This is a genomic window from Echinicola strongylocentroti, from assembly GCF_003260975.1.
In the GTDB taxonomy this organism is placed as follows: domain Bacteria; phylum Bacteroidota; class Bacteroidia; order Cytophagales; family Cyclobacteriaceae; genus Echinicola; species Echinicola strongylocentroti.
In genome coordinates, this window is the sequence record NZ_CP030041.1 from 5,630,675 (window position 1) to 5,746,017 (window position 115,343).

The window sequence follows — 115,343 nt, forward strand, 5'->3', positions numbered from 1 at the left end:
TATTCTTCTTTACCAGTGGTGAGTGCCACTTTCCAGTTGAATCCAGGGTCGATCACGAAAACGCCCATGGTCATGCCGTTTTTTTCAAGGGCAGCACCGATACGTTTTTGGTCATCCAAGGATCTTTTCATGAGTCCATTGTCTTCCAATGCCGGGAAGCCTTGCTCGGCCATAAAGTTGATTTGATCTACAAAATCATCACCAGCGTGGTTTTTGAACATCCCAAAGTGGGGTGCATAATTTAGGTTAAAATCCCTTCGTACGGCCCTTTTTGATGGACTGCTGGCCAGTGAAACACCACTGGTCAAGGTAGCAAGGGCACCACTGAGCGCTGCATTTTTTAAAAAAGTTCTTCTTGGGTTTTGATGGTTTTTCATTTTGGTCTTAGCTTTATTGAGTGAGGTTAGATTGGGTTATGAAAATTAACAAAAGCCATCTAATATAAGGAGGAAAGAGAGGGTAGGCAAATAAATTTTTATGGAGGTGGTGATGTTTGATAATAAACGCTGTTCGAGTGACAAATAACGATTATTACCTCCTGCATCGAATGAGCGTAAGTGACGCCTTATAAAATTCCTTTTGGGAACTTTATATATGGGGGAGTGAGGGTATTGATAGGTACACTGGAGATGTATTACGACAATTGATGTCAAATATCTTCGATTGCTGTGTTGATCTATCCCAATCACTTGAAAATTTGGTACATTTATTTCTATCTCTATCAGAAGCGAAAAACATGAACAGAATTGACCGTCTCACCGCTATATTGACACACCTTCAGACCAAACGGTTGGTAAAAGCCCAGCAGTTGGCCGACCGTTTTGAAATTAGTCTAAGGACTGTTTATAGGGATGTGCGAGCGCTTGAAGAAGCAGGTGTTCCGATCATAGGCGAGGCTGGAGCTGGCTATTCACTTGTGGAAGGGTACAGGTTACCACCAGTGATGTTTACCCAAGATGAGGCCATGTCGTTTGTAGTGGCAGAAAAGATGGTCGAGAAGCTGACCGATAGAGAAAGTGCAGTACACTTTAAAGAAGCGATGTACAAGATCAGAGCGGTTTTGAAAAATGGCGAAAAAGCGATGTATGAGCAGGCAACGTCCTTTATTGCAGTGCGCAAGCGTCCCAATAGTCTCCAGCAATCCAATAGACCTAAAACTGTTCCTACCATTCTTTCAGGGGTGGTGAAGAAAATAGTGTTGGAAATGGAGTACAAAGCAATGGGGAAGGAGTCTCCATCAAAGAGGGAAATCGAACCGATGGGCATATATTACTATTTTGACCAGTGGTATATGATCGCTTTTTGCCGGTTACGTCAGGCTTATAGGACTTTTAGAATAGACAGGATACTTAAATTGAACGAAACAGGTCAGTGCTTTGAGGACAAGCATCCGTCATTGCAGGCTTATCTTAAGGAACTTGAGAACCAAAAGGAGCTTACCAAAATCGAAATCCAAGTGGATAAAGAAGTGGCTCCTTACCTCAGTGGTGATAAGTATGATTATGGACTTGTATACGAATCAGAGCAGGAAGATAAAGTCAGGATGACCTTTATGCTTCCCTATGAGAATGACTTTATCCGCTGGTATTGCATGTTTGCAGAATATGCAGATATCCTCTCTCCCAATGAAGTTAAGTTAAAAGCCAAGGATAAACTTCAACAAAAGTTGGCCAGGATTAAGAAATTGGGCACCCTACTGACATAGGGTTGTCATGATGGTTGTGTTTATTTGTTTATTATTCATCCTGGTCAATAACTTACAGCTATATGATTCTTGTATTTAAAACATCTTTGGGAAACGAGTCTGAAGTGGAAAAAATAGCTCCTGCATTGGACGATTTTTTAGGGAAGTCGGGTTCATGGAATGTTGATTTGGAAGATTGTGACAATATCTTACGTGTGGTGACAGATAGATTTGAGGTAAAGGAAATAGAACTAGTGCTTTCATCAAAAGGACATTTCTGTAAGGAATTGGATGATTGATCCCTTTTATATGGATGAAAGACTACTTTATTGTAGACCAATTATAAACCAGCAATCAATGAATGTCTGCAATGACACCAGTAAGCACAGCAATAGTAAATAGGTTCTCACAAAAACCACTGAAATCTCAGAAAAGCCTTATTCCATTCTGGGGCTTCTGCGCATTCGTTGAGAAATATAACCTACTGGCAACAAAGCGTATCATCAAAGACGGATAAAATCCACCAAAACAGTCAATGTTTCGCAGCCAAAGTCACTCAAAAGAGGGAGCTTAGGTACATGAAAAGAGAGAAACCCCCTTAACTAAAAAGGTATTAAAATCGGAATAAAGAAAGGACTGGATATAGGGGATATCTATCATTTTTTTAGAATCATTATTGGGCTATGGTTTTTGCAAATCCATAAATTTATTCAATTGATATTTATTTGGATTAAGTCTAAATAACTCTACTTTTGTAATGTTATCTATAATTAATCTAAATAATGAAAAGAAATATTACGCTATTTTTCGTTATGGCTCTGGCGGTGTCTTGCAGTAGTAAGCACGACCAGAAGCAAGAAAGCACAGCTACTGAGGAAGCTATTCCTAAGATCATCACGGCAGGCGGTACCATTACCGAAATTGTATATGCGCTAGGTCATGGTGATGCAATAGTGGCAACAGACCGGACCAGTACTTATCCCGCCCATATGCAGGAGTTACCCTCCATTGGCTACAGAAATCAAATCCAAGCAGAGGGCATTCTATCACTTAATCCTGATTGGATACTAGTGGAAGAAAACTACCTCAACAATGACGTGGTGACGCAACTAGAAAACAGCGGTAAGAAGGTATTTGTACTCAAAAATCCTCAATCTGCCCAAACAGCCACAGCACTCATTACGGAGATAGGCAAAATTTTCGAAGAAAAGGAAAAAGCAGATGAGCTAATCCGTCAGTTAAATAAGGATTTGGAAGCACTTAGGACGCTAAAAGAACAGAATAAAGAACAACCGAAAGTGGCCTTCATCATGTCCAGAGGACCTGAAATGGTCTTTTTGGCAGGGAAAGACACCTTTGCTGAGGCGATGATATCCATGTCGGGGGCAGAGCCTGTAGCGGTGGATTTCGAGGGGTTAAAACCACTTACTCCCGAGGCCTTGCCGGCACTTAATCCTGACTATATCCTTTTATTCGAATCTGGCTTTCAGGCAGCTGGAGGAAAGGAAGGCCTTCGGACGATCCAAGGGATTACGGCCACTACTGCCTGGAAAAAGGATCAGCTCATAGCCATGGATGGTCATTACCTGTCAGGTTTTGGCCCTCGCTTGGGACAGGCTGCGATCGATCTGTTTGAAAAAACCCATCCTTGATCATTAAACAGGGTTAAAGAAAATCCATCATCATGCAATTATCACTCAGCTATAAAACGGTAAGTACACACCGCCCGATGATCCTATCGATTACTGGGGTATTGTTGGTGCTTTTTGTGCTGCTTTCGTTGGTGACTGGTGCTTATACTATATCGGTACCGGAGGTATTACACATTTTGGGTGCTAAGCTCGGTCTGCCGGCGCAGGGTGTTGCTGAGGAAAAAATGGCTGTTTTATGGACCATTAGGTTTCCGCGTGTATTACTCGGCGTGTTGGTAGGAGGGAGCTTGACCGTGGCAGGAGCATGTCTGCAGGGCTTGTTCAGAAATCCATTGGTGGAGCCTGCTATTATCGGCGTCAGCTCAGGGAGTGCCTTATTTGCCGTTATTGTTATTGTGTTTTCTAGTTCCATCGGTTGGCAATTACGATCACTTTTTGGTGCATTTGCATTGCCTTTGGCGGCGTTTTTTGGTGGTCTGTTAAATACCTTTTTGGCTTACAGGCTTGCCAGCAAAGCCGGCAAAACCGATATCTCCATCCTGATCCTTGCCGGGGTAGCGATCAATGCGCTATCCGCGGCACTGATCGGGTTAGTAATCTACTATGGCGATGACAATGCCATCCGGAATTTTACCTTCTGGAGCCTTGGTAGCCTTGGAGGAGCGAGTTGGAACAAGCTATATATCGTTGGGAGCTTTATCATCCTTGCTACCACTGTGATGATGTCTTTTCCCAAATCCCTTAATGCTTTGGCGGTGGGGGAATCAGAAGCCTTCCACATGGGCATTCATGTGCAGAAAGTAAAATACCTGGTGCTCTTTTTTAGTGCATTGGCAGTAGGTGCAGGGGTTTCCGTGACAGGAGCCATTGGTTTTGTAGGACTGGTAGTGCCGCATTTGGTGAGGATGATGATAGGTTCGGATCACCGCACGCTCTTGCCAGTGGCATTTCTCCTTGGCGCCATATTGATGTTGGTTGCTGATATTGTTTCCCGACTTATTGTTGCACCGGCGGAGTTGTCCATAGGGATTATTACTGCGCTGATTGGAGCACCGTTCTTTATATCGATACTCTTGAATTTTAAACGTCAACGAATCCTATGATGGTCAGTGCCGAAAATATCCATTTCTGCATCAGGAAAAAACCAATTCTGGACCAGGTTAACATTGATCTGTTACCGGGAGAAGTGGTGAGCATATTGGGGCCAAATGGGGCAGGAAAATCCACTTTGCTAAAGATACTGAGTGGAGAAAAAAACTGTGAAACAGGTTCTGTTTCCATTAATCAGGTACCGCTGGCATCCATAAAACCGCAGCAATTGGCCAAATACAGGGCAGTGATGCCACAGCATTCGACTGTTAATTTTCCCTATACGGTAGAAGAGATCGTGGCATTGGGAGTACTGTCGCATGATGCCAATACACCTTCCCGGCAATTGATGGAAGAAGTGATGGGGCTAACAGGTTTAGGGCACTTGGGAGAGAGGATGATAGATGGGCTTTCTGGAGGAGAGAAACAGCGTGTACAGCTGGCCAGGGTGCTGTTGCAGATTTGGGAGGATAAGCCTTACGCCAGGTACCTGTTGCTGGATGAGCCTACTTCCAGTATGGACATTGCCCAGCAGCATCAGGTGCTACGACTGGTGAGGAATTTACGGAAAAAAAATATAGGCGTTCTGGCCATTTTACATGATTTAAATCTGGCAGCACACTACTCGGATAAGGTCGTGCTGATGAAAAACGGCTCGGTAAAAGCTTCTGGTCCTGTCAAAACCATTATGACTGCCGAAAACCTGTCGATGGTGTATGGCCATCCCATATCGGTGCTGACTCATCCCTTGGACGATGAGCAGGTCATCATTACCTCCGAAAGTACTGAATACGCAACATTAGCATCAATCAAAACAGCATAAATAATGACTACGATCATCAATACCGTACAAAAACTAAAGGAACAATATAAAACCCTTAAAGAAGAATACCCTAAAACAAGGATCCGCGAGGCGGCCAAACTCCTAGGTGTCTCTGAAGCAGAATTACTGGCCACTTCTATCGGCGAAGGTGTCGTGAGACTGGAGGGAAATTGGGCCGATTTTATCCTTCACTGCCGTGATTTGGGGCGAGTAATGGCGCTTACCAGGACAGAAGGTTGTGTGCTTGAGCACAAAGGGACCTTCCAGAAAATCAGCATTCACGGTTCGGCTCCACATCAAGTGGCCACGGTGATTGGCCCGATTGAGCAACGTATTTTCTTTAGCAACTGGAAATTTGGTTTTGCCGCTGAGATCCAAGGGGCAAGGGGCATGATGAAAAGCTTCCAGTTTTTTGACCAAGCGGGGGAAGCGATCATGAAAATCTACCTTCAAAAAGAAAGCAATGAGGATGTTTTTGAGCAGCTAAAAAATGAATACAAAGCCATCGATCAAATGGCCGATCTTGACATCGAAGCGATCCAAGCTCCTGAATACACGACTGACATAGATGAAGATAGCTTCAGGAAAGAATGGGAAGAAATGAAAGATACCCATGCCTTCTTCGGGATGCTCAAGCGGTACAAACTCCACCGTCAGGAAGCACTGCGAAAGATTGGCGACAAGTGGGCCTATCGTGTAGATCGGTTGGTGATAAGGGAAGTGTTGGAAAAAGCGGTCGAGCAGGAGCTGCCCATAATGGTTTTTGCGGGTAACCGTGGCAATATCCAGATCCATCAAGGAAAGGTAAAAAACCTCCGCCAAATCGATAACTGGTTTAATGTCATGGATCCGGACTTTGTAATGCACCTGAATGAAAATACCATTGATCAAGCCTGGGTGGTGCATAAGAATACAGCTGATGGGGTAGTGTCTTCCATAGAATTATTTGATGCTTCCGGAGAGCTAATAGCCCAATATTTTGGCCTTCGGAAGCCAGGTATCCCACAAAATGTCACGTGGAAAAAACTGGTGGATACCTTAAAGAGGATTTAGTTTGTAAGCATTTTTTATAATTGTCTCTTTACTTTTTAAGCGTTGTTTTGAACCCCCGGGCATACGGCCCGGGGCTCAAAAACTTATGTAGCAACAGAAGGGACCTAACATCATAATAAAATATATAAACTCCCAGTTATCATTGATTCAGTGAGCTGAGGAGTGTAAAAAAGCAACTCATTAAAATGGGGGGTTGGTTGAGAATTATGAATAAAAAAATAATACATACACTTCTACTCTGCTTGATCTGCATGGTTTCCTATGCTACTAAAGAACCTGTGGAAATCCTGATCCAAGACGACAAGGGGAGTCCTGTAGGCCATGGTATAGTCAAACTGGACAATGGAGAGGTGCTGGCTGTAGATAGCAAGGGACAGGTAATAATCGACCTTTCTGCCTATGCGGCATCTGTGGAGTTGGAGGTTTATGCCATGGGCTTCGAGCACCTGAAACTGACCGTAGGAGAGCTGATGATCAACCCGCACATCATCCTTCGAGAGTCCTTGGGACAGCTGGATGAATATGTGCTTTCTGCGACGCGGACTGACCGCAGCGTAGAGGATCTGCCCATGCCGGTAACAGTGCTCACACAGGAAAAAATCCAAGAAACAGGTGCCTTTCGCTTGTCGGATGTGTTGGCAGAACAAACGGGACTTCAATTGGTGGCAGACCATGGTACGGGGCTGCAAATGCAGGGATTGGACTCAGAGTATATATTGGTTTTGTTGGATGGTGAGCCATTGATAGGAAGGACTGCGGGGACATTTGACCTGGATCGTATTAGTGTCAGCAATATTGACCGAATAGAGATCCTTCGTGGACCATCCAGTGCAATATATGGCAGTGAAGCTATGGCGGGAGTGATCAATATTATTACCAAAAAAACTAACGATGGACTCAATGCCAACCTCATCGCCCAATATGGCTCGTTCAATTCCTTGGATATGGCTGCCGAAGTAGGATTGAATACCAAAGGCTGGAATATCTACGGGTACTATGATCACTTTAGCACGGATGGTTATGACCTGAATACCGAGACCCTTGGCAATACCAAGGCTCCCCATGAAGCGCAGACAGCTCAGGTAAAGCTGGGGAAGGACATAGGTGATAAATGGAAGGTGAAGGTAAGTGGTAGATTTTACCAAGATGAGTATAAGGATGTAGTTGGTGTGAGTTCTGGAGGGGAAGCATTGGCCGCTGATATGGCGGGAGACAGTAGGGATATCAACATCAATCCATCCATTCGTTTTAAGCCGAACACCGATTGGACATTTACCCTTCGGAACATGACCACGCTGTATGATACCCATTCCAGCACGGTCTTTACCGAGACTGGGGAAGTCGTGGATGAAGAGGACTTCAGCCAGCGCTATCACCGGACAGAGCTGCAGACCGATTATCGATTGGATGAAAAGCAGTTATTGACCGTAGGCATCGGGCACCAACTGGAAACGGTGGATGCCACACGCTATGATGACAATAACCGCTTCAACTCGGGCTATCTCTACCTCCAACATCAGTGGAGCCCTACGGAAAAGTGGAATGTGGTGACCGGAGCGAGGGGAGATCTGCACAGTGAATATGGAGGGAGGATAAGTCCGAAAATTTCTGCCATGCACAAGTTTTCCGACCGCTTTAGCTGGCAAGGCTCCATCGGCGCAGGCTTCAAGTCGCCCGATTTTCGTCAGCTGCTACTTAACTTCAATAATGCCGTTGTGGGCTATTACGTCTATGGTTCCATGCTCGTGGAAGAAGGTGTCCGACAACTGGAAGCGCAAGGCCAAGTGCAGCAGCTGCTAACGGATCCAAGTACATTTGGTGACCTGAAGCCGGAAAACAGCTGGGCCGTCAATACTGGTTTTCGGTGGAAACTCACGGATGATTTATTGCTGAATACCAATTTCTTCCGAAACCAAATAGCCAACCTGATTGAGACGACTGCGGTAGCGCGCTTGACGAACGGTAGCAATGTTTACAGCTACATTAACCTCAATGAAGTGATCACACAAGGAGCTGAAGTGGAAGCCAATTATAGGCTGGGCAGCCAATGGAGGTTTTCGCTTGGATACGTGTACTTGGACAGTCGTGATGAAGAAGTGATCGAAGGCATAGAAAATGGCGAATACTTCAAAAGGGACAGTCAAAACCGCACCAGAAGGGTAGAACGCTCAGATTACGGAGGGCTGTTTAACCGCAGCAGACACAGTGGAAATGTGAAAGTCAATTATTGGGAAAGGCATACGGGTGTGAACGTGGTCCTGCGCGGAATCTACCGTGGGAAATACGGTTTTGGCGATATCAACGGCAACCAGATCTTGGATGATCCTTCAGAATATGCCGAGGGGATCATGCAAGTTCACTTGACCCTGAACAAGCAATTTGACAATGGAGTGATGCTGGAGACGGGCGTAAGGAATATCGCTGACGCTATTAATGAATATGATAGCACCAATCCTGGCCGGACTTTCTTCATCCGTGCCAATGTCTCGCTGGACCAGCTGTTTGGGAATTAGGAATGGAGAATTAACAATGATGGATGAAGCGTGAAACCTTCAAGCCTTCAAACCTTACAACATTAAAACCTTTAAAACTTGTAACATTTAAACAATTTATAAACATGAAAAAAGTAAACTTTATTGCGCTGGCGATGCTGGCAATGCCACTGTTCGTAGCCTGTACCAATGATGAGGACACCGAGCCTGAAGTAGTAGAAGAATTGGAGGCGGTGATGGTAGAGGATTTGTATGCCCCCAATAGTAATCCAGGGTCTGACGATGGTCAAGAATATGATTATGTGTATTATAGTTTTGAAAAAAATACGGTGGTAGATTCTAAGGATGAAGATTGGGACATCGCTTTTAAATCAACAGAGATAATCGTAAATGGTGGTGTTAATGGTGACGGAAACGTAAAGGGAGCGTTATTGTCGGGAACTGTATTCGAGGAACTTGAAGGTTTACCTGACGATATGGAATTATCAGTAGATACGGAAGAAATGAATGCTATTCCTAATGACATGCAAAATGGTTGGTGGAATTACGATAGGAGTACCCATTTTGTGACTCCAAAAGCAGCAATTGTGCTTGTTTTTCAGACAAACTCAGGGAACTCTGTGAAAATGGAAATTTTAAGTTTCTTCAAAGGAAACCCACCCGCAGAAGAATATGAACTCAGGGATATGTACCACTATACATTCAGATACGTACTCCAGCCCAATGGAACAAAGACTTTCTAAAGGTAACTTGATTTGACATATGTTTTCGCGGAAAAGGTGGAGCTCTTGGCTCCACCTTTTTTTATGGGGGATTACAAATCCCCCAGTAGCTATCGTCACGGATTGCAAATCCGCGACAGCGGAACCTTCCAACCTTCCAACCTTCCAACCTTCCAACCTTCCAATCTTTCAATTTTACAATTTTACAATTTTACAATTTTCCCATAATCAAATTTCCCAACCTACATAAAAATGCGACGGAAAGTGAGACTGATTCTTGGTCGGGTGACTTTCTTGGTGGGAGGGAGACGGTGTAGCCAGTGTTTTTGGGAACCTTCGCGCATGACGAGCAAGCTGCCATTTTCGAGTACCAAACTGACGGTTTGTTTGGTGGTTTTGTGCTTAAAGGAGAATTTGCGCTCGGCGCCAAAAGAGAGGGAGGTCACGATGGGATCATCGCCAAGCATTTTTTCACCATCGCTGTGCCAGGCCATGCCTTCGTCGCCATCATGGTAGAGGTTTAGCAGGCAAGAATTAAAAGAAATTCCCGACTTTTCCTCTACAATGGCTTTGAGCACTGTTAATTCCTTGGTCCAAGGGAGTGCTTGTTTGGTAGTGCCGGAATAGCGGTACTCAAAACCCTCATCTCCATACCAAGCCACTTTGCGCTTGGTGACATAGTGCTTCCCATAAAGTACAGCCTCATCATGTCTCCATTCGATGGTATTCCGTAGCTTTTCGAAGTATTCGGAGGATTGATTTGTCCCGAATATTTTGCCATGGTAATGCACCGTGCCATCAAAGGGCAAGATATCGTATAGGCTATGTTGGTTAAAAAGATCCATCGTTTATAGTCTTATTCCTGTTTCAGTTCTTTGGGTATTTCGGAAGGAAGATAGCCCAGCTGTTCTTTAAACAGTTTTCGGAAGTATTTTGGACTACTGAAACCTACTTCAAAAGAAGCTTGGGCTACTCCCAGGTTTTTCTCCCGAATGAGGTATGCGGCATGTTCTATTTTGACAGTGCGGGTAAACTGATTGATGTTTTGACCGGTGATGGCCTTTAGTTTTCTGAAAAGGGACGTTCTGCTCATTCCCATTAGCTGGCAAATAGTCTCTACGTCAGTGGTTTCTTCCGCCAACTGGCCAATAATTTGGTTTTTTAGCTGGATCAGAAATTCCTTTTCTTTAGTGACGGCCTGTAGCTGACTTTCGGATAGACTATTTGCGGATTCCTTTTTTCCTAAATAATAGTCCCTTAATCTTAGCTTGGTAGAGAGTAGGTTGGCAATTCTCGATTTTAGGATTTGCCCGTTAAAAGGCTTGGTAATGTAGGCGTCAGCTCCTTCTCCATATCCAGATGTGATGCTTTCTACATTATCCTTTGCGGAGAGCAGGATGATTGGGATATGGGTGGTGGCTTGCTGGGTCTTTAATTGTCCACATAGGTCAATGCCATTTTTTTCTGGCATCATGATGTCTGATAAAATGATGTCGGGGATATATTGGACAGCCTTTTCTAATCCTTCCTGGCCATTTTGAGCATAGATAAGGTCATAATCTTCATGGAGAAGGTTAGCGAGGTAATTGAGGATCTCTGTATTGTCATCAATGAGCAATGCCAAGTTTTTGTCTTTTTTAAGGTCAAAAGAGGGCTTTGGCGCAGGGGTTGGGTGTGCGATCTCATTCAGGTGTATCTCTCCAATACTTGAGAAATTCAAGTCAGTGGCCGTTTTTTGGGATTTGGGAAGGCTAACGATAAACTCACTGCCTTGGTTGACCTGACTGTTGAGTTTAATACTGCCATGGTGATCATTGATTAGCCTTTTGGTTAGGGCTAATCCTATTCCGGTTCCTTTGTGGTTGGCATGGGATCCAGATTGGTAGTACCAATTGAACACTTTTTCATGATCTTCTTTAACAATCCCCGGGCCAGTATCTTTTACGTGTATCACGAAACTGTCCCCTTGGTCCGAAAGGGTGACCATCACCGTGTCCTTGGGTCTACAATACTTAAGAGCGTTGGAAATGAGGTTATTGACTATGATGTGGAGTTTTTCTAGATCTATGGTAGCCGAAAATTCCCGTTTTGGAAATTTTCCAGTCAATTTGATGTTGCGGTGTCTTGCCAAATGCTGGTATTGGTCCACCCATTGTTTTATAGGTTTTACTATGCGGTGATTTTCCAAGTTCAGCTGATTGCTGTCCAGTTCTGTCTTCCTGAATTCCAGCAACCTATTGATCATTTCCATGAGGTATTTGGCATTTTTCTGGATTAATTTAAGTCCTTTGACATGGCTTGGGTTTTTGACATCCATTAGCATGTCTTCCAGCGGCGCCATGATAAGGGTAAGGGGCGTCTTCAGTTCATGTGAAAACCCGGTAAAAAAACTCACTCGCTCTTCGTTGAGTTCATGTTCAAGTTGACGTTGTTTTTTCTCAAACAGAAGTGAGTTTTTCAATTTTAGACGATCCGAATAGTATTTCATTCCTGCCCAAATAAGTCCAGAAAATACCACGAGATAAATGAGGTACGCTGGCCATGTCTTCCAAAAGGGCGGGGAAATCACAATGGCCAATTGGTTTTCGGTATCATCATCCTTGTTACTCCTGGCCCTGACTTTTAGGGTATATTCACCTGGTGGGATATTGCTTAGATTGGCAGTTCCCAGTTGTTGGGTTTCGATCCAGTGATCATGATAAGGCTCCAACTTATAAGCATACTGGATATCATTGGCTTTGGGGTATTTTAGCGCTACAAAATCCAGCGAGAATAAGCTTTGGCTATAGTTCAGTTGGATTTTATTCAGGTAGGGAATATCCGAATGGTTTTTAGCGCTACTTGCCAGGTCTTTGGCGGAGACCTTTTTGTTCATGAGGCGAAGGTCTGTAAAAACAAGGGGGTATTGGCTGTTGGATTGTTGTAGGTTATCTGGCCGAAATACATTGATGCCTTTATTGCCCCCTAAGTAGATTTTTCCGGAAGTACTTGCCATGGCTGCCCCAATATTAAATTCGCTGCGTTGGATGTTATTATAGCCATTGAGGTTGCCGACAGTGTTGGTGTTGGGATCGAAAAAGCTAATGCCATTTGAAGTGCCCAGCCATAATTTACCTTCTTGGTCTGGGGTAATGCTGTTGATTGTATTGTTGCTGAGGCCGTCCTTCTCTGTATAAGCGGCGACTGTTTTTTGGGTTGGGTTAAGCTTGATAAGGCCTTCGTATCGTGTTCCTGCCAGCACCTCCCCATTTTCCAGTATGTGTAGGCTAAAGATGACATTGCCAGGAAACCCAAAAACAGTAGATGCATCAAAATGCTCCTTTTCACCAGTTAGGTAGTTGTAGCGGATGATGCCATTGCTGTAGGTGGCGAGCCAAAGGTTGCCGTGGTTATCTTCCGTGATATCTCGAATGTCAATTTTACCAATTTGCCTTACATAATCAAAATCATCGATGGGAGGGTGGTACCGATAGAGTCCACCCCTGTTGGTACCCACCCAAAGTTGCTTTTTGGAGTCTTGGAAGATGACCCGAACATCGTTACCATCTTCTTGCTGACCTTGTAAGTATTTTTTACATGCCCCGGTTGTTGGATCTAAGAGATTAAGGCCTCCCTGGTAGGTTCCCGCCCAGATTTTGTCATCATCAGATTCTAATAAGGAAATGATATAGTTGTTACTGAGACTATAAGGATCAGTTGGCCGATGTTCAAAATGCCGAAATTGCCCAATGGAAGGATCATATAAGTCCAGTCCTCCACCATCAGTTCCTATCCAGATTTTATTGTTAGCACTTTCTGTGATCGCTCCGATCCTGTCGTGAGAAATCGTCTGTTCGGAAGCCAGGTTTTGCTGGATCAGCTGTATGGGATCCCCATTGGGATTGACCACATTGATTCCCGTGCTGGTGCCTATCCACATGTTTCCATCAGCAGCAAGTTTCAGGGAGGACACTGTCCTGTTAAAGACACTGGAACCATCTCCCTTAGGCAAAAACCAGCTGGTAGTCATGTCGCTGTCCGCGATAAACTGCTCCGTGGGGATTATCGTCAGCCCGCCATTCCTGGTGCCTGCCCATAGATTGCCAAATGGGCCTTTTTCAAAACACAGTACATTGTCATCACTCAACCCAAGGTTAGTGGTATGCGTGGCAGGAAGTGAAAGGGTGTCTCCATGATGAGTGACCACTTGTATTCCCTCACCGGTTCCAATCCATAAATTACCCTTCGGATCATTATAGAGGCAATTGATATTCTGGGAAACAACATCGGATTGCTGTAGTGAAGTCACCTTTTTCAGTGCCAGGTCGATCTTCGAAAGGCCCTCGTCAAATGTCCCCACCCAGAGGACAGAATCCCCTTGAAAAGCCAGAGAGGTGATTTTCTCTGAGGGGATAGCATTAGTCGCTTCAGGTGCAACAAGATAAGTGTCCGATATTTTATTGTTTTCCAAAATCTGTACCCCGCCACCATAAATTGCCAAGGCCAGTTTTCCCGACGTACTCTCTGCAGAATAGGTGACATCATCCTCTAGGAGTCCAGCACTGGTGGTTATATGCCGAAATTGATCTGTCTTGGGATCGTAAACACTTAGGCCTCCCGGGGTTGCTAGGATGAGCTCTTGTTGGTCTGACCGTTTGATATGCTGGATATAATTATTGATGGGGCCATCAGTACGGTTTTGGTTGTTTTTCCTGTACACCTCAAAGGAATGGCCATCATAACGGCTTAGGCCTTCCATGGTTCCGATCCAGATAAATCCCAGTGAATCTTGCTCGATACTGTTGACATAATTATGGGAGAGACCGGACTCGACATCCAAGAGATAAAACGTCAGTTGATTTTGCTGAGGAAAGAATGCACCAAGACTGTCCTGCTTCGCATGGCATAAAGCAAAAGTAGTACAGAGTAATAGGGTTATAAAGGGCGATTTCATGTCGTTACAATCACGATATTTGCCAGTAAAAATCCCAATATAAACGCAAAAAAACCAGCAAAGACCGATTTTTACCCCCGGTAATGCTGATTTGTTCCCCTATATACAGGTAGTTAACACCTAATATTGTCATTACAGGTCAGTGGCGAATAATGCCCTACTAAGTGAATTATAGACCTTGCATAATGAGATTGTTCACACACTAGGATGGTTTCGTAGCTAGCGCCTTTTGGCCGGAGCCATCTTGATCACTGGAAGAAGCGCCTCATTATTAAGGTCAAATAATAACTGGATAGGCGAGTAAAAGCTGCTGTATCTGCTTAAATAAATTTATTAATAATTAACCTAAAATAACATGCCGACACATTTACATGCTAGAGCATGGTTTTTTTGCATATCATTATGTTTGATGATGTGTACCATGTCTATGGTTTATGGCCAAGAACAAATCAGTGGCCGCGTTTTAGATGAAAGCGGAGAAGGCCTTCCAGGTGCCTCTGTTCTCGTAGTAGGTACCACCAACGGTACCGTTACCGATTTGGACGGTAATTTCCAATTATCCGTATCTACATCCGCCGACCTTACACTTAAGGTGTCTTTTATTGGGTACCAATCCCAAGAAATCACACCAGACGGTAGGTCGAGTATTGAAGTACAGCTTCAAGCCGATCTACAATCCCTCAATGAAGTAGTAGTGGTAGGATATGGCGAGCAGAAAAAGGCCACCTTGACCGGGTCTGTTTCCCAAGTAGAAGGTAGGGACCTACAAAACAGTCCCCAGCCAAATGTATCCAACTCCCTGGCAGGGCGGTTTTCTGGGATCATAGCCAGTAACCGTGGCGGTGAGCCAGGTCATGATGGTTCCAGCTTTACCATTCGTGGACTGGCCACTACTGGAAACAATGATGTATTGGTCGTGATCGACGGTGTGCCGGGCCAGATAGGTGGCCTTGAGCGTCTCAACCCAAATGACATTGAAAGTGTTTCGGTATTGAAGGATGCTTCAGCAGCTATATATGGCTCTAGGGCTGCCAATGGGGTGATTTTGGTGACCACCAAAAGGGGAAAGGAAGGAAAACCCGTCATTTCTTATAGTTTTAACCAAGGATTTTCTTCCCCGACTAGAATGCCTGATATGGCAGATGCAGAGACGTATGGCTCTATTAGGAATGAAATTGCTTATTATAACAACCCTCAAGGAGGGATGAACCAGGTGTATTCGGAAGACCAGCTTAATCAGTTTCAGAATGGCACAGACCCTCTTAACTACCCCAATACCGATTGGGCAAAGGCCGCATTGAACAATGTCGCCCTACAAAGCCAACATAACCTGAGCATTAGAGGAGGTTCAGAAAAAATCAATTACTTTTTGTCCCTTGGTAAGACAGGTCAGGATGGTTTGTATAAGGATGGAGCCACGCGTTATGATCAGTACAGCTTTCGCTCCAATGTCGATGCAGAAATCACCGAACGACTTAAAGTAGGCTTATCCTTGGCAGGCCGTAAAGAAGCACGTCAGTTTCCTACCACTGGAGCAGATGGCATCTTCAGGTCGATTTATCGGGCTTATCCCACTGTAGTGGCGGTATATCCCAATGGCTTGCCTTCTACAGGGATCGAAAACAATAACCCCGTAATGATGGCTACCGAAGCAGGTGGGGTCAATGAAAACCCTAAGTATGTCTTTAATGGAATCCTAAGGGCTAGTTATGATCTGCCCTTTTTGGAAGGACTTTCCGTAGATGGTTTCTTCTCCGTGGATGAAAGCTCGGACAGATCCAGGAATTTTAGCACTCCTTACACGTTGTACAACTATGATCCAGCCACAGAGGGCTATAACCCAGTAGTGGTAGGTGGTGGAGCTGATCAGCAAGCTACCCTTTCGGAGTCGCACTACTCCCAGTCCATGACCGTGTCCAATATTAAGTTGAATTTTAAGCAATATTTTGACAATCACTTTATCGATGCCTTTGTGGGCTATGAACAAAGTGAAAACCGCACCCATACCATGGGAGCATCACGCTTGCATTTTCCTACCATAGAGACTCCTGAACTAAGCCAAGGTGGGGCGGCAGCGGCGGATTATGATAACTGGGGAAGTAGCTATAACTACACCAGAAAAAGTTTTATTGGCCGCTTTGCTTATAATTTTGATGAGAAATACCTCGCCGAAATTCAAATGCGTGTGGATGGATCTTCTAATTTTCCTGAAGGTGAACGTTATGGTTTTTTCCCTTCGGTATCTGCCGGATATCGTATCTCTGAGGAATCTTGGTTTCGGGACAATCTAAGTTTTTTTGATGACCTGAAGATAAGAGCTTCTTACGGACAACTGGGGAATGACAATGTCGGTCAATTCCAGTATTATGACAATTATACTTTTAATAACCGCTACGTCATCGGTGATGAAGTGGTGACAGGCATTGACTTGATCAGACTAGGCAACCCCAATATTACTTGGGAGGTGGCCACCAAAACGGACATTGGGTTCAATGCAGTTTGGCTCAAAAAATTCACTACTGAGTTTATCTATTTCCAGCAGGACAGAAGTAAAATCCTGACCACTAGAAATGCTTCCATTCCCGGCACTTCGGGAATTGTCAATCCGTATGATGCCGATCCACTGGTGCCGTCAGAAAATATTGGAGAGGTAAAGAGCCACGGGTTTGAGGCGACTGTTGGCTATGAGCATACGGGTGACTTCACCTTTGGGGTTTCTGGTAATTTTACTTATGCCCAAAATGAATTGGTGTTCAAGGATGAAGCTCCAGGTGTATTGGATTACCAACGGGAAACAGGAAGACCGCTCAATACCTATTTGCTTTATAATGCAATTGGGATTTTTAGAACGGAAGAAGACTTGGACAACTACCCTCATGTGGCCGGTGCACAGCCAGGAGATCTTATTTATGAAGATTATAATGATGATGGACAGATCACGGCTGATGATATGGTACGTACCGAGTATGGTAATATCCCGCGGATTACCTTCGGGCTGAACTTACATGCGGCTTGGAGAAATTGGGATTTTGCCGCTGTGATCTCTGGCCAAGGGCAGGTAAGACAATATGTTCTTCCTGAGTCCGGTACCGTCGGTAATTTCTACAGTAGCTGGGCAGACAATCGATGGAGCCCCAATAACCCCTCCGGTACTTACCCTCGGGTAAGCGAGCGGGCTTCTTCTGCAGTCAGCGGTGGACTTTATAGAAATAACTTCTGGTTGGACAATTCTGCTTTCGGACGTCTAAAGAATGTCCAGGTAGGATATAACTTGCCACAGGAGTTTCTGGATAGATTCTCTATTGGAAGTTTGAGGATTTATGCCAATGCCTTTAACCTGCTAACGGTTACCAAAGTCCAGGATTATGATCCTGAGGGATCCAGTGAGAGCGGTCAGTTTTATCCGCAACAAAAAATCATCAACCTTGGACTGAATATTCAATTTTAAAACCCGACCGACATGAAAAGACAAGATATTATCAAACCATTTATGGGAATTGCACTGATCGGGTTACTACTGGTCGGCTGCAAGGAAGACTTCTTGGACATTGTCCCAACAGACAGGATTTCAGATGCCTCCATACTTTCTGATTCTACTTTATTTGAAGCATATGTGATCAATAGGTACCTTGGGGTTCGCCTCACCAATAAAGAAGGGGACGGTAATCTCCCCGGATTTGGACGAGGTTTCGAATACGCTCTGTGGAGTTCTTTGACAGATGAATCCATTTATAATAACGATGACAATACCTGGATAATCCAACAAGGGCAATTGTCTCCAGAAAATACCGGCATCGCAGGGACCTTTTGGGGGCGATCATACAGAAGCATCAGGGAATGTAATTATGCATTGGCCAATATCGGTGAGCTGCCCATGAGTCAGGCTGGCAAGGACAGGCTAATCGCTGAACTTAAGTTTATCCGGGCCTTTCGTTATCATGATTTGATTCGGAACTACGGGGACGTGGTGCTCATGGGAGACGATGTACCTGAACTGGGCGAAGACTTTACAGACCCTAAGTTTTTTGAAAAAACCGATAAGGAAGCCGCGATTGCCTATGTAGTCGATGAGTTGGATGAAGCCGCAGGCATCCTTCCCCTTACCAATAACGGCAGCTGGCAAGAAGGTCGTGCCACACAAGGGGCCGCTCTGGCTCTAAAGGCCAGGTTATTGTTGTATGCGGCAAGCCCGCTATTTACTGACGGAGAAAACGACCAACAGTTATGGCAGGAAGCCGCCAGTGCAGCCCAAGATGTAATGGACTTGCAGCAGTACAGCCTGTATCAAGGTGGGTACGGGGAATTGTTCTTGACTCCCCAGAGCAATGTGGAAATCATCTTTGCGCGCTATTATAATATCAATTCACGCCATACAGCATTGGAAATCGCCAATGGCCCCAATAGCTATGATGGTTGGGGAGGCAATGTGCCACTTCAGAATTTGGTAGATGACTATGAAATGATGGATGGGACATCGTTTGATTGGGAAAACGAAGCCCATGCCAGTGCCCCATATGAAAATAGGGATCCAAGGTTTTATGAAACCATTCTCTACAATGGAGCTACTTACCGTGGCAGTGAGGTCGAGACCTTTTTGCCGGGTGGAAAGGATAGCCAAGACGGTCCTTCCAACTGGAATACCAGTAAGAGTGGCTATTACCTCAAAAAGTTCATTAATGAAGAATTGCCCATTCGAAACCCTTGGGATGTAGCCGGTACTCAAAATTGGATATACTTTCGCTATGCAGAAATTTTGCTTAACTATGCAGAGGCCCAAAACGAAGCGGTGGGTCCAGATGCCAGTGTCTATGAAGCGGTTAATGCCATCAGAGACAGGGCTGGGGTGGAGATGCCGCCGTTGCCTGCTGGGTTGACGCAGGATGAAATGCGTGAACGTATCCGTCAAGAACGTAGGATAGAGTTGGCCTTTGAAGAGCACCGCTACTATGATGTGCGAAGGTGGATGATAGCGGATGAAGTAGAAAATACCACTGCCTATGGCATCAATATCACAAAGGATGAAGACGGAAGTTTGACTTACGAAAGAAAAGTGGCACTGGAAGGCAAACAGTTTTTTGACCAGCATTATTGGTTGCCGATTCCACGTGCAGAGATTTTGGCCTCCGACAATCAGCTGGGGCAAAACCCTGGTTATAATTAACAGCCGAGAAACACCTGTCTTCCTTATGTGGGAAGGCAGGTTTTCTTTATCTATTCGACCTGATTTATGCAGTGGACAATTTACTGCGGGGTTAAATAGTTTGGAACCTGTCACTGTAACAGAGACTAATTGAATGATAAAACCATGAGGATGACAAATGAAGATAAATAAACTGAACAAGGCTTTTTGGTTGATGGGGATGGGGATGCTTTTTTACTCCTGCCAGTCAGAAAGCAAGCAGACCCAACCTGAAGCGAAGCCCCCGAAGCAATTAAAAATTGATGTGAAGCAAGAAGATACCTATCAGACGATGGCGCATTTTGGTGCTTCGGATGCTTGGTCGTGCCAATTTGTAGGATTATGGCCAGATAGCAAAAAGACGGCCATGGCAGAGCTTCTTTTTAGCAGGGATCAAGATGCCCAAGGTCATCCCAAAGGAATAGGCTTGTCCCTTTGGAGATTTAATGTAGGCGCTGGCAGTGCAGAACAGGGCGATGATAGCGATATTAAAGACGAGTGGCGCAGAGCAGAATCCTTTCTAAAAGCCGATGGCAATTACGACTGGAGCAAACAAGCCGGCCAAGTGTGGTTTGCCCAAGCTGCACAAGAACTTGGGGTTCCCAATTTATTGGTATTCCCCAACAGTCCACCAGTTTATATGACCAAAAATGGCAAAGCATATGCAAATGATGGAAATCCAAACCTGAGCGAAGATCGATTTGATGATTTTGGTAATTATTTGGCCAATGTAATCACTGGACTGGAAGAGAAAGGGCTTTCAGTGGATTATGTAAGTCCGGTAAATGAGCCTCAGTGGGACTGGTCCGATGCAGGACAAGAAGGTACTCCGTTCCTCAATTCGGATATCGCGGGGATAGTCCGAAGTTTGGACGCTTCCCTGACCGCATCCGGGTTGTCCACCAAAATTGATATAGCTGAAGCCGGAAAGATCAATTACCTCTATGAAAATTCCGATAAGCCCCAGCGAGGGTCTCAGATAGCCGCTTTTTTTGGTGATGAATCGGAAGATTTTATTGGCCATCTGGATCATGTAGGACAAGCAATTTCCGGACACAGCTACTTTACGACATCTCCATTTACTTCGGCAGTCCAGCAGCGTAAAAACCTCCAACGGGCAATATCAGAAGTGGACGACTTGGAGTTTTGGATGAGTGAGTACTGTATATTGGGAAATAATGGCGGAGAGATCAATGGAAGTGGCAAGGATTTGGGGATAGACCCGGCCCTTTATATGGCCAGGGTGATCCATAATGACCTTGTCATTGCCAATGCTTCAGCTTGGCATTGGTGGTTGGCCATTTCTCCCTATGACTATAAGGATGGGCTCATCTACATAGATAAAAATAAAGAAGATGGAGATTTTGAGGATAGCAAGATGTTGTGGGCACTGGGCAACTATAGTCGGTTTATCCGTCCAGGTTTTCAGCGAAAGGGAGTGGTATTGGATGGAGATGAGTTGCAGTCGGCAAACTTCCTGGTTTCTGCCTTTTCATCACCAGAAGCAGACGAAATGGTGTATGTCATCGTCAATTCGGGGATCGATGAAGTAGAAGCAGCGCTGGCCATCGATGGTGAGACCATCACTGCTCACCAAGGCTATATCACCTCTAAGGAGCACGAGTTGACGCCACTAGTCCTAGAGGAGGAGACAGTGGTGATTCCTGCACGCTCTATTGTAACCGTTACTGTTAACCAATTACCCAAATGATCATGTTTAGAAGATACTTATGTGGATTTTTTCCACTGTTAATTTTCATCGTTTTAAGTATGCCTGCGCAAGCCCAACATCAGGGCATGGCGCTTTTCAATGAGGATTGGCAATTTGCCAAGGCCGATAATATGACGGAATACGAAGAAGCTATGTCGTCTATTACCTCTTGGCGGTCCATCTCGTTGCCCCATGATTGGTCAGTAGAAGGACCCTTTAGTCCGGAACTGGCCAGTGGAACGGGTTTTTTGCCAGGTGGTATTGGCTGGTATAAAAAGTCGTTTACTATGGAGGAATATGATCCATCCCGCCAGTATACGATCTATTTTGATGGAGTCTACAAAAACAGTGAAGTGTGGATCAATGGCCATCATTTAGGGAAACGTCCCAATGGTTTTTTAGCCTTTTACTATGACCTTACTCCATACTTAAAAGCAGGGGACAATCAGTTGGTCGTCAAGGCAGACCACCGGGAATATGCCGATTCCAGGTACTATACCGGATCAGGAATCTACCGTAATGTCTATTTGCTATCCAAGGCCAAGCAGCACATCCAGCCTTGGGGGGTGTTTTTTACCAGTCCTGATGTGACGTCCACACGAGCTGATATACAAGTCCAAGTAGCTATCCAAAATGAAGCAGCACAGACATCCCCTGTCCAAGTGGTAGCCAAGCTGCTGGATGCCAATGGTCATACCGTGGGTGAGCAGACAGTGGAGAGTTTTTTGCCGGCAGGTAATTATAACCAAGAAACCTTATCGTTCAGCATTATGGATCCAATGCTCTGGTCACCTGATGATCCCTACCTCTATGACTTGGAAGTGAGTATCCACAAGAATGGTGAGCAAATCGATTTTTGGCAGGATAAGGTAGGACTACGGACGTTTCGCTTTGATGCGCAGGAAGGTTTTTTCCTAAATGGAGAAAACACCTTGCTGAAGGGCGTTTGTATTCATCACGACGCTGGAGCCCTGGGTGCCGCAGTACCCGAGGCAGTATGGGCGCAACGTTTGGCAACACTAAAAAAACTGGGCTGTAATGCCATAAGAATGAGCCATTATCCCCACCAGGACTACCTATATGACCTGTGTGATGAAATGGGCTTTTTGGTACAGGACGAAGCTTTTGATGAGTGGGAAGTAGGCAAGAACAAATGGATTGAGGGCTGGAATGTAGGCACTCCCGGAAATGACGGTTCTTACGATGCTTTTGCGGAATGGGGGCGACAGGATGTAAAGGACATGGTTTTGCGCTCGCGCAACCACCCTTCTATCATCATGTGGAGTGTAGGAAATGAAATCGATTATCCCAATGACCCCTATAGCCACCCTGTATTGGACGAAGGACGTAATCCACAGATTTATGGTAAAGGATACCAGAAGGATAATCCAGCGGCCTCTAGGTTGGGAGAGCTGGCAAGTGGTCTGGTCAGTGCTGTGAAAGCCGTGGACAACACTAGGCCTGTTACAGCTGCTTTGGCTGGAGTGACCATGTCAAATCACACCAGCTATCCAGGAGCACTGGATATAGTAGGTTATAATTACCAAGAATACAGGTATGAAGAGGACCATAAAGCTTATCCAAACAGGGTCATCTATGGGAGTGAAAATGGCGACGCCCTCTCTGCGTGGAAGGCTGTCACCGATCATCCCTATATTGCGTCACAGTTTTTATGGACTGCATTTGACTTTTTGGGTGAGGCTAGACCTTGGCCAGAACGAAGCAGCGGTGCTGGCATCATAGACTTGGCAGGCTATCCCAAACCCGATTATTACTTCAGAAAGAGTCTTTGGAATGAATCGCCTATGGTGTATCTCGCTATGACAGACAAGGAAGAGAACCTTCATCGTAGACGGGGAATGGAAGGGATTTGGCAAGGCGAGCAAGGAGAAAAGTTATGGGTGGCCTGTTACGCCAATGTAGATGAGGTAGAACTATTCCTGAATGGAGAATCCCTTGGTAAAAAAGAAATCGTCTATGATGATAAGGATATGCCAGGCTGGATGGTGGAGTATGCTCCAGGTGAATTACAGGCCATAGGGTATCAAAATGGCAGTGAAGTGGCTTCCTATACCGTTCAGACCCCAGGAGACTTGGACCATATGAAAGTGAGCATCGAAGAGGGTGAAGAGGATCCTTTGAATGGAGAAAAGATCCTTATAATGGATATATGTCTGGCAGACCAAAACGGTAACCGAGTGCCTCATTCAGATCAAGAGGTGGATATCGAACTAGAGGGAGGAGCGGTCCTTTTAGGGCTAGAGAGTGGTGACCGAAGTAGTCATGAAAACTACAAATCGTCTTCTAGGAAAACCTACAATGGGCGATTAAAGGCCTATATTAAAGTGCCAAATGGAGCTGATAAAGTCCAAGTGGTGGTAAGTAGTAATGGTCTGCAATCGGTGAACAGAGAATTTAATTAGAAAACACCAATTGAGGGATTGATACAAAAAGGCCGTCTGTAAAGCAGATGGCCTTTTTAGTTGACGTTGGCCTGTGCAACGTTGATTGTTTTGGTGGGGTGGCGGACCAAGGAATTCAATTAAACCCGGAGTCAATGCCGTTTAGTTAGTGTGTATTTGGAAATATTGGTTCTATTATTTTTCTGCTAAATTCCAAGATGGTTTTCATCTCTTTACCTTTGTCACTTTTTTGCTTCAGGTCAAAAAAGTAACCAAAAAACCCCGCCGCTGTGCATCTATTGGCCTAAAATTAAAACCTCCCCTCATGCAGGCAAACTCCTCCTGTCTAAAGCCAAGCAGTCCTATCTAAAGCCAGGTAAACCTTCTTTATCTGCCAACATTCTTTTAGGGTAGCATTTCGTCAAACAAGCCTGCCTTTTTGCCCACCCGCTTTTTAATTTCTTAACGTCCAATACCTGCAAGGCGGATCCGATTAATAAGTTTCTTATGGATAAATTATCATCATTATTCCATGTAGTGGTATATTTTCTTAAGTAACCAAGTTGAGCGAGAACAATAAGCCCCCTGAGCCAAAAAAGGTATCGCTTCCTTATTACGGCCCTTGGTATGCCTGTTTTCCAGCCGATGGTGGAGGCCGTTAAGAAAGGGAGTTGGCTCGCGTCGTGGAACAGCGAGACCCACTGCCTTTTAGGTCGTAGCCATAGGGTGGAAATTAAAATGGGTGACGGATCTCGGTCGCAGGGTAAATCCATGTTCCATTTTAAAAGACATACCACCGGTCTAGATTTTTTTCCTTCTTTTTTCATCAATAGCCTGCCCCGAAGGCTTTCGGGGGAAAAAAGGAAAAGGATAAAATCCACCAATATGATCAGGTTTCCCCAGCCAAAGTCAATCAAAAAAAGGACTTTTAGGTATATGAAAAGAAGGAAATCCCCTTAACTAAACGGCATTGAATCCGGGTTAAAGCCTGCTGTTGTTGGCCTAAATTTTACATACGCTGAAAAAGTAGGTTTAATCGATAAAAGAAAAGGTTGTTTCGATTTCCGAAAACTATCCCGTCCTCAGAAGGGGTGATCAGAAAGGTCCCTTTTGGGAATTCAGGAGTGGGTTTTAACGAATTTCTTTCCAAAACAAAATTTTTACCCGGACTCCAATAATTTAATATCAAGAGTTATTGAATGAAAAATTATAAGAATTAACTTTAATAATATGTATCATTGTGCAGAATAGATAATGTGCTAATTCGATATCAAGCCCTATTTACTTTCTAAAATGTGCATGTGTCAGAATTTTATTAAGGGTGTTTTTCTAAATATGATGATATCTCTAGGGTGGTCCTTTTTACAGTGAATTTTAAAAGTAACGCTTTTTTTATCACAGAGGCATAGCTCCTGTCATGTATACCTTGGATATGGAGTAGCACAGGTTGTCTGTCGGAGATAAAGGAGAAATACACTACGTGATTTAGATGATAAACCAAATAACGAAAAATGAAAAATTTAGCCTGGGCACTGTTAATGCCAGTTTTACTGCTAGTCCATTACCCTGCCAAAAGCCAGGAAACCAACGACCAACCGAATGTAATAGTAATATTTATCGATGATGAGGGATATGGAGATGTGGGCAGTTATGGCGCTACGGGTTTTGAAACCCCGAACATAGATAAAATGGCAAGTGACGGCATGCGTTTCACTAATTTTTATGCTGCCCAGCCCGTGTGCAGTGCATCCCGTGCAGGGCTTATGACAGGCTGCTATCCAAATAGGATAGGGGTAGCAAAGGCCTTATTTCCGAGGGATGAAGTGGGACTCAATACAAAAGAGTATACCATGGCAGAAATGTTTAAAGACCAAGGTTATGCTACGGCATGTTTTGGGAAATGGCATTTAGGGTGGCAAAAGGAATTTCTTCCTTTACAACATGGCTTTGATGAATTTGTAGGATTGCCCTATTCTAACGATATGTGGCCCTACTCAAATGTAAATGGCGAAAAGTCCCCCAAAGGGACGTGGAAAGGTAATTTTCCTGAATTGCCCTTGATCGAAGGCAATGAGCAGATAGCGACTATTTCTAGCCTAGAAGATCAGGATATGCTTACCACCCTCTATACCGAAAAGGCAGTGGACTTTATTGACAGGAATGCAGGTGCTCCATTTTTCCTTTATGTACCTCATACGATGGCCCATATTCCACTGGGTGTATCGGATAAGTTCAGGGGGAAAAGCGAACAGGGCCTCTATGGAGATGTCATGATGGAGGTAGATTGGTCCGTGGGGCAGATAATAAAAGCCGTTGATAGAAATCGGTTAACAGAAAATACCATCATTGTATTCACCACTGACAACGGCCCTTGGTTAAACTACGGCAACCATGCCGGCTCCGCTGGTGGTCTGCGGGAAGGGAAAACAACGAGCTGGGAAGGTGGACAACGAGTGCCTTTTATTGTAAAATGGCCCGAAAAAGTCCCCGAAGGTACCATCTGCAGCCAACTTGCATGTGCCATCGACCTTCTTCCTACGTTTGCTTCCATCTCAGGGGGGCAATTATCCGAAAACAAAATAGATGGTGTGGATATTAGCCCTTTATTGAAAGGCGATTTCAGTGCCAGTCCAAGGGAAACGATACTTTACTATTTTGGGACCAATAACTTGAACGCTGTACGAAAAGGTAATTGGAAGTTGGTATTGCCGCATACCTATAGTTCTTATGATGCCGAGCCCGGTAATGATGGCAATGGTGGCAAAAGAGTCGAGAGAGTAATCGGTAACCCAGCGCTTTATAATATGATGCGTGATCCTGGAGAACAGTACAATGTAATCCAATACCATCCCGAAAAAGTGAAGGAGCTAATGGTCGTCGTAGAAGAAGCACGGGAAGAATTGGGCGATCTGAATATTGGGATAAAAAAGGGAAAAGGAAACCGAGAAATCGGAAAACTAAACGGTCAATAAATGCAATAACCTTGATGGGTGAAATGGCCAAGAATAGATAGCCTATAAAGGACTGGCGCCCCTGAGCCATCATTAAAGCCAAACACAGGCTAGGGGAAGGATGTATGGTTAATATTCAAGATAAATTGAATGAATAATTATAAGGCTTGTGGGCAATAGTAGCGATCATTGTGTTTGACTTGGTGCTGATGGCTTGCCATATCATGTTCAGCTAAACCCGGAGTATGCAATAAATAGGCTAATGCATAACCGGGGTTAACCAACGATGGTAAGCAATGAGGCGCTACTTATTAAACACAATAGCATGACCCAAAAGACGATTATATTAATTGCCCTGTTTTCCCTTTCTTTGAGCCAATACCTCTTTGGCCAAGAGTTAAAACTTGGCTCACCCTTTACGGAGCACATGGTCCTGCAAAGGGGCAAACCTATAAATATATGGGGAGAAGCTAAGCCCAATGAGCACGTCAGTGTATTTTTAGGAAAAGTAGAAAAAAGCATCGTTGCTGATTCATCAGGTGCTTGGAAGACCCAACTGCCCCCACAGTCAGCAGGAGGGCCATTTTTATTGCAGGTAAAAACTGACGAGGAATCCATCAACTATGAAGATGTCATGATAGGAGAGGTATGGATCTGTACTGGTCAGTCAAATATGGTCATGGGGTATGGAGGGATACCGGAAATAAAGGAATTGGAAGGAGCAGCAAAAAATATCCGGACATTTAACGTAACTAACACGGTAGCCTTTACCGAGCAGGATTATCTGGAAGGGGAGTGGAAATTAGGGAACCCCTCCAGTGCAGTGGCTTTTAGCTTTGCACATTTTTTAGAACTCGAAGCAGGTGTGCCCATAGGGATCATACTCACTGCTTGGGGGAGTTCTTCTATCGAGGGCTGGATGCCCCGGGATATGGAGCACATGCTTCCTCATTTTAAAGAAATTATGGTGCAGTTCGATGGAGATAGTAGTAAAAGGGAAAGGATAGCGAAGATACTATCCTCGACTGAGCGATCCAGGCAAGAAGACATCTTCTTACGAACGCAGCCAAACATCATTTATAATGCCATGTTGAAACCTTTGGCACCGTTTACCATTCGCGGGATGGTCTGGTATCAGGGAGAAGCCAATACCAAAAGCATAGAAGATATGCTTCAGTATGGTAAGACACTTCCTCTTTGGGTGTCAAGATTGCGTGCAGAGTGGGAGGGTGATCCGTTCCATTTTTTTGGCGTTAGCCTGCCGGGCTTTGTCGGCAAGAAGAATAAAGACAGTGATTTAGGAGATTTCAGCGAGGAGCCTTGGACACCTTCTTGGGCGTGGATGAGAGCGTCCCAATACCAAGCAGAATGTTTGGACAGTGTCCAGATCATCAACACGATAGACCTGGGAGACCTATGGGACATTCATCCCAAGGACAAGCTGCCCATTGGTAGGCGACTAGCACTCATGGCGGCCTCCGAGACCCTGGATAAAGACACCAGGGCAAAGGGTCCTTTTTTAAAGGATATTGAAATCAAGGGAGATAAGTTGGTGGTGCAGCTTTATGAAGCCCAAGGATTGAAAACCACCGATGGAGAAGCGCCTAGGGCATTTTGGGTGGCTGATGCTACTGGAGAATGGCATAGGGCAGCTGCCACTATCAGCGGAGAAACTGTGGTTTTGGTGAGTGATGAGGTGAAAGCTCCCAAGTATGTACGTTATGCCTTTTCGGGAAAGCCCAATGTCAATTTGGTGAATAGAGCGGGACTTCCTGCAAGGCCCTTTAGGACCGATGGCTTTTTACCTGAGCCACTGAAATGAGCAGTATTGACAGTGAATAATCTAAAAGAAAGAAGAGATAAATGAATAAGTTAAATTTCTTGCTGTTCACATGTGCCATTGGGCTGCTATGTGCGGGGTGTCATCCAGCGAAATCCACCCAAAAAACGACTAAACCCAAACCCAATGTCCTCTTTATTTTTGCGGATGATCAGCGCGCTGATGCGTTGGGCTGCTCTGGTAATGGGTATATTCGTACACCTAATATCGATGCCTTGGCCCAGCGGGGAGTGCGGTTTACCCGTAACTATGTGATGGGCGGGCACCATGGGGCTATTTGTGCTCCCAGCAGGGCGATGCTTATGAGCGGAAAGAGCCTCTTCCACGTTTATGATAAGTTGGACGGGGTGCAAACCATGCCGATGTACTTTAACCAATATGGATATGAAACCTTTGGTACGGGAAAATGGCACAACGAAGCAAGCAGTTTCGAGGCGAGTTTCCAAAAAGGAAAAAACATCTATGTCGGAGGGATGGCGGATCACTTTAATGTACCATGCCAAGACCTGGGGCCTGATGGGAAGTTGGGAGAGAAAACCAAAAAAGGATTTTCTACTGACCTATTTGCTGATGCGGCCATTGATTATATCAACGAATACGCCCAAGGAGGGCAAGAATCCCCCTTTTTCTGTTACGTTTCCTTTACTGCACCTCACGATCCTCGATCGCCCAGGGAGGATTATATTGGTATGTACGAGCAAGAAGAGCTGCCTTTGCCAGGCAATTTCAAAAAAGCACACCCCTTTAAGTTTGACAATATGAATGTGCGGGATGAAACCTTGGCTCCTTGGCCACGAAGCCCCGAGATCATTCGTGAGTCGCTGGCTGATTATTATGCCCTAATGAGCCATTTGGATAAGCGGGTAGGGGACGTAATCCAAACATTGAAGGACAAAGGCCTCTACGAAAATACCATCATCATCTATACTGCGGATAATGGCTTGGCAGTGGGCAGCCATGGACTTCTGGGTAAGCAAAACCTGTACGAACACAGTACTAATGTGCCGTTGATAGTGAGTGGCCCCGGTATTCCGGAGAAGGAAACCAGTGATGCTTTTCTGTACCTTTATGATATTTTCCCCACATTGGCCAACCTATGTGGATTGCCTGTACCTGAGGAAATCGATGGTACAGATTTTACAGATGTGCTGATGGGAAAAACCAAGCAGGTGAGAAGCGCTATCTATACCGTTTATAGAAATACCGTCAGGGCAGTCCGCACCGTTGATTGGAAGCTGATCAACTATCCACAACAGCAGTATACACAGTTGTTTAACTTGTCAGAAGACCCACTGGAGCTCCATAACCTAGCGGATCAACATCCCGAGAAAGTAGAAGAGTTGACGGAATTATTGGAAAATTGGCACGAAACCTCCGACGATACTTCCGATCTCCACCCAACCAAGGTCCTGCCAATGGAATATGACTATACCAAGCTAAGACAAAAGCCAGACAATAAACAGCCTCCTTATGTTTTGGAGAAGTACTTCAAAGGCGTGGATACAAAAGACAAGGTAAAAGCTGACCATTGAACCCGGTATATGCATTAGAAACCGATATCGCCGCAATGGATAGGCTGATGCATATTCCGGGTTAAAAATAGCAGAATAACCAATAAAAAAATAAATATAATAGCATATGAACAGAAAGAGATTTCTTGAATTATCTCTCTTGGGAAGCGCCGGAGCCATGTTATTACCTGGCTGTTCGGTACAAAATACCACCAGCCCTACTTTTCTGAAAGGGTATGAAAGTGATTTTAAAAAAGATCCCCACCAAGCCACATTGGATTGGTTTCGGGAGGCGAAATATGGGTTGTTTATCCATTATGGCCTGTACTCCCTGCTGGGAAGAGGTGAATGGGTGCAGTACAACGAAAAGATCCACGTAGCCGAGTACGCAAAACTGAAGGACCGCTTTACGGCGGAGAAGTTTGATGCTGATTTTATAACGGATTTGGCCTTGGAAGCAGGGATGAAATATATCAATATTACGACACGTCACCATGATAGTTTCTGTCTCTGGGATACGAAGTACACGGATTTTAAAAGTACCAATTCGCCAGCCAAAAGAGACCTTGTGGGAGAGTTGACTCTTCAGTGCGAGAAGAAAGGCTTAGGAATGTTTTTCTATTATTCCCACGGTAGGGACTGGAGACATCCTCATGCTCCAAATAACGACAAATGGGGAGGCGCTGCCAGACCAAAGTATAAAGAAACAGAGCCTTATTATAAGTACGGCGATGAGCACCACTTGGAAAATTACCTTGAATTTATGTCCAACCAAGTCGACGAATTGTTGGAGATGTATTCTCCCGTGGCGGGCATATGGCTGGATGGTATAGGAACGCCACTTTCTGGCGATAAGCATGCATTTAAATCCCAAGAACTGTACGATCTTATCAGAAACAAAAAAACCGAAGTCCTAGTATCCTATAAACAGGGGCTGTTGGGAACAGAGGATTTTCTGGCTCCTGAAAGAAAGTACGAGGAAGATAATAAACCAGGGAAACCCTTAGAACTATGTGACCACCTGCAAAAAAGGGCTTGGGGCTATAGGAAATCCGAGGATGGTAACCACAAAAGCAAAGAAGATGTCATCGCTATGATCAAGAAAGCAGAAAGCTACCCCGCCAACTTACTGCTCAATACAGGCCCCTTGGGATCAGGAGAAATTCACCCAGAGGATGTGAAGGTACTGAGAGAGGTAGGACAGGAGATCAGGGAAAAAGGCTGGAGTGGGATTATAAATAGTTAAGCTGACACCGGTACATGCCCTTCTGGTCATTATGAAGGGCATGTTTATATATTAACTCCCTGAACCAGACCCTAGATATACCTAGTGATAAGAACTAGAATAGCTAAGTAATAATAACTCCGGATTGTTCATTTTGCATGCTCCGGAGTAAGACCTAAAATTTCCTAGAATGATGATTTGTAGAAGAGTAACCGTTTTCATGTTTATAATGTGGCTCATTCCTAAATTGGGGATTTGCCAATCCCATTTGCCTGACCTTCATTATCGGTATCAGACTGCTTCTGCGACTACAGAGGAAGACCAACTAATTGTGAAAACAGGTGAAGTAACGAGGGTTTGGAAGTGGACCGGTAGGGGATTGGTTACCAAACAGCTAAGCAATGGCGATAATGGTAACGTGTGGGAAGGAACCACCACTGGGATGGATGCTGACTGGGCTTATGTTGGCTTGTTGGAAGGAAAGAAGGCGGAGCTTGTCCAATTAACTGCTAAGAAATCCACGGATGAAGGCTTTACCAAAACGCACATAGAAGTGATGGCGGAGATGTACTACCCTGAGGTGGAAACGTTTATCAAGTATGAGATTTGGTCGTATCCAGGAGCACCGGGGATCAGAACCCAAGTTTTTTTTAAGGGGAAAGGAGAGAAACACTATACGGGGAAATCTTCGATGTCATCAAATGAAATTTCTATTGACCTGAAACACGGTAAAAACACCAAACCTTATGCCGCCCAAAGTAAGGCTGAATTATGGTTTGTAAACCATGCTACTGCCAAGGATTTTGTAGAATATCATGTAAAAGGTTTTGATAGTAATAGGGATTATCGGATCGGAGTTTCTTGGTGGGACTGGGATAAGCAGGGAAGGCGACAAAGCATTAAAGTCTCTTCAGTTGATGGAGAGAAACAAGTTGAAATTTTTTCTGATCGAGCGGTAAGCGATCATCCTGAGTTGTTGTTTTTTGAATTGCCCAAAGAAGTACTCATAGACGGTACATTTCGCCTGAATGTCAGTGAAACCACAGGTGCGGCTCCAGTTGTTTCTGAAATTATCGTGTTGGAAGAAGGAAGTACTGAGGCTACTCCCAAAGCGTTGGGGGCGGCACGAAAAGTCCAACTGGATAGCGCTTCTACTGATAGATACGGTGTGATCGGTTATATCGACTGCGGTGCCAGTGAGTCTACAGATGGGTTTATTGCTACGGGAAGGGTGGATAGGATCCCTCTACGAACCGGTGACCTAAGCAAAACATTCATCGGATATTATAATGATACCCAACACAGGAATAAACAAGGTACACCCTTGATAAAAGAACTATCAGAGGATCAGGAGACCAATAATTGGGCAAGTATGGTCCTGGTAAATGAGGCTAGTGAAGGGGTGATTATGGTAAAGGAATCCCATAAGTGTGTCAATCAATATGGTGTGGATACGGGAGAGCTTATTTTTCGAGACAATGGTTTGGAGAACACAGGTACTGGCGTTTATCCAAAAGATATGATGGAGGATCAGTACCAACCAGCTTGGGCTTCTTGGGTGATCCTCTACAGTGGGGACAATACCGACGCCCAAACTGCGGTAAAAGAGTTTGATAAGATCAGGTACCCCCTAGATCCAGATAGGGATATTTATATGCAGGCCAATACGTGGGGATCCGGTAATGGGAAAGATGGCGCCCGCCAAGAAAATGTGTTAAAAGAAATAGCAACCCAAGCTGCCCTAGGCATAGATGTCCAACAAATCGATGATGGTTGGCAGCAGAAAGGTAGTTGGGAGCCTAGAGATGATTGGTATCCTGAGGGCTGGGAGATCGTACGAAAAAAAGCGAAGCAAGAAGGGGTAGATTTAGGACTATGGGCAGCGGCTATGCCCATTGATATTGAGGAACTAAAAATGAATTACAATAAGGGAGGTTTTGTAAGTTATAAGCTGGATTTTGCTAATTTGAGCAACAGAACCAATATCAATAACCTCATCGGAAAAATCAGGGAATTTGTGCTTTATACTGATCATCAGGTAAGGGTGAATTGGGATGTGACGGAAAACGCACCACGGTTTGGCTACTATTGGGCAAGGGAATATGGAAGTGTATATCTTGCCAATAGAAAGCCCGACCAACCCGAAAATGTAGTTTATATACCCTATTTGGTCTTGAGAGATATATGGCACCTGGCCAAGTATACCAACATCCATAAATTTCAGACTTCTATACAGAATGTAGACCGGGTAAACAGAGGAGTGAGCGATGCTTACCTGCATGACCAAGCCTATGCTGTTGGGATTGGTTTGGTGGGTACTCCATTGTTTTTCCAAGAAACCCATTTTTATTCATCAGAAGATATCGCCACCATTAAACCTGTGCTGAAGGCTTATAAAGATATTCGCCGCGAATGGTACGAAAGCTATGTGTTTCCAATAGGTGAAGAACCAGACAATAAAAGCTGGACAGGTTTTCAGGGTTTTTTACCCGGTGAGGATCATGGATACCTCTTCATTTATCGAGAACGATTAAATGAAAAGCCTTCTTTTTCCTTACAATTAAAGTATATAAAGAATACAACTGTAAGGCTTGTTGACCTGCTAACTGGCCAATCGAGAACGGTTGATGTGGATAGCCAAGGGAAGTTGGAAGTGATGATAGAGCGTGCAGGGAGTTTTAAAATGATAAGAATAGAGTATGATAATAAAAGTAAATGGTAACCCAGTGGATACATTAGAAATCGCAATAGAATAGGCTAATGCATATTCCGGATTAAACTAAAAACCTTAACAACTTAACTGATGAATTGTAAAAAATGCTTCCCCACCTTTTTGGTTTTAGTGCTTATATACAGTGTCGCAAGTTTTTCATGTACCGGCAAAAAAAGCGAGGTATCCATCCAGTCCATGCTGAAGGAGATGGTGGACAGGGAGGAACAGACACGTTTCCCTGTACACAATTTCAGGTTAAAGCAACAAAGTAGCTATAACCGTGCCTCGGTCAATCCAGCGGATAGTGTAGGGTGGTTTACCAACCACGATTTTAATTCGAATGACAAGGACCATAATTTTATTCGCATCGAGGAAAAGGACAACCAAAAGGAATGGGTGCTCATGGAACATGATAAACCAGGAGCCATCGTACGTACTTGGATGCCGTTTTTAAGCCCTGACAAGCCCAATACAGACATACAAATCAAGATATACCTGGACGGAGCAGAAGAGCCCACATTACAGGGGAATATGTTGGGGCTGTTTAATGGGGATGGATTGATACCCTATCCTTTTGCCCATAAATCGTTGAGGTCTGCGGTTTCATTCTTTCCGATACCATATGCCAAAAGTTGTAAAATCACTACCACGGGAAGGCCTTTCTTCTATCAGTTTACCTTTCGGGAATATGAGGAAGGTACAGCTGTAAAGACCTTTTCAACAGAAGAATTTCAACAGGTCAAGGACTTAACAGTGCAAGTAGGGAAGGAGCTGCTGAATCCTCGCAATGCCCACTCAGGAGAACAAGTGACCATGACCTCTTCCATACCCCAAAATGGTACAATGTCCTTGGACTTGCCCTCGGGAAATGCAGCAGTCCATACACTGAGCCTAAAGCTAGCCGACTATGAAAATGATGAGGTAATGCGATCCACGATTATCAAAATGAATGCCGATGGGAAAGAAACCATATGGTGCCCGATAGGAGACTTTTTTGGTTCTGGAATAGGACTAAATCCCTACGAAGGCTGGCACAATACCGTGTCGGAAGAGGGGACACTTACCAGCAGATGGGTGATGCCTTATCAAACTTCCGGAAGTATCAGTATCGAAAACCTAGGGGACAGTCCCATTGAGGTGTCACTCAGTGCCGAAGTGGAGGATTATCGTTGGGATGAGCGAAGTATGTACTTTCATGCAGCTTGGCACGGCCAATACCCTGTCTCCACGCGACCCTTTTCTGATTGGAATTATGTGTCCATTGAGGGAAGAGGGGTTTATGTGGGGGATGCATTGACGGTGATGAATCCAGTGGAAAAATGGTGGGGCGAAGGAGATGAAAAAATCTGGGTGGATGGGGAGGATTTCCCTTCTATATTTGGCACAGGAACTGAGGACTACTATGCCTATTCTTGGGGAGGACGTAGTACTGATTTTTACGAGCACCCCTTCCATGCCCAGCCCCGAAGCCACGTATATAATAAGTTGAACAGAAAGACTTCCAAAGAACGCAGTACCTTGGGATTCAGTACAGAAACCCGTACTAGGGCGCTGGACGGTATGCCTTTTGGGTCTTCCCTAAAGTTGGACATGGAAGTTTGGAGTTGGACGGATTGTGAGATGGGCTATGGTGTAGGTACGATGTGGTATGCCGATGCCTCTTCCAAGTCAAACAGAAAGCCTGACCCGCAAGAAGCGTTAAATGTGCCTGAGGTTCCTGAAAATCTCGACCGCTAGTTGTTCCGACAGCTGTGCTGCGGAACCAAGTAGATTTGAGTTTTCAACTCATTACCACCACCGAATGCAATAGTTGGAGACTCGCTTTATGGTTAACCACATAGGCACATAGGGCACAGTAGGGGTATGCATCTTCAGTGCTTTTGATGGGGCAATAGGATGCCACTAAGGCACTAAGACGCTAAGTGTTTTCAGAAAATAATGGATCAAATACGCGGCTATCGGTTGTTCCGACAGCTGTGCTGCGGAACTATGTAGATTTGAGTTTTCAACTCATTACCACCACCGAATGCAAGAGTTGGAGACTCGCTTTATGGTTAACAACATAGGCACATAGGGCACAGTAGGGATATGCTTCTTCAGTGCTTTTGATGGGGCAATAGGATGCCACTAAGGCACCAAGACGCTAAGTGTTTTCAGAAAATAATGGACCAAATACGCGGCTATCGGTTGTTCCGACAGCTGTGCTGCGGAACCACGTAGATTTGAGTTTTCAACTCATTACCCGTCCTCATGAGGGTGATCAGAAAGTCCCCTTTAGGGGATTTAGGTGAAGATATTGACAGATTTTCTTCGAAAGCAAAATCCCTCTTAGTGACTTTGAGACTTTGTGGCAAATGCATTCCCCTCATGCAGGCTGAAATTTCATGATATAAAAGCCCTCCTAGGCTAGATAGAAATTTAAAAAATGAGTCAATTGAATTTGGAGGACGTTTGAATAGAATTTGATACTATTTGAATATAAATTAAGACTAAAAAAAGGTTGCAGGAGTGATATTAGGGCATAAATTTTCGTTTAACCCAAAATACAATCTTTATGAATCTTTTGAAAAATTCATTGTTAATGGTGTGTGTAGCCACCATGTTCTTTTCATGTTTTACACCCGATGATAAGCCAGGGGAAAGCAACCAGGTCTATCAAGCTGCCGCTAAGTATTCTGTAGAAAAAGAGTATAAAGGAAACCTTGATATCGTGATTGGTGATGTCAAGCAGGCTTTTATCCAAAACAAGCTTTCCAGCAAAGACCAAATTGAGAATTTGGTAAAAGGCTTTAAGTATGAGTTTAAAGTTGATGGTATTCGGATCCCTATTTTTCCAGAAGGCCATATGGACAAAAATCAAGAGCAACTTCTGCGGTACCTTCTTGCCAAATGCCAGGCAGAGAAGCTAATGATTTTTGCCAATCCGGCCAATCACCTCGGCGGAGCACGGATTGCCAATGGATCAATGACCGACACTTCTCCAGTGAAGGATGATTTTACGAAAAGTGACAAATTGATCCAAGTCGTACAGGATTTTTCGAAAAAGTACAAATGTGATTTTATTTCCCCTTTTAATGAAGAAGGTGCACCGGGATCAGTATGGTCAGTAGAGCAGATCAATGATATCTATGCGAGCCTTCATGGTAAGGTCAGTGGCGCCAAACTAGTGGGATCTGATGTATGGGGCGTCCCAGCGGGAATTAGGTACTTGGACGAAACCGATATACTTGATTATGTGGATGTAAGTACTACGCATAATCTTGGCTTTAACCACGACAAGTGGACAGAATACATCAATAAGTCCAACGGACTCCCTGTCTGGGATTCGGAAACCAACATGCACAAAAAATATCAAAACAGAGCTACCAGAATAGAAGCAGCAATTGATAGTGGTGTGAATGGATTGGTACTTTATAATTCATGGACAATGATCAATCTTAGCACGGGTGAGATCGGGACAAATGGTCAGAAGTTCAGGGATTTTTATTTAGAAGAATAGACCAATCGATGACCTTAACATCTATCAAAATGAAATACTGTTTGAATTTATTTGCCATTATTGGAATGATGGGGCTTTGTTTGGGATGTATAGATACTGACCAAAGTACGGATACAGATGATCTCTATATAGCCTCTTCCATTCCCCCGGATGATCATCCAAGGATAATTGTCGATTCTACCCAAAAGCAGCAAGTGTTGTATATGGGAGGAGATATGGAAAGGTCTTCAGATCACCTGTTGAGAGCAACCAACCCGGACGAGATACTAAAATGGACGATTGAAGATATCGACTTCAATATCTTTCGGGTACGATATGACAAACATCAGGAGCTGATCGAAGGACAAAAGAATTTTGGTTTTTATGATAACCAAATTCAGGTCATGAAAAAGATTCGGGAAATCAACCCCCAAATAAAGTTTCTAGCGACCATGCGCTCTGATTATAACGGGTTCAAAACTCATAATCATAATAACCTGCCCACATTCATCTATAATTACTCTTGTATTAGAGAGAATGGCAATAGGTGTCTCGAATCAGAGGGCGACCGGTCTTTTGATGCGGATAAATATGGTGTTTTCCTAGCTGACTATGTGGAGCACATGTATCAAAATGACGTGGAGATAGATTTTATTGCTACATCGAAGGAATACCAAGCGGTGGTCTATGCCCACAGGTCCCACTTTGCCTACATAAAAATGAAAAGTGAGCTAGAAGCCAGAAGTGTGCCCGTTCCCAAGCTGATCGGACCTGCCACTTGGGGTATTCAAGCCGGGATCAATTTTGTCAATGGGACAATTAATAATGGCTATGCTAACGAATATGAAGCGTTCTCAACACATGACTTGGGACATACTCCTCATCTGTGGGGCAATTTTGTCCAAGCAAGTAACCAAGTAAACAAGGCTGCCATAGATGATGAGTCCCAATATGGTACGGGAGGGAGAACTCATGGTGAAGAACCCGAACATTTGGGCAGCATACTGTACAATTATGGGAAGAAAACCGAAATGTATGCCCAGGGGCTTTCCGGAGAAATATTCTTTGAGGTGTGGTCCAGAGGCGTAGGATCCGAATCCCGAAGTATATATTTCAAAAATAATGAAGCAGGAAAGAGGATGCGCTCTTATTATGTCATGAAAGACTTTGCCAACTCTTCTGCAAATAATTATTACTGTCCTTCGATAGTAGAAAATGCCGAAGGTTTACAGACAATGGTCTTCAGAAAAGGAAACCTAGTACATGTGTGGATAGTCAATAATGGTGAAGAATTGGCAGAAGAACTAAAACTCTATGTGCCTGGATTCCTAATCAATGGAGATGTGGCCCATAAATATTGGCAGGATCCTACCAAAGTACTTTCTGTTGACCAAACGACTAAGTCCAATACGAAAAAGTTCTTTAAACTTGATGTTCCACCTGCTTCTATACACTATTTGTCAATTCCAATCAGTAAGAAGTAACCAATAATTAGTCTTTTCCAAATAAATGGGCTGTCTCATCGGTGGAGCCTGCTATCCAAGGTGATGGCGGGACCTCCCTTGATGAGGCAGCCTCCTTTTGATTAGGTGAAAAGGTAAAAAGAAGGTCAAAGGCAGGCCTGCTTGGAGCCTCATCCTTTTCCAAGCCACCTCCTCCAAAAAAGGGGCTGCCTGGTCAGATAGGTTCGCCACATTATTTATACTAAAAATAAGTCCAGCTAAGGTTATGAATAAGAATTGTTACAAATTGATTAAAAGTTAAGAAGGTTTAAGAGAATAATAGTCCATTTTTACAGTCTTGCGCGTGGACAGTGAATGCGCAGTAAATGTTAAACCCGGAATATGCATTAGCCTATCTATTGCGGTCTGAAACTGCTTCAAAATCAGTTGCTTCGCTGCTGTTTTCGATTTCACCATAGCGGTGCTATGCCTCAATCTCCAAACAGTCTGATTTTCTTGCAGTTTCAAACCTTCCCGATAGCTATCGGGACAGGCGATGACGCTTCCTGCATAAACCGGATTAAAAGAATCTATTAAAAAAAGATATATGATTGCAAAATTTATTGTAGGGCTAGTGGGGTGTTTTGTTTTTATAAACTTCACTTGTTTTTCGGGAGATATTATTTCCATTAATGAAAACTGGCGTTTTACCATGGAAGATAACCCGGCTTATTCTTCTGATGTCTTTTTGGAAGAGGAGGGGAAAAACATCAACATCCCCCATGATTGGGCCTTTAATAACGGTATCTCCAAAACGGGAAGCCAAACAGATAAAGGGGGGTACTACAGTGGAGGTGTAGCATGGTATCAAAGGCTGTTCGAAACGCCAGAAGATCTAGGGGATCAATACCTCTATTTGGAGTTTGACGGAGTCTACAGAAATAGTGAGGTTTGGGTGAATGGACATTACCTCGGTAAGCGCCCATACGGCTATATCAGTTTCAGGTATGAGATTTCTGATTACCTCCACGAGGGAGAAAACCTGATTGCTGTAAGGGTGGACAACTCCGAAGAGCCCTCGGCCAGATGGTACCATCCCTGCGGAATCTATGCTCCTGTGCGTTTAATAACCAAGTCGCCGGACCATATTTTGCCACTTGGGGTGTTTTCTACTTCCAGTTTCAGTGGATCAGGAGAAGCTACAGTAAATACCGAAGTGACTATTGGTTTACAGGAAAAAAACACGTCACAGATGACCCTAGAGACGGTACTACTGAATAAAAATGGAGAGGTAGAAGGAAGGAAAGAGCAGATAATAACCAAGGAGGGGAAGGATACGGTCTCCTATGTGAGTGATATTCAAGTACCGAGCCCCGTTTTATGGGAGCCTGACAGTCCTTATTTGTACACACTGGTCACTCGGCTAAAGAGCCAAAACGATGTTCTGGATGAAGTGAAGACCCAAATAGGGATTCGTGAAGTAGAATGGACCTCAAAAGAAGGTTTTTTCCTCAATGGGCAACAGACCAAATTAAGAGGGGTATGTGAGCATTGGGAAGGTGGACCGGTAGGCGGCGCATGGACCAAGCCATTGATGCGTTGGAAGCTGGGGCTATTGAAGGAAATGGGAGTCAACGCCATCAGGACTGCGCATAATCCGTATCCTCCATTCTTTTATGATCTATGTGATGAAATGGGCCTAATGGTGATGGACGAGGTGTTTGATGGATGGAAGAAGAAGGCTCCTTTTGACTATGGTAGTCAGGATTTTGTAGAATGGTGGGAGAGGGACTTGACCGAATGGATAAAGCGGGACAGAAACCACCCTTCTGTGATCATATGGAGTGTGGGAAATGAGACCAATGGGCCAGTGGGAGCCGATATAGTAGCCCAATGCCATGCACTGGACAGTACGCGCTTAGTGACATCAGGACATTCTGGATCCCAGTTTATGGATGTACATGGCGTAAATGGCCATAGTGAAAAAATGAGCTTTTATGACGAAGACCATCCTGACAAAGCCTTCATCGCAACAGAGGCTCCTCATACTTGGCAGACCCGCGGGTATTATAGGACACAGTCATGGTTTAGGGATGGATATCCAAACGATAGACAAACGCCCTTTCCATTGCCCGATCTTACCGAAGAGGAGATTTTCCATTATGAATGGGCCGCCCCAAGCCAATGGGCCAACCATAAACAGCATTTTAATTCATCCTATGACAATGCTACAGTTCGGATCTCCGCCCGCAAAAACTGGGAGCTGATGAGAGACCTGCCTTGGTACAGTGGCCATTTTAGATGGACTGGATTTGATTATTATGGTGAGGCAGGTTATGTGCATGGGGGATGGCCCTTTAGGCTTTTTATGAGTGGGGCCTTGGATGTAGCGGGGTTTAAGAAAGATCTCTTTTACTTTTACCAAAGCCAATGGACCGAGGAACCCATGGTGCATATCTTCCCACATTGGACACATCCAACAATGACTGAAGGAACAAAAATTCCAGTTTGGGTATATTCAAATGCAGATGAAGTGGAGCTATTCCTAAATGGCCAGTCCCTGGGGAAAGATAAACCAGGGAGCCAATGGGATGAGATGCAATGTGAGTGGATGGTTCCGTACGCTTCGGGGAGACTCACCGCAAAAGCCTATATCGATGGACAAGTGGTAGCCCAGCAAGAATACCATACCGCTGGTGCCCCCGTACTGATCGCTGTAGAGGTCGAGGATAACTACCTCGATGCTGCAAAGGACCGTACGGCCATTGTCACTGCGCTGATCCAAGATGAAGAAGGAGCCTTTTATCCCTATGGTGAAAACACCCTGTATTATCACCTCGGTGGAGATGCCCGTTTGCTTTCTTTGGAAAATGGAGATCCCGTCGACACCACCAAAACCTATGATGTCGCAAGTAAAAAGGCATTTATGGGGCTTTCCAATGCCTTTTGGGCCTGGGAAGATGGAGATGGCAGTGGGCAAGAGCTGACTATTGGAGCCATTTTGGGTGAAAAACAGTTGTTGACTTCAGCAGAAGCGGCCATCGATGTGAAGACCATATCTCTAGATGGCAATGCTGTGGACAAGGACTTACGTGTTTTTTATACCACAGACGGGACATCCCCTGATACTGGTAGTATGAAGTACACCCAGCCATTTAAGGTGTCCTTAGGGATGACCGTTAAGGCGATCGTTGTGGAGGGTAACACGACCATTTTAGAAATGGAAGAAACGTTTGGCCAAGACTTGGGTCTATATTGGGGAGATGGCAAGGAAGCGGATAATGAAGCCCTCCAAGGAATGCCTGCAGTGGATGCTGAATATACTGGTGCAGTACCCAGAAATGCAGCAGGGAACGCATATTTGGATTTTAGAGGTAAGGAAGGCACCGTTACTTGGTATCAGGAGAATGATGGTAGTGCCGGAATGTTTGATTTTGAATTCTATTATGCCTCAGGCGATAAAAACTCCAATCGCCCCATGGACCTGTATATCAATGGCCAAAAGGTCACCACCATGATTTTTAAAAATTCGGGCAGCTGGAACAGCGGATGGAAGAAGATCCAAAAAGCCTATCCACTGAAGGCTGGAGCCAATGAAATCGAACTGAGAACCACCGGACAGAGTGGACCAAATATATTAATGCTGGACGTCCGCTAAACCCTGATTTGGCAGGTTGGGCTATACATATTGGGTTTCCTTGTCCCTGTTCAGTAACTACGGCACTGTTGGGGTACTTTACTCACCTTGTATTATCCAGCTAAGACTCCTAGAGGCGTATCCACGCTCCCTTCGGCTACGCTCAGGGAGCGGACATTCTCCTTGCGTCATCCGAACGCAGCAACAGTAGAGTGAAGCAACCTGTCCTTTGGTGGTGGGATTGTTTCACTGTACTTCTCTATTTGGCCATAATACACCCCTAAATCCCCTAAAGGGGACTTTCCGATCACCCTCATGAGGAGGAGGTGATTTTAGCAATCTTTTCTGTTTTCGTTTATTTAAATGTACTTTTTCTTAGAATGTGGAATTTAGTCGGGCGTAGTCTAGCCTTTACTATTGTGCCCTATGTTCCTATGTTGTTACACATAAATCATGTTCCAAAGTATAACTCCAGTAAGTGGTATTGAGTTAAAAACTCAAATTTACCTGGTTCCGCAGCCCAGCTGTCGGAACAACCGATAACCGTGTATTTGGTCTATTATTTTCCAAAAATACTTAGCGTCTTGGAGACTTCGTGGCCACTTATTGTTCCATCCAAAAAGAGGAGGTACCCTACAGGCTGATTAGGTGCCTATCATCCTATTGTGCCCTATGTTCCTATGTTGTTACACATAAATCAAACTCCATAACATAACAGTTGTACGTGGTATTGAGTTAAAAACTCAAATTTACCTGATTCCGCAGCCCAGCTGTCGGAACAACCGATAGCCGCGTATTTGGTCTATTATTTCCTGAAAATACTTAGCGTCTTGGAGCCTTAGTGGCTTCTTGTTGTTCTATCAAAAAAGAGGAAGTACCCGACAGGCTGATTAGGTGCCTATCATCCTATTGTGCCCTATGTTCCTATGTTGTTACACATGCATCAGGCTCCAAAACATAACAGTTGTACGTGGTATTGAGTTAAAAACTCAAACCTACGTTGTTCCGCAGCCCAGCTGTCGGAACAACCGATTGTGGTGTACTTGGTCCATTATTTTCTGAAAATTCTTAGCGTCTTGGAGACTTCGTGGCTTCTTGTTGTTCTATCAAAAAAGAGGAGGTACCCGACAGGCTGATTGGGTGCCTATCATCCTACTGTGCGCTATGTGTCTAATGTGGTTGCCTTATAAGTTAGCTACTTTACGTTACTTCCTCAACGTCTTTTTTAGTGAAGAAATGCATTTAGTGGTTGAAAAAAGGAAGCGTTTTTTACCAATAAGAGTGTAAAATGCCAATAAATTACTTGTGTTAAATAACTGAAAATGAGGGGTTTTTATGTGTTGAATAATAAGTAAGACTATTTGAATGATTATTTATAAGTATTAAGTATTTGTTTTTTTAAGATTGTATCAATGAGCGATCCGACGAGTACGTTTGGGCGCTGAAAAATTAGTCGTCAACCCTAAATAACTTACTACTTATGATAGAAAAACTGTTGTTCCTTTTAGGTTTTCCCCAAACCAGCGTGCCGATATGGTGCACATACAGTTATCAAGGTCGCCCACCTTCTCTTCCCACAACGTGGCGCAATAATAATTTATCTAGTTACCAATAACCCATAAGAATGAAAAAAAATATACTCCACCGTAGTAGGTATACCTCATATGCAAAGGGAGGTTACCGAATGGGATGTTGTTTTGCAGTGATGATCTCACTGGTGTTTCTCACGCCGCTATTGGCGTATGGAGCGCATGAGCCAAGATCATCGGAAGCATTTCAGGCCCCAGAGATCAATGTAACTGGGACTGTTTATGACGAGTTTGATACGCCGATGATCGGGGTAAACATCCTCGTAAAAGGCACCGGTAACGGCACTATTACCGATATTGATGGGAATTTTTCCCTTACTGTAGCAGAAGATGCCGTATTAGTAATTCGATTCATTGGCTATAAGTCCCAAGAAATCCCCTTGGCAGAGACCAACAGCAGTGATCTTGAAATCACCTTGGAGCCTGATGTTGCCAACTTGGAAGAAGTGGTGGTAGTAGGCTTTGGTGAGCAGACCAAACAAACACTCGTAGGTGCCGTCGGAACCGTTAAGGGAGAAGACCTTCAGCGGGTTGGTTCGGTGAACACCGTTTCGGAGGCTCTACAGGGAGCGATGCCCGGACTTACTGCGGTGAACAGCGGTGGCAAACCGGGATCTGATGCAGCAGAACTGTTCATTAGAGGTCGTTCTTCTTGGAATGGAGATTCGCAGTCTCCTTTTACCTTGGTAGATGGGGTAGAGCGGGATATCAATAACCTTGATCCCAATGAAATCGAATCGATTTCTATTCTAAAAGATGCCTCCGCCACCGCCGTTTATGGTGTCAGAGGTGCCAATGGTGTGATCCTGATCACGACCAAGCGGGGACGTGCAGGAAAGCCTACATTTAATTTTACAGCCAATATGGGTGTAAAAGAACCAACGGCAAAGGCGACCAATGCGGATTACCTGACAGCGATGGAAATGTTTAACGAGGCGGCTACCAACGACAATAACTGGGATCAGCTTATCCCTGAATCTACGATGAATGCCTGGAGGGAAAACTGGGACCAAAGAGGCCCTTATAATCCTTATTTTCCTGATGTTGACTGGTATGACGAACTATTGGGACTGGGATACCAGCAAAACTATAACCTGAATGCCAGGGGAGGTACCGAGTTTGTGAAGTATTTCGTGTCATTGGGGTATAGAAATGATGGTGATATCTTCCAGACCGAAGAACAACCTGAATATGATCCTACATTTGGAGTAAAACGATATAATTGGCGGTCTAATTTTGACTTTACACTGACGCCAAGTACGGAGTTGAGTGTGAACTTTTCCGGTAACTACCGTACACGTTCACAGCCTGGTTATCGGATAGATGGCGGAGGAGAGGATGGTTTTGGACAGCCGCAATTTTTCAACAATATCTACCAAGCTCCAAACAATGTTTTTCCTATCCAATACCCCGACGGGTTTTATGGGGACTCGCCTTCCGGTGATCATAATATCATCATGAAAGCCAATGAAGGTGGACAAAGAACCTATAATTATTATCAGGGATTCTATGATGCCGAGCTGAAGCAAGACTTGGATTTTATCACCAAAGGCCTTAAAGCAAAAGCAAGTGTGAGTTATACTTCCTACTCCAATTATGAGCGGTATATTCTAAGACAAGGGGTAGGCAATGTAAACATGAACGTGATACGTTATTACCGCCAGTATGATTATGCCAATCCCATTACCGAAGGAGGAGAAACCACGTATCCACTGATCTTGGAGCAACGATTCCCAGAGGCAAATGCCCAGCCCGGGCCGGTTACTTCTAACCTCCCCTCATTATTTGGCTATAACAGAAGGCTGAACTATCGCTTCCAGATGGATTATAAAAGGAAATTTGGCGATCATACCTTCAGCGGATCCGCCTTGATGTGGAGACAAATAGACACAGGAAGAAATGGATATCCCAGCAAAAGGGAAGAATGGGTGGCCAGGGCCAACTATTATTACAAAGACCGTTATTTGCTCGAAGTGAATACGACTTATTCAGGTTCAGAGAAGTTTGCACCGGGACTTCGTTTTGGTCTGTTCCCGTCCTTTGCTACGGGCTGGGTGATTTCAGAAGAGCCTTGGGCAAAATCCCTCGCAGGCACTTGGTTGGACTTTTTGAAAGTGAACTACTCTTATGGTATCGTGGGCAGTGATGGAGGTCCTCGTTTCCAGTATGCCCAGACCTATAACTCCGGGGGAAATATCCGATTAGGCTATGACAATATCACCTACTACGGACCAAGGTATACAGAAGGTACACCTGCCAACCCAAATTCCACTTGGGAAACCAGTACCATGCAGAACTTGTCCTTTGATTTGGATATTCTCGAAAGGCTGAATGTATCGGTGGACTTCTTTAAAGAAGACAGGGAAGGCATCCTGATGCAAAGAAGAACCCAACCTTCTTGGTACGGTACCTCAGACGTGGCTACTGGAAACATCGGCGCCAGTAAAAACAGAGGATATGAAGTAGAGATAGGCTGGAAGGACAATATTGGACAGGACTTCAAGTATTATGTAAACCTCAATACCTCATATGCTGAAAACAGGATCGTCTATAGAGATGACCCCCGGTTAATGCCTGACTATTTACAAGAGGCAGGCAAGCCGATTGGCTGGCAATCGAGACTTGTGGTAGGGGATTATTACCAAAGCCTCGACGATATCTACAATGGTCCCACGACCGCTAATGGTGCCGATCAAGGTAGTCTTATTGCTGGTGACCTGATGTTTGTCGACTACAATGGAGACGGAGTGACGGACTCCAACGATCAGGTGGCCATGGAAAATGTGCAGTATCCTTGGAGGACGTATGGGTTAAACCTCGGGTTTACGTATAAGAATTTTGGTATGAATGCCCTGTTTTATGGAGTAACTGATGTGGGGTATAACTTCCCGTCATTGATGTACTGGGATTTCAACAGTGGATTCGTAAAGGCCCAGCCGGATGTGGTTTCCCGATGGACACCTGACAATCCAGAGGGAGCCGACAAACCAGCCCTTCACTTGTCGAATAACCACAATTCATCAGGAAGTACACTTCTGTACACAGATGGTTCTTATATAAGGTTAAAAAACATTGAGGTCAACTACCGTTTGTCCCAAGCATTCGTGAAGCGGTTGGGATTGAAAAGTTTCCAGGTTTATGCCAACGGAAACAACTTGGTCACTTGGACAAAACTCGATAAGCGGATCGATCCAGAGACCACTGGAACTACTACTTATCCAGTAGTTAGAAGATACAATCTGGGCGTAAGGGTATCATTCTAAAATCAACACAACTATGCAAAAAATTAATAAGCTATATATAATTGTACTGCTGTTGGGATTATTTTCCTGTGAAGAATTCCTGGATGTTTCTCCCGACTTTGGTATAGATGAAGACGATGTATTTTCCGAATACGAGTCTACCCGGGGCTATCTGGACAATTGCTACGACGTACTCTATGATGTACATCACTGGAGGTCTCAAAACCTGCAAAGAACCCATATCAGTGGGCTTTCGGATGAGGGAGGCACCCTCTTCAATGGTGCCATTAATACCCTGATCAATACAGGAAGCTGGATCGATAAAGGATGGGCCGGAGAAATAGGCTGGACAGGACAGACCAATTATGACCAGGGGTCGATTATCTCCAATGCTTTCTTTGCGATCCGAATAGCCAATAAGGTGATTACCAATGTAGGTCAGATGGATAACCTGAGCCAAGCCCAACATGATGAACTCTTGGGTCAGGCATATTTCTTCAGGGCATGGTATTACTTCCAGATCATCCAACGATGGGGAGGGATGCCGATCTTTGACAAAGCGTACACGCCGAGTGATGACCTGGATTTGCCGAGGGTTACCTATTCCGAATCGACAGAATGGTTGATTGGGGACTTGAACAATGCTATTGCGCTGTTGCCGCATAAATGGGACGACAACCAAGTGGGTAGGATCACTAAAGCCGCCGCAATGTCGGTAAAAAGTATGGCAGCACTGTATGCAGCAAGTCCACTGATGCAAAACGACCTGACCAGTATCCAATACCGCGACTATGGCCAAGAGTGGACCGAAAGGGCCGCTGCTTATGCACACGAGGTGATCGAATATGTTAGTAACGGTACAGGAGGAACCCGCTTTCGCTTGATGAACGGGGAAGAATATAAGAACATATTCTACCATGAAGGCATCAATGTCAGTGATGAGTCGCTATTCTATAACCTGGATGCAGGTAGACGGCATCAGAGTAGGGGGCTAAGGTGCAATTATCTTCCCCAACGTTTTTCTGGAGGAACCGGTAATGATGCTACTGCCTATTCTAACCCTACCCAGAATATAGTGGACATGTATGAAGTCCTCAATGGAGGACAAGCCTATCCCGTGGATGATCCCAGGTCCGGATATGATCCCCAAAATCCTTATGTAAACAGGGATCCAAGATTTTATAACAACATCATCGTGCCAGGAGAAGAATGGGGCGTGGACAACGGTGGACGACCGATCTATCAAGAGCTCTATGTAGGTGGTACCGACTATAATATTCAGACTACCAGTAACCATACAAGAAACAGACAGCTGTCCGGTTATATGTGTAAGAAATTTATCTGGCCAGAAGCCAATAGGTTTACCAGTCAATATGGTCTGTATAGACTGAACAATATTTTTATCCGTGTGTCACAGGTTTACCTTGACTATGCTGAAGCCATGAATGAAGCATATGGGCCAAACAGTGATCCCAATGGTTACGGGCTTACAGCTGTACAGGCGGTAAATATGATCAGAAACAGGGTAGGGATGCCTGATGTGCTTACAGAGCACACAGGGTCCAAAGAAACGTTCAGGGATGCTATCAGGCATGAAAGGGCCGTAGAACTGATGTGGGAAAATCACAGGTGGCATGACCTAAGGAGATGGATGGTGGCAGAGGATGTCTTCTCCAGACCTATACAAGGAGTACGAGCTTATCCACCAGCTGGTCATCAAAGTGTACAGGACAAAAGTACCCTGGACTTTACCTATGAGGTAATAGAGCTGGAAACAGAGCAACGGGTATTTGGTCTGCGCAATCACTGGTACCCTGTGGCCCAGTCGGATGCACAGAATCTCTTTAACTTCCAGCAGAACCCAGGCTGGTAATATGGACCTTAAATTCGATAATCAAATGATAATTTATAGATTGAAAATTGCATCATTGGTTCTTGCGCTTTTTAGTTTGTCCATAGTGGCTTTTGGACAGAACAAAAAGAATGTGGCCGAAATGGACATTCAGTCGCGCATAGTGGACAACAACGGAGAACCAATTAAGAATGCGCAAATCACACTTGGTGAAGGACTATTGCAGACCTTTACCGATAGCAACGGGGAATTTTCCCTAAAGGCTCCCGCTGATGGGAAGCTATTGGTGACTGCTCCTGGTTATGAAGACGTAGTCGTCTCTCTTGGCGAAGGCAGTATCGGAGAACAGTTGATCTTATTAAAAGCCTTGGCTTATGCCTCCGAAAACGACCTTGTCCGATTACCGACTTCTATCAATACCAATCAACGCGAGCTCGTTGGCGCTATTGGGAAAGTTTCCGGAGAGGTATTGGAAAAGCAGCCTTCGCTCGTATTCCATAATGTGCTCCAAGGCAGAGTAGCGGGCCTTACTGTAAGGAATAACGCCAATGGATTGGGAAATAACCTTGCCAGCCTTTATGTGAGAGGATTGGCCAGAGAGGGAGACAATTCCGCGTTGACCATTGTAGATGGTATAGAGCGGCCGATTGAGTACCTGAATCCTGAAGAAGTGGAAAGCGTTCAGGTCTTAAAGGATGCCACCAGCAAAATCCTGTACGGTCCCCGTGCGGCAAATGGCGTGGTAATGATTACAACCAAAAGAGGCCGGGCAAACACACGTGTCATCAAAGCTTCTGCACAATATGGCGTACGGATGAACACCAGGATGCCTGAATACCTGAACAGTTACCAGTATGCCAACCTTTACAATGAGGCACGTGCAAATGATGGTTTGTCACCGTTTTATTCTGAACAGGATCTCCAAGGTTACCTCAATTCTTCCGGAGAAAATGACCTAAGGTATCCAGACGCTGACTATTTGGATTATTTTGTCCGGTCTACTTCACCATTTAGAAAGGCCAATATTGAGTATTCCGGTGGTACAGAAGATACAAGGTATGCACTGATATTGGGCTATGTGGGCTCGGAAGGTGTAGAAAAGATAGGTGAAACAGCTACTCAGGACCGTCTTAACATCAGGGGCAATTTGGATGTACAGGTTACTCCTGCCTTGCGGGCATTTATCGATGGTAACGGAATCATCGAAAGTAGAAGCTGGGGCAAGCTGCACCAGAATCAAGTGTTTGACGATATCAAAACGCATCGGCCCAATGAGTATCCCTTTGTGATCAATGACCCTAACTTTCAAGGAGAGACCACTGAGGTAGGGGTAGAGAAGATACCACCACTGGGAGGAAGCTACCTACGGCCCCAAAGTCTCTATGGTGACATGGTGTATGGAGGATTTCAGGAGTACCAGTTTTTCTATGGCCAGACCAATTTTGGGCTGGAACTGGACATGGGTGCCATTACCCCTGGCCTGTCTGGCAAAACAGTATTGACTTTTGATAGCTACCAATACCATAGTGCCAACCAGATCAATAATCCCATTCGGTATGAAAGAAGCTATGTCACAGGGCCATCTGGAGCGGACAGCATTGCTTATGTCCAGTTGAACAATAGGACAATCTCGGGCAATAGAAGTGAAAGTGGTAATAATATGAGCCGAAATATTGGTTGGATGTCAAATATCGATTACGATAGACGGTTTGACAAACATGGAGTGAAGGCAAATCTTTCTCATTTCTATTACTTCAGTGATCACACTAACAACCGTCAAAATACAGCCAATACCAATAGTTTCTTGCGTACTGCCTATAGCTATGATGATAGGTTATATGTAGAAGCTACTGGAGCTGTCATGGGAAGCAATCGTTTTGCCGAAGGCAATAGGTATAAATTCTTCCCTGCGGTGGGGGCATCATGGATCCTTTCGGAGGAATCTTTTATGAATACCACCCCTTGGGTCAATTTCATGAAGGTGAAGTCCAGCTTTGGGGTTATTGGATATGACAGGGGCACTAGTTATTACCTGTACGATACTCGATACTCCGACAACGGGAATGTTTCCTTTGGTGAAAGAAACCAAAATGGAGTTCCACGAACAGGTTTTAATAATTATGGAAATCCTGATTTGAAATGGGAGACCTCTAGGGAATTTAATATTGGCGTAGAAGGATTGATGCTAAATAACAGCCTACACGTAGAGGCCAATTACTTTAATGAACTGCGCTCCAATATCATTGTCGACAACCCTACTTCCGTATATTCTTCCTTGAGTGGTTCGCTAAACAAGCCGTTGAACTTGGGCGAAGTCGCTAATCAAGGGGTGGAGGCCAGCATAAGCTGGTTAAATAATACACAAGACCTTAGCTACCGAATCGGTGCGAATATCCTGTACGTCAAAAACAAGATCAAAAGTACCGATCAAGTGGATTACCCAGAAGAATATCTTCAGAAGACGGGTCAGTCAGTAGACGCTATATCCGGTATGGTGGACAATGGTCTCTTCCGGGAGGAGGCTGCTCTCGGGAATGCGCCTTTTCAGGCTTTCGGTCCTTATGGCGTAGGGAATATTGCCTATCAGGATCAAAACGGTGATGATATTATCGATGAGCGTGATCAACGGTTCATTGGTAATTCTTTTCCAAGAACTACCTTGGGGATCGACCTTGACATTACCTATAAAGGCTTTGGGCTTTATGTATTGGGCACCTCCGAGCTGGGAGTGGACAAGATGCTGAACAATAGCTATTACCGGAATGACGGGGAAGAGAAGTATTCAGCCTATACATTGGATCGTTTTCACCCGGTGAACAATCCCAATGGCCAAGTACCTGCCTTGACTACCTATCAGGCTACCAATGACTTTAGGAATTCGACTTTCTGGATGGAAGATGCTTCATTCTTCAGGTTGAAGAACGTTGAGTTAAGCTATAGTATTTCGAATGGAGCTTGGGTAGTGAAAAATGTAAAATTCTATGCGAGAGGAACCAACTTGTTTGTGATTTCCAAAATCAAAGACCTGGATCCCGAGGTACCTAATGCAGGAGTGGACAATTACCCTATTTTCAGGACCATTACTGGTGGTGTATCTGTTAGTTTCTAAATCCGATGACAATGAGAAATCAAAATACTACATATAAAAAGATAGCATTTTATGGCATGATGCTGTTAGGAATGACATCATGTAGCGAAGCCCTGGATCCAGTATTGGATAATACATACGGAGAGGATTTTGCCTATGGACTTCCAGAAAAGACCGAAGGCTTCTTAATGAACGCCTATGCCAATGTACCGGGGAGTTTTGTGGCCGAATATGGAGGCGACTTCTTGGATGTGGCCACGGACAATGCCACCACCAACGCTTTTGGCAGTGCATTGTATCGTGTGTCTGCTGGTGCCATCAGTCCTGCTAATAATCCAGTAGGTAACTGGAACAATGCTTACAACCAGTTTAGGAATATTCATATTTTTCTGGAAAATGGCCTTGGTGACAATGTCACCTATAACTTGTCCGATCCAGATGCAGATATGGCCAAGAGGATGAACCTGAAAGGAGATGCCTTCTACCTTCGTGCTTGGTGGGGCTTTACCCTCCTGAAGCAATATGGTGGCAAGGCAGCCAACGGGGAAGCCTTAGGCTACCCAATAGTGCTGTCATCTGAAGAATATAGTGAGACCAGTGGCCTAGAGGATATCCAGAGGAATACCTATGAGGAATGCGTGGAGCAGATAGTCAAGGATTTGGACTCTGCCTACCTTTACCTCCCCAAAACCTACACTGGAGGAGACCCTATCGTAGGTGTACAGCAATTGGGAAGAGCTGATAAACAAAACGTTCGTGCTCTTAAATCCCGAGTGGCCGTGTACGCCGCCAGTCCTGCCAACCAATCTGATGAGGTGGTTTCCATCGCAGGAATGGGAAGCTTTAATGTGCTGAATGAAGCGGCATTTGTCCAGAAATGGGTAGATGCAGCAGAATATTCCCAAGAGGCTATCGAAGAAGTAGGCAACTTCTCCAGTCTGAAAACAGGTGATTTTAACAATAATACCAGCCCCGGAGAATTTGTTTGGAGGACTTATCATAATAATAGGGACCTTGAAAACAAAAATTACCCCATATCTGAATTCGGTCAGGCAAGAACCAGTCCTTCCCAAAACCTCGTGGATGCTTATCCCATGCAGAATGGCTACCCAATAGACGATCCCAGAGCTGGATTTGACCCTGAAAATCCCTATGCAAACAGGGATCCCAGACTGGACTTGACCATTTTCTATAATGGCCAGACCTTGGATGGCCAGGCGTTGGAAATCTATGAGGGAGGTAAAGACTCCAAAGCGAGGAACCAGCAAAACACCCGTACTGGCTATTATCTGCGAAAGTGGCTTTCTGTTCAGAACGGCATGTTGGATCCGGTCAGTCCGACTAATGACCACCACAACCACGCTTTGATCCGTAAGACAGAAGTATACCTTAACTTTGCGGAGGCTTCCAATGAGGCTTTTGGCCCGACGGCCGTAGGGCCTGAGATGAGCCAGTCTGCCGTGGAGGTGATCAAGTCCATCCGCTCTGCTGCGGGCATCACCGATAATTCCTATGTGGATGAAGTCGCCGCCCAAGGAAAAGAGGCTTTCAGGGAATTTATCCAAAACGAGCGTAGATTGGAATTGGCTTTTGAAAATCACCGGTACTGGGATTTGAGAAGATGGATCATGCCACTAAACGAGACCGTTCGTGGTGTGAGGATTTTGAAAGGAGAAGAGGGTGATCTTTCATTTGAAGAGTTCACTGTAGAGGAAAGGAAATTTGACGATGTCAAATACTATTACCATCCCCTTCCTTATGATGAATTGGTCAAAAGTCCTCAAATGATCGATAATAAAGGTTGGTAAAAATTAAATAAACAATGATGAGACACAGTAAAATATATATTGGGATTTTCCTTTTACTTACAGGATTGTTTTCTTGTGAGCCATACGAGGATTATTTGGGAGACTTTGATTATTCGATTGTATATTTTGGTACCCAAAAGCCTTTGAGAACCATAGTCGCCTACGATAATATGGAGTTTAAAGTGGGTGTAGCCCTTGGTGGCAAAAGAAGCAATGAGGTCGATGAATATGCTGATTTTTCCGTCGACCCAAGCTTGTTGGATGACGACACCTTCACTGAGGGAAATGACTTTGAGCTACTTCCAGCTGATTATTATTCCCTGAGCAATGACAGCCGAATGGTCATCCCAGCGGGTAAATTTATCGGTGATGTGACCGTGACCTTGGACAGGGAGGCTTTTACCAGTGACCCTAAGGCACTTTCTACTACCTATGCATTGCCGATCAGGATTACTGGCAGTTCATTGGATTCTATATCTAGCGGCAATTATGATGAAGCTGGTAATGTGATCAACCCACCTAAAGATTATACCATATTGGTGGTAAAATACATCAGCCCCTACCATGGAACCTACTATCATAAAGGTACCCAGCAGGAGTTGGATGAAAATGGGGAGTTGATCGAGGAGACGGTGTACAATAATGATGACCTGAGCAAAAATGGCACTTGGGCTTTGTCTACTGTGGATAGAACCCAAGTGATGACTCCTGCTCTAGGAGACAATATATCTGGCTCGATGGTGCTAAACGTCAACGAAAGTAATAATGAGGTGGCGATCTCCACCACGGATGATAACATCGTTGATTTGGTAGGAACCGCAACCTATAATGCCGACGAAAGAACGTTTTATTTGGATTATTCCTTTACCCGTAATGCGAGGAATTTTACGGTTCAGGATACCCTTGTCCTGAGAAGAGCTCCTGAACTGGATCTTGGATTTGAAGAATGGTAAGAATAATGCAATAGCGTTGGTGTCAAAATAGTATAAATCTACCCTGATCATGATTGGGGTAGATTTTTTACTGATCCAGCGACCCTTGCTTTTTCTGAGATGCAGTGTTTACCGAGCTTCCGAAGCTGGTCCGGATCAGTTTTTAGGGGGCAATAACGACATCCATCTCCAAACTAACTGATTTTCTTGCACTTTCAGTCTTTACCGATATCAGTCGGGACAGGCTGCGATGATTCCTAATGCATAATCCGGGTTTAACAAAGATAAGTGCTGCTTTTACTTCTGACTCCCTAACGATAAAAAATGAAATTTCATAAGTATAGCCTTCTGGCTTGGATGACCTGTCTACTGATGGCAGCAGGCAGCGGGCTTTCTCTTGCCCAAGAGCAGGAAAAGCCCAATATCCTTTTTTTGGTGATAGAAGATACTTCACCGTACCTACTTCCCGCATATGGGAATGAGGCGATTGATACGCCCAACCTGAACTTTCTGTCTGATCACGGCGTGACATTCGACAATGTTTTTTCCAATGCACCCTACTGTTCTCCGGCGAGGTCTTCGCTGATTTCAGGCAGTTATGCCACTACTTACGCCACCGACTGGCATAGGAATAATATGATCGTCCCAATGGAGTATTTTTTTCCGCAATATCTCCGTCAGGCGGGATACTATACAGTCAATGCAGGGAAGACAGATTATAATGTCACCAAGTCTGTTCAGAAGGAAGCATATCCAGTCACTTGGGATGGGCTAAGTGGCTACAGAAGTGACGATGGAAAATCCCCTAACGCCACCTATAATGCCGTCGAAAGAGGGAGCCGGCCATTTTTTGCCCAGTTTAACAATCACACCACCCATATGAGCAGGATGACATCGGTAACTGTGGATATTCGCGAGCCACTGGAATTGGCGATGGAAGATGTCCAGTTGCCGCCTCACGTCCCTGATCTCCCCGAAACCCGGGCTGATTATGCCCTGCACCTCGAAGGTGTCCAAGATACCGATGCATGGGTAGGCGTGTTTTTGGAAGACCTTAAAAAGCGAAAACTACTCCAAAACACGATTATTTTCTTTTTCTCCGATCATGGAGGCTGCCTACCGAGAGGCAAAGCTTTTCCTTTTGAGTCTGGTATGAAGCCAGCGTTGATCGTATATGCTCCGGAAAAGTGGAAGCACCTCTTGCCCGCAAAACCGGGCAGCCGTTCAGACCAACTGGTGGAGTTTGTGGATTTTGGTCCCACATTATTGAGCGTGGCGGGATCGGATGTCCCGGATCATATGCAAGGGAAGGCTTTTATGGGAAAAGCAACAACACCACGAAAATATGCTTACGGCTTCAGGACCAATTCAGAAGATCATTTTGACCCGTCCAGGGTAGTGGCAGACGAACGATTCTATTACATAAAAAATTACACTCCCTACAAGCGCCATGGTCTCAAGCAGTCCTTTCAGTGGGGAATGCCAGCCCAGCAGGCTTGGGACAGCTACTTTTATCTTGGCCATCCAGTGGAGCCCTTTAGGGAATACTATGAACCAAAGCCGCAAGAGTACCTCTTCGACATGAAGAGGGATCCTTATGGTATTATAAACCTTGCCCAAGATCCGGCTCATGGCCAAAAGCTACAGGAGCTCCGGCGGGAAGCCGCCAGTCATGTACAGGAAACAGGTGATTTGGGTTTTTTCCCAAAGGATATCAGGGATGAATTTACCGATTCAGGTAAGTCACTTTATCAATGGGTAAAGGATTCCAACTATGACCTAAAAGGAATGCATGACCTGGTGGAGAAAGCAGCATCACCTCAGGTAGACGATATGGGGGATTTTCTAAAGGGCCTAAGTAGTGAGCGCCCAGAGTGGAGGTGGTGGGCACTATCAGGAATAGCTTACCTCGCTCAGGAAGAAAAAATATCCGAGGGGAGTGAAGAAATCATGCAGCAGTTAAGTGCCGAAAATTATCAAAGTGTCAGAGCTATAGCAGCAGAAGCCCTTGTTTACCTCAATGCCCCCAAGGGATTGGAATTGTTGGTGGAGGAGTGTAAGGAAGGAAACACGTTCGCTGCTTCTTCCCTCGAAAATATCGGTCACCGGGCACTTCCGGTGATGGATGAGATCAGGGAACTGGCCAAGACAGCTGATGCTGGAAGGGTTCGGTTTCAAGCCCGAAGCATCCTTATCAATTTTGGTATGATGGATATGGATGAGCTTTTCACAGCCAAAAGTATCCAACGTTTTATACAAGGGCATCGCCACAGGGTGAGCCACCCAATGCCGACGATTCCATAAAATCCTATAAGATATTACGACCTATGAAAGACCTAACCAACGTACTAATTGTGCTTTTTTCTATTGTGCTACTGCCGCTTCAAGCACAGGAAGTGGTAAAAGGAGAGCTCCGCATCGATACAGCTCATGGCCATGAGCTGGAATTGGGAGCCAGTGGCTTTAATGTAAGGATAGCAGATAAGGTATGGGGCTACACGCATCCGGAGTTTCGCCAAGCCGTCCACCAGCTTCAGCCTGGGTGGTTGAGGTATTTTTCGGGTACTATGGGCGACGCTTTCAGCGCTGCCACAGGACAATATAACCTTGACTATGCCATGATGATGGATCATCGGGGGCAATTCCTCAAGGGGCATCGTTTTACGCAGGTAAAAGGGCCTCATCGCATTATTGATCTATACGACCTGCTCGGAGAGGTTGGGGGAAAGTTAGTGGTGACCATTAACGGATTTACGGAGACTCCGGAAATGACCAAAGCCTTGGCGGAGTTTTGTAAGGACAATCACATCATCGTAGAAGCATGGCAGTTCTGCAATGAACCGTACTTTTATGTGCCCAATCGAAACCGCTACTGGTGGAATGACGGGTATGATTACGCCCAGAAAATGAAACCTCACGCGGATGCCATAAGAGAGGTCTTCCCAGATGCAAAAATGGCCCTTAACTTTACCTGGGATGGTATTTGGGGATTTATGAAAGAAATCAACCGTTATCAGATAGAGAACGGGGCATATTGGAATGTGTTCAGTAAGCATTCTTACGCACCTCACATCGGTGGTAAAGAGAGCTTTGACCAAGCTATGCGAAGAGCCAATTCAAAGATCATCGAAGCCACTTCTGATGAGGCCATGGAGGAAATCGAAGCTTATACTGAAGAAGACATTCCCCTGCTTATCACCGAATTTGGTGTCTGGAACAGGCCATTGAACGGGATTTTTTCGGGGATATACAATACTGAATATACCTTGCGCCAGCTGTCCCATTCCAATGCCTTTTTAATAGGATCGCATGAAGTGAGCAATAAAATCAGGCCTGCCAGTAACAAGAATCAGCTGATAGAAAATGCTTATGCCCAGCAAATCCCAATTGATACCGACACCATCATGTCGGGATTGTATCAAGATGAAGAGGGGAAGGGACTCCAGCTCCTTCACGAAGCCACCAACAATTCCAGAAAGATCAACCCCGTAATTGTAACTGGTACAAGGAAGGTGCCCGGCCTAAAAAATGATAAGGTAGAGTCCGTCTATGCGATGCATTTTGAAGGTGTCAACGGGCTTGATTATTTGGCCGTGACCAATCGGTCCGAATACGCCTATACATTTGATTTAAAGCTGGACAATGAAACGGTGAACGGTGAGTTTACCCACAAGTACATTTGGTCAAAGGTGGCAGAAAATAAAAATGTACCGATCGAAGAGCAGACATACCAGGGCAATACAGTGGCTATCAAGCCCTTTTCTGTGAACGTTATCCAGTGGCCCAATGGAAACAGCCCTTCACATGAGGCGACTAGAATTTACAGTGCCGATGTGGTGGCATCCGGTGTACGCCTGGACTGGTGGGAAAGAAAGAAGGCAAGCAACTATGAAGTGACCATCACAGACCAATCTGGTACTATCAGCCATAAAGAAGTCAATTCTAACCAAACCGTTATTACTGACCTGAAAGAGGGTGAGGAATATACCTTTGAAGTAGCGGCACTGTATAATGACGGTAAAAGCGAGCCTAGCAATCCGGTTACGGTCAACTATGCCCTTCCAGAAGCGCCGAAGATTTTTAAGTTAAGCCAAAGGGACACCACATTTACCTTGTTTTGGGAGAGTGAAAAAAATACCAATGGTTATCAAATCGAGGTGAAATCAAAGGATGGAAGCTTTATGGAGACCTATGATACCAAAAACGTTTTTGGCTATAGGGTTTCAGGTTTGCAGTATGATCAGCAGTATACCATTTCCCTTCGAGCCTATAATGGGTTGGGTACTAGTCAGTCAGCCTCGCATGAAACCATTACGCTGGAGGAAGATTTTCCGATTCCAGCTAGGAATATTTCTGCCACAGAAACCAGGAATGGCAATGTTTATTTGGAGTGGATAGCTCAGGATACACTAAACCCGGGCGTAAGGTATAATATTTACCGAGGAAAGGCTCCCCATGATTTTACGTTGTACCAAGAAGCGGTGGAAGGAACGCATTTTATAGATGAATCCTCAGAAGGCCTGGACTATTTTTACACCGTAAAGGCAGTGAACAGTGCTGGTGAAGCGTCGTTTTACCCCAATGTCGCAACGGTTATCAAAAGAGACCCTGCCTATACGTTGGAGATCAGCGAGGTGACAAGTACAGCAGAGGGGCTGCAAATTAAGGTAGCTACTGAAAATCTGGATGTAGAAAATGCAAGCAGCGTGGGAGTGAAGTTGAATGATGTTTCTTTTTTGAATTTAGAGGAAGTAGGGTTTGAGGCCCAATCGATAAAGAACGACCACTTTGAAGTAGTTATTCCTTGGACCAAATTAAATGGCAACCGGTCCTATTTTGTTAAGGCCTATGTGAAGTCAAGAAGTGGGGAAAAGCGTTCATTACCGCCATTTCATAAGATCAGAACGCCCCAATAAAAGAGGAAAAAATAGATCAAAAGGGATTTTAAAAATCTTTCAAGCGCCCATATCATGATATTGGGCGTTTTTTTGTACCTTCAAGCTCAAAAATAACCGTATAAAACCCTAAATGATTACCCTCCAAAAGTTAAAAAACCTGATCTTGGGATCAGTTGTTCTACTAGTCTTAAGTGCTTTTGAAATAGCTCCCTATTCACATATGGAGTATGGGTATATTTCAGCTGAATCTGGGCTGGACACCGATGAATGTAACTTTACCTACCAAGACAGTGAGGGGTATTTATGGATAGGAAGCAATGAAGGGCTCTACAGATATGATGGCTATGAAATCCTCAATGTGGATGACTTGGTAAAAGAGTCCAGCCTTTCTAAAGTGCGGTTTTTTGACGCGATAGAAGGCGGAAGCCAGACCATTTGGTTTGCCACTTCCAAGGGGGTGTTGAGCTATAATAAGAAAGCTCACCAATTCCGTTTTTTGCAAGCTCCGGAAGATGCCGATTTTCACTTGAACCAAGGCTTCAATAGCATTGCCATTGATAGGGATGAGAATATTTGGTTTGGCGGCCTTCAGGGATTGTACAAGCTAAACACCCAGAATGACAGCGTGTCCAAGTGCCTAGGCACTTGGGGAAATGGAGAAAAGAACCTCAGCATCAAGGACATTGAAGTTAATAATGAAGGAGATGTCTGGGTTGCCACTTGGGGACAGGGAGTGGGATGTTTTGATAAAGAAAAACAACTTTTTGACCTCTACAGGATCTTTAAAAAAGGACCTGTCAAAAGTAAGTACAACGTGTTGACTTCCATTCATTTTGATAGCAAGGACAATTTGTGGTTGGGGACTTGGGACAATGGGCTGTATGTACTGGACATCAATGATAAGAGGAACCCTATCATCCTCAATCATTTTGCAAGAGAGGCAAAGAAAAACACCATTATTGGTAATATCGTCTATGATATAGAGGAGGATGAGAATGGAGGGATGTGGATAGGGACTCCTTACGGGGTAAGTGTCCTTAAGGACTGGGCCACGAGTAGTCCACATTTTTATAATATAACTGCTTCTACCAAGAGGAATGCACTAAACAACAACGAAATCAGAGGCATTTTTAAAGACCAAACCGGTTTGATGTATCTTTCTACGCAGGGGGGAGGGGTGAACAAAGTGAAGATCACCGATCAGTTTTTTAAAACGTTTAATATTTCGCAAGTGGACTCCTTGAAAAAGAGCCAATCGGTGTACAGTTTCATTAAGGATCCACAAAATAGGCTGTTGGTAGGTGTGCAGAGTTTGGCCTTTGGCGTATATGACGTAGAAAAGCAGTTGTTTAAACATTACACTTCCATTCCTGAATACCGTCCCTTACAAAACCTTAATATCAATACAGTAAAAAGCTTTGCTTGGGACAAGAATGGAGTGCTTTGGCTAGGTACCCGTTATAGGGGATTGGTAAAGTATGACACCAACAGTCAACAATACTATAGTATCAGTAATGATTTCGATAATGATGCCTATTCCTTGAAAGAACTTGGCAAAATCGTAATTGATGATAACAACACTATTTGGCTTATCTCAGAAGGAGACCTTTATCGTGTGGACCAAGGAAAGAGCCAGCGGTTTGATGATTTTGAAGTGAAAAAGGTCCCTGTCCTTCTGAGCAATGAAGAGCATGCAGGCACACCGGTCGATTTTGAACTTGGGAAAGACGGGGTCATCTATTTGGCCATGTCCAATGGAAAAATCCTACAATCCAAGGTCGGCATATACACCCAAAACGCACATTTCCAGTTTGAGGAGCTGTACGACTATGGGAATGAGAAATTAGTCAAAGCCTTATATATTGACGACAAGAATTTGTGGATTGGGGGAGAAAATGGGCTTACCCAATTGGCCTTGGATAAGGAAGGAACAGTGGTAAGCACGTACTTGACGCAGTATAGGAAGCTAAAGATCAATTCAATTCTGAAAACAGAAGAGCATATTGTAGGGCTTTCCAATAAAGGCGTATTGATCTTGGCGCTTGATGAGAATGAAAATCCGGTTAATATCCTTTCGGAAGAGGAAGGGCTACAAGGTAATATTTTTATAGGAGGGGCTTTATACCAAGATGGCGATCAGACGTACGTGGGTGGCCATAGTGGTTTTAACATCCTGGATGTCAAAAGAATCGAAATGGACAATTCAGTGCCCAAAATAGCCTTAACCAATATCAGGAGTGCTGACAAGGAGTATTTTAGTTCCAGTGATTTTACCACAGAGCGGCCCTTTGTGGTTTCGTATGCTGATAATGCGATCACGCTTTCCTTTGCCGCTATAGACCTCAGAAACCCAGAGGGATTATACTATGCCTATAAACTGGAAGGGCTGGATAATGAGTGGGCCTATACTACTGCCAGTAACAGGACAGCTACCTACATCAACTTAGAGCCAGGAGAGTATGTATTTAAAGTGAAGGCTACCAATGCCCTCGGAAAATGGACAGGGGAGCAATCTGTATTACCTATTTTTGTCGAAACGGCCCCTTATTTGACTTGGTGGGCTTATTTATTTTATGTTGTTCTTGCTGCTGTAGTGCTCTATTGTTTTTTTATTCTCTATAAAAGACAGGCAAGGGCCAAGGAAGACTTGAGGATCCAGTCAGTGGAAAAATCAAAATCTGAAAAGCTCAACCAATTTAAGCTTCAGTTTTTTACCAATTTGAGTCATGAGTTGTTGACGCCGTTGTCTGTCCTGATGATCATCGCCCAAAAATGGCGGTTCACTGTTTCGAAAGATGCGGAGAAGGAGGTGAAGATATTAAATAGCAATGTGAATAAACTCCATGAGCATATCAAGCAAATGCTTCATTTCCGAAAGGCAGAGACTGGGAATATGACCCTAAACCTCCAAGAAATGTCCTTTGGTGACTTGGCAAGTGACCTGTTGGAAAATTATCAGGTAATGGCCAATGATAAAGAACTCTTGCTTAAAGTGGACATTCAAGGAGACTTGAACGGGAAATTCGATAGGGAAAAATTGGAAATGTGCACCAATAACCTCCTTTCCAATGCCATAAAGTACACCCCAAAAGGAGGCGAAGTGACTTTTTCGGCAACATCCCAAATGAAGGAAGAAAGAGAGTACCTCTTGGTGGTGGTCTCAGATACTGGCAGGGGAATACCGAAAGAAAACCTGGAGAATATTTTTAACCGTTTCTTTAGACTTCGCTCTGTAAACCAATTTGAGGATGGTTTGGGAATCGGACTTGCCCTCACCCAGCACCTGATTACGCTCCAAGGGGGAGAGATAGGTGTAGAAAGTACAGAAGGAAAAGGAGCCAGTTTCCGGTTTATGGTACCGGTAGATGGCGTAATGACAGGTGAAAACACGGCTATTGATAAAATCACCTTTACTGAAGAGGAAGAACTCCACTGGAAATCCTATACTGACCGTAAAAAAGCCAATCCCATTACGGATATAAAATATTCCGGCAAAACCATCCTAATAGTAGAAGATAACCCTGATTTTCTACTGTTAATGGAGACCTACCTGAGTTTATATTACAAAGTCTTGACAGCCGAAAACGGCAAGAAAGCTTTTGAACTGGCGAGCAGTAATGAAATAGACCTGATAGTTTCGGACCTGATGGTGCCGGATATGGATGGTTTTGAGCTGTGTTCCAAAATTAAATCTGATGTCAATACCAGCCATATTCCATTTATCATTGTTACGGCCAGGACAGAGGACCGTGATCGGCTCATAGGTTATGAAGTAGGCGCAGATTCATACCTTACCAAGCCCATAAATTTTGAGGTATTGATCTATCGCATGGAATCCCTACTAAAGACCAGGGAAAAAATGCATGCGGATTTTAATACGGGAGCGATTTTGGAGCCCAAAAAGCTCACCAATTCCTCTATAGATGAAACCTTTATAGTAAAGGCCAAAGAAGTGGTGGAAGAGAACATGTCAGAACCTGATTTTACGGTTAAGGTGCTGTGTGATGAGTTAGGTATGAGCAATTCCATGTTTTATAGAAAAATAAAAGGAATTTTGGACTTGACGCCAAATGAGTTTATAAAAAATATTCGCTTAAGAAGAGCTGCTCAGCTACTTGAAGGTAGGGAAATGAACATCTCCGATATAGCCTATATGACAGGTTTCAATGACCTGAGCTATTTTGGTGTATGTTTTAAAAAACAATACGGGAAATCCCCGAGCAATTATCAAAAGGAATATTCGGAAGCCTCGACTGCTGGCTGATTGGGAAAGGACTCCTAGGCGTTGGTGTGGTCCATAATGATAATGGCTCCTGTCGGATAAACTGTTTTGAGTAATTGTCTAGTGAGCCAAAAACTATAAAAGGCGCCTTTTTTTACTTTTAAATGATATTTCATATTATTTGAATGGATAGTAAGAATGCTTGGTGTACTTGTAGATTATCTTTGGTTGATTAATATTAACAGTGAACCAAGCATGAAGAATACAAGGAAAACAAAGTCTTCCGATGTTGTAATGGTACTGTCAGCCATAATGGCCCTGACAGCATGTGGACCGACAACAAGTACCGAAGCCCAAGACAGTACAAAGCCCAATATAATTTATATTTTGGCCGATGATATGGGCTATGCGGATATGGGAGCTTATGGACAGGAAAAAATAGAAACACCTAACCTGGATGCGCTAGCCGAGTCCGGAATGATGTTTATGAACCACTATACGGGAAGTACAGTATGTGCTCCTTCCCGCTCAGCACTGATGACAGGACTACATACCGGACACACTCCCATTCGTGGCAATAAGGAATACCAGCCAGAAGGGCAAGAGGCGTTGCCTGATTCTGTTTTGACGATAGGCAAGATGATGAAAAAAGCAGGGTATGTTACTGGTGCTTTTGGAAAATGGGGCTTGGGCTTCGTCGGAACTGAGGGAGACCCCAATAACCAAGGTCTGGATTATTTCTTTGGCTACAACTGCCAGCGTCAAGCCCACCGTTACTACCCCGAGTACCTTTGGGAAAATGACCAAAAGGTATTCCTTGAAGGGAATGATTGGGTCGATAAAAACACTTATGCACAGGATGTGATCCATGATAAAACATTGGCATTTATTGACAAAAACGGAGACAAGCCATTTTTTATGTACGTACCACTAGTGGCGCCCCATGCCGAGCTAGCAGCCCCTGATACCGCGGTGGTCAATAAATACCGAAGGAGATTTGGAGCAGAAAAACCTTACGAAGGAAAGCCAGGTGCCGACTATGGAGAAGATATTGTCGTAGGTATGTACCAGTCACAGGAATATCCCCGCGCCACCTATGCGGCAATGGTCGAAAGAATCGATAAGTATGTCGGAGAAATAGTAGCAAAACTAGAGGAGAAGGGACTTACAGAAAATACCGTCATCATGTTTGCCAGTGATAATGGCCCCCATCAAGAAGGAGGAAACGACCCTGACTTTTTTGATAGCAATAATGGCTATCGTGGCTATAAGAGAGACCTCTATGAAGGTGGTATAAGAACGGCTTTTGTAGTGAAGTGGCCTGGTAAGATCCAAAAGGGCAGCAAGACAGACCATGTTTCTGCATTTTGGGACATTCTTCCGACTGTGGCGGACATGGTGGATTATGAAGAATTGCCAAAAGTCGATGGCGTTTCCTTTTTGCCGACATTGTTAGGTGATGGCAACCAGCCAAAACACGACCATTTATATTGGGAGTTTGTAGAGCAAGGGGGCAAGCAGGCCGTGAGAGATGGTGATTGGAAGGCCGTGAGGTTGAAAGTCAGGAACCAACCTGATGCTCCAATAGAACTCTATGACCTTAAAAACGATCCAGGGGAAACCAACAATGTGGCAGATAAACACCCTGAGTTGGTTAAGAAGATGGCTGGTCTAATGGAAAGTAGCCATAAGAAGAACCCCGTATTTCCGCTGTACAAACATGAAGGGAAAGAAGACCAAAATCTTTTTATTGTAGACTAATTCCCACTATCAATGAAGTTAACATATGTTTTGTGTTTCCTGATGGGTATCACTATTCAGGAAACGTATGGGCAAGCATCAGCCCCCGCATGGGAAAACCAAGAGATTGTTGGGATCAACAAAGTAGCTCCACATGCCTCTTATGTTCCTTATACAGACAGGTCAAGTGCTATGGCACCTGCTTTTGACAAGTCCAGTTTGGTAAAATCACTGAATGGCACTTGGAAGTTTAGATGGGCGTCCAGTCCATCCAAAAGCCCCCAAGCATTTTATCGGTCTGATTATGATATAGCGGCTTGGGAAGAGATCAAGGTTCCGGGTAATATTGAAATGCAGGGATTTGATTTCCCTATTTACCTCAACCATCCTTATGAATTCACTAAAAACCCCAATCCACCCCATGTCCCTGATGACTGGAATCCGGTGGGATCATACAAAAGGAAGTTTGAAATCCCGGAAGAATGGAATGGAAAAAGGGTTGTGCTTCACTTTGGAGCAGTAAAATCCGCCTTTTACCTGTGGGTAAATGGGGAGGAAGTTGGTTATTCACAAGGCTCAAAAACTCCTGCAGAATGGGATATTACCAATTATCTGAAGGAAGGGGAAAATGACCTTGCTGTAAAGGTATTTAGGTTTTCGGATGGATCGTATCTCGAAGGACAGGATTTTTGGAGGTTAAGCGGCATCGAACGAGATGTGTACCTTTATACCACTCCGGTGGATTATATGGCTGACTTTTCAGTGTTAGCGGGTTTAGATGAAGGTTATGAACATGGGGAGCTTGAAGTGTCCATACTTACCGAAAATACTTCAGGAGCCGGAAAAGGAGCATATAGGGTGACGCTATTGGATGCAGAACAGCGCGAGATAGACTCATCAAGCCTCCTTGATTACGATTTTGAGGAAGCGGGTAATGAGCCCCTTAGCTATAAAGCCACCATTGACCAAGTCCATAAGTGGTCAGCTGAAATACCCTATTTGTACAGTTTGATAATTGAACAGCTGGATGCTGACGGGAAGGTAGTGCAAGTAGTCAAGCAAGATGTCGGATTTCGTGAAGTAGAGATTAAAGGCGCTCAACTGTTGGTAAACGGGAAACCGGTATTGGTAAAAGGGGTAAACCGCCATGAGCATGACCCCAAAACGGGCCATTATATCAGCAGAGAGAGAATGGAGGAAGATGTGAAGTTGATGAAGAAGTTGAATATCAATGCGGTACGTACGGCACACTACCCCAATGACGACTATTGGTATGAGCTATGTGACCGGTATGGCCTATATGTGGTGGATGAAGCCAATATCGAGTCCCATGCGATGGGAGCTGCCAAGCAGCGGGAATACGATCATGCCAATCATATTTCAAATGATCCTTCTTGGGAACGCGCGCACATGGACCGTGTCGAACGCATGTATCATAGGGATAAAAACCACCCCTCGGTGATCATTTGGTCTTTGGGAAATGAAGCGGGTGACGGTGTGAATTTTGTAAAAGCTTATGAATGGCTAAAGGGCCAAGATGCACGACCAGTGCAGTTTGAACAAGCCAATTTAAAACCACATACAGATATCTATGCTCCTATGTATATATCGATGGAGGAAATGGAAAATTACGCCATACTTCCCAATATCTACCGTCCTCTTATCCAATGTGAGTATGCCCACGCCATGGGCAATAGCTTAGGGGATTTCCAGGATTATTGGGACCTGATCGAATCATATGATGCGCTTCAAGGAGGATTTATTTGGGATTGGGTGGACCAAGCGTTCTATAAAGAAACAACAGAAGGAAGCACTTACTTTGCTTATGGAGGGGACTTTGGCCCTGATACTTTGCGAAATGACAATAACTTCTGCATCAATGGCCTAGTGGGAGCAGACCGCCAGTTAAACCCCCATGCCTTCGAGGTGAAGAAAGTGTATCAGAATTTTAAAGTAGAACCTCTAAACCTTGACCAAGGGCAGTTTTTGGTGACCAATGAGAATACCTTTAAAAACTACGACGATCGGGAGCTTCGTTGGGTACTTATGGCGAATGGCCAGCCTATCGAAGAAGGGGTCTTGCCGATTGATATAGAAGCCATGGAACGTAAGGTAGTCGAGATCCCGATTTCGAATAAAAGGGAAGAGGGCAAAGAGTATGCGATAAACCTATACCTTATCAGCAAGGTGTCGTCTGCTTGGATCCAAAAAGGTGATACCGTTGGGGAGGAGCAATTCCTGTTTCCCGTAACCCATCCCCATAATCCGGTGATGGAAGATACTGATTTTGGCAACTTTAACGCAGAAGTGTCAAGTTCACATATCGAGTTTTCCGGTGATGGTTTTCACATCATCTTTGATCGTGGGGCGGGAGAATTAAGCAGTATCCAGGTGGAGGGTAAAGAGCTCCTGATCCAAGGGCTTCAGCCTGATTTCTGGAGAGCTCCAGTGGACAATGACTTTGGTAACGGTATGGTAAAAAGAGAAGGAGCTTGGAAAGATGCCGGACAACAAAAGAAGGTCGAAAAGGTAGCCTTGGAAAAAATCAATGAGGGTACTTATAAAATAAGGGTCTATAGTATTATCCCAGAACTTGAATCCAAGTTCAATACCAGTTATACAATCAACTGGAAAGGTGAAATACAAGTAGAAAATGCCTTTTTGGTAGCACCGCATATTAAGGTTCCCGAACTACCGCGCCTTGGAATGCAGTTGAAGTTGACAAGTGATTTGGATGCCGTTGATTGGTATGGCCGGGGACCACATGAAAATTATCTTGACCGTAAGACTTCTGCCTTGGTGGGTGCTTATCATTCTAGTGTCGAGGGGCTATTTCATCCCTATGTGAGACCCCAGGAAAACGGATACCGCACAGATACCAGAGTAGTGAGATTTGCCGACAAAGAGGGGACTGGATTAGTGGTAGTGGGACACCCCCAGCTTTCGTGGGGCGCCAGTTACTATGATGAGGATTCCTTCAGTCAAAAGAAAAAAATGGATGTAAGGCATACGGTGGATATGAAAAAGCAAGATCATATCAAGGTAAACCTGGACTATAGACAGATGGGTGTAGGAGGTGATAATAGCTGGGGAGACAGGCCCCATACTCAATACAGGATTTTGCCACATGACCATTATTATGCATTTACCATAAAACTGCAAAAGGGCAAAGAACCATTTGCAGATGTATTGGAATCAATAGATATGGGGTATATTGCCAGTCCAATAGACAAGGAAATATCCAATTATTATCATAATGAGTAAGATTATAGGGAGTATTCTTATTGCTCTGGCCCTTTCAGCAAATGTGTTTAGTCAGTCCATGGAGCTGGTTGGTCCCTCGGAAAAGCCCAATGTGATTTTGATCAATGTAGATGATCTTGGCTGGAAGGACCTTGGCTTTATGGGGGCTGAGTTTTATGAAACGCCTAATTTGGATCATCTTGCAGCACATGGAGTGGTGTTTAGAGAAGCCTATGCAGGAGCAGCCAATTGTGCGCCAAGCAGAGCAAATATGCTTACAGGTAAGTATGGTATGAGCCATGGCGTATATACTGTGCACCCACCAGATAGGGGCGATCCCAAAACCCGGGTGCTCATTCCTTCCCATAATGAAAAGTTTATCCCCAGCGGAATGAAGACCCTGGGGAATCTCTTTAAGGAAAACGGCTATGCTACCGGTACGTTTGGGAAATGGCATGTTTCTGTAAATCCCCTAGAATATGGTTTTGACCATAATGTAGCGGGCGGCCCACAGGGCAATCCTGGTAGAGGAGGATACTTTAGCCCCTATAAGGTGGATCATATAACACCCCAAAAGAAAGGAGAATACCTTACCGATAGGCTGACCTTGGAAGCCATGGATTTCGTGGAGTCCCATCGGGATACACCGTTTTTTCTATACCTCCCTTTTTATACTGTGCATAGCCCATTGATGGCCAAAGAAGAAGATCTCAAACGCTTCTCATCAAAACAGGGAAAGCCAGGAAGGAACAACACCACCTATGCGGCCATGATCTATAACATGGACAAGAATGTAGGACGACTGCTTGAAAAGGTGGATGAGTTAGGGATTTCTGAAAATACCATTATCATATTCACTTCAGATAATGGAGGGATACGGGCGACCAGCCGTCAAGATCCTCTTCGCGCCGGAAAAGGAAGTTATTATGAAGGAGGGATCAGGGTTCCCATGGTCGTAAGCTGGTCGGGTACCTTGCAGGCCGCCGTAAGCAATGAGCCCGTAAGCCAAATGGATTTGTTTCCTACACTAGCCACGATCATCGGTGACGAGAAAGAGGACTGGGACCTAGAAGGCAGTGATATTACTGCCGCGTTGAAAGGGCAAAAAATGGCCGACAGGGATTTTTTCTGGCATTTTCCTATTTACCTGCAAGCTTATAAGCCATTAGAGGACCAAGCTAGGGATCCGCTTTTTAGGACCAGACCAGGATCAGTGATTCGTTCAGGCGATTGGAAGCTACATCAATATTTTGAAGATGGAGGATTGGAACTCTATCACCTTGGGGAGGACGTAGGAGAGAAGCACAATGTAGCCAGCGAACATCCGGATGTGGTAAAAGAACTTCTCGGAAAACTGGATCAATGGAGGAAACGGTACCATGCCCCTGTACCAACAGAGAAGAATCCATCGTATGATGCTGAATTTGAAAATGACCAAAAATTAATACTATTAGAATAATAATTAATACTGTTTCGAGACATAATGGGCTAGTTTGGTGATAAATAAATCATTTAACAATCAAACCCATTATTATGAAAAGGAACAATTCGATTAAAACCTTTTATTCATTTTGCTTGGGATGATGGCCTGTAAAAGCCAGGACATGGAATCCTTTGATGAACGATCAGCTGAGATTTCCCAGCTTCAAAGTTTGCAGAATCCTGTGATAACAGTAGACCCCGCCACCTTAAACCAAACGGTGGTATTTGCTGGTGATTCCAAATTATCCACTAAAGGTTGGGCTGATGGTAATACCTCTGTAATTGCCGATAAGCTTTTTAATGAGATGAAACTCGATATTCTGAGGGTTCCATTGTATGCCATGCGAGATGCGAGCGATCCATTTTATGATAAACTGGTGTCGACCATGGAAGCGGCAAAGAATGCTCACCCGAACGTCAAGTTTTTTGCCAGTGTGGCCAACGGTGACGGCGACCAGAACAACAATCTTCATCAGGGAGATAAGTTTCCAGTTTCGATGAAAGGATGCTGTCCTTACAATATCTACAGCCTAAACTTGACTGCCTATGCCCAAAAGTGGGATGAATACCTTCTGATGTTAGAAGACCATAACCTTACAGTTGATTGGGTAGGGCCATTTAATGAGGACAATGCATCCAGCACGGATTATGATAAGGTATTTAACCAAATGGATGAATTGGGCAGTAAAACAAGAGTGGGGATGGAAACTTGGGGACTACAAGGTGGCATCGATAAGGTGACAAACCTGCAAGGAAGCATGGACATCGTCGGCTGTCATTTCTATGATGATGGTACACTAACTGACTGGGACGGTAAATGGGCCGAATTGGTCAATAAAACCAGCAAACCTGTTTGGTTTTCTGAGGCTACACGATACAAAACAAATGACAATATTAATAATTTAGTAGCAGGTATGGCCCATGTCTTTCCTTCGATGAGATCAGGCGTCGAGTCGGTTGCTTTTTACCAGGCCGTTCCGCGTTTTGTGAATTATGATGGTACCATTCAGCCCAAGAAATATACAGGGTTTAAAAATCTGGTGAATAATGCACGGAGCAAGCATGTCGTTCCATCTACTTCATCCAGTAGTGACATGAGTGTCTTGGCTTTTGCCAAGGATAAGAGCCTAAGCCTTCATATTGTGAACGAATCCACCTCCGATCAGACCACCCAGATCAGCTTGCAAAGTACCTATTCAGTTGCTGGAACCGTCACAAGGACGATATGGACCGCTAATGATACCGAAGTGAGCAATAGCTATACATTGAATGGGAATTCAAATTGGAACGTTACGGTCCCAGCAGGATCGTATGTGCACCTTGACATTCCCTTGGCTACTGATGCAGGGAATTAATCTTTTATGACATCCCATACGCCCTGTTTTAATGGAGACAGGGCATATGGGCTGTTTTATTCAGTTATACCCAATAAGGTCAAGGGAAGAAAATGGGACAAATGCTTAAGAATCTGTAAGTAAAATGTTATTTTTACGGATCAATACAAGGTAGGAACTTGAAGAAATTCAGAAACATATTCACTGTAGTAGCTTTAGTGGCCATTTATTCGATGGCCACCACAGTGGTTTGTTGTTTTCAAAACAAGATAGATCCTAGCAATCAATCTGAGCCAAAATCAGTTTATCAGGTTGATGATTTATTGGGGTATGTTAATCATGCTTATACAGCCAAATATGCCACAAGTATTCCCGTTCCTCCGCCATTTGACCCTTCACTTTTTGATGTAAAAGGAGATTCGGAAGTAGAAAGTATTCATGCTTTTCAATTTAAACGCTTATACCAGAGACAATTATCAAATTCGCTCAAAATCCTAATTGAGCAAAATAAAGCAAATCTTCTTTACCAGTTTTATTTTTTCTTTTAACACTTTCCATGTAATCGGGCAGTAATTGAGTTTATAACGGATTCGTTATAACTGACTGTCTTTTAGTTTATTATTTATATTAATCCTAAAATAAATCAAACACATGGAATTTGACACCACTGTCATAGGACTGGTAGGAATAGTCCTATGCATATTACCCTTTGCTGTTTTGCATTGGAACAGAAATAAAAACAAGAAACAACTTCAAAATGGATTATATGCCATTGCTTCTTCCGTCCATAGTGATGTAGGCGTAAAGGATATAGGCTTTAATTTTGCCATCGGCGTATCGGCGGACAAGCGACACCTTCTCTATTATAAACAGACAAAAAAGAATACAGAGGAGGCAAGTATCACCTTTGCTGAAGTGGACGATTGTCATTTGGATACCATTAAGCGCGGGTTCAGTACCAAATATGGACATCAATCGGTCATTGAAAAGTTGGAATTAACTGTCCTTTTGAAAGACAAATCAAAAAAACGATTTGAATTTTATAATGAAAATGAAAAACCACAATTGGGTGATGAATTGAATTTGATCAAAAAATGGGAATCTTTGGTTCATCAATGTATCCATGCACCCCTACTTAAGTGATTTTAATGATTAACTATTAGCATTGTTTTACGAAGGAAAGGTCCAGAAATATAGTCGTTCCCTCGCCAAAACCTATGTTCAATTTTATTTCTCACAGAATGCGCAGAACCCTCAGAATGAAATAAGGTCTTTCTGAGAATTCTGTGTATTCTGTGAGGACTTAATGTCCCTTACCAAGCTTCTCATGAAGTCACGCAATAGGTGGTATTGAGTTAAAAACTCAATGCTAGTGGTTCCGCAGCATAGCTGTCGGAACAACGGTAGGAGAATCCCTGCTCCCTGAGCGTAGCCAAAGGAAATGGGCTTAGCTGTTTGAGATTACACCCCCCACCGCTCCCTGAGCGTAGCCGAAGGGAACGGTGATGGATTGATAATCGATTTTTTGAATACACGCTCTTTTGCCAGTAGATTTTTATTTCTCACGGAATGCGCAGAACCCTCAGAATGAAATAAGGTCTTTCTGAGATTTCCGTGTATTCTGTGAGCAACCTATTTACTATTACAGTGATTACTTGCAGCATTCCTTCGAAATACGGTGCTGCTTACCCCGTTTTTTTAGCTTGATATATTTTACCTCCTTAAAAAATATTTCGTTCGGTTTTAACCCGATAGGGGTTGGCGTAAGGGGGGATGTTAGAAGTTATTAAAATTTAATTTATTCTTTTAAGGGTTTTTTAAAATTTAATAGTATACCATATATAAAGTGTCGAGTAGCCTAAGGCACTAAAATCAGTGGGAGTTAAGCTTAATGCGTGAAGCGACTATCTCTAAAACAGCAATTGTATGCCAATCCAATGGAACCAAGCCTAAAAGGAATAAGAAATAACGTTTAACCCGGAATATGCATTAGCCTATCTGTTGCGACCTGAAACTGCTTCAAAATCAGTCGTTTCACTTTAGTTTTCGGCATAACCGTAGCGGTGCTACGCTAATGCCTCCAAACTAACTGATTTTCTTGCAATTTCAGCTCTCACTACGATTCCTAATGCATAATCCGGGTTTAACATCAATATAGTTTTCATCAATAAAACAGTAAACCCTATGCAGAAAGATGTACAGATAAGAGCAGCCTAACAAGTTTCAGAAAATAAAAGCCGGAAAATGCGCCAACATCTTCCGGCTATGCGAATGATCGTGAAATTAGTTACAGTGCACAATCAAACACTCAAAAGTATGAAAAATAGCCCAAATGAACAGAGGCTTAAGAAACCTTTGTTCATAATCAGCCTCAAATACAAGCTTGTTTTACTGCTCATGGCAGTCACCGTTTTCCGCTTGTATGCCAAAGACAATTACGCCCAAAAGATCCAGATCACCTTAGAGGTTAGCAATACCTCCGTAGGGCGTATCATTGACAGAATTGAATCTACGACAGATTTTCATTTTGTGTATAAGACCAAAGATGTAGATCTGGACCGAAAACTTTCTCTCCACGTTCAGGATGAAAATATCCAAACGGTTTTGGAGCGAATGTTTAAATCGAGTCTTACCGCTTATAAGGTAAAAGGAACCCATATTATTTTAAAGAAAAGGCTTGCGAAGCCTCAATTGCCAGAAGTAAAGGGGGCATCATAGTCCGTGATACAGTGAAGGTGCAAGGTCAGGTAGTCGATCAGAATGGCGATCCGTTGCCGCTGACCAATATTTTGGAAAAAGGAACAACGAACGGTACCCAAGCAGACTTTGACGGTAATTTTTCACTTTCAGTGACGGATGAAAATGCTGTTTTGGTATTTTCATTTATCGGGTATACTTCCCAAGAGGTCAATGTAAATGGTCAAACATCACTTTCTGTCCAACTCGAAGAAAGTGAAAGAGGCCTGGATGAAGTGGTCGTAGTCGGATATGGGGAACAGAAAAAAGAACACTTGACTTCATCGGTGGCCACAGTAGATGAAGAAGACCTTGAAAACAGACCAGTTCGCTCAGTGGCAGAGATGCTCACCGCCTCTGTTCCCAATCTAAATATTGGGGTAAGTGGTAATGCCCCGGATGATAATCCGAGTTTGAATATCAGAGGTTTTACAGGATTCAATTTTACAGGAAATGCCAATTCAGGACCTCAGGCAGCAGAGCCATTGGTGTTGGTGGATGGAGTGGCGCAGGACATTAGGTATGTAAACCCTTATGATGTGGCTAATATTTCTGTTTTGAAGGATGCTTCTGCGGCAGCCATTTACGGTAACAGAGGGGCCAATGGAGTGATTCTCATTACGACTAAATCCGGTAAAAAAGGAGAACGTTTATCCGTTAATTTCAGTGCGGATTTTCAATTGAGCAAACCCACGGGCATTCCTGACCAATACGATTCCTATCAGCGTGCACTGATTTCACAAGAGTTTCTCACCAATTCCAATGGCGTATTGATGTCTGACACACAGCTTGAGCTGATCCGACAATATGTAGAAGGAGAAATCGACTATAAAAATGAAATAGGTCCCAATGGCAAGTACATAAAAGTGAGTGGTTATCATGCCAATGAAGATATCGGTGCTGCTGCATTTAGGGACAATATCCTTAATCAACGGTATAATCTAAGCGTAGGCGGAGGTACCGAAAAGTCATCCTTTTATTTTAGTTTTGGCAATGACAAACGAGACGGGATCTATAATTCCGAGGTGGATTATGTGATCCGTAATACAGCCAGTATCAAGGCCAGTACGGATATCACCGACTGGCTGACCATTGGGGTAAACTCCCGGTACACCAAGGAAAAAACCGTAAGGCCCCAGATATGGAATACCGGCGGGGATGGTGTAAACAATCAAAATGATGGGAGCATTTTTGAAAATATCTTTGATGCAAATCACTTTCCAATCAAAGAAGACAACGGTTCATACAATGAATTCAGCTTGATCCCCAGTATTAAAGGACTGGCAGGTACCTATGATAATGACATCAATGAAGTCTTTAATAAGGCCAACGTGGAAATAAGGCCATTGGAAGGACTTAAGATCACGGCAGATTATGGCCTAAGGTTTAACCAACGTTCTGCTGATCGCACCCAATTTGCCTTTATGGGCCTTGATGCAGACGGCACCCCAGTAGATTCACGGAGAAATCCCGATCAGGACGCTGTAACAAAGTCAACCCAAAACACTACTTATAGTGTGATGAACCTAAGCGCTTCGTATACCCGTAAATTTGGTGACCACGAATTTTTATTACTTGCAGGGTACAATGAAGAGGAGCAGCGCTATGAAGAGTTGTATGGTTTTAGGTCTGATTTTTATACTACGAGCGTCCCCTCACTTAGCGGTGCCTTTGGTGATAATATAGTAGTGGATGATGAAATCCGCACTTGGGCCAATGTAGGTGTCTTTTCCAGGCTTAATTATAATTATAAGGGAAAGTACCTTTTAGAAATGAATTCACGCTATGATGCTTCTTCTAGGTTTGCGCCTGAAGATCGATGGGCATTTTTCCCGGCCGTTTCAGCAGGGTATAATATCCATGAGGAAAAATTCTGGCCACTGCAGGGAATAGTGGACAGGCTGAAAATAACAGGTAACTGGGGAGAGCAAGGTGATCCTGCTAGATCTGGTTTGTATCCATATATATCCACTATCGGCACGAATTCCCAAATAGGGACATTGATAGGTGGTACCAGGCCTCCTTCAGCGAGTCAGCCAAGCTTGATCCCTCAAAACCTAACTTGGGTACGTGTAAGAAATATAGGGTTTGGCGGAGAGATTGCCTTCTTTGGAAATCGTCTCCAAGCTGAATACCAGTGGTACCAAAGGACTTCATACGACCAAGTAGGGCCTGCCACCACTTTGCCAGAGGTGTTGGGAATTGAGCCTCCAAGGACAAACAACACCGTGTCAGAAACCAGGGGATGGGAAGTCATGGTCCGGTGGAATGATGACCTGTTTAATGTAGGAGGTAGTCCGTTGCAGTACAGTGTGCGGTTAGGCTTGTCTGATTATATTGGGTACGTGGTGGATTATGAAAACCCCAATGAAGCGGGACAAAGAGGGGTCTGGACGACCGGGCAACGATTTGGCGAGGTGTATGGAGTAGATGTAATCGGTATAGCACAAAATACCGAAGATGTATTGACGAACCCACATTGGGTAAAACACCCTCGAGCAAACTCCGAATGGTTCATACCGGGAGACATCTTATATGCAGATACCAATGGGGATGGAGTCATCGATGAAGGCAATGGAGGTTTTTGGTATGCCCAAGGAGACCGGAGGTTGCTCGGGTACAATTACCCCCGATATAGGTACAATATTTCCCTACAAGCCAGCTGGAAAGGCTTTAGTCTATCAGCATTATTTGATGGTGTAGGAAAACAGACGGTTCACTCTACCAGTAGGTCTTTGGTAGGGGCATTTAGATGGGTAGACCCTTATCTGTATGATGATCAGGGATACTGGAGGACAGATAATACAGATGCATTCCTTCCAAGGTATTATTGGACGATCAATAATCAGGTGCCCCATGTGGCCATGCCCAATAGCCGCTATGCCTTTAACCTTGCCCATCTCCGTATCAGGAACATTAATTTAAGCTACCAGCTACCGATGTCTTTGGCAGGGAAAGTAGGTTTAAATAATGTGACGTTTAACGCCAGTGTCGAAAATGTCGGGTTTGTATACCGAAAGCAATGGAACAAAAATGTCGACCCGCTCCAGATCGAGAATAACGGACAAATGTATCCTCCACTGAGGACATTTTCATTTGGCGTTAGGGTAGGAATCTGATCAGTGTAGTACCAAAAAATCAAGAAAATGAAAAGATATAGAATAATCATATTAGGACTATTGTGGGTCGCTCTAGGTTGCGCAGATTTAGACCTGGCCCCAGAAGATGTTCCGAGTGACGCGACCTTTTTTAGTCAGGCTACTGATTATAAAAATTATATGAACGGGCTGTATGTTTCCCTCAGCCCAGGGCAGGACTCTTGGCGGTCAGGAGAAGCTACATCTGATAATTTTGTAGCAGGAAGCGAGCGAAATAACACCATCTACCAGTGGAACAACACGGGTGTTGCGAGTAATACTTCTAACGCTTGGAATAATAATTATACCAATATCAGGAATGCCAATTACTTGCTGGACAATAAAGGTAAGGTGGGCACTAGGGGAGCAGAGGTAAATCAGTATATCGGAGAAGCTTTTTATGCCCGGGCTTGGTATTATTTTAATTTACTTCAGGCATTTGGAGGGGTTCCATATATTGACCGTTCGCTGGATACCGAGGATCCGGACTTGTACAAGACCCGTGAGAGCCGTGATTTTATTGCCGAAAGAATCATTCAGGATTTGGATTCGGCCATTACGTTGATGCAGTGGCAAGGCGTCGGTGCAGCCACGACGGGTAGGCTTAACAAAGAAACTGCCTTGGCCTTCAAAACCCGCGTTGGTTTATTTGAAGGAAGTTGGGAATACTATCATGGGCAAAAGGCGACCCCTTTTGCTGTCGATGGAAGTGATGGGACGGTTTTTCTTCAAGCTGCTGTAGAAGCGGGAGACATGTTGATTGAAAGGGGCGTTTCGCTTTTTCAAGGACGTCCCGGATTTATATATAGTGACCTATTTGCCCAAAATGATTATAGTGGAGTAGCTGGAGTGTATTTCTGGAGGGGATATGACGTAGATCTTGGTGTCGCCTCTACCAGTGCGCATACAATGAACTGGCAATCAGGAAGTCCTACTAAAAGCTGGATGGACAATGTTCTTCTAAGTGATGGCCGTCCGGAGGAATTATCTACCGTTACCTATGACTATACCAACCAGACTAGTTTACTCCATGCCAAAGATCCACGTGTACAGGAAATTATATATGGGCCGGAACGGGGTGGATACCAAGATTACTTTGAGTCGAGGGGGCTTCCATTTGGAGATGCTACACGAAACAATATCTATTTGCTGCTGAGCGGTAACTTTGTCTATAATTTGGGGGGCTATGCCACGTATAAATATGCTGCTTTGTCGGCAGTTTCGAGGGACCTAAATAACATTGATAATATTATTTTCAGGGCTGGAGAAGCACTTCTGAATTATGCTGAGGCGAAGGCTATTTTGGGTACCATTACCCAAGCTGATATTGATAAAACGGTCAACGTACTCCGGGACCGTATAGGTATGGCCCATATGAGTATGGGAGATGTGAACAGCTGGTCGATCACCTATTCGGAGGATGAGGGCTATGCCCCTGCTGCCTCCAATATACTGAATGAAATCCGCCGAGAGCGTAGGGTGGAGCTGTTCTTAGAAGGATTTAGAAACGATGACCTGAAAAGGTGGGCCATTTACGAAGATGTCATCAATGGTTATAAGCCGAGAGGTGCTTACTTCCAAGAGCTACAGGAGTATTGGGATGATGAAGCTACACTCCTTAATTCAGGATTCAATGAAGGAGAGCTTTCGGAAGTGAAGCTGGTCATCGGGGTGAATTCGGATACCCTTGGTGAGTACATCAATCCACTCTGGAGAGATGCTGATTTTGCCACCGAAACAGCACGTGGTTATTATATTGACCCCAACAGGGACTATTTGCAGTCGATTCCCAATAACGAGATTGAGTTTTATATGGAGTCCGCAGGGGTTGCTTTAGAGCAAAACCCAGGTTGGTTGTGAGTTAGTGAAGTCATCTGTTTAATTAAACTATAGCATTATGAAAAATCTTAATATCATATCACTTTCTATATACGTTCTTTTGCTTGCAAGCGCTTCTTGTGTGCCACGAGTGGACATGGACCTAAGCCAATATGGGGATACGGCATTTTTGCTGGATGCCCGGTTATTCCGTTTGGAAGAAGCAGACCGGCAAGTGTGGGAAGAAGACGGAGTGGTGACAGGAGCGCGCAGGGTGTTTATTTCTGAAGGAGCGGCTGTAATCGACAATGATAACTTTACTGCCACTATTACCATTTCGGAAGAAAATGCCGATTACTTGTCATTGTTGGGTATCACTTTTACCCATAGAGCTATGAAAATAGAACCAGTAGGAGACGCACCAAGAGCAGGTATTCCGGCTGATTTTTCGGATAGGTCATTTGTATATACTGTACATTCGGCCGATGGGACCACCCATGATTGGACCGTATTTGTGGAAGTAGAGGGAGAAGGCGCCGGCAATTGACAGGAGCAAGTTGACTTGTACTGAGGCAGCCTGTTGATAGATGTATCCGACTTGGATTATTTATTAGGAGTCATTCTAGGCTGCACCGGGGAATGGAAAAAAGAACTGAAAGTACAAGTATATCGATGGTTTGAAGGTGTGAGTGTTCGCCGCGTCGGACGCTCACACCGATAACTAAAGGCTAATGCATATTCCGGGTTAAATCCTGGGATTTGCCATAGCTAGAGGTAGGTCAAGTGGAGTGAAAAAGGTGTCAAATATGGAGTTCAGTATTAATAGTGTCACGTATTTTTCGGAAAGCTATACGCATCTGGGACTCTACTGTTTTTACGGATATCCCGAGTGTCGTGGCGATATCTTTATACTTGACTCCCTGTACTTTATTCATTTGGAAAATCGTTTTACATTTTGAAGGAAGAGAATCAATTACGGTTCGTAATAATTGTAAGCGTTCTTCTTCTACTTTTGAATTTTCCGGTGCTTGATCATCGAGGGATTGCTGCCATAACTCAAATAGCAATTTATTGCGTCTGCTTTCTTTTTTGACGGTATCGATGTAATGGTAATATGCGATTGTAAAAAGATAGTTTTTGGGACTACAATCTTCATCTAGCCTGTGCTTTTCCTCCCATAATTTTATGAATGCCTGTTGGGCAATGTCTTCGGCCTGCATTTTATCGTGATTATAAGTCATCAAGAATGCTACCAAGTGTTTGTAATACTTGTTGAATAGATGTTGAAATGCCGTGGTGTTCCCATTTTTCAACGCTTTAACTGCTGTAACATCATTCATGCTATATTGGTTAATTTTGGGTATTTAATAACATGTAATATCGTAAAAAAATAAAATCAATTTAATTTTTTTAGGGGTTTTTTAAAATTTAACAGTATAGATCATATAAACTAGGTAATAGTTGCCTGGCTTAAACCTGCATTATGCATTAAGAATCGCAATAGATAGGCTAATGCATAATGGGGGTTAAATAAAGAAGAAAGCCAAACCAATGCCAATGGAAGAGAAAATCACTAAACTGATAATAGGAACCATATCTGATACAGAGCTTAGGGAGTTGCAGGAATGGATGCAGGATCCGGATAACAGGGCAATGGTGCAGGAAAGGTTAGCGGAGGCCCAGGATGTGAATTTGGCTTTTTTGGACGATGATGTAGATCAGGCCTTCCGTGATACAATGAAACAAATCCGTCAAACGGAGCAACCCGGCAAGAGGAAGGGGCTACATTGGTTCAAATACGGTGTTGCAGCAGTGTTGATCGTTGGGCTGTCCTTTTTGCTGCAGCAATTTTATTTTGAAAATGACCATCCGATACCGCTTCCAGAAGGAGCCATTACATTGGATTTGGGGGACGGAAGGATTCAGGTACTTCAGCCTGGCGAATCCAAAGTGGTCAAGGATAATCAGGATGAGATGATTGTAAGGTTGGAAGAAGAAGGACTGGATTATTCTGGAGCTTATTCGGGTGAAGAACTCGTCTATAACACCTTGAATGTGCCCAACGGTAAAACGATCCAGGTCATCTTATCCGATGGTTCCAAAGTGAATTTGAATGCGGGGAGTTCATTACGTTATCCGGTAAATTTTTCTGCCAGTGAATCAAGGGAAGTGTTCCTGACTGGAGAGGCCTATTTTTCGGTGGCCAAGAACAAGGAAAAAGCTTTTTTGGTCCACACCCAGGGGGTGGAAGTGAAAGTTTACGGTACGGCCTTCAACGTTTCTTCCTATAAAGAAAATGAAGACGTAGAAGTGGTCTTGATAGAAGGAGCCGTGGGCCTCCAAAAAGAAGGCGGCAAACAGGAGGATGAAGTCCGGCTGATACCTGGCCAGCGTGGTGCTTATAACTCCACGGACAAAAACATCCAAGTGGATGAGGTCAATACCGGTATATACACTGCATGGCTGAAGGGAGAGTTGATATTCCGGGACCAAACCTTCAACCAAATCCTCAAAAAGCTTGAGCGTAACTATAATATCGATATTCAAAACAATAATGAAGAATTGGGTAGAGAGAAGTTTAATGCCAGTTTTGGTAAGGTGGGCATTGAGGAAGTGCTCGAATATTTTAACGAAACCCATGCGATCAACTATTCCATTGATAACAATAAAGTGATCATCAATTAAAAAAACTCATGAGCTATGACGCCCAAATAAGAGCAGTATAACATGCAACGAAAGAAAAAGATCGGTAAATGCGCCAACATTTTCCGACGATAAGAGTGATTGTCAAATTAGTTACAGTGCCTAATCAACTATTAAAAAATGAACAATAGCCCCAATTCAACGAGGCCAAAGGATTCTTTGTTCCCTATTAACCTGAAATACATGCTTGTATTTCTACTTATGTCAGCGACGATTTTTCGCACCCATGCCAGTGATACTTATGCCCAAGAAGTACCGATTACGCTGGATGTAAATGACCTGTCCATAGCGCATATTATCGACAGGATCGAATCTACTACCGATTTTCATTTCGTGTACAAGACCAAGGACGTGGACTTGGGTCGTAGACTTTCTTTTAAAGTAAGCAATGAAAAGATCGAAACTATCTTGGAGCGGATGTTTACAGCAAGTACGACAGCTTACAAGGTCAAGGGTACCCACGTTATTTTAACGCGCAAGCCAACAAGTAATCTCCCTACTGGTGAAGAGAAACCCCTTAATCCCAGAGATACCCTTTTGGTAAAAGGACAGGTAATCGACCAAAATGGAGCGCCATTACCACTCACAAACATCCTGGAGAAAGGCACCTCAAATGGTACTCAAGCAGATTTTGACGGTAATTTTTCACTTTCGGTGACCAATAATAATGCCGTATTGGTGTTTTCCTTTATCGGGTACACGACCAAAGAAGTGAATGTAAACGGCCAAAGCTCGCTTTCTGTCCAACTGGAAGAAAGTGAGGCAGGACTGGATGAGGTAGTGGTAGTAGGATATGGTACGACCAAAAAGTCAGATATGACGGGTGCGGTATCCTCTATTAAAAGTACAGCTATTTCCGAAAGGCCTTTATCTAATTTTGGCCAGGTACTGCAAGGAAACGTGTCTGGGGTAGCGGTGAACTCATCCAGCGGAGCACCTGGAAGTGATGTTCAGGTAAGAATCAGAGGGCTGGGCAGCATTAATAGTAGTGTGGATCCATTGTATGTTGTGGATGGGTTGCCTTATACCGGCAATCTAAATTCAATCAATGCCTATGACATCGCTTCTATCGAAATATTAAAAGATGCCTCTTCTACAGCTATTTATGGATCCAGAGGAGCAAACGGCGTGGTACTTATTACTACCAAAAAAGGAGCGGGAAAAGGGTTTAATATTAGCTATAATGGCACTTATGGTGTTCAGGATCTTAGAAGAAAGATCGATTTATTGAATGCTACCCAATATGCGGAATTGGCCAATGAGGCCGAAACGACCATAGGAAACCCAGAAAGGTATTCGGCCTCGGACATAAGTTCTTTTCATAATGGGGGACAGGGCACCGATTGGCAGGACGAAATATACCGTTCTGCCATTATCCAGACCCACCAGCTTTCTGCGATGGGCGGAAACGAAAAATTGAGTTTTTATCTCTCTGGTAATTACCTAAACCAAGATGGGATTATCAAGACTTCTGCATTCGAAAAATACAGTATCAGGGCCAATTTGGACGCGAATATTACCGACAAATTATCTGTGGGGAATACACTGTCTGTTAGTCGTCAAAAAACCAGTGGTGTTAATGCCGGTGGAAGTACCCGAAGCAATTCCGGCAATTCGAATGTCGTCTGGGCTGCCTTAGTGGCCAATCCTACACTAGAGATCATGGATGATAATGGTGATTTTATCCCAAATGCTCCTGAACCAATATTTGACAATCCAGTAGCACTGCTAAATGGCGTGGTCAATGACGCTCAGGCCACCGAGATAATTGGAAGTTTATACCTGAACTATGATATCAAGGAGTGGCTTAGCTTTAAATCTACCTTTGGCTTTGGGCTGCAGAGTAGCTTAAATGGCTTATACACCAAAAAGTTCATCATAGGAAGTAATGACGGTTTTGCTTCTAGAAGCACTACCCAAAATACTAACTGGGTAAGCACCAATCAACTGAACTTCAACAAAACCCTTGGAACCGACCATAAGCTTCAAGGAAACTTGATATCTGAGGTTCAGCAGGTAACCAACGAAAGTTTTTCTGCCAGTTCGCAAGGGTATGTATTGGATAACCTGACCTATAATGACCTCAGCTCTGGGGCAAACGTACTTATCCCTAACAGTGGAGCTTCCAAATGGGCGCTTGCTTCATTTGCTTTGAGGGCCAATTACAGCCTGAAGGACAAATACCTAATGACCTTTACAGGAAGATACGATGGAGCCTCCAGACTGGCAGAGGGTAATAAGTGGCATTTGTTTCCTTCTGGAGCCATTTCTTGGAAAATCAGTGAAGAGCCTTTTATGGCTTCTATCGATGCGGTATCGAGTTTGAAATTAAGGGCTAGTTATGGACAGTCTGGAAACCAGAGTGTCAATGTATATTCTACCCTCAGCATATTAGGCCCTGATAGAGCGATCATCGGAGCCAATGAAGACATAAGGACAGGATTTGCCCCATTGAATTTGCCCAATCAAGATTTGACTTGGGAAATCTCCAAACAGACAGATATAGGAATTGACGGGATGTTTTTTAAAGGAAAAGTAGGCTTGGTACTGGACTACTTCAACCGTAAAACAGAGGGGCTGTTTTTTAACAGGGCGCTTCCTTCCATAGTCGGAACTACCAACCTAACGGCAACGACCAACATAGGAAGTGTGAGGAATTCCGGAATGGAAGTGGAGATAGATGTCAATGTCATAGATGGCAGGGATTTTCAGTGGAATGTGACGGGTAATTTTACCTACACCAAAAATGAAGTGTTGGCATTAGCTGAAAACGACACCATATATACAGGCTTTGGAGGTGAGTTTGGACAGACCAATGGGAGCCAGATACTGGCCGTAGGAGGGAATTTAGGAGTTTTTAGAGGTTGGTTATCTGATGGACTCTATGGCTCGGATGTCAGTTTGACGATAGATGGTGCCACACAGTCTCCTGGCGATCTTAAATATGTGGACATAAACGGCGATGGAAATATTAGCCCAGATGATAGGGTGGTCATAGGCAATGCTATCCCTACCCATTTTTGGGGACTTACCAATTCCTTCAGTTACAAAGGGCTAAATCTTACCGTGTTTTTGCAAGGAAGTCATGGCAACCAAATCGTAAACCTCAACAGAAATACATACCTCTTATCCTTGGACGGTAAATCCAATAATGAGCTATCCACAGTGGATCGGTGGACACCTACCAATACCGATACGGATATCCCAAGGGCTACTGGGGTGAGGACTCCAATGAGGTTTTCGGATAAGTGGCTTGAAGATGGATCTTATGTAAGGGTCAAGACGGTCACTTTAGGTTATCAATTCCCTGCAAGTATGCTCGAAAGGTTAAAAATCAGTTCGTTAGGGCTGTTTGTGACAGGGACCAATTTGATCACATTTACAGATTATTCTGGTTATGATCCAGATGTGGCCAGGTCCTCCTCTGTTACCCAACAGGGGTATGACCAAGGGATCTATCCACAATCTAAATCCTACGTAGTGGGACTTAACATAGGGTTTTAAAAAAATTATGACAACAAAGATGAAATATATAGAAAGAGTTTATTCGACTATTACCAAGGGACTGGTAATCATGAGTGGCGTTGCTTTATTTTCATGTTCCAGTTTCTTGGAAGAGACTCCCACAGCTATTTTGACGGATGCCAACTTCTACCAAACTACGACAGACGCTATTTCTGCAGTAGATGCTATCTATGCATCTGTTCAAAGTGGAAACAGTGGCTGGTATTTTGGGAATTTTTACATGACTACCGATGTAAATACCGATGATATGTTTACGGATCCAAATGTGGGAAATGCAACTTGGCAGGCTTGGAGCCAACTGAATATCAATTCGGAAATAGATCATATTGGAGCCGTTTGGAACCAGCATTATATTACCATAGGAAGGGCAAATGCCGTAATAGAACTGGTCGCTGAGGATATTGATATCAGGGATAGGTTAGTGGCCGAAGCCAAGTTTTTCAGAGCGCTTGCCTATTTTGACCTTGTCCGGTTTTTCGGTGACGTCCCTGTGACGACCTCCCTTATTAAGGACTTGGATGATGCCTTTGTGATTGCCGCCGAACGTACAGCATCTGTAGATGTGTATGAACAAATAGAACAAGACTTGATGGACGCTGCGGCTGTTCTCCCCGACCAATGGTCCGGCGGTGATTTGGGCCGTGTGACGGCCGGCAGTGCTTATGGATTGTTGGCTAAGGTTTATTTGACTTGGGCCGGACAGCCACTAAATGATGCTTCCAAATATGCACTGGCTGTCGAAATGGCCGATGAAGTGGTCAATAATAGGGCTGCCTACGGCTATGGTCTGGAAGAAAATTACCTAGATGCATTTAGAACGAATGTGGGTAAAGAGTCCCTGTTTGAGGCACAGATGAAAAGTGGCATCGGGGTATCACAAGGAGGCTCTTTGGCAGGTATCACTACCTTGCCTCGGAATCTCTCCGGAATCCTAGGTTCTAACTACCGTGGCAATGGCCTCTTAAGGCCTACTCCCGATTTGGTGAAGGCATTTGATCCAGAGGACCAGCGGTACCAAACGGGCATGTTTTCCAGTTTATCTAATCCTGATGGTGCCACGGCTACTTTTGACCCTCATGTGTTCAAGTACATCGAAGTAGAAGATATACTCTACCAAGGCTTGGTGCTGAATGATGGAGGAGTCAATACCAAAGTTCTTCGGTTTGCAGATGTATTGTTGATGTATGCCGAAGCATTGAATGAGGTAAATAATGGACCGACAGCGCCTGCCTATGATGCGATAAATGAAGTAAGGAACAGGGCAGGTTTAGATGACCTTTCCGCTTTGGATTATAATGGGTTTAAGGAAGCCGTTTATAAAGAAAGAAGGCTGGAGTTATTTGGAGAAGGTCACCGGTGGTTTGACCTCGTAAGGCAGGGCAGGTATGTGTCTACCTTGGAAGGATTTAGCAATACACTTCAGGATTTTCCCGATCCGGCTACCACTTCCACCTTTATCATCGAAAAGAATATTCAGCCATATTATACCTTGATGCCTATACCCCAAGCACATATCAATATTTTGGAAACGGATAAGGATCTCCAAAACCCGGGATATTGATACAGAAGGCCGGGTGAAGTACCTATTTGGGGCCAACCGTTCCTAAGAAACGTTAACTCGGAAATTGCATTAGCCTATCTATTGCACTTTCAGCTCTTCCCGACACTAGGCGGGACAGGCTATGGCGATTCCTAATGCATAAACCGGGTTGAGCAGAGGAACGGTTGGTTTCCAAAAATCAGTCTAGTGGGGCCAGCCCCCTTCGGGACATGGGCAAGTAGTGATGAAATTACCTTTTAAATGTATCGATATACTTATGCTAAAAATCACAAAAATACTACTTCTTACATTGCTAATATCGACAGCATCGGCTTTTGTCCAGAAGAAGGCAAAGGTCCTGATAATAGGAGATTCTATTTCTATTGGTTACACCCCGTTTGTCCAAGGTAACTTGGAAAATATCGCCGAAGTAGTCCATAACCCAGGTAATGGGAAGCATACAGGAAACGGCCTCATCCATGTAGAGGAATGGTTAGGAGACACGGACTGGGATGTTGTCCAGTTTAATTGGGGCCTGTGGGATTTGTGCTACCGAAACCCCACCTCAACTGTACAAGGCAATAGGGATAAAGTAAACGGTGATATCACTTACAGTATCGAGGAATATGCCAGCAACCTTGATGCCCTGGTCAAAAAAATCAAGACAAAGACAGACGCAAAGTTGATTTTTGTCACCACCACTTATGTTCCAGAAAATGAAGCTGGAAGGTTTCCAGAAGACCCAATACGGTACAATGAAGTGGCGAAAAAGGTGATGAAAGAAAATAACGTAATGATCAATGATATCTATCAATCATCCATCTCCATTCACCATGAATATGGTAAAGGAAATGATGATGTGCATTATACCCCCAGTGGATACGAGAAGCTGGGAAAGGAAATTGCCGATTTTCTCAAAAGGGAAATTGGAGAATATTGATAATAAAACCCGGAATATGCATTAGCCATCTACGCCACGGCACCTAAGTATTGCGACCTGATCCGTAGCGACGGAAAAAGTCAGCCGCTTTACGTTAGTTTTCTTGCACTTTCAGCTCATTCTGGCACCTGTCGGAACAGGCTATTACGATTTCTAATTACATAACCCGGGTTAAAAACCTTGCAAAAGGAATGTTATATAGAGACAACAGAACTGATGACGAACACTAAAATGCAATGGTACACATTAATAGTGACTTGTTTTTTTCTTCTGGCAAGAACGCAGGCCACTTATGCCCAAACGGGACAGGAAACTTCTGAATCAAAGAATGACGCATGGATCATTGACTCGGAGGAAGAGTGGCAGAAGTCAATTCTAGAAAAGTCCCATCTGGCACTTATGGAAGGGAGGGCAGTACCCTCTGGAAAGCATGCCTCCATTCATAGTGTGATCAGACAGTTTGACCAAAAGCGTTCTGTAAAGACCATTACCTTATCTCAATCACCTGAATGGACCAATTGGAAGGCGGTTCCCAATATTGGGCCGTCCAATCTGGGGGATGCCCCTGTCGCTTTACAATTGGGAAATGGCAATTATTGGATGTTTGGTAGATATGGACAAAGTAAAAGCCAAAAGGACGGCTCTTTCCAGGGAGAGGAGGCCCAGTTGGAGGGATTTGATAGTGAGTTGAAAACCACCCCCTTCAAAAACCAATATGATGCCCCCGGCGGCCTAAAGCCTGGCAAGGGCGGTTATCATGCCTGGCAAAGCAAGGATATGGTGAATTGGGTACATCATGGCCCTGTATCAGAAAGCTTCTCCAAGTGGGTTACTACTGCCGAGTATGTGGACGGCAAACTGTACTTATACTATGATTTTCCCAACGATCAGGATCCGCATTTATACATTGATGACGACCTGACTGATGGTGAGCCAGGTGAGAATATGGGAATGACTTTTAATGATCCCACGCATGGTTCCGACTGTGCCGTAATTCGGGACTTGGAGGGCAATTTCCATTTGATTGTGGAAGACTGGTCACCTATCAATGCTTCTACACACGCGTGGGATTCTCCTTTGGCGGTACACGCAATAAGTGTCGATGGCATCAACGATTTTAAAACGCTGGGCCCTCCAGTTGATGAACGTACCCAACCTACAGGAGAAATCGCTGAATATGTCCATCCCCATTGGTATGCGGAAGACCCCGGGCGATTTCCGGGAAGAACAGCGACTGAGGATGTTCCCCAACACAGAATTAAGAAAGGCGAAACCCGTGCTTTTGCCCAATATGAAATTCACGAGCCTGAGCAAAATGCTTACGGCGATTGGGCGGCCATATCCATTGGTGGGCAGTATTATTTGTTTGCTGACTTTGATCCAGCGGGTAGTCATGGAAGAGAACATATGAGTGCGGCCTGGTTTACTTCCAGTGATATCAACCAGCCCTTTACCTTTTGCGGTAATATCGGTCAAGGGCATCCTGATCCGGATATTCTATTTGCTGAGGAACAATTTTACTTGGTGACACAAATGGATACTGACTATATCAGCCCCGGGCCATGGGTAGAAACCGTAAAAGTGCGTATGGGAGTAGATACGACCAATGATGGTGCCATCGATCATTGGGGCAAATGGGCAACTGTACAGGAGCGATATGAAAATATAGAAGGGTTTGCCAAACAAATTGGCAAAATACCAGCACAGCTTGACCTCAGTGGGCTGCCAGAAGGCTATGGTTTCCAGTTTGAGGTACAGATCATAGATGCCACTGAAAATGAATCCCAACCTATACTCGATAAGGTGGAGGTTTTGTTCGAATGACCATGTCTTTTCATTTTAATTCAAATTTGAGCTCCATGAATAAAAAAATCGGACTATTCATTCTGCTGTTATTCGTAACAGTAAGATCATATTCACAGTCAGACATGAAGTCTATTGATGTGCAATACTCGCAGCTTCAAGGTCTTGAGGCTGACTCGGAGGGGTTTATTCGTCGAGACAATAGTGATATCATTAAAGTTGACGGTCTGTATTACGTGTGGTATTCCAAGATGAGGCAATTTGTCCCGGGCTTGCCTATTGTTTCTACTATTTGGTACGCCACTTCCCCCGATGGATATACCTGGACAGAAGAAGAGGAATGCTTGGTGACCGGGGATAAAGGAAAATGGGATGACCTATATGTCTATACACCTGGTATTCTCGTGGCAGAGGGGAAATATTATCTCTTTTATACTGCCATGTCTACTGTCCATTCTGAAAATGGGCTTTCACAACCAAATACCGCTATCGGCATCGCAGTTGCCAATTCTCCAGATGGGCCATGGACCAAAATGGCATCTAATCCAGTTTTACTGCCCAGCGAGGACCGGTCCCATTTTGATAGCCATCGGGTCGATGATTCGTGTTTGATCATTAGGGACGGGAAATACTGGCTATACTATAAAGGTCGTCAATGGGGCAAAGGACCCACCGAAACCAAAATGGGCTTGGCAATAGCAGAAAGCCCAGGAGGTCCATACGTCAAGCATAAGAACAATCCACTTGTGGAGGGAAATCACGAAGTGTTGGTTTGGCCACAGGGTGAAGGCGTGGCCGCTTTGGTTGGGATGAAGCTAAAGGAGCGCCAGCAGGTTCCATTTTACCTGGTCTATGCCAATGACGGAATTCACTTTGAAAAGACGCATCAAATAGATAATCAAGATGCCCCTTGGGCTCCCGGAGCGTATAGGCCTGCAGCTTTTACCGACAGTGGCAATGGCCAGATGATTAAATGGGGGCTGCACATTGGGGGCGAAAGACCGGATTTGTTTTTGGAGCGATTTGATTTAGTAGAATAAACAAAGTGGGTAATTGATATAGCGCTCTAATAAAAGGACTGATTTAAATATTACAAATGATACTATGGTGATTTTTGCGTCTGACAATGGACATCGGCTTCCCGCAGGTTCAGCTTATCCCTTGTCTGGTGGAAAAGAAAATACGTACCCCAGAAGTGAATTTGCTTATTATAATGGCCTCACTCTGGAAGCAATTAGGCAGGACGATTGGAAACTGCTTTTACCTCGAGATCCCAATGCGGAAAGAACTGGGGGATTGGGACATGGCAGGAACTGACCGTCCGCAGTTTACCTATCCGGGTAACTTGAATTCAAGGAAGTTAAATAATGAGAAGACAGATAAGTCATACTAATTGAATAATTACTAATAACCATCCAGACCCAATCAATATATCTTTGATCAGATAATTCAAAATAACCATGAAATGCTTTTGGAAAAACGTTAGTTATGCAGGACGACCCTCAAAGAAACGAAGACCAAGTGGTACCTCGATAAACAGGATAGCCTATCTTTTTGGGGTACTTTTCAGTATCGTCATGGCTGGAAGTGTATCGGCTCAGGACACCGCAAAAGAATGGCCGGTATTAAAAACGTATCAAGGCGACTATGCCCAAAAGGTAGCGATGCCATTGGGCGGCATAGGTACGGGAACAGTATCGATAGGGGGAAGAGGTGATCTACGCGATTGGGAGATCGTCAATCAAGGTGCCCTAGGCTGGAAACCGGTGTTCAATTCTGGCAGGGGTTCTATCCGTATAGCGCCATTTTTTGCGATCCGTACCCAAACCGGCGAAGGAGATGTCCAAACAAGGCTTCTGGAAGGGCCACTTTCTTCTGCCAATCTGGAAGGCGATTGGGGAAGTAATGAGCTGAACAGTGGTTTTCCCAGGTTTGGGACCAGTGCTTTTAAAACCGCCTATCCACTGGCCCAAATTGATCTACAGGATGATAACAGCCCAGTAGAAGTTACTTTACAGGCTTTTAACCCCATGGTCCCGGGAGATAGTAAAGTCAGTAGCTTGCCAGGAGCTGTGCTGAAATACGTGGTACATAACAAATCCGACAAAGCCATAGACGCTACAGTATGCGGTGCCATTCCAAATTTTATCGGTACCGATGGATGGGGCGGCGATGCTGCCGGCAATAAAAACACCTTTCATAGAGAGAGCGGACTCAGCGGTATTTTTATGGAAAACACCAATAAAGATAGTCTTAGCGGTAAGTGGGGGACGATGGCACTGGTTACTCCCGAAACTTCCGGTGTGAGTTACCGGACTCAGTGGGATGCGGATTTTAGATGGAATGGATCATTGATCGACTTTTGGGATGACATCAACGATGATGGAATGCTAGAGGAGCAGCATGGTGACTATGAAGGCAATAAGCCAGCTACCTTGGCAATTAAGGCGACCATTCCGCCCCATGGTACCGAGACTTACGTGTTTGTACTTACTTGGAATTTTCCTTATCAGATAGGCTGGGAAGCACAGCCAAATATTGACCATCATCTCATCAAGAACCATTATGCCACGATCTATGATGATGCCTGGGAGGTAGCAAAAGACCTAACGGCCAATTTGGAAACCTTGGAAAACCGGACACTGGAATTTGTCAATGCGTTTGTGAATACGGATGTTCCAGAGGTGCTTAAAGAAGCGGCGCTGTTCAATGTGGCCAATTTGCGCTCTCAAACTGTCTTTCGGGATGAGGATGGGTATACATTTGGCTGGGAAGGAACCGGAAGCATAGAAGGAACGGCCATCAATCCTAAAGGAGCCCAGGCGGGATGGGGGTTTGGGACATGCACCCATGTGTGGAACTACGAGGTGACTACTCCTTTCTTGTTCGGTGATGTGGCGATGAGCATGAGAGAGGTGGAATTTAAATATGGTACCGATATAAAAACCGGCGCCATGGAGCATCGGTATCAGGTTCCGATAAAAACTGCTGAGCAGCGAATGCGGACAGCTGCTGACGGACAGCTAGGATGCATCATGAAAATGTACAGGGAATGGCAATTGTCCGGTGATAACGATAAACTTGCCGAGCTGTACCCAAGTGTAAAAGCGGCAATGGAATATGCCTGGAAGTCCAGTGGATGGGATAAGGATGCCAACGGAGTACTCGAAGGTAAGCACCACAATACCATGGATGTGAGTTATGTAGGCCCCAATCCGCAAATTGCCACTTGGTACCTAGGAGCCTTGAGGGCAAGTGAAGAAATGGCCATACAAATGAAGGACAGGGCATTTTCCGAAAAATGTAGGGAGATGTTTGAATACGGTAGCCAATGGACTGATGAAAATCTATTTAATGGGGAATATTATATCCAAAAAATGCCAGAACCACTGGATTTTCAAGTTGGGGAAGGAATACTGGTAGATCAGCTAGTGGGGCAATATATGGCTCATATCTGTGGATTGGGTTATTTATTGGACAAGGACCATATCACCACCACCTTAAAGACCATCAGAAAGTATAACTGGAAAGAGGATTTTAATAATCACCTGAGCACTTTTAGGAGCTATGCAGTAGGCCAGGAAAAAGGCATGGTGATGGGGTACTATCCAAAAGACAAAAGAGAAGCTCGACCTTTCCCTTATTACAGCGAAGTAATGACTGGTTTTGAGTACAGTACTGGGGCTCACATGCTGTATGAGGGCTTAGGAGAGGAAGGTTTATCGGTTTTTCAGGCTGTGAGGGACCGGTACGATGGCAAAAAAAGAAACCCCTTTAACGAAGGAGAATTTGGTCACCGCTATGCCAGGGCAATGGCCTCTTATAGTGGGCTATTGGCCTATACAGGCTTTGAGTACAGTGCAGTTACGAAGAGCATGAGGTTTAATGACCTGGAAGGAAAATACTTTTGGTCAAATGGCTATCAGTACGGTACTGTGGAAATAGCCACAGAAGATGGACAAAAAAAGGCTACGCTTACCGTTTTGAACGATTCAATGGAGCTACGGTCATTTGGGCTTAAAGGTCATAAGGCCCAGACATTTAAAAAAGGAAAAATAGTTGGTGAAAATGACCCAGTGGTAATGACGGTGGGGAGTTGATGGCGGCGGTGATCATTCTCCCCGCTTTATCGATGTCTACGTTCATTTTATACCAAAAAGTACTAGCGTGTGCACCGGGACAGGAGGCTTAATTTACTAATTGGTTCAGAAGCAGGCTTCCCGTGGCATGCTTGATAAATAGAGAAAAGGATATATCTACATATAATAAATTCAATAATGGTTCGAGAAATAGCACAAAAGACACAGCAGTTTAGTTTCAAAAAGTCCATCACAGGCATGTTACTGGTTTTACTGGTCGGCGGTTGTTCTTCAGGTAGTGACACCAAATCAGCAGGTCACATAGAGGAAACGACCGAAGGGCCAGAAACGATCAGCTTTTCCTATTCAGAAGTCTCTGGTGTGGGGAAAGATGACGTTTACAACAGAAGGGATCCAAGCGATGTGATCAAGGTAGGGGACAAGTATTATGTGTGGTATACCCGTATGGATAGCCCTATTAGATCGGGATATTGGGGCACCATCTGGTATGCTACTTCGGAAGATGAAGGCCGGACTTGGGAGGAGCAAGGTATGGCACTCGGCCTTGGTGGTGAGGGAGCTTTTGATAGCCACTCTGTATTTACGCCCAATATACTTGCCCATGAAGGAAAATATTATCTCTACTATACAGGAGTAAAACCTACACCTGGCAATCCCAACAAAGAATTTGAAAATAACTCGGAGAATGATGTTACGGCGCTGGGCGTAGCGGTGGCCGATAGCCCTGATGGGCCATTTACCAGAGTTAATGACCAGCCCATTTTAGAAGTAAGTAAAGAGGCCGAAGATTTTGACAGCTATCGCATTGACGATGCGAGTATGCTGGTCAAGGATGGTAAAATCTGGATGTACTACAAAGGCCGTTGTTTTGCAGATGGTAAGGAGGGACCAAGACGTACAAAAATGGGGGTGGCCATGGCCGATCATCCAACAGGCCCTTTTGAGAAGCACCACGAGCCTATTTTGGATGAAAGCCATGAGGTGCTGATATGGCTAGAAGATGGAGGAGTGGCTTCTTTAGCATCCATCAGTGCGTCCATTTACATGGCACCCGATGGGCTGCACTTTTCTAATTTGTACAGCAACTTGGAAAACATCCCTAAGGCACCAGGGCTATACCGTCCCCACTTAGAAGAGGGTAATTCATCAGAGGAAATCCCTGGATGGGGTATCGGAATGATCCAAGGTAATGAAGAAGCTTATTTGCTTCGATATGAGATACATAGAGACTAAGGAGGCGAATCAGCATTCATGAAATAACTATAAACCAATGAGAATAATACCAAGGAAATACCCCATAGGACTCGCTGCACGCGTAAAATGCAGCCTTAATGATGTCATTGTGGCATTACTTTCCTTGGTCATCGTCAGTTGTGGGCAAGTCCATGAAACCGAAAATGGTGCTCTTCCCAATATCATTTTGATCAATGTAGATGATCTGGGATATGGCGATCTCAGCTGCTATGGAGCCACAAAGGTGAACACACCTCATATTGATAGGTTGGCCAGTGAGGGAATGAAATTTACGGATGCACATTCTGCATCAGCAGTTTGTACCCCTTCACGGTATGCGATATTGACGGGAAAATATCCATTTAAGGAAGGACTTTGGGGACCATTGAGATTGAATCAAAAGCTAATTGTGGATACGACCCAAATCACCATTGCCCGTCTTCTGAAAAATAAAGCGTATCAAACGGCCTACTTTGGTAAGTGGCATTTGGGGTTTGGAAACGAAACTCCTACGGACTGGAATGCCCCTTTGGTGCCTGGTCCTTTGCAGCTTGGCTTTGATTATTACTATGGGATTCCCTTTGTCAATAGTGGCCCTCCGTATGTTTTTGTGGAAAATGACAGGGTAGTAGGGTTGGATGCGGATGATCCCATTGTTTTTGGAGGCAAGCCTGCAAGCAAAACTCCTGTCTATCCCCATAAGAGGGAAAACCTGTTTGCTGGCGGAGCCAAAGCACACGCATTGTATAAGGATAATGAAATGGGGAAAGTACTGGCTGAGAAATCAGTTGAATGGATTCGGAAGGATAGGGACAGCCCATTCTTTTTATACCTCATTCCGACACATATCCATCATCCCTTTACGCCCGCATCGAAGTTTGAGGGGAGCAGCCAAGCTGGGATTTACGGTGATTTTATCCATGAGCTGGATTGGATGGTAGGGGAGATGGTGGCGGCAGTGGAAGAGATGGGGATGACCGATAATACCTTAATCATCCTTACCAGCAATAACGGCGGGATGCTCAGTGTCGCAGGGCAGGAGGCTTGGAAGCTTGGGCATCATAATAATGGCGAGTTATTGGGATTTAAGTACGATGCTTGGGAAGGAGGCCATCGCATACCCTTGATTGCCAAATGGCCTGCTAAAATCCAGAAAGGGGTGGTGTCAGAGGCATTGGTTGGCAATCTCGATTACCTGGCCACCTTTGCGGAAATTATCGGCGAAGACTTGGAGGGTGAAGCGGCCAAGGACAGCTTTAGTTTTCTGAGTTCATTGTTGGGCAGTGAAGATAGGCAGGTCCGGAAAGAACTTGTTTTGGCTCCTAGGCATGAAAGCCATCTTGCTCTACGCCAAGGGAAGTGGCTGTTTATCGATGCCCAAGGCAGTGGTGGGTTTACTAGTGAAGACATTGGTTCACAGACGCTTGGTGGCGCCGCAGCGCATGTCTTTACCAAACACATCAATAGTGATATTGAAGATGGCAAGTATAAAGCTTCTGCGCCTCCTGCACAGCTGTATGACCTTGACTCTGACTTATCGCAAACAACTAATTTGTATAACCAATTTCCTGAAATAAGGGATCAGATGAGAGCTAGACTGAACGAATTGCGAGGTCAAGATGAACAGTAGGGCTCAGCGGTACCCCTTGTGGATGGGGCGAGGATTAAGAAAGTGCCAGTGAGCAGTAGCAATGATGACAAAAATACGATAAAGATGATACTGAAGACCAATACACTATTGTTTTTAGGGGCATTGATCATGCTGACTTCTTGTGGAAGCGGTGATCAACAATCCTCAGAGGAGGAAAAATCGGCTCCTCCGAATGTTATTCTCATCTATGCCGACGACTTGGGATATGGGGATCTCAGCTGTCAGGGAGCCACCAAGGTACATACCCCAAACATTGACAAATTAGCTGCTGAAGGCAGGAGGTTTACAGATGCTCATTCGGTATCGGCGGTATGCACGCCATCGAGGTATGCACTGCTTACGGGGGAGTATCCCATTCGAGCGGACAGTTGGGGGCCGTTGAGTCCATTGTCAAACTTGATTATCGATACCACTACGACGACAGTAGGCAAGGTCTTTCAGAACAAGGGATATGCAACCGCCTGTCTGGGAAAATGGCATTTGGGCTTTGGAAACGGACAGAACGATTGGCAAATGCCCCTCGCTCCGGGACCTAATGAGGTAGGGTTTGATTATTACTGGGGTGTGCCGCTGGTAAATAGTGGCAGTCCATTTGTATATGTAGAAAACAAGACCGTGGTAGGGCATGATCCTGATGATCCGTTGGTTTATTTGGGTAGGGATAACGAGCAGAATCTTACCCCGTCACCCACACCAACTTTTCCGAAAGAGGCTTCTGTTAAAAGCCCAAATAGATTTGCGGGTGCTCTCAAGGCCCATCAGATATATGATGATGAAAAGACAGGTACCTATCTCACCCAAAAAGCTGTCAGCTGGATTGGTGAGCACAAAGAGGATCCCTTCTTTCTCTATTTTGCCACGACCAATATCCATCATCCCTTCACCCCAGCCCCCCAATTTAAGGGAACGAGTCAAGCGGGGCTTTATGGAGACTATATCCATGAGTTGGACTGGATGGTAGGCGAGATCATGCAGTCGTTGGAAGAACATGGATTGGCAGAAAATACCATGGTCATTTTTACGAGTGACAATGGAGGCATGCTGAATTTAGGTGGACGCATAGCCGTGGAGCAAGGTCATAAGATCAATGGAGATTTGCTGGGCTTTAAGTTTGGTGTGTGGGAAGGAGGTCACCGAGTGCCATTTATTGTAAAATGGCCGGGACAAGTACCCAGCGGTACTGTGTCTGACCAACTCATTTCTAATGTGGACATGCTAGCCACTTTTGCTGCGCTTACCGGACAAGGTATTTCCGAAGATAATAAAGACAGTGAAAATGTATTGCCTGCATTATTGGGAGAGGAAGGAGGACGCAATGAATTGGTTTTGGCTCCACGACATTCCAAAAACCTGTCGTTGAGAAAAGGCAAATGGATGTATATCCCTTCACAGGGGAGCGGGGGATTTGGCGGCTCCAAGCCTGAGCACCATGCTTGGGGAGGGTATCCTGCGGCAGCGTTTGTCGGTAGCCAAAACAGCGATATGGAAAATGGAAAACGTAAAGCTGATGCTCCACCAGCACAGCTATATGATATGGCCAATGACCCCAATCAAACCCAAAATGTTTATCACGAGTATCCTGAAGTGGTCACTGCTATGGATACCCGACTAGTAGAATTGAAGAAAAGCATAACCGAGAAATGATGAGTAAAGCCATAACAGCCGTGTCAAGAAGACTCACACCATTTATTTTCTTATTGGGAGTAAGTATGAGTGGTTTTTCACAGGCTAGCCATAAGGAAGCATCACAAAAGCCTCCCAATATCATTCTGATCAATGCCGATGACTTAGGCTACGGGGATGTGGGGTGCTATGGCGCGACGATGGTGCAGACACCGAATATCGATCGACTGGCGAGAGAAGGGCGTCGGTTTACAGATGCACATACAGCCTCTGCGGTATGTTCTCCCTCTCGGTATGGGTTGATGACGGGACAATACCCCTTGCGAAGGAATTTTTGGGGGCCTATTCCCGGGGTTACGGAAGGGCTGACCATAGATAAAGATAGCCAGACATTGGCCAGCACCCTTAAGAAGTCCGGTTATGCGACGGCTTGCGTGGGCAAATGGCACTTGGGTTTTGGAGAAGAGGCTCCCAATTGGAACGGAGAGCTAACCCCGGGGCCTTTGGAACTTGGCTTTGACTATTATTTCGGGATTCCCACCGTAAACAGCGGCCCGCCATTTGTCTATGTAGAGAATCATCATGTCGTGGGATACGATCCTCAAGACCCCTTTGTGATGAAAACCGAAGCAGCTACACAAAAATGGCCTGCCAAAAGTGGCTATAACCAAATAGGGGGAGCCCAAAAAGCCCATCTCCTGTATGAAGACGAGAAGGTGGGCACCACACTCAAAAACAAGGCGGTAGCATGGATGGAAAGCAGGGCCCAAAAACAAGATGATCGGCCTTTTTTCCTGTATTTGGCCACTACCAATATACACCATCCTTTTACTCCAGCGCCACAATTCAAGGGAACGAGCCAAGCAGGTCGCTACGGGGGTTTTATTCATGAATTGGATTGGATAGTTGGAGAAATTGTGAAGACCGTGGAAGCAATGGGTGAGGAAGAGAATACTTTGGTGATTTTTACCAGCGATAATGGAGGGATGTTAAACCATGGTGGACAAGATGCCTGGAAAGCAGGGCATAGGCTTAATGGGGATTTACTTGGATTTAAGTTTGGCGCTTGGGAAGGAGGTCATCGGGTGCCTTTTATCGCTAAATGGCCCGGTAAGGTGCCTGCCAATAGTACATCCGATCATTTGCTGAGCCAAGTGGATCTATTGGCGACCTTTGCGGCCATTACCAATCAGCCCTTGAACGAAGAGGAGGAACACGACAGTATCGATCAGTTAGCCGAACTGACTGGTGAGGCTGACACTCCCCAACGGGAAATGTTGGTTATTTCCCCGAACAGTCCGGAGCATTTGGTGATCAGAAAAGGGGATTGGGTCTATATTCCCGCTCAGGATGCAGGAGGATTTCAGGGAAAGAAAGTGGGAGACCACACCTTGGGAGGTGCGGCGGCATTTGCCCTTACAGGACAAAAAAACAGTGATGTAAGCGGGCACAAAATCCGAACTGATGCCCCAAAGGACCAATTGTATAACCTGAAAGAAGACCTGTCCCAAACCGAAAATGTCGTGATGGAAAACCCAGCAATAAGCAATGAGCTCAGGCAACTATTGGCCACATATAGGAATATGATAGGTCCTTATCCGAAGCTGGGGTGGATTAATATTGATGCCGTAGCCGCCCGTGAAAAAAGACAACAAGAAGCCCAAAAACCATGATATTCCTAAAACTTTCTCCGTCCTTTTGGATGGTATCTTTTACACTCTTTGTTGGGATAATAAGTAGTGGCCACGGCCAAGAAGTAGCCCCTTCTGGATCAGGTGGAGAAACTTACTACGAACGCCCCAATTTGGTCATTATCTTTACTGATGATCAGGGGTATGGGGACCTCAGCTGTTTTGGAGGTGAGCATGTGTTTACGCCAAACATCGACCAAATGGCCAAGGAAGGCGCCCGGCTCACCAGCTTTTATGTGGCCGCACCACTTTGTAGCCCCTCACGGGCAGCACTCATGACCGGGTCGTACCCCAGAAGGGTAGGCATGGAACCTTCTTCCAGTTTGGCAATTGACCTGCCCAATGTCCCTCCCGGAAAGAGGTTTCCTGTTTGCTTGGCAGGAGATGGCAATGGGCTAAACCCTGATGAAATTACCCTAGCTGAAATAGCCCGTTCTGCGGGATACAGAACAGGGATTTTTGGAAAATGGCACCTTGGGGACCAGCCTGAATTTCTACCTACTAGACAAGGGTTCGAGGAGTTTTTTGGCCTGCCTTATAGTCATGACATTACCCCGAGGCATCCTCGCCAAGAATATTTTCAATTTCCTCCGCTACCTCTCCTTGATGGCGAAGAGGTGATCGAACTCGACCCCGATGATAATTACCTGACCCGTAGGGTCACCGAAAGGGCTGTTAAGTTTATTAAAGACCATAAGGAGGAGCCTTTCTTTCTGTACGTTCCTCATCCTATTCCACATGGGCCTTTGGCAGCCTCTGCCGAAATTAAAGAAGAATATGCTAAGGTATTGGCTGATGGAAATACAGCCTCGCCCAATATTTATTCTACGGCCATTTATGAAATAGACTGGTCAGTAGGAGAGATTCTTTCCACACTAAAGGAACAGGGAATCGACGAAAACACGATCGTATTATTTACCAGTGACAATGGAGCCTCTAGGCGTGGGTCTACCAAGCCGCTGTCAGGATATAAGGGGCAGACCTTGGAGGGAGGTATGCGTATGCCCACCGTGATTAGGTGGCCAAAAGAAATCGAACCCGGCAGCGACAGTGACGAACTGCTCACAGCAATGGACCTGCTACCGACCTTTGCCAACCTTATAGGTGCCAAGGTGCCCAATGATCGTATTATTGATGGCAAAGACATCTTACCCGTACTCACAGAAGGAGCAAAAAGCCCCCATGAATATTTCTTCTACTCCCACTGGGGGACGTTGGAAGCGGTAAGGTGGAAGGATTGGAAACTTCGCATCATCGAGGGAAAAGAAGCACTCTATAACCTTAAATCGGACATTGCCGAAAAGAAAAACCTCGCCTCCCAAGAGCCTGAAATAGTGGCACAGTTGAAAAAGGCCATGGTGGCATTTGAAGAAGATATAAAGAAAAATTCCCGGCCGGCAGGGCACGTGGAAGACCCGGAAATATTGACCATAAATAAGTAAAAGACATAAAATAACCATGAAAAAACTTCAAATAACCGGTAAGGACAATAGTTACCCAAGAGTCGCTGTATGTTCGCTGATCATGCTGCTCTCACAGGTGATGTCGTTATATGCACAATCTGAAAGTAGCAATTGGCCTGTGCTGAAAACCTATGACCAGGAGCATATCCAGAAAATAGCCATGCCAGTAGGCGGCATTGGCACGGGGACGGTTTCCTTGACAGGTAGAGGGTCGTTAGAGGATTGGGAGATCATGAACCGTCCGTCAAAGGGATTTAATCCTACCTTGGAAAACCGGGGCCCTGTAAAACAAAAAGGGCCGTTTTTTGCCATTTATATGGAAGATGGAGAGGGGAAAAAGCAGACCCGATTGCTGGAAGGCCCCCCAGATCCAGGGCATTTTGAAGGACCATGGGGAGCTACTTCAAACCATCATGGCCTGCCCCGATTCAGCAATGCAAGCTTTAAAACGGCCTATCCTTTTGGTCAGGTTTTTTTGAGCGATGAACATCTTCCCGTTGATGTGGTCGTTGGGGCATTCAATCCGCTTATTCCCGGGAATATTGATGACAGCAGTATCCCGATGGTTGTGCTGAACTATACCGTCAAAAATACCACCGATAAAGAAATTACCGTCTCTCTTGGCGGCACGATTCAGAACTTTATAGGCTACGATGGCCAGCGAGGTGAAGCAAAAGATAATGTGAATGTTTATAGAGAGGATGAAGGCATCAAGGGTATTCACTATACCACCAATGGCGTGGATCCTGACAGTGAGCAATGGGGGACGATGAGTTTTGTTTCTTTAAATGAAGGACAGACAACTTATCGTACCGCTTGGGAAAAGATGGAGAGCCGATGGGATAAAAAAAGGTTGGACTACTGGGATGATTTTTCGGAAGACGGTGTGTTGGAAAAAAGGGAGAACGATGCTGCCAATGCTCCTTTGGGGTCCATGGCCATAAAAACCACCCTCCAGGCAGGGGAGGAAAAGGATTTTCGATTTCTGATCAGTTGGCATTTTCCCAATAGGCAGACTTGGGATAAGCCGGGCTTTCAAAAGTACATTAAGGCCACTGTAGGGAATTATTACACGACAAAGTACACTGATTCTTGGGATGTAATTACCCAGACCCTACCACGACTAGAGGAGTTGGAGGACAAGACCAAGATGTTTGTAAATGCGCTGATTGAAAGTGATATTCCCACAGAAATAAAGGAATCTTCGCTGTTTAATTTGGCACATCTCCGTACCCAGCTGGCCTTTCGTATTGAGAGCGGGCATTTTTTAGGATGGGAAGGGCTGTTTAATAATCACGGTTCTTGTTTTGGTTCATGCACCCATGTTTGGAACTATGAGCAGACCACCGCATTTCTTTTTGGTGAACTGGCCAAAACCATGCGGGACGTTGAATATGGCTATGCTACCGATGATGATGGCCTTATGAGTTTTAGGGCTTATCTGCCGCTGGACTCAGCCCAAGTTTGGGGAAAAGCTGCTGCAGATGGACAGATGGGCAGCATTATGCAGTTCTACCGTGAATGGCAGTTGTCCGGGGATGATGAATTCCTCAAGCAGCATTGGCCAATGGTAAAGAAATCCTTGGAGTTTTGTTGGATTCCAGGTGGCTGGGATGCCAATAAGGACGGTGTGATGGAAGGTTCTCAGCATAATACAATGGACGTAGAATATTTTGGTCCCAATCCCCAAATGGGATTTTGGTACTTGGGGGCACTGAAGGCCTCAGCCGAAATCGCAAGTTACTTGGGAGAAAAGGAGTTTGCATCGACCTGCAATGTGCTGTTCGAAAATGGATCTGAGTGGATGGACCAGCACCTGTTTAATGGCGAATATTATGAACAGGATATTCAGCCTCCCATGACAGCGGACAATGTAGCGCCGGCGCTTATGGAAATCACCACTGGCAAAGATGCCATTGACCTCACCTCACCGGATTTCCAATTGGGCAAGGGCGTTTTGGTAGATCAGCTGATAGGGCAGATGTTTGCCCACGTAGTAGGGCTTGGATATCTCGGCAAGGAGGAAAACATCAAGCAAACGCTGGAGTCCATAATGAAATATAACTATGTGGAAGAGATGAGTTCCCATGCCAATTTTCACCGCTCGTATGCCTTGGGAGATGAATCGGCGCTGGTGATGGCAGCCTATCCCGGAGAGAGACCCGAAAAGCCATTCCCGTATTTTACAGAGGTCATGACGGGTTTTGAATATACGGCAGCAATAGGGATGTTGCAGGAAGGTCAGGTAGAAAATGGATTAAAATGCATAAGGAATATACGAGAACGCTACGATGGCAAAAAGAGAAGTCCTTTTAATGAAGCAGAAGCTGGACACCACTATGCCAGGAGTATGATTGCTTGGGCCGGTGTATTGGCCAGCGCTAAATTCCACTATTCTGCTGTAGACCGGTCCATGGCCTTTACCTCTACACCTGGCACGTACTTTTGGTCCAATGGCTACAGCTGGGGAACCTGTGAAGTGAAAAATGGCGAAGCTTTATTATCGGTGCTTTCAGGAAAGCTGGTACTGGACAGTTTTTCACTGGAAGGAACGGGCACTAAAGACCTTGGCGGTAGATCCATTCAATCATCAGAAACAGTTACCATCAAACTATAAGGACAATGGGAAGTGATATGAAACAACTAAAAATTCTTATAGTTCTCTTTTTTATTATTGGCAAGATGTCTGCTCAGACAGGTAGTAGCGATTGGCCAGTACTGAAAACCTACGATCAGGAGCATACAGGACGTATTGCTATGCCAGTAGGTGGCATCGGGACGGGAACCATTTCGCTGACGGGATATGGTGCGCTACAAGACTGGGAAATAATGAGTAGGCCTGCCAAGGGGTACAATCCACAGATGGGTGGGGTGGAAGTGATCAACAGGGCTCCGTTTTTTGCACTCTACATTAAGGAAGAAGGCCATGATGGCCAAGCGGTATTGATGGAGGGGCCTTTGCCGGAGATGTACAGTGAAGGCTTTTATGGAGCCACGGGGCCAAACCACGGTTTGCCCCGTTTTGAAGAAGCTACTTTCAACACAGCCTATCCATTTGGTCAGGTGGTTCTAAAAGACCAAGTCTTACCTGTGGAGGTTACGGTCGGCGCTTTTAATCCGCTGGTTCCTGCCAATGTGGACGACAGTAGTTTACCGATTGCTGTATTGAATTATAAGGTGAAAAATACATCGGATAAACCAGTGACGGTTTCTTTGGCGGGAAATATCCCTAATTTCATTGGCAATGATGGGCTAAAGGGAAAAGCTGTCAAAAACAAGATTTCCTATAAAGAGGAAGAGGGACTAAAGGGCATTCACTTTACCTCAGATGGAGTGGATCCAGAGAGCATGCAATGGGGAACATTCAGTTTGCTCACCGATAGTGAGGGGGAGTTGTCCTATCGGACGCATTGGGCTCCTGGTGAGTGGGGCAACAGTACGTTGGAGTACTGGGACGACTATACCGATGATGGTGTATTGGAAGATCGTAAAGGTTTTGGCGAGGATAGTCCCATGGGATCCTTGGCAGTCAAAACAGTTTTAGCCCCCAAGGAAGAAAAGGATATTCGCTTTTATGTCACTTGGAACTTCCCCAATCGTCCAGCATGGGGAAATGACGATGTTAATGTGGGCAATTATTATGCATCGCAGTTTGAGGATGCTTGGGATGTGGCAAAACAAACCGTGCCAAGGATTCCTGAATTGGAAAGTCAATCAAGGCAATTTGTGGAGGCCTTTATCGGAAGCGATTTGCCCGCCATTATTAAAGAGGCGTCATTGTTCAATCTGGCTCACTTAAGAACACAATTGGTTTTCAGAACCAAGGAAGGTTATTTTTTGGGATGGGAAGGGACAAAGAATGATAATGGTAGTGGAACAGGCAGCTGTACGCATGTTTGGAACTATGAGCAGGTCACGCCTTTCTTATTTGGGGAGGTAGCCCAAAATATGCGTGAGGTGGAATTTGGTTATGCCACGGACGAAAGAGGCCTGATGAGTTACCGGATACATTTGCCACTGGATACCAAGGCCCAAAGCTTCGGTTTGGCAGCTGCGGACGGGCAGATGGGAAGTATCATGAAATATTACAGGGAATGGCAGCTGTCAGGAGATGATGAGTTTCTAAGGAAGAACTGGGCAAATGTGAAAAAAGCACTGGAATTTTGCTGGGTCAAAAATGGCTGGGATGCCAATAAAGACGGAATAATGGAAGGTAGCCAGCATAATACCATGGACGTGGAATATTATGGCCCTAACCCGCAAATGGGTTTTTGGTACCTAGGGGCATTAAGGGCAACAGAAGAAATGGCCAATTATTTAGGAGATGAGGCATTTGCCAAGACCTGTCGGTCATTATATGAAAACGGAACCCTGTGGATGGATGAAAACCTATTTAACGGGGAGTATTACGTGCAGCAAATCGTACCCCCCATGTCGATTGACAATATTGCAGAGGGCCTTATTAGGGTAAAACGGCGCCTAGTACCCGATGATCCGCAATATCAGTTGGGCGAGGGAGTGCTGGTAGACCAGCTTGTGGGACAGGTGATGGCACATATCCTTGATTTGGGCTATTTGACCAAAGAAGAAAACATCGTCAAGACCAATGAAGCCATCCTTAAATATAACCACAGGGAGAGTCTAATGAAGCATCCTAATTTTATGCGTTCATACGCCCATGGGAATGAATCGGCCTTGGTGATGGCCCACTATCCGGGCAAGCGCCCCAAACAGCCTTTTCCGTATTTTACAGAAGTCATGACTGGTTTTGAACATACTGCAGCTGTGGGAATGCTGTACGAAAATCAAGTGCAAAGTGGCCTGAACACCATTGCCGATGTCCGAGAACGGTATGATGGCAAAAAAAGAAACCCATTCAATGAAGCAGAGTATGGTAACCATTATGCCAGAAGTATGATGGCTTGGGGAGGTGTTTTGGCATTGTCCGGGTTTCATTATTCGGGAGTGGACAGGTCGATGAGGTTTACTTCCAATCCCGGCACCTACTTCTGGAGCAATGGCCACAGTTGGGGGACATGTGAGGTGAAAGATAAAACAGCTGAATTAAAAGTGCTTTATGGCAACGTCGGCTTAGCGGAGTTTACATTGGAAGGAATAGGTACCAAAAAGCTCGATCCTGTAGTTGTTAAGGCAAATGAAACGTTAAAAATCGAATTATGAGGGGAATAATTCTATGGAGCTGTTGCTGCATTCTGTGTGCTTTTAAAAGCCCTACGCCGCAGAGCAGCTCCAAACCAAATTTCATCATTATTTTTACAGATGACCAAGGGCATGGTGATTTGGGATGCTTTGGTGGTGAGCATGTGGATACTCCGCACTTGGATACCATGGCCGCCCAAGGCATGAAGTTGACCAGCTTTTATGTGGCGGCACCGATATGTACTCCTTCCCGGGCAGCATTGATGACGGGAAGTTACCCCAAGCGGATCCATATGTCAGATCGCGTATTGCTTGCCGGAGACCATCGAGGACTGCACCCTAATGAGCTCACCATCGCCGAGGTACTAAAAACCCAAGGTTATGCCACAGGGATAATGGGGAAATGGCATTTGGGGGATCAACCCGAGTTTTTGCCTACCCGCCAGGGGTTTGATGCTTTTTTTGGGCTTCCTTACAGCCATGATATCCACCCATGGCACCAGAACAACAAAAAATTCAATTTTCCAGACCTTCCGCTGCTAGAAGGTGAGGAAGTCATCGAAATGAATCCTGACATGAACCACCTGACTCAGCGGATTACTGATAGAGCGGTGGAATTTATTGAGAGAAACAAGGACCAACCATTTTTTCTCTACCTACCACATCCTCTTCCCCATCGGCCAGTATATGCCTCGCCCGAGCAAATGCATCAGGCAGCGGACTCCCTGGAGACCATGTTGGCACAGGAAAATGGGACAGTCAACTATCCTCTTCGTGATTACCTGTATCCGCAGGCGATCGGGACCATCGATGATTCTGTTGGAGAAATCATGAAAGCCCTGTCAGCAAATGGCTTGGACGAAAACACATTGGTCATTTTCACTTCTGACAATGGCCCGGCACGGGGAGGCCAGGGAAGTACAGGAGGGCTAAGGGGCAGAAAAGGGGATACATACGAAGGAGGGATGAGAGAGCCAGCCATAGCTTGGTGGCCGGGCAAGATACCTTCGGGAAGTGTTTCCGATGAAATCCTGACAGCCATGGATTTGTTACCCACATTTGCCAAACTTGCCGGAGCCACTGTTCCTCCAGATCGGGTGATTGACGGAAAGGACATTTGGGCGGTATTAAGTGAAAATGCAGCATCCCCTCATCAGCAATTTTACTATTATCACCACAACCAACTTCAGGCAGTAAGGTCCGGAGAATGGAAGTATCATGAGCGTGGAGGGGAATGCATGTTGTTTAACCTGAAAGATGACCGGGGCGAAACCAATAACGTGATTGGCCAACATCCAGCAATAAGCCAAAAGCTAAAAGCATCCTTTGACGCTATTGAAAATGAGCTGGGCGAAGGAAGTGAATTCAGTGATCAGTGCCGTCCAGCAGGGTATCTAGAGATGGCAGGACCCTTGGGCAATTAAAGATAATTGAGCAATATATATCCGAAATGATACCAGTAATGACAGCAATAGTAAATAGTTTCTCACAGAAGCCACTGAAATCTCAGAAAGACCTTCTTTCATTCTGGGTGTTCTGCGCGTTCTGTGAGAAATAAAATCTACTGGCAAGAAAGCGTATAATAAAATTTAGCAATGATGAATAAGTACATAGCAATACTCATAACCTTCCTGAGCATACAGCGCTTAGGCATAGCCGCTAGTTTTGCGCAGGACCTTACAGTTTCAACACTGTTTTGTGACCACATGGTTTTGCAAAGGGGCACGCCTGTTCCCGTTTGGGGAAAGGCCCGACCTAGTGAGGGGGTTACCGTGACCTTTGCTGGGCAACGTAAGTCCACTACGGCAGATAAGAATGGGAAGTGGGAACTTGCCCTAGATCCATTATCGGCTTCCAAAGAAGGCGGGGAGATGACCATTACGGGAAGTACAGAGGTGGTGATTTCCGACGTGGTGGTCGGGGAAGTATGGATCTGTTCTGGTCAATCCAATATGCAGTTTGGTGTATCCCAAGTGCCTGAAGTGCGGGGATTGGTGCCTTTTGCCAAAGACATCCGTAGTTTTGAAGTGAAGCGTACCGTGGCTTTGGAAGAGCAAGATAACGTCTCTGGAAAATGGGAAAGAACCCACCCTTCCAGCGCTGTGGCATTTTCTTTTGCCTATTTTCTGAATGACCTTGGAGATGTTCCTGTGGGGATCATTCATGCTTCTTGGGGCAGTTCTTCCATAGAAGCTTGGATGCCAAGGGATATGACCAAGGACTTGCCTCATTTTAAGACCATTATGGACGAGTTTGATAGGGATACTGCGAGGACAGCACGTATCCAGCAAATTCTCGCTGCGCCTGATGGTTGGACGGGCAAGGAAGATGTTTTCTTAAGACGCCAGCCCAATATATTATACAATGCCATGATGCATCCGCTGGCTCCTTTTGCCTGTAGAGGTCTATTGTGGTACCAAGGCGAACGTAATACCCGGTACATGTCCGGGATGCCTGAAGTGAATTCCTCTAACTGGTTTCATCGTGTAGCTGGAATAAAAGAGTACGGAGGCATACTTGGCCAATGGATCAAAAGGTACCGTAAGGAGTGGGACAAGGAGGACATGCATTTTATGATCGTGATGCTGCCCGGATATGGTAAGGGAACCGACGGGGAAGTCGACCCCGAAAAGCCAACGGAGCCGTCGTGGGCTTGGATGCGTGAATCCCAAATGGAAGCGTTGGCGCTTCCTGGGACTTCGGTGATCAATACCATTGACCTAGGTGAGCTAAGTGACGTTCACCCGACAGACAAACTTCCCATAGGCCAAAGGGGTGCTCTTTTGGCAGCTAACCATACGCTGCAGCTTGACGTGCTGGCTGCTGGGCCAATAATGAATGACGTGGAAATCCAGAAGGGAAGAATCGTTGTTCATTTTGACAATGCCGAAGGTCTCAAGACCGTGGATGGTAGGGCTCCCGCGGGCTTTTGGATTACTGATGATACCGGCAACTGGGTTCGTGCAGAATCGAAGATCGATGGGGAAAGCGTGATTTTATCATCACCTAAGATCACAAACCCCCACTATGTGCGCTATGCCTTTGCAGGCAAACCAAAAGTGAATTTGGTCAATGCGAATGAGTTGCCAGCCTACCCATTCAGAACGGACAGGGAGGAGGAATAATCCCTACTTATGCAGTGGTAATCGTAATAGATGGGCTAAGGCATATTTCGGGATAAACTTCCAGGGCCTGAACCAATGGTCTCATGTTGATTATAAGGAGCTAAGAAGAAGGTGTGAAGGTTACTTAACAGAAATGTTATAGTATTTGAATGGATCCCAACAGTACTCCATACAGCTTCGGTTTATCTTTAGGGTAAAATATTCAACGAAAGTGAGACAATAGTATTAACTCTTGGGAATACGATTTGATAAATTCGGGTGTTATTTGAGGGGATAAATAATGCCAGCCCTGTGCAGTCATCTTAGCGCTGTAGGAAATAAAAGAAATTCTTCCTCGATAAGAACAACTTGAAAACAATTTAAACCTAATATGTATATCCGCAACGACACCAGTAATCACAGCAATATGAAATAGTTTCTCACAGAAACCACTGAAATCTCAGAAAGACCTTCTTTCATTCTGGGTTTTCTGTGCGTTCCGCGAGAAATAAGATCTACTGGCAAGGAAGCGTATAATCAAAAAAACCTAAAACCAAAAAGTAAGATGAAACATATATTATTAATTCTCTTTGCATTTTTAGTAACGGTGCTTCAGTCGAATGCCCAAACTAAGGAGGAAGCCCAAAAGCCCAACATCATTTATATCCTCGCTGATGATCTAGGGTATGGAGACTTGCGGTGTTTTAATCCCAATGGAAAAATCCCCACCCCAAACTTGGATGAAATGGCAAGCAACGGAATGAAGTTTACCGATGCGCATACCTCTTCTGCCGTATGTACGCCTACACGATATGGGATCATGACAGGTCGGTATAACTGGAGATCATCTCTAAAAAGCTCTGTGTTGAGTGGTTACTCAAGGTCACTGATTGATCAGGATCGAACCACGATAGCCGAGATGCTTAAAACGCAAGGGTATCACACGGCTTTTGTTGGTAAGTGGCATATGGGCTGGGATTGGTCCTTGCAGGAAGATAAAGCAGTTAATCTTAATAGCCTAAATGTGGTTCCCGAGGTGGATTTTAGTGTTCCTATAAAAAATGGCCCGGCCACTCATGGATTTGATTATTCATTTGGTTTTTGTGGATCACTGGATATGGCTCCTTATGTGTATGTGGAAAATGATATGCCTACTATGGTGCCGACTAAATCTACCATCTCAGTAGATGAAAAAGGAATATGGAGAAAAGGCCCTACGTCAGATGACTTTGTACATGCCAATGTGCTTCAGGATTTGACAGATAAGGCTGTTGATTATATTAATCAACATGCAAAAAAGGAATCTCCATTCTTTTTATATTTTCCGCTACCGGCTCCTCATACCCCTATTTTGCCCACGACCGAATTTTTGGGCAAGAGCAACACCAACATGTACGGCGATTTTGTAATGCAGGTGGATGATGTGGTACGCCAAATCCGAGCGACCCTAAAAAGCCAAGGGATTTCAGAAAATACCCTGTTGGTATTTACCAGTGACAATGGCTGCTCTCCAAAAGCTGATTTTGAAGAACTCGCCAAAGTAGACCATGATCCAAGCTATACTTTTCGTGGCACTAAGGCCGACATCTTTGAAGGTGGGCACCGTGTCCCCTTTATTGTGGAATGGCCAGCAAAGGGCGTGAAAAACTCCAGCTCTGAAAAGACCATTTGTACAACTGATTTCTTTGCCACTTGCGCTGAGTTAACCGGATACGCCACCAAGGATACAGAAGCAGAAGACAGCTACAGCATGCTGCCGCTGATCGTAGGAGAAAGGGACGAAGAGATCAGAGAGTACACTGTTCACCATTCTATTAATGGGTCATTTGCCATCAGGAAGGGTGATTGGAAACTGAGTGTATGTAAGGGATCTGGAGGCTGGAGCTATCCTAGGCCGCAGGATATAAAACAGGAAAACCTCGACCTTCCTGATATGCAGTTGTATAATTTGAAAGAGGATATAGGAGAAACCAATAACCTGGTGGCAGCCCATCCAGAAGTAGCTGCTGAACTAAAGTCGGCGCTCAAAAGAATCATCTTGGAGGGAAGGAGCACACCGGGATCCAAACAGGAAAATGAAGGAATGGAAGGCTGGAAGCAGGTAAAACAGATTATTGATTAAACCAACTAATGATATGAGGCTTTTAGACAAGAAAGGATTGATCTTTATACTGCTGGCTTTAGGTCTACTGGTTCAGCCTTGCTTTTCCCAGAAAAAAATATGGGATGAAACAGCGGCCCAAAAGGAAGAGCGAATGTCCTGGTGGACGGAGTCCAGGTTTGGTATGTTTATTCACTGGGGACTGTATGCTCAGGCTGCACGGCATGAGTGGGTCAAGAAGCGTGAACGTATTTCAGATGAGGAGTATAAAAAGTACTTTGAGATATTTGAGCCGGACCTTTTCAATCCAAAAGAGTGGGCAAAAAAGGCCAAAGCCGCTGGGATGAAATATGCAGTGATCACCGCTAAGCACCATGAAGGGTTTAGCATGTTTGATTCTGAATACACTGAATATGATATTATGAATACTCCTTATGGAAAGGATATTCTAAAGGAATGGGTCGATGCTTTCCGCGCCGAAGGCCTAGGGATTGGATTTTATTACTCACTCATCGATTGGCATCATCCTGACTTTACCATAGATAGCAGGCATCCCCAGAGTGCAAAAACACAGGAGGAATACGATGAGTTAAATAAAGGACGGGATATGGGAATCTACAGGGAGTACCTTAAGAATCAAGTGAGAGAACTTCTCACCAATTATGGGGAAGTAGATGTACTTTGGCTGGATTTTTCCTATCCCGGAAAATTCGGAAAAGGCAAAGACGACTGGGGTTCTGTGGAGCTTTTAAAAATGGTCAGAGAACTTCAGCCTGGTATTTTGGTCAATGATCGATTGGATTTAAAAGATTATGAAGGAGGGTGGGACTTCACTACACCCGAGCAGTTCAAAGTAGAAAAATGGCCAGAAATAGATGGTGAAAAAATCCCTTGGGAAACTTGTCAGACCTTTTCCGGTTCTTGGGGCTATTATCGTGATGAGCATACATGGAAAGACAATAAGCAACTTTTGGTGCTATTAATTGAATCGGTAAGTAAAGGAGGGAACATATTACTTAATGTGGGACCAACTGCCAGAGGAACATTCGACTATCGTGCAGATGAAGCTCTTGAAGAAATGGGGGAATGGATGAAATTCAATTCTCGGTCAATTTATGGATGCACGCAAGCACCGGATGAGTTTGAAGCTCCCGCAAATACTTTGTTAACCTATAATCCTACAACAAACCGATTATATGTCCACCTACTTGACTACCCGATGAAAAACTTTCTAATGAAGGGATTTGCCGATAAGATTCGCTATGCTCAGTTTTTGCACGATGCTTCTGAGATTAAAATGGGCAAACCACATGGTGCATGGATAAAACAAGAAACAGATGAAAGCGATATAAATCTATTGCTGCCTATCAATAAACCCAAGGTTGAAATCCCAGTGATTGAAATCTTTCTAAAGAATTAAGTGAAGTCTTTTATGTATATCCGCAATGATACCAGTAATCACAGCAATCACCGAAGTCTCAGAAAAGCCTTATTTCATTCTGGGGATTCTGTAGGTTCTGTGAGGAATAAAATCTACTGGCAAGAAAGCGTATAATCAAACCTTAAACCCGGAATATGCATTAGCCTATCTGTTTCGACCTGAAACTGCTTCAAAATCAGCCGTTTCACTTTAGTTTTCGGCATAACCGTAGCGGTGCTACGCTAATGCCTCCAAACTAACTGATTTTCTTGCAATTTCAGCTCTCACTACGATTCCTAACGCATAATCCGGGTTAAAAAAGATGCACAATCCAATTAATCTGCAAAAAAAATGAAGACTAATCTTATTTATTTCTTTGTTGCTGCTCTAATGGTATCATGTAATAGCCTACAGCCCTATTCCAAAGGTACCTACGGGTATGACGTAGCCTTCTTTGAGCAGCAGGCAATGGAAATGATCCAGTTGAAGGATGATGACAGTGGCGCAGCAGTGCTTATATCTCCAGGATATCAAGGAAGGATAATGACCAGTACTTCCAATGGTAAGGAAGGCCAGAGCTTTGGTTGGATCAACCATGACTATATCGAAGCAGGAGAGACCAATACTAAGTTCAATCCATTTGGTGGAGAAGAGCGGTTTTGGTTAGGGCCGGAAGGAGGCCCTTTTTCTATTTATTTTGAGCAAGGGGATGAGCAGGATTTTGACCATTGGAAAGTGCCCAATGTGCTCGATACGGAGGCTTTCGAAGTGGTGGAAAAGGACGATCGGATGGTGCAGTTTCATAAAACCTTCCAATTGGAAAATGCCTCAGGAACTTCCCTAAATATAGGAGTAGACCGTACTATTACACTTTTGGGAATAAAGGAAACAGAAGAAACGCTGAAATCCTCCCTCCATTCTGCCATCGATTGGGTAGGCTATGAATCGGAGAATATCATCACCAATAAAGGAGAAAATACCTGGGATGAAAATACCGGTTTCCTGTCCATATGGTTATTGTCCATGTTTAATCCATCTGAAAAAGGGGTGGTTTTCATGCCCTATCATGAAGGAAGCAAGGAGGAGCTTGGTAAGATTGTGGAAGACAATTATTTCGGAAAGGTCCCGTCGGATAGGCTCATCGTAAAAGATGGCATGGTTTATTTTAAAGTAGACGGTACATACCGGAGCAAGATTGGGCTGTCTCCGGAGCGATCCACCCCTTATAGTGGAAGCTACGATCCTAAGACAAACAGCTTGACCATTCTCTGGTATTCCAAGCCCACCACACCTAAAAGGTATGTCAATTCAAAATGGGGAGAGCAAGAGGACCCCTTAAAAGGGGATGCTTTGAATTCCTATAATGATGGCCCCGTGGCTGATGGATCTATACTAGGGCCGTTTTATGAGATAGAAAGTTCCTCGCCCGCTGCTCTACTCGGACCTAAAGAAAGCATGAAACATACCCAACGGATATTCCATATCAGCGGTAAAGAAGAACAGTTGGACGAAATAGTTCAAAAGCTATTTCATGTGTCCTTGACAGAGATTAAAGCGGTTTTTGGTGAACATTAACTATATACCCTATACTATGTTTAGAATGAATTTATGGCCTTTGGCCTTAATAG

At 44.6% G+C, this 115,343-nt stretch carries 66 protein-coding genes (2 of these 66 running past the window's edge); 61 read left to right on the top strand and 5 right to left on the bottom strand.

Going from position 1 to position 115,343, the window contains the following annotated elements; translation table 11 throughout:
- Nucleotides 1–377 carry the start of a hydroxypyruvate isomerase family protein gene (locus DN752_RS22380; protein WP_112786040.1) on the bottom strand. Its footprint begins 556 nt before the window's first position, so 377 of the gene's 933 nt are visible here — the first part of the coding sequence; the start codon lies at nt 375–377; its stop codon lies beyond the left edge, outside the window.
- Between the two features lie 359 nt (nt 378–736).
- Here DN752_RS22380 and DN752_RS22385 point away from each other — a divergent pair, with 359 nt between their 5' ends.
- The 8 genes from DN752_RS22385 to DN752_RS22420 all read left to right on the top strand — a co-directional run bounded on the left by DN752_RS22385 (nt 737) and on the right by DN752_RS22420 (nt 9,536).
- Nucleotides 737–1,705 carry a helix-turn-helix transcriptional regulator gene (locus DN752_RS22385; RefSeq protein WP_112786041.1) on the top strand — a complete coding sequence of 323 codons (969 nt, stop codon included), beginning with the start codon at nt 737–739 and terminating at the stop codon, nt 1,703–1,705.
- A gap of 62 nt (nt 1,706–1,767) precedes the next feature.
- Complete coding sequence (locus tag DN752_RS22390; RefSeq protein WP_112786042.1) at nt 1,768–1,983, top strand: hypothetical protein; 216 nt, start codon at nt 1,768–1,770, stop codon at nt 1,981–1,983.
- 483 nt (nt 1,984–2,466) lie between these two features.
- Nucleotides 2,467–3,336, top strand: coding sequence for a heme/hemin ABC transporter substrate-binding protein (locus DN752_RS22395; protein ID WP_112786043.1), 870 nt, complete (start codon nt 2,467–2,469; stop codon nt 3,334–3,336).
- A 32-nt stretch (nt 3,337–3,368) separates the two neighbouring features.
- A complete protein-coding gene (locus tag DN752_RS22400; RefSeq protein ID WP_112786044.1) occupies nt 3,369–4,439 on the top strand; it encodes a FecCD family ABC transporter permease in 1,071 nt (356 codons plus the stop codon).
- Entirely contained in the window at nt 4,436–5,248 is an 813-nt protein-coding gene (locus tag DN752_RS22405) for a heme ABC transporter ATP-binding protein (RefSeq protein ID WP_112786045.1), read from the top strand. Before DN752_RS22400 ends, DN752_RS22405 begins: the two co-directional genes overlap by 4 nt.
- A gap of 3 nt (nt 5,249–5,251) precedes the next feature.
- Entirely contained in the window at nt 5,252–6,301 is a 1,050-nt protein-coding gene (locus DN752_RS22410) for a hemin-degrading factor (RefSeq protein ID WP_170134468.1), read from the top strand.
- A gap of 206 nt (nt 6,302–6,507) precedes the next feature.
- Complete coding sequence (locus DN752_RS22415) at nt 6,508–8,814, top strand: TonB-dependent receptor plug domain-containing protein (protein ID WP_112786047.1); 2,307 nt, start codon at nt 6,508–6,510, stop codon at nt 8,812–8,814.
- Nucleotides 8,815–8,918: 104 nt separating this feature from the next.
- Nucleotides 8,919–9,536 carry an HmuY family protein gene (locus DN752_RS22420; RefSeq protein ID WP_112786048.1) on the top strand — a complete coding sequence of 206 codons (618 nt, stop codon included), beginning with the start codon at nt 8,919–8,921 and terminating at the stop codon, nt 9,534–9,536.
- A 221-nt stretch (nt 9,537–9,757) separates the two neighbouring features.
- Here the strand turns inward: DN752_RS22420 and DN752_RS22430 are convergent, their stop codons facing one another.
- The gene (locus DN752_RS22430; RefSeq protein WP_112786050.1) at nt 9,758–10,360 is read right to left on the bottom strand and encodes an alpha-ketoglutarate-dependent dioxygenase AlkB family protein; all 603 of its coding nucleotides are present in this window, start codon (nt 10,358–10,360) and stop codon (nt 9,758–9,760) included.
- A gap of 11 nt (nt 10,361–10,371) precedes the next feature.
- Nucleotides 10,372–14,448, bottom strand: coding sequence for a two-component regulator propeller domain-containing protein (locus DN752_RS22435; protein ID WP_112786051.1), 4,077 nt, complete (start codon nt 14,446–14,448; stop codon nt 10,372–10,374).
- A 409-nt stretch (nt 14,449–14,857) separates the two neighbouring features.
- On the opposite strand from DN752_RS22435, the gene DN752_RS22440 reads away from it, so the two are divergent.
- From DN752_RS22440 to DN752_RS22505, 13 genes are all read left to right on the top strand, one after another.
- Nucleotides 14,858–17,896, top strand: a complete 3,039-nt coding sequence (locus DN752_RS22440; protein ID WP_245949366.1) for a SusC/RagA family TonB-linked outer membrane protein — start codon at nt 14,858–14,860, stop codon at nt 17,894–17,896.
- Nucleotides 17,897–17,908: 12 nt separating this feature from the next.
- On the top strand, nt 17,909–19,609 hold the full coding sequence (locus DN752_RS22445) for a RagB/SusD family nutrient uptake outer membrane protein (protein WP_112786053.1): 1,701 nt from the start codon (nt 17,909–17,911) through the stop codon (nt 19,607–19,609).
- A gap of 157 nt (nt 19,610–19,766) precedes the next feature.
- Nucleotides 19,767–21,338, top strand: coding sequence for a glycoside hydrolase (locus tag DN752_RS22450; RefSeq protein WP_245949368.1), 1,572 nt, complete (start codon nt 19,767–19,769; stop codon nt 21,336–21,338).
- Between the two features lie 59 nt (nt 21,339–21,397).
- Nucleotides 21,398–23,761 carry a sugar-binding domain-containing protein gene (locus tag DN752_RS22455; protein WP_162633314.1) on the top strand — a complete coding sequence of 788 codons (2,364 nt, stop codon included), beginning with the start codon at nt 21,398–21,400 and terminating at the stop codon, nt 23,759–23,761.
- A gap of 606 nt (nt 23,762–24,367) precedes the next feature.
- Nucleotides 24,368–24,700: a hypothetical protein gene (locus tag DN752_RS24625; protein ID WP_162633315.1), complete on the top strand. Its 333-nt coding sequence runs from the start codon at nt 24,368–24,370 to the stop codon at nt 24,698–24,700.
- A gap of 551 nt (nt 24,701–25,251) precedes the next feature.
- On the top strand, nt 25,252–26,712 hold the full coding sequence (locus DN752_RS22470) for a sulfatase family protein (RefSeq protein WP_112786057.1): 1,461 nt from the start codon (nt 25,252–25,254) through the stop codon (nt 26,710–26,712).
- Between the two features lie 304 nt (nt 26,713–27,016).
- Nucleotides 27,017–28,513, top strand: coding sequence for a sialate O-acetylesterase (locus DN752_RS22475; protein WP_112786058.1), 1,497 nt, complete (start codon nt 27,017–27,019; stop codon nt 28,511–28,513).
- Between the two features lie 41 nt (nt 28,514–28,554).
- Nucleotides 28,555–30,063 carry a sulfatase-like hydrolase/transferase gene (locus DN752_RS22480; protein ID WP_112786059.1) on the top strand — a complete coding sequence of 503 codons (1,509 nt, stop codon included), beginning with the start codon at nt 28,555–28,557 and terminating at the stop codon, nt 30,061–30,063.
- A gap of 106 nt (nt 30,064–30,169) precedes the next feature.
- Nucleotides 30,170–31,288, top strand: coding sequence for an alpha-L-fucosidase (locus DN752_RS22485; RefSeq protein WP_112786060.1), 1,119 nt, complete (start codon nt 30,170–30,172; stop codon nt 31,286–31,288).
- A 169-nt stretch (nt 31,289–31,457) separates the two neighbouring features.
- Nucleotides 31,458–33,989 (top strand): alpha-amylase family protein, encoded by a 2,532-nt coding sequence (locus DN752_RS22490; RefSeq protein WP_162633316.1) that lies wholly within the window; start codon nt 31,458–31,460, stop codon nt 33,987–33,989.
- 81 nt (nt 33,990–34,070) lie between these two features.
- Entirely contained in the window at nt 34,071–35,717 is a 1,647-nt protein-coding gene (locus DN752_RS22495; protein WP_211324075.1) for a glycoside hydrolase family 172 protein, read from the top strand.
- An 817-nt stretch (nt 35,718–36,534) separates the two neighbouring features.
- Entirely contained in the window at nt 36,535–37,479 is a 945-nt protein-coding gene (locus DN752_RS22500) for a hypothetical protein (protein ID WP_112786062.1), read from the top strand.
- Nucleotides 37,480–37,508: 29 nt separating this feature from the next.
- The gene (locus DN752_RS22505; RefSeq protein WP_162633317.1) at nt 37,509–38,942 is read left to right on the top strand and encodes a hypothetical protein; all 1,434 of its coding nucleotides are present in this window, start codon (nt 37,509–37,511) and stop codon (nt 38,940–38,942) included.
- A gap of 276 nt (nt 38,943–39,218) precedes the next feature.
- Here DN752_RS22505 and DN752_RS24630 read toward each other — a convergent pair whose 3' ends face one another.
- Nucleotides 39,219–39,614 carry a hypothetical protein gene (locus DN752_RS24630; protein WP_162633052.1) on the bottom strand — a complete coding sequence of 132 codons (396 nt, stop codon included), beginning with the start codon at nt 39,612–39,614 and terminating at the stop codon, nt 39,219–39,221.
- Between DN752_RS24630 and DN752_RS22510 the strand changes: the two genes are divergently transcribed.
- From DN752_RS22510 to DN752_RS22600, 19 genes are all read left to right on the top strand, one after another.
- Nucleotides 39,613–42,558: a glycoside hydrolase family 2 TIM barrel-domain containing protein gene (locus tag DN752_RS22510; protein WP_211324076.1), complete on the top strand. Its 2,946-nt coding sequence runs from the start codon at nt 39,613–39,615 to the stop codon at nt 42,556–42,558. The two genes, DN752_RS24630 and DN752_RS22510, sit on opposite strands and share 2 nt — an antisense overlap.
- 1,603 nt (nt 42,559–44,161) lie before the next feature.
- Nucleotides 44,162–47,389, top strand: coding sequence for a SusC/RagA family TonB-linked outer membrane protein (locus tag DN752_RS22515; protein ID WP_112786065.1), 3,228 nt, complete (start codon nt 44,162–44,164; stop codon nt 47,387–47,389).
- A gap of 13 nt (nt 47,390–47,402) precedes the next feature.
- Nucleotides 47,403–49,241: a RagB/SusD family nutrient uptake outer membrane protein gene (locus DN752_RS22520; RefSeq protein WP_112786066.1), complete on the top strand. Its 1,839-nt coding sequence runs from the start codon at nt 47,403–47,405 to the stop codon at nt 49,239–49,241.
- Between the two features lie 25 nt (nt 49,242–49,266).
- On the top strand, nt 49,267–52,329 hold the full coding sequence (locus DN752_RS22525; RefSeq protein WP_162633318.1) for a SusC/RagA family TonB-linked outer membrane protein: 3,063 nt from the start codon (nt 49,267–49,269) through the stop codon (nt 52,327–52,329).
- An 11-nt stretch (nt 52,330–52,340) separates the two neighbouring features.
- Nucleotides 52,341–54,116 carry a RagB/SusD family nutrient uptake outer membrane protein gene (locus DN752_RS22530; protein ID WP_162633319.1) on the top strand — a complete coding sequence of 592 codons (1,776 nt, stop codon included), beginning with the start codon at nt 52,341–52,343 and terminating at the stop codon, nt 54,114–54,116.
- Nucleotides 54,117–54,130: 14 nt separating this feature from the next.
- Nucleotides 54,131–55,069 (top strand): BT_3987 domain-containing protein, encoded by a 939-nt coding sequence (locus DN752_RS22535; RefSeq protein WP_112786069.1) that lies wholly within the window; start codon nt 54,131–54,133, stop codon nt 55,067–55,069.
- 303 nt (nt 55,070–55,372) lie between these two features.
- Nucleotides 55,373–57,352 carry a sulfatase-like hydrolase/transferase gene (locus DN752_RS22540; protein WP_112786070.1) on the top strand — a complete coding sequence of 660 codons (1,980 nt, stop codon included), beginning with the start codon at nt 55,373–55,375 and terminating at the stop codon, nt 57,350–57,352.
- 23 nt (nt 57,353–57,375) lie between these two features.
- Nucleotides 57,376–59,964 carry a fibronectin type III domain-containing protein gene (locus DN752_RS22545; RefSeq protein ID WP_112786071.1) on the top strand — a complete coding sequence of 863 codons (2,589 nt, stop codon included), beginning with the start codon at nt 57,376–57,378 and terminating at the stop codon, nt 59,962–59,964.
- 112 nt (nt 59,965–60,076) lie between these two features.
- A complete protein-coding gene (locus DN752_RS22550; protein WP_112786072.1) occupies nt 60,077–64,210 on the top strand; it encodes a hybrid sensor histidine kinase/response regulator transcription factor in 4,134 nt (1,377 codons plus the stop codon).
- A gap of 213 nt (nt 64,211–64,423) precedes the next feature.
- Nucleotides 64,424–65,929: an arylsulfatase gene (locus DN752_RS22555; protein WP_112786669.1), complete on the top strand. Its 1,506-nt coding sequence runs from the start codon at nt 64,424–64,426 to the stop codon at nt 65,927–65,929.
- A 12-nt stretch (nt 65,930–65,941) separates the two neighbouring features.
- Nucleotides 65,942–69,172: a glycoside hydrolase family 2 TIM barrel-domain containing protein gene (locus DN752_RS22560; protein ID WP_112786073.1), complete on the top strand. Its 3,231-nt coding sequence runs from the start codon at nt 65,942–65,944 to the stop codon at nt 69,170–69,172.
- Complete coding sequence (locus DN752_RS22565) at nt 69,165–70,610, top strand: sulfatase (RefSeq protein ID WP_112786074.1); 1,446 nt, start codon at nt 69,165–69,167, stop codon at nt 70,608–70,610. The genes DN752_RS22560 and DN752_RS22565 overlap by 8 nt, the downstream gene beginning before the upstream one ends.
- A gap of 145 nt (nt 70,611–70,755) precedes the next feature.
- Entirely contained in the window at nt 70,756–71,988 is a 1,233-nt protein-coding gene (locus DN752_RS22570) for a hypothetical protein (RefSeq protein ID WP_162633320.1), read from the top strand.
- A 158-nt stretch (nt 71,989–72,146) separates the two neighbouring features.
- Nucleotides 72,147–72,515 (top strand): hypothetical protein, encoded by a 369-nt coding sequence (locus DN752_RS22575; RefSeq protein WP_112786076.1) that lies wholly within the window; start codon nt 72,147–72,149, stop codon nt 72,513–72,515.
- Nucleotides 72,516–72,618: 103 nt separating this feature from the next.
- Nucleotides 72,619–73,110 (top strand): hypothetical protein, encoded by a 492-nt coding sequence (locus DN752_RS22580; protein WP_112786077.1) that lies wholly within the window; start codon nt 72,619–72,621, stop codon nt 73,108–73,110.
- 1,173 nt (nt 73,111–74,283) lie between these two features.
- Complete coding sequence (locus tag DN752_RS22585; protein WP_162633321.1) at nt 74,284–74,685, top strand: STN domain-containing protein; 402 nt, start codon at nt 74,284–74,286, stop codon at nt 74,683–74,685.
- An 11-nt stretch (nt 74,686–74,696) separates the two neighbouring features.
- Entirely contained in the window at nt 74,697–77,822 is a 3,126-nt protein-coding gene (locus DN752_RS22590; RefSeq protein WP_162633322.1) for a SusC/RagA family TonB-linked outer membrane protein, read from the top strand.
- Between the two features lie 27 nt (nt 77,823–77,849).
- Nucleotides 77,850–79,700 (top strand): RagB/SusD family nutrient uptake outer membrane protein, encoded by a 1,851-nt coding sequence (locus tag DN752_RS22595; protein WP_112786080.1) that lies wholly within the window; start codon nt 77,850–77,852, stop codon nt 79,698–79,700.
- A 37-nt stretch (nt 79,701–79,737) separates the two neighbouring features.
- A complete protein-coding gene (locus DN752_RS22600; RefSeq protein ID WP_162633323.1) occupies nt 79,738–80,205 on the top strand; it encodes a DUF5018-related domain-containing protein in 468 nt (155 codons plus the stop codon).
- A gap of 253 nt (nt 80,206–80,458) precedes the next feature.
- Here the strand turns inward: DN752_RS22600 and DN752_RS22605 are convergent, their stop codons facing one another.
- On the bottom strand, nt 80,459–80,998 hold the full coding sequence (locus tag DN752_RS22605) for an RNA polymerase sigma factor (protein WP_112786082.1): 540 nt from the start codon (nt 80,996–80,998) through the stop codon (nt 80,459–80,461).
- A 217-nt stretch (nt 80,999–81,215) separates the two neighbouring features.
- Here DN752_RS22605 and DN752_RS22610 point away from each other — a divergent pair, with 217 nt between their 5' ends.
- The 21 genes from DN752_RS22610 to DN752_RS22710 all read left to right on the top strand — a co-directional run.
- Complete coding sequence (locus DN752_RS22610; RefSeq protein WP_112786083.1) at nt 81,216–82,343, top strand: FecR family protein; 1,128 nt, start codon at nt 81,216–81,218, stop codon at nt 82,341–82,343.
- 201 nt (nt 82,344–82,544) lie between these two features.
- Nucleotides 82,545–85,865, top strand: coding sequence for a SusC/RagA family TonB-linked outer membrane protein (locus tag DN752_RS22615; RefSeq protein WP_162633324.1), 3,321 nt, complete (start codon nt 82,545–82,547; stop codon nt 85,863–85,865).
- A gap of 19 nt (nt 85,866–85,884) precedes the next feature.
- The gene (locus DN752_RS22620) at nt 85,885–87,447 is read left to right on the top strand and encodes a RagB/SusD family nutrient uptake outer membrane protein (protein WP_162633325.1); all 1,563 of its coding nucleotides are present in this window, start codon (nt 85,885–85,887) and stop codon (nt 87,445–87,447) included.
- Between the two features lie 256 nt (nt 87,448–87,703).
- Entirely contained in the window at nt 87,704–88,366 is a 663-nt protein-coding gene (locus DN752_RS22625) for an SGNH/GDSL hydrolase family protein (protein ID WP_112786086.1), read from the top strand.
- 216 nt (nt 88,367–88,582) lie between these two features.
- Complete coding sequence (locus DN752_RS22630) at nt 88,583–90,190, top strand: hypothetical protein (protein ID WP_211324077.1); 1,608 nt, start codon at nt 88,583–88,585, stop codon at nt 90,188–90,190.
- Between the two features lie 35 nt (nt 90,191–90,225).
- On the top strand, nt 90,226–91,209 hold the full coding sequence (locus DN752_RS22635; protein WP_112786671.1) for a family 43 glycosylhydrolase: 984 nt from the start codon (nt 90,226–90,228) through the stop codon (nt 91,207–91,209).
- A gap of 128 nt (nt 91,210–91,337) precedes the next feature.
- Nucleotides 91,338–91,562 carry a hypothetical protein gene (locus DN752_RS22640; RefSeq protein WP_162633326.1) on the top strand — a complete coding sequence of 75 codons (225 nt, stop codon included), beginning with the start codon at nt 91,338–91,340 and terminating at the stop codon, nt 91,560–91,562.
- A 67-nt stretch (nt 91,563–91,629) separates the two neighbouring features.
- Nucleotides 91,630–94,269, top strand: coding sequence for a GH116 family glycosyl-hydrolase (locus DN752_RS22645; protein WP_112786088.1), 2,640 nt, complete (start codon nt 91,630–91,632; stop codon nt 94,267–94,269).
- Between the two features lie 177 nt (nt 94,270–94,446).
- Entirely contained in the window at nt 94,447–95,502 is a 1,056-nt protein-coding gene (locus DN752_RS22650; protein WP_112786089.1) for a family 43 glycosylhydrolase, read from the top strand.
- 37 nt (nt 95,503–95,539) lie between these two features.
- The gene (locus tag DN752_RS22655; RefSeq protein WP_112786090.1) at nt 95,540–97,132 is read left to right on the top strand and encodes a sulfatase family protein; all 1,593 of its coding nucleotides are present in this window, start codon (nt 95,540–95,542) and stop codon (nt 97,130–97,132) included.
- An 84-nt stretch (nt 97,133–97,216) separates the two neighbouring features.
- Nucleotides 97,217–98,797 (top strand): sulfatase-like hydrolase/transferase, encoded by a 1,581-nt coding sequence (locus tag DN752_RS22660; protein ID WP_112786672.1) that lies wholly within the window; start codon nt 97,217–97,219, stop codon nt 98,795–98,797.
- Nucleotides 98,794–100,449, top strand: coding sequence for a sulfatase family protein (locus DN752_RS22665; RefSeq protein ID WP_211324078.1), 1,656 nt, complete (start codon nt 98,794–98,796; stop codon nt 100,447–100,449). The genes DN752_RS22660 and DN752_RS22665 overlap by 4 nt, the downstream gene beginning before the upstream one ends.
- A complete protein-coding gene (locus DN752_RS22670; protein ID WP_112786092.1) occupies nt 100,446–101,909 on the top strand; it encodes a sulfatase family protein in 1,464 nt (487 codons plus the stop codon). The genes DN752_RS22665 and DN752_RS22670 overlap by 4 nt, the downstream gene beginning before the upstream one ends.
- A 16-nt stretch (nt 101,910–101,925) precedes the next feature.
- Nucleotides 101,926–104,547, top strand: coding sequence for a GH116 family glycosyl-hydrolase (locus DN752_RS22675; RefSeq protein ID WP_112786093.1), 2,622 nt, complete (start codon nt 101,926–101,928; stop codon nt 104,545–104,547).
- A gap of 17 nt (nt 104,548–104,564) precedes the next feature.
- Nucleotides 104,565–107,111: a GH116 family glycosyl-hydrolase gene (locus tag DN752_RS22680; RefSeq protein ID WP_112786673.1), complete on the top strand. Its 2,547-nt coding sequence runs from the start codon at nt 104,565–104,567 to the stop codon at nt 107,109–107,111.
- The gene (locus DN752_RS22685; RefSeq protein WP_112786094.1) at nt 107,108–108,514 is read left to right on the top strand and encodes a sulfatase family protein; all 1,407 of its coding nucleotides are present in this window, start codon (nt 107,108–107,110) and stop codon (nt 108,512–108,514) included. The genes DN752_RS22680 and DN752_RS22685 overlap by 4 nt, the downstream gene beginning before the upstream one ends.
- 171 nt (nt 108,515–108,685) lie before the next feature.
- On the top strand, nt 108,686–110,215 hold the full coding sequence (locus DN752_RS22690) for a sialate O-acetylesterase (RefSeq protein WP_112786095.1): 1,530 nt from the start codon (nt 108,686–108,688) through the stop codon (nt 110,213–110,215).
- Between the two features lie 544 nt (nt 110,216–110,759).
- Nucleotides 110,760–112,316: a sulfatase family protein gene (locus tag DN752_RS22695; RefSeq protein ID WP_112786096.1), complete on the top strand. Its 1,557-nt coding sequence runs from the start codon at nt 110,760–110,762 to the stop codon at nt 112,314–112,316.
- Nucleotides 112,317–112,329: 13 nt separating this feature from the next.
- Nucleotides 112,330–113,715: an alpha-L-fucosidase gene (locus tag DN752_RS22700; protein ID WP_112786097.1), complete on the top strand. Its 1,386-nt coding sequence runs from the start codon at nt 112,330–112,332 to the stop codon at nt 113,713–113,715.
- 351 nt (nt 113,716–114,066) lie between these two features.
- Nucleotides 114,067–115,290: a DUF6786 family protein gene (locus DN752_RS22705; RefSeq protein ID WP_245949370.1), complete on the top strand. Its 1,224-nt coding sequence runs from the start codon at nt 114,067–114,069 to the stop codon at nt 115,288–115,290.
- A 16-nt stretch (nt 115,291–115,306) separates the two neighbouring features.
- Nucleotides 115,307–115,343 carry the 5' portion of a sulfatase gene (locus DN752_RS22710; RefSeq protein WP_112786099.1) on the top strand. It continues 1,367 nt past the right edge of the window, so only the first 37 of its 1,404 coding nucleotides appear in the window; it begins with the start codon at nt 115,307–115,309; the stop codon falls past the right edge of the window.

Bases quoted from the DNA above. Each gene is read 5' to 3' on its own strand.
- DN752_RS22580 (WP_112786077.1), top strand. From the start codon at position 72,619: ATGGAATTTGACACCACTGTCATAGGACTGGTAGGAATAGTCCTATGC.
- DN752_RS22440 (WP_245949366.1), top strand. From the start codon at position 14,858: ATGATGTGTACCATGTCTATGGTTTATGGCCAAGAACAAATCAGTGGC.
- DN752_RS22420 (WP_112786048.1), top strand. From the start codon at position 8,919: ATGAAAAAAGTAAACTTTATTGCGCTGGCGATGCTGGCAATGCCACTG.
- DN752_RS22415 (WP_112786047.1), top strand. From the start codon at position 6,508: ATGAATAAAAAAATAATACATACACTTCTACTCTGCTTGATCTGCATG.
- DN752_RS22385 (WP_112786041.1), top strand. From the start codon at position 737: ATGAACAGAATTGACCGTCTCACCGCTATATTGACACACCTTCAGACC.
- DN752_RS22510 (WP_211324076.1), top strand. From the start codon at position 39,613: ATGGAAGATAACCCGGCTTATTCTTCTGATGTCTTTTTGGAAGAGGAG.
- DN752_RS22560 (WP_112786073.1), top strand. From the start codon at position 65,942: ATGAAGTTAACATATGTTTTGTGTTTCCTGATGGGTATCACTATTCAG.
- DN752_RS22410 (WP_170134468.1), top strand. From the start codon at position 5,252: ATGACTACGATCATCAATACCGTACAAAAACTAAAGGAACAATATAAA.
- DN752_RS22395 (WP_112786043.1), top strand. From the start codon at position 2,467: ATGAAAAGAAATATTACGCTATTTTTCGTTATGGCTCTGGCGGTGTCT.
- DN752_RS22695 (WP_112786096.1), top strand. From the start codon at position 110,760: ATGAAACATATATTATTAATTCTCTTTGCATTTTTAGTAACGGTGCTT.
- DN752_RS22570 (WP_162633320.1), top strand. From the start codon at position 70,756: ATGGAATCCTTTGATGAACGATCAGCTGAGATTTCCCAGCTTCAAAGT.
- DN752_RS22390 (WP_112786042.1), top strand. From the start codon at position 1,768: ATGATTCTTGTATTTAAAACATCTTTGGGAAACGAGTCTGAAGTGGAA.
- DN752_RS22650 (WP_112786089.1), top strand. From the start codon at position 94,447: ATGGTTCGAGAAATAGCACAAAAGACACAGCAGTTTAGTTTCAAAAAG.
- DN752_RS22600 (WP_162633323.1), top strand. From the start codon at position 79,738: ATGAAAAATCTTAATATCATATCACTTTCTATATACGTTCTTTTGCTT.
- DN752_RS22610 (WP_112786083.1), top strand. From the start codon at position 81,216: ATGGAAGAGAAAATCACTAAACTGATAATAGGAACCATATCTGATACA.
- DN752_RS22505 (WP_162633317.1), top strand. From the start codon at position 37,509: ATGAAATACTGTTTGAATTTATTTGCCATTATTGGAATGATGGGGCTT.
- DN752_RS22675 (WP_112786093.1), top strand. From the start codon at position 101,926: ATGAAAAAACTTCAAATAACCGGTAAGGACAATAGTTACCCAAGAGTC.
- DN752_RS22485 (WP_112786060.1), top strand. From the start codon at position 30,170: ATGAACAGAAAGAGATTTCTTGAATTATCTCTCTTGGGAAGCGCCGGA.
- DN752_RS22525 (WP_162633318.1), top strand. From the start codon at position 49,267: ATGATAATTTATAGATTGAAAATTGCATCATTGGTTCTTGCGCTTTTT.
- DN752_RS24625 (WP_162633315.1), top strand. From the start codon at position 24,368: ATGCCTGTTTTCCAGCCGATGGTGGAGGCCGTTAAGAAAGGGAGTTGG.
- DN752_RS22515 (WP_112786065.1), top strand. From the start codon at position 44,162: ATGAAAAAAAATATACTCCACCGTAGTAGGTATACCTCATATGCAAAG.
- DN752_RS22555 (WP_112786669.1), top strand. From the start codon at position 64,424: ATGAAGAATACAAGGAAAACAAAGTCTTCCGATGTTGTAATGGTACTG.
- DN752_RS22655 (WP_112786090.1), top strand. From the start codon at position 95,540: ATGAGAATAATACCAAGGAAATACCCCATAGGACTCGCTGCACGCGTA.
- DN752_RS22405 (WP_112786045.1), top strand. From the start codon at position 4,436: ATGATGGTCAGTGCCGAAAATATCCATTTCTGCATCAGGAAAAAACCA.
- DN752_RS22450 (WP_245949368.1), top strand. From the start codon at position 19,767: ATGAAGATAAATAAACTGAACAAGGCTTTTTGGTTGATGGGGATGGGG.
- DN752_RS22605 (WP_112786082.1), bottom strand. From the start codon at position 80,998: ATGAATGATGTTACAGCAGTTAAAGCGTTGAAAAATGGGAACACCACG.
- DN752_RS24630 (WP_162633052.1), bottom strand. From the start codon at position 39,614: ATGGTAAAACGCCAGTTTTCATTAATGGAAATAATATCTCCCGAAAAA.
- DN752_RS22690 (WP_112786095.1), top strand. From the start codon at position 108,686: ATGATGAATAAGTACATAGCAATACTCATAACCTTCCTGAGCATACAG.
- DN752_RS22685 (WP_112786094.1), top strand. From the start codon at position 107,108: ATGAGGGGAATAATTCTATGGAGCTGTTGCTGCATTCTGTGTGCTTTT.
- DN752_RS22625 (WP_112786086.1), top strand. From the start codon at position 87,704: ATGCTAAAAATCACAAAAATACTACTTCTTACATTGCTAATATCGACA.
- DN752_RS22435 (WP_112786051.1), bottom strand. From the start codon at position 14,448: ATGAAATCGCCCTTTATAACCCTATTACTCTGTACTACTTTTGCTTTA.
- DN752_RS22490 (WP_162633316.1), top strand. From the start codon at position 31,458: ATGATGATTTGTAGAAGAGTAACCGTTTTCATGTTTATAATGTGGCTC.
- DN752_RS22500 (WP_112786062.1), top strand. From the start codon at position 36,535: ATGAATCTTTTGAAAAATTCATTGTTAATGGTGTGTGTAGCCACCATG.
- DN752_RS22470 (WP_112786057.1), top strand. From the start codon at position 25,252: ATGAAAAATTTAGCCTGGGCACTGTTAATGCCAGTTTTACTGCTAGTC.
- DN752_RS22585 (WP_162633321.1), top strand. From the start codon at position 74,284: ATGAAAAATAGCCCAAATGAACAGAGGCTTAAGAAACCTTTGTTCATA.
- DN752_RS22670 (WP_112786092.1), top strand. From the start codon at position 100,446: ATGATATTCCTAAAACTTTCTCCGTCCTTTTGGATGGTATCTTTTACA.
- DN752_RS22535 (WP_112786069.1), top strand. From the start codon at position 54,131: ATGATGAGACACAGTAAAATATATATTGGGATTTTCCTTTTACTTACA.
- DN752_RS22400 (WP_112786044.1), top strand. From the start codon at position 3,369: ATGCAATTATCACTCAGCTATAAAACGGTAAGTACACACCGCCCGATG.
- DN752_RS22705 (WP_245949370.1), top strand. From the start codon at position 114,067: ATGAAGACTAATCTTATTTATTTCTTTGTTGCTGCTCTAATGGTATCA.
- DN752_RS22660 (WP_112786672.1), top strand. From the start codon at position 97,217: ATGATACTGAAGACCAATACACTATTGTTTTTAGGGGCATTGATCATG.
- DN752_RS22680 (WP_112786673.1), top strand. From the start codon at position 104,565: ATGAAACAACTAAAAATTCTTATAGTTCTCTTTTTTATTATTGGCAAG.
- DN752_RS22520 (WP_112786066.1), top strand. From the start codon at position 47,403: ATGCAAAAAATTAATAAGCTATATATAATTGTACTGCTGTTGGGATTA.
- DN752_RS22630 (WP_211324077.1), top strand. From the start codon at position 88,583: ATGACGAACACTAAAATGCAATGGTACACATTAATAGTGACTTGTTTT.
- DN752_RS22665 (WP_211324078.1), top strand. From the start codon at position 98,794: ATGATGAGTAAAGCCATAACAGCCGTGTCAAGAAGACTCACACCATTT.
- DN752_RS22540 (WP_112786070.1), top strand. From the start codon at position 55,373: ATGAAATTTCATAAGTATAGCCTTCTGGCTTGGATGACCTGTCTACTG.
- DN752_RS22455 (WP_162633314.1), top strand. From the start codon at position 21,398: ATGCCTGCGCAAGCCCAACATCAGGGCATGGCGCTTTTCAATGAGGAT.
- DN752_RS22530 (WP_162633319.1), top strand. From the start codon at position 52,341: ATGAGAAATCAAAATACTACATATAAAAAGATAGCATTTTATGGCATG.
- DN752_RS22700 (WP_112786097.1), top strand. From the start codon at position 112,330: ATGAGGCTTTTAGACAAGAAAGGATTGATCTTTATACTGCTGGCTTTA.
- DN752_RS22480 (WP_112786059.1), top strand. From the start codon at position 28,555: ATGAATAAGTTAAATTTCTTGCTGTTCACATGTGCCATTGGGCTGCTA.
- DN752_RS22620 (WP_162633325.1), top strand. From the start codon at position 85,885: ATGAAATATATAGAAAGAGTTTATTCGACTATTACCAAGGGACTGGTA.
- DN752_RS22475 (WP_112786058.1), top strand. From the start codon at position 27,017: ATGACCCAAAAGACGATTATATTAATTGCCCTGTTTTCCCTTTCTTTG.
- DN752_RS22445 (WP_112786053.1), top strand. From the start codon at position 17,909: ATGAAAAGACAAGATATTATCAAACCATTTATGGGAATTGCACTGATC.
- DN752_RS22430 (WP_112786050.1), bottom strand. From the start codon at position 10,360: ATGGATCTTTTTAACCAACATAGCCTATACGATATCTTGCCCTTTGAT.
- DN752_RS22595 (WP_112786080.1), top strand. From the start codon at position 77,850: ATGAAAAGATATAGAATAATCATATTAGGACTATTGTGGGTCGCTCTA.
- DN752_RS22635 (WP_112786671.1), top strand. From the start codon at position 90,226: ATGAATAAAAAAATCGGACTATTCATTCTGCTGTTATTCGTAACAGTA.
- DN752_RS22565 (WP_112786074.1), top strand. From the start codon at position 69,165: ATGAGTAAGATTATAGGGAGTATTCTTATTGCTCTGGCCCTTTCAGCA.
- DN752_RS22645 (WP_112786088.1), top strand. From the start codon at position 91,630: ATGAAATGCTTTTGGAAAAACGTTAGTTATGCAGGACGACCCTCAAAG.
- DN752_RS22545 (WP_112786071.1), top strand. From the start codon at position 57,376: ATGAAAGACCTAACCAACGTACTAATTGTGCTTTTTTCTATTGTGCTA.
- DN752_RS22550 (WP_112786072.1), top strand. From the start codon at position 60,077: ATGATTACCCTCCAAAAGTTAAAAAACCTGATCTTGGGATCAGTTGTT.
- DN752_RS22615 (WP_162633324.1), top strand. From the start codon at position 82,545: ATGCTTGTATTTCTACTTATGTCAGCGACGATTTTTCGCACCCATGCC.
- DN752_RS22495 (WP_211324075.1), top strand. From the start codon at position 34,071: ATGAATTGTAAAAAATGCTTCCCCACCTTTTTGGTTTTAGTGCTTATA.